Raw genomic sequence first — 112550 nt, forward strand, 5'->3', positions numbered from 1 at the left:
GCCTTGAGCGGTATCGGCGCCATTGCCAAGGAAGCGTTCGGTGAAGACGGCTCTTCCAAGCGGTCGTCCGCGCGCATTCCCAATACAAGCAGTGATCAGGGAGATCAGAACCGGTGAGCCTGATTGAAAGCACGATCGCGGCCCTCGGGCCCTGGAGCTGGTTCGTTCTGGGGCTTCTGCTGCTGGGACTCGAGATCCTGGCGCCTGGCACGATTTTTCTCTGGTTTGGCCTGTCGGCGCTTGTCGTCGGTGTCGTGGCTCTGTTGTTCGATTTCGCCTGGCAGGTGGATGTTGGGCTGTTCCTCGTGCTGTCACTCGTCAGCCTGCTGATCGGACGCCGGCTGATGCAGAAGCTTGCGTCGGAAAAGGGCGATCCGGGCTTAAACCAGCGCGGCAGCCGTTATGTCGGCCGGGAATTCACCCTTGCTGCGCCCTTGAACGAGGGTGCCGGAAACCTGTCCATCGATGACACGATCTGGCGCATTACCGGACCGGACATGCCGGCTGGCACGAAAGTTCGTGTCGAGGCAATTGACGGGGCGCGGCTGGTGGTCTCGCGGGTCAGCTAGATCTCACCGGCATCGTACGCGTTTCCTTTGCAGGGAGCTGTTACCGCACGGGAACTAAAGTTTGTGGCCGGCCGGCAGCGGCGGTTCTTCAGCCTTGAGCAGAATGCCGATCCTGCGGTTTGCCGCCAGGTAGGGGTCGTTGGGGAACAATGGTTCGGTGTCGGCCTTGCCGACCACTGAGTAGAACTGATTGTCCGGCACGCCGTATTCGGACAGGATCTGCCGGGCAACATTGGCGCGTTCGCTGGACAGCTCCCAGCCGGTATAGCTTGGATCGATGGACTGACGGCCGGCAGTCGTGTGGCCTGTAATCTCGATGCGATTTGGCATCTGCGACAGCACCGGTGCCATCTTGGCGATCAGGCGGCGGGTGGTCTCGTAAGGATACTTCGAGCCTTCCCGGAACATTGAGCGCCCGTCCTGATCGACGAGCATGATGTTCAGTCCGTCCTCGGATTCTTCCAGAATGATGTTGCTGGAAATCTCGGTGATTTCCGGCATCTCCTGCCAGGCCTGGCGCAGCGAGGCGGCAGCCGTCGCGAATTGCCGCGGTTTTTCGATATCGGCTTCCAGCGTGTCGTGCGTGTTGGCTTCCGGGCCCTGTTTGCGCCGCTGTTCATGGCGCACCTGGGAGAAGTCGGAATCCATCTCCTGTTCGACCTGGCTGATATCCTTCATGTAGTCGCGGATCGGAATGCCCTCGACCTCGATGATACCGGTCTTGCGGGACGTGTCTTTCACACCGAAGGCTTCGCGCATGGACCCGGCGACCACCTGAAGCTTTTCCTTGTCCTGAATGGAAAAGGAAATGATCAGAACGAAGAAGCAGACGAGCAGGGACATCAGATCGGCAAAGGTCACCAGCCAGTCCGGTGCGCCGCCGCCGCCTTGAGGTTTCTGTTTCTTTGCCATCGCGCTGTGGTCGCTCTTTTGTCAGTTCCGGATCAGACTTGGTACGATCGAATGCGATTGAGCCCTTACCAATCGCTTCCAGGGTTGGCGAACAATCTGCCCGGGTTCATCTGAACGCTTCCTGCTCTAGGCCGCGTCCGCCAGTTCGGCGCGCAATTTGTCCGGCAGGTATGCAATCAGCATTTCCTTGATCAAGGCCGGGCTCTTGGATTCGCGGATCTGGCAAACACCGTCGATGATCAGCGTCTGGTTGAGATCGTCGACGTCGAATTTCGCATCCAGCTTGTCCACCAGAGGCAGACAAAGGATGTTGGAGATCAACGCGCCGTACAGGGTCGTCAGAAGGGCGACGGCCATGGAAGGCCCGATTGCCGCAGGGTCGTCCATGTTGGCAAGCATCTGCACCAGGCCGACCAGCGTCCCGATCATGCCGAAGGCGGGAGCGGAATCGCCAAGTGCCTTGAAAACGCGCTTGCCTTCCGCGAGCCGGGAAAGCTGCAGGTCGCGCTCGCGTTCCATCGATTCCTTGATGAATTCCAGCTCATAGCCGTCCGCAATATATTGCACACCCTTGGCAAGGACCGGATCGGAGACGTCCACGTTCTCCAGGCCAAGCGGGCCGGACTTGCGGACGATTTCACCCAGGTTGCTGATTTCGGTAATCAGGTCGCGAGGGCTTGCGTTCTTGCCCGCAAGGGCAACCTTGAAGCCCGTAACGAAAGCAGTGGCGATGTCGGAGAGCTGGAAACGGATAAGGGTCGCAGCCAGACCGCCGCCGATCACGATCAGCATCGACGGCACATCGATGAACTGGCCGAAACTGCCGCCAAGGAAAATAGCGGTCGTCACGATGCCGAAAGCACCCACAATGCCGATTAATGTCGCCAGATCCATTCTGTACACACACCAAGGTCTGCGGCGTCAAGCCGATGAAACTTTGGGGCAGTGTAAGAGGCTTATGGCTAATCAAATCCTAATGACGCGCCACTTGCGGGCCGGAAAAGAAACTTTTTCGACCCCGTGAGGCAATATTGCCTGCTTCGGTGAAAGATCAGGCTGCGCCGATGCGAAGAAGATCGTGCAGATGGACAATACCGACGGGGCGACCGTCCTCGATCACGAACACGGAGGTGATCGACAGGCTGTTGGCCAATTCAAGAATTGAAGCCGACAATGTGTCCGGAGAAACGGTCTTTGGAGCACGCGTCATGATTTCACCGGCGGATTTTGCCAGGAGATTTGACGAAACATGGCGGCGCAAGTCACCGTCGGTGATGATGCCGATCAACTGTTTCAGTTCGTCGACGACACCCAGCACACCGAAGCCGCGCTGGGTCATCAGGACGATGCCTTCGCTCATCGAGGTGTTTGCGGACACCAGCGGCATGCGTTCGCCGGTGTGCATGATGTCCTTGGCCGTTTTCAGGCTGGCGCCCAGGCGGCCGCCCGGGTGGAACACACGGAAGTCCTGCGCGGTAAACCCACGTCCTTCCAGAAGAGCCACAGCGAGTGCATCACCGACGGCCAGCTGAATGAGGGCGGAGGTTGTCGGGGCGAGGCCATGCGGGCAGGCCTCGGTGACAGCAGGCAGGTTCATGACGATATCAGCTGCACGGCCGAGGGTGCTGTCCTTGCGCGAGGTGATCGCGATCAAGGGCACCTTGAAGCGACGGGTGTAGCTGACGATGCCTGCCAGTTCCTGAGTTTCACCCGACCAGGACAGGGCGATCACGACGTCGTCTTCGGTGATCATGCCCAGGTCGCCGTGACTGGCTTCACTGGCATGAACGAAGAAAGACGGCGTTCCCGTTGACGCAAGGCTTGCTGCGATCTTGGTGCCGATATGACCACTCTTGCCGATGCCGGTGATGACAACGCGTCCCTTGCTCTTTTGAATGAGATCGAAGGTCTTCTGGAACGGGATGGCAAGTCCGTTCTTCAGCGCTGCGCGAACGGCACTCAGGCCGGCAATTTCGGTTTCCAGGGTCCGCTCTGCGGAGACGAGGCACAGGGACGTCATGTCTGTATTTTCTTCGGAAACCGGGTCGCGCAGAACGGTGGTCATGAACATAATTCTTTTTTTATTTAGGATCGCCTAGCTCTATGCCAGTCGCCGACGGGGATCAAGAACCCGTGATCTATTAAATGCATTAGATCAGGTGACTTTATGTAACTTTGTGTAACCTTCCAAATTGCGAAAAAGAAACGAAGGATTAACCATCATTCGTCAGGTTGGACCGGACATTCCACGTCGACTGGTCCCGGAATTCATGCGCAGCTTTCTGCCTCTGATCACTTTTCTTGCCGTTTTGCAGGCCGTTTCCGCGGCTGCACAAACGACGCTTGACGATTTGCGTGGATCGGACGACCCAGGTGGTGCGCAAGAATCAGCAGACCCTTCCGATCAGGCAGCCCAGGCGGCAGACCGCAGTCCTACGCAGGCAAATGTCTTTTCCCTTCGTTCGACACTGAATTCGGCAACGGCGGAAACCGGATCGAGCGGCCTTGGAACCAATGGCAGAGCCACTCCTGTCAGGCCATTTGCCGACAGGATTGCAGCTGTCGACAGGGCGGTTCCTCTATCGGACAGCGGTATCGACGACAGCGTTTTTGGCGGAGATACGACCTTCGATGCGGCACAGGGGATCCGGCTCGGGTCCTTCACGCTGACGCCCCAACTGACCGTCTCGACAGGTTGGACCGATAACCGGTCACAGGCGGCAGACGGAACCTCTGGCAAGTTCTACCGGATTTCTCCCGATGTTTCGCTGACCTCGAACTGGTCACGCCATCAGCTGGACACGTCGCTGCGAGGTTCCTTCACCGGATATCCCGGTGATACCGACGACAACGAGGCGAATGTCTTTGCGGCGGCAAACCTGCGGCTCGACATCAGCGAAGCGACACAGGTCACGACCAGTATATCCTACACGCTCAGCCAGGAGGACGACGGCAGCGCAGAATCGGCTTCCGGGACCGACTACGATCACGAACTTTCGGGAAGCCTAAGTGGTACGCGCGCAGTCGGCATCGTTGCCGCAACAGCTTCGCTCGGCGTCGACCGGAATTTCTATACGTCGGAAAGCGGCTCGGAATCCGGACGCAACAACACGCTCTACTCCGCCAGTCTGCGGCTGGACGGCAATACCGGCAGCGTGTTTTCCCCGTTCGTCGAGGGGGCGCTGCTTCTGCGGCGCTATGACGATACCTGTAGCGACGCCTTGTGCGAAAAACGAAATGCCAATGGCTATCAGGTCATGGGTGGTGTCACCATCGCATCCGGCCCCAAACTGACCGGGGAACTCGGTGCGGGGTGGCGGATCGAGGATATTGAGGATGAGAGGCTTGAAAACCTGTCAGGCCTGATTGCCGACGCCTCCCTGGTCTGGTCACCAAGCCGCCTGACGACGGTTACCGCTGGTCTTGGCACCTCCTTCGAGGCGACCGATATCGACGGTGCCAGCGGTTCGATCATCTACTCCGGCGACCTGCGCCTCGCTCATGCCTTCAGTGATCGTCTGGTGGGCGAGACCGGTGTCGGTTACAGTTACCGGACCTATGAAGGTGTTTCGATCGAAGAGCGTACCCTGACAGGGTTTGGTGGTCTGACCTTCGCTGTGACGAAGAACATTGCGGTAACGGCGGATTATACCCATCGTCGTTTCGACAGTTCCCAGCAGGGGAACGACTATTCCGAAAACGCTGTTGAAGCCGGGTTTAGATTGCGGCATTAACGTCACGGTAACCAAATCAACATCATTCATGGGGCGGGGGCAGAAACTTACGGACCTGGGCATCGAGGAGGCCCTGATGCGGAACCTTGCGCAGCTGACTGCGAACGTGAAAACCATATTGCCCTTTTCAGGAAGACTGAGAACCCTCGGGCGCCGGCTGCTTTTGACTGCCGCGGCGACGGGCACTTTGCTGGCCGTTTCGGTGCCGGCACAGGCCGATCAGGGGTTCAGCCAGTTCGTTTCCGGCTTCTGGCCGACGGCCAGGGCAGCCGGCATTTCTTCCCAGACCTACAACGCGGTCTTCACCGGCATGCAGCCGGACGATGACACCTTGCGCCTGATGAGCAAGCAATCCGAGTTCGTGAAACCGATCTGGGATTATCTCGATAGTGCCGTTTCAGACACGCGGGTCGAAAAAGGCCGCGAGATGCTGAAGGAGTACAGCCAGGTTCTTGCGGTCATCGAAAACCGCTACGGCGTCGATCGGGAAGCTGTCCTGGCGATCTGGGGCATGGAAACCAACTATGGCGGCTTCATGGGGCGTCATAACGTAATCCAGGCACTGGCGACGCTGGCCTATGCGGCGCCGCGCCGGAAGAGCTTCTGGGAAAAGGAACTTGTTACCGCGCTGGCGATCGTCCAGGCAGGTCATGTGCGTTTCCAGGACATGGAAGGTTCCTGGGCCGGCGCCATGGGGCACACCCAGTTCATGCCCTCCAGCTGGAAGGCCTATGCCGCCGACTATGACGGTGACGGCCGCCGGGATATCTGGACGTCCATACCCGATGCACTCGCCTCAACCGCTGCCTATCTGCAAAAGCACGGCTGGCAGACAGGCAAGACCTGGGGATACGAGGTAGCCTTGCCAAGCGGGTTCGACTATCACATGGCCGACGGCGAAAAGACGCTGACGCTAGGCGAATGGGGGCGATACGGAATTCGCCGGTCAAACGGCAAGGATTTTCCGCGGCCGTCCGACAACGCCATCCTGGTTCTGCCTGCCGGAGCAAGCGGACCGGCGTTCCTGATGCTGAAGAACTTCTACGTGATCAAGCGTTACAACAACGCGACTGCCTATGCGCTTGCCGTCGGCCATCTTGCCGACCGGATCATTGGCGGCGGACCGATCGAGGGCGACTGGTCGCGCGAGCACCTTCCGCTCAATCGCTCTGAAACCGCGGAATTGCAGGCGCTTTTGAACCAGCGTGGATTTTCTGTCGGTACGGCGGACGGCAGGATCGGACCTGCTACCCGAAAGGGTATCCGAGCCTACCAGCGCTCACGTGGCATGGTTCCCGACGGTTATGCATCCATTGTTTTGCTGGCACGCCTGAAGCTGGACGGCTAAACTGGGCGCAGTGCAGCTGCAGCAGGAGCACAGCGTGAGAGTTCAGACACGGCAACGGGAAGGGAAGGGGACACGCGCCGCCTCGCTTCGGGTTGTCGTATGCCTTGGCCTTGCGCTTGTTGCCTGCTCTGCCGGACTCTCTGCCGCACAGGACGCGCAGCGCGGTGAAATCGTGGTTGCGCAGAACGGGCCCTTCCGGGGGTTCAACCCGTTTGCTCCTTTGCAGCGGCTATTTGGCGGTGGGGGTGAAAAGCGCAGAAAGCAGCCGCAAAAGACACAGCAGAAGCCGCGGGTTTCCCGGCCCGCGGGTGCACCGCCCAAATTCGACGTTCTCGAAAAGGACCCCAATGCCGGCCTGATCCTGGTCGTTGGGGACCGCATGGCACGCGGTGTCGCCGACGGGTTGAAATACACACTCGCGCAAAAACCACAGATCCGTGTCGAAGCCATTACCGAGGACAAGGAAGGCTTTGTCGGGGAAGGTTCGCCGGACTGGGCGACGCAGGTGGTTTCCAGGATCCGGGGGGCGGACGTTCAGGCCGTTGTGGTGATGATCGGCCGGCAGGACCTGGGTAAATCCTTTTTCGGTGAACCGCCCGTTGAATTCATGACTGCAGAGTGGCTGGAGAGCTACCGCAGGAAGGTCGACGGGCTTGTGCGTGTGGTGCGACAGGAAAAGAAACCGCTTGTGTGGGCCGGCCTGCCGCCCACGGGCGACGAACTGGTGAACGCGGATTTCACGCAGCTCAATTCGATCTTCCAGGGCGCGTCGGAGGACAGGCGGGTCCGCTATGTCGACATATGGGATATTTTCCTGGCTGAAGATGGCAGCTTTTCCTCTTACGGACCCGATGTCGACGGCAAGAACACGCGTCTGCGGACGAACGACAAGATCGATTTCACATGGGCAGGCTATCGGAAAGTTGCGTTCTTCGTGGAACGCGAACTGTCCCGCCTGCTCGGAGGCTATGGCGGGCTAGCTTTCGAAGGCGTGGAGGATGATCCGAACTTCATCGTCCTGACCGGACGTACGACGTCGCCCGAAGCACTGCTTCTGGGTGGTGAGGATGAAGAAGAGATCAATTCGGCCAGCAGGACCTATCGTTTCTTTGTGAAGGGCGAGCCCTTGCCACCCATGCAGGGACGTGTGGACGATCCACGGATGCCTGCCGTTGCAGTGTCTGCGCCAGCTGCCGCTGTTGAGGAAGTGTTTGCCCCTACAAGTGCCGATTTGCGTGAGAGCTTGAGCTCAGCAGCCAGCCAGGATGCGCAAGGCCGCGTCTCTGTGACTGTGCGCCCGGGATCGGAATGACCCTTTGAAATAGGTCCGAAAAACACAAAACCCCGCAGGCGTTTGCCGGCGGGGTTTTTTCATTTCCGGATGTAGAGTTCAGCGCGGCAGGTCGGTCGAGCCGGTGAGGAACTCGTCAACAGCGCGCGCAGCCTGACGGCCTTCGCGGATCGCCCAGACAACCAGGGACTGACCCTTGCGAACGTCGCCGGCAGCATAGACCTTGTCCAGGCTGGTCTTGTAATCGTCGGTGTTGGCCTTGACGTTGGTGCGGCCATCCAGCTCCAGCTTGTCGCCGGCTTCGGCGATGTAGGTTTCCAGCAGCGGGCCGGAGAAGCCGATAGCCGCCAGAACGAGGTCGGCGCGCAGGATGAATTCGGTGCCTTCGATCGGACGGCGCTTTTCATCCACGCGGGCGCATTTGACACCAGTAACCTTGCCGTCTTCGCCGACAAGGGCAAGCGTTGCGGCGGAGAACTCACGCTCAGCGCCTTCAGCCTGCGACGATGAGGTGCGGAACTTGGTCGGCCAGTACGGCCAGATCGCCAGCTTGTCTTCCTTCAGCGGCGGGATCGGGCGAATGTCGAGCTGCGTCACCGACAGGGCTCCCTGACGGAATGCGGTGCCGACGCAGTCGGACGCGGTGTCGCCGCCGCCGATGACGACGACATGCTTGCCACCGGCCCAGATCGGGGCCTCGTCGCCTTCCGGCTCACCGCCGACCCGGCGGTTCTGCTGGACCAGGTACGGCATCGCCCAATGGCAGCCTTCCAGTTCCATGCCGGAGACACCCGGATCACGCGGACGTTCGGCACCTGCGCACAGGATAACCGCGTCATGACGCTCGGCCAGTTCTTCGAGGGCAACGGTTACGCCGACATTGACGCCGTAATGGAACGTCACGCCTTCAGCTTCCATCTGCTTCACGCGGCGGTCGATGTAGTGCTTTTCCATCTTGAAGTCGGGAATGCCGTAGCGCAGCAGGCCACCGGCCTTCGGCTCACGTTCATAGACATGCACGGTGTGACCAGCGCGGGCGAGCTGCTGGGCGGCTGCCATGCCTGCGGGGCCGGAGCCGATGATCGCCACTGCCTTGCCGGTCTTGGTTGCCGACAGCTCCGGTACGATCCAGCCTTCTTCCCAACCCTTGTCGGCAATCGCCTGTTCCACGCTCTTGATGTTGACCGGAATGTCTTCCAGGTTCAGCGTGCAGGCTTCCTCGCAAGGAGCCGGGCAGATGCGCCCGGTGAACTCGGGGAAATTGTTGGTGGAATGCAGGTTCTTGAGCGCGTAGTCCCAGTCGCCCTGGTAGACCAGATCGTTCCAGTCCGGGATCTGGTTGTTGACCGGACAGCCGGTCGGGCCATGGCAGAACGGAATGCCGCAATCCATGCAGCGGGCCGCCTGATTGGTGACGTCCTGGTCGTTCAGCGGAATGGTGAACTCGCGGAAATGGCGAATACGGTCAGAGGCAGGCTGATACTTCTGTTCCTGCCGATCGATTTCCATAAAACCGGTTACCTTGCCCAAGGCGACCTCCTCAAAATTTCATGCGTCTGTCCAGGGTGGCTGCAATCGGCCGCGTCATGCGGCCGAGAGCCAGTTCGTGCGTTTGGTCGGATTATTCGGCGGCGACCATGCCGAGGCGCTGCTCTTCCATTTCGCGCAGGGCCCGGCGGTATTCGACCGGCATCACCTTGACGAACTTGGGCCGGTACTGGGTCCAGTTGTCGAGGATTGCCTCGGCCTTTGTCGAGCCGGTCAGTTCCAGATGTTTCGTCAGCATCTGGCGCAGGCGCTCATCGTCATGGCGGGTCATGTCGCAGGAAAGGTCCACGCGGCCCTTGTGCTCGATATCGCCACCATGGTGGTGCAGCTTCTCCAGAAGATCGTCTTCTTCGGTCACCGGTTCCAGTTCGACCATGGCCAGGTTGCAGCGGGAGCCGAATGTGCCGTCTTCATCGAGCACATAGGCAATGCCGCCGGACATGCCGGCCGCGAAGTTGCGTCCGGTCTGGCCGATGACGACGACGACGCCGCCGGTCATGTATTCGCAGCCGTGGTCACCCACGCCTTCGACAACGGCAACAGCGCCGGAGTTGCGAACTGCAAAGCGTTCCCCTGCAACACCGCGGAAGTAGCATTCACCTTCGGTTGCGCCGTAGAGCACCGTGTTGCCGACAATGATCGAGTTTTCCGGCACGATCCGGGTGTTCTCCGGCGGGCGGACGATCAGCTTGCCACCGGCAAGACCCTTGCCGACATAGTCGTTGGCATCGCCGACAAGATCAATGGTGACGCCGCGGGCGACGAAGGCGCCGAAGGCCTGGCCTGCCGTGCCCTTCAGATTGATCTTCAGGGTGTCGGGGTGTTTCAGGCCCTTGTTGCCGTACCGCTTGGCGATTTCACCGGAGAGCATGGCACCAACCGACCGGTCGACGGAACAGATCGTCTCGTCGACAATTGTCGGTTCCTTGCTGTCTAGGGCCGGCTTGGAAGCGGCAATCAGGCGACGGTCCAGGATGTCGTGGATCGGGTGATCCTGACGCGTCGTCCAGCGGGTCTCTTCCGGTTTTGCTTCCGGCTGGAAGAAAATACGGGAGAAATCGAGTCCCTTGGCCTTCCAGTGATCGATCGCGGCTTCCTTGTCAAGGAAGTCAGACCGGCCGATCATGTCTTCCATCGTATTGAAGCCGAGGTTGGCCATCAGCTCACGAACTTCTTCAGCGACGAAGAAGAAGTAGTTGATGACGTGTTCCGGAGTGCCCTTGAAGCGCTTGCGCAGGACCGGGTCCTGGGTGGCGATTCCGACCGGGCAGGTGTTGAGATGGCACTTGCGCATCATCAGGCAGCCTGCAGCAATCAGCGGAGCGGTCGAGAAGCCGAATTCGTCGGCACCAAGAAGCGCACCGATGATGACGTCCCGGCCTGTGCGGATGCCGCCGTCGACCTGAAGGGCGATGCGCGAGCGCAGTCCGTTCAGCACCAGGGTCTGCTGTGTTTCGGCAAGGCCGATTTCCCACGGAGAGCCGGCGTGTTTGATCGAGGTCAACGGTGATGCACCGGTGCCCCCGTCGTAACCGGAAATCGTGATGTGGTCGGCGCGTGCCTTGGCAACGCCGGCAGCAACCGTTCCGACACCCACTTCCGACACCAGCTTGACCGAGATATCGGCTTCCGGATTGACGTTTTTCAGGTCGTAGATCAGCTGCGCCAGATCTTCGATGGAGTAGATGTCATGGTGTGGCGGAGGCGAAATCAGGCCGACGCCCGGGGTCGAGTGACGCACCTTGGCGATCACCGCATCCACCTTGTGACCCGGCAACTGGCCGCCTTCGCCGGGCTTTGCACCCTGGGCGACCTTAATCTGGATCATGTCGGAGTTGACCAGATATTCCGTGGTCACGCCGAAGCGGCCGGAAGCAACCTGCTTGATGGCAGAGCGCTGCGGGTTGGACGAGCCGTCCGGCAGCGGATTGAAGCGCTCCGGCTCCTCGCCGCCTTCACCGGTGTTCGACTTGCCGCCGATCTGGTTCATGGCGATTGCCAGGGTCGTGTGAGCTTCACGCGAAATCGAGCCGAAGGACATGGCGCCGGTGACGAAGCGCTTGACGATGGCTTCTGCGGGTTCCACCTGGTCGAGCGCGATCGGCGAGCGGCCGATTTCGTCCGCGGACTTGATCCGGAACAGGCCGCGGATCGCGTAGCGTCCGCTCTTTTCGTTCACTTCCTTGGCGAAGGCGCGATAGGTGTCCGGGAGCTTCGCGCGCACTGCATGCTGCAGCAGCGCGACGGAGTCCGGGGTCCACATGTGGCTTTCACCGCGGGTCCGGTAAGCGTATTCACCGCCAACTTCCAGCGAGCGGCGCAGGATGGCGACGTCGCCGAAGGCCTGCTCGTGGCGCAGTACGGTTTCATCGGCGACTTCGGCAAGGCCGATGCCTTCGATCATGGTTGCCGTGCCGAAGAAGTACTTCTTCACGAAGGACGAGCCGAGGCCGACGGCGTCGAAGATCTGCGCGCCGCAATAGGACTGGTAGGTCGAAATGCCCATCTTGGACATGACCTTGAGGATGCCCTTGTCGATGGACTTGATGTAGCGGTAGACGACTTCGTCCTGATCGACTTCCTCCGGGAAGTCCATTTCCATGTGCATGGAAAGCAGCGTTTCAAACGCGAGATAAGGGTTGATCGCTTCCGCGCCATAGCCGGCCAGAACACAGAAATGGTGGACTTCGCGCGCTTCACCCGTTTCCACCACCAGGCCAACAGAGGTTCTCAGACCCTTGCGGATGAGGTGATGGTGCACGGCAGCGGTTGCCAGCAGTGCCGGGATCGCGATGCGTGAGCGGCTGATCAGGCGATCGGACAGGATGATGATGTTGTATCCGTCCAGAACCGCTTTTTCGGCGCGCTCGCACAATTCGTCGAGAGCGCCTTCCATACCGACAGCGCCTTTTTCGGAATTGTAGGTGATGTCCAGCGTCTTGGCGGAGAACTGGTTGTCGGCGATGTCGCCGATGGCGCGGATCTTCTCCAGGTCCTCGTTGGTGAGGATCGGCTGGCGCACTTCCAGGCGCTTGGAAGTCGACAGGCCTTCAAGGTCGAAGATGTTCGGGCGCGGGCCGATGAAGGAGACAAGGCTCATCACCAGCTCCTCGCGGATCGGATCGATCGGCGGGTTGGTGACCTGAGCGAAGTTCTGCTTGAAGTAGGTGTAAAGCAGCTTGGACTTGTCGGAGAGCGCTGAAATCGGCGTGTCCGTGCCCATGGAGCCGATGGCTTCCTGGCCGACGGTTGCCATCGGCGTCATCAGAAGCTTGATGTCTTCTTCCGTGTAGCCGAAGGCCTGCTGGCGGTCGAGAAGGCTTTCACCGGCTACCGGCGCGCGCTGGCGCACGCCCGGAAGGTCTTCCAGTACGATCTGGGACCGGTGCAGCCAGTCCTTGTACGGGTTGGCCGTGGAAAGCTGCCGCTTGATTTCGTCGTCGGAAACGATCCGGCCTTCGTCCATGTCGATCAGCAGCATCTTGCCCGGCTGCAGGCGCCATTTCTGGACAATGCGCTCTTCTTCGACCGGCAGGACGCCAACCTCGGAAGACATGATGACGAAGTCGTCGTCAGTAACGATGTAGCGGGCAGGACGCAGGCCGTTCCGGTCCAGCGTTGCGCCGATCTGGCGACCATCGGTGAAGGCAACGGCTGCAGGGCCGTCCCACGGCTCCATCAGGGCAGCGTGGTATTCGTAGAAGGCACGACGGTTGTCGTCCATCAGCGGGTTGCCGGCCCAGGCTTCCGGGATCAGCATCATGGCTGCATGGGCGAGCGAATAGCCACCCATGACCAGGAACTCGAGGGCGTTGTCGAAGCAGGCGGTGTCCGACTGGCCTTCATAGGAAATCGGCCAGAGCTTGGAGATATCGTCGCCGAGCAGCGCCGACGATACGGACGCCTGACGCGCCGCCATCCAGTTGACGTTGCCGCGCAGCGTGTTGATCTCACCGTTGTGCGCAACCATCCGGTAAGGGTGCGACAGATCCCAGGACGGGAACGTGTTGGTGGAAAAACGCTGGTGGACAAGGGCCAGGGCCGACGAAAAGCGCTCGTCCTTCAGGTCGGCGTAATAGGCGCCAAGCTGATAGGCGAGGAACATGCCTTTGTAGACGATGGTCCGGCTGGACATTGAAACGATATAAAAGCCTTTCGAAACCGCATCGGTTTCGGCACGCACACGGTTCGAGATGACCTTGCGCAGTACATACAGGCGGCGTTCGAAGGCATCTGCCTCACCGCCGGTCTTGCGGATGAAGACCTGACGGGAAACCGGTTCGGTGGCAGCAATGTCCGGCGCCTTGGAAAGCGATGAATTGTCGACGGGCACGTCACGCCAGCCGATCAGTTCCTTGCCTTCGTCTTCAATGACACGCTCGACGATGGCTTCGCACTTGGCGCGCAGCTCATCGTCCTGCGGCATGAAGATGAAACCGACACCATATTCACCGGCATCGGGAAGCGGTGTGCCGGCGTTCGCCAGTTCTTCTGCAAAAAACGCGTGCGGGATCTGCACCAGCATGCCTGCGCCATCGCCCATCAACGGGTCGGCACCAACCGCGCCGCGGTGCGTGAGGTTTTCAAGAATCTGCAGACCGTCGGCAATAATCTTGTGGGACTTCTCGCCTTTCATGTGGGCGACAAAGCCGACACCGCAGGCGTCGTGTTCGCGCGACGGATTATAGAGCCCTTTGTCGGCGGCCGTGCTCAGTCGTTCCGCAAGTGTAGTGGTTGCGGTGGTCTTCATGTCCACGCTCCCAGCTTGCATGGCTGTGCTCGTCGTCAGCTCTATCTTCGTCATGTGCGCCCTCACTGTTGACCCCAGTGCCGCCGTGGCTGGGAGCGTCCGGTTCCGTTCGGGTCGCATTCCATCAAGAATGCGGTCCGGCGAACCCTGGCTTTCCTGCCCCGGCTCTGTTGTTGTATTAACCACGGCCGTTTATCAAAGCAAACCGCCGCATTGACGCAGCGGTCCTCCGCTGCCGAAACGTTCCGTCTCGCTTCCTTGCGGATCCTCCCCGGATCCGCCCAGTGGTCAGCCTGGCTATCACCGATGCCTTTTTGTCCTGCGCCCTGTCCGGGCCGTTTTGGGCATGGCGATAATTGGGACAGCATACCTGTCCTATTCCAAGCGGCGCGAACATGACAGATTTCGCCGTCGTGAGCAAGAGTGTTTCTGCGTCGCCGCATTATAATTGTTTCGCGCGAAAAGTGCCAATCGTCCGGAAAGGTCAAAACCGACGATAAATATGTAAGAATCTTGCGTTTGTTAAACTTTGTGCAGTTATGCTCGCAAAACAGTCACATGCGTTTGATTTCCTATTTATCTTCAATAGGGTCATCTACGGTGGGTGACTGGCGGCCCAGCAAAAACGCCGGTACGCAGTGATTTTTCAACGACGAGAGGAGATCGAGATGAAGCATAAGGCCATGTCTGCAGCAATTGTTGCCGGTGCGGTGGCAACCGCGGTTGCGGGTCTGTCGTCAACCGTTCCGGCCCACGCCCAGGCCAAGGAAAAATGCTATGGTGTGTCCTTGAAAGGTCAGAACGACTGCAAGGCGGGTGCAGGTACGACTTGCGCCGGTACGTCGACCGTCGACTATCAGGGCAACGCCTGGACCCTCGTCCCGAAGGGCACCTGCGTGACGATGGATGTTCCTGGTGGCCGTCACGGCTCTTTGACCGAACTTACGCGCGACCTGCCGGAAGCCTGATAGGCTTCAGACGGCCGCAACTGCGGCAATCTGGTCAGGCAGGCACCTGCTTATCCCGCACTTGGTGCCGAGGCGGGCAGGGCGCCAGCCCTTTCAAAGTCATGAGCCATGGTGCTTCAGTCAGCCCAGTCTGAAGATGTCCTCAGCCAGTGTGCCTGCCTGACAAAACTTATTCCACCCGGAGGGCTCCATGGTTTCCGATACCCGATCAAACCCGGTTCAGCGCTGCGAGGCGGCTGTTCCCGCGCGCGCCGGAGCCGGTCTGAAGCCGGAGCATGTCGCGGCTATTCTGGAAACATCCGCGGATATCGGTTTTTTTGAAGTTCATGCCGAAAACTACATGGGGGGCGGCGGTCCGCCGCACCGGCAACTGGAGGCAATCCGCGAGCGGTATCCCCTGTCTCTTCATGGTGTCGGTCTTTCGATCGGCGGTGAACAGCCACTGGACAAGGATCACCTGCGGCGCTTGTCAGACCTGAACAAGCGATATGAGCCGGGACTGTTTTCCGAGCATCTGGCATGGTCGACGCACGACACGACTTATTTCAACGACCTGTTGCCGGTGCCCTATGACGAAGCCACGCTGAACCGTGTGTGCGATCACATAGATGAAGTGCAGGAGACCGTCGGACGGCAGATGCTTCTGGAAAATCCTTCGACTTACGTCGCCTTTGCACAGAGCACGATGAGCGAACTGGATTTTCTGAGCGAGATCGCGCGCCGGACCGGCTGTGGCCTGTTGCTCGACATCAACAACGTGCATGTGTCCTGCACGAACCACGAGAGATCTGCCACAGACTATCTTGCCGCCTTCCCGATGGCTGCCGTCGGTGAAATACATCTGGGCGGTCATGCCCCTGACCGGGATGACGCCGGCCGGCCACTGCTGATCGACGCGCACGACCGGGAGGTGGATCTTGCGGTCTGGCAGCTTTATGAAGATGTCATTCGTTTACAGGGGCCGCTGCCGACCCTGATCGAGTGGGACAACAACGTTCCTGCCTGGCCGGTTCTGCTTGCCGAGGCACAAGCCGCGGACCGCATTCTGGCGCAGCCTGCAGAGGCTGGCAGAAAGCAAGCGGTCTGACATGCGTGGTCCGCTCGCCCTGCCGAAGGTCAATGCCGCCTCGTTTGGGCGTGCGCTGCTCGACCCGCAAATGGCAACGCCCGATGGACTGACCGGTCCGGATGGAGAAACAGCGCCGAAGCGATTCAATGTCTACCGCAACAACGTCATCGTCAGCCTGTGCGAAGCGCTCGGTGAAAGCTTTCCTGCAGTGAAGGCGCTGTTGGGGGAAGAGTATTTCAGGGCGCTTGCCCAGGCCTTCGTGACAGCTCATCCGCCGGTGTCGCCCGTGTTGATCTGGTACGGCGCCGGTTTCGCCGATTTCCTGGACGCGTTTCCGCCGCTCAAGGCGTATCCTTACCTCGGCGATGTTGCCCGGCTGGAATGGTCTTGGCTCCAGGCCTATCATGCTGCGGATGCCGCGCCTCTCGATCCGGCAATCCTGGGCAGCATCGATCCGCAAAGACTCGGGGGCGTTCGCTTCGTACCGCATCCGGCGGCGCACGTCGTGACATCTGCCTGGCCGATCTGGGCGATTGCGCGAGCCAACAGGTTTGAACCCGATGAGGCTGAAGCTGTCGATCTTGACGAGCCCCAATCGGTAATGATTACCCGTCCGGACATGGAGGTGGATGTCTATCTGCTGCGTCCGGGCGGGGCTGTTTTCACGATGGATCTCCTGCAAGGGCAGACGCTTGCAGCGGCGGCAAGCCGGGCTCAGGAGGACAACGACGGTTTTTCCTTGTCCGATTGCCTTTCGGACTGTCTTGCAGCTGGTGCATTTTCCGCCCTGCAACTGGATGACTAACACGCATGCGGCAAATGGATGCCGCTTGATCATGGGGGATTAGATGGGTGTGCTGATTGGGTTTTTTGTCAGGCTCTACACGATGGTGTTCGGAGCTCTGGAACGGCTGACAAATGGCTGGTTCATCGGGCTTGCTGCCCGGTTCATTTTTGCCGCGATCCTGCTGCAGTTCTTCCTGAACTCGGCGATGACGAAAATCGGCGGCAACATCATGAACATCTTCACGCCAACCGCAGGTGCCTATGCGCAGATGCTGCCCAAGATGATGGAGCAGGTCAGCTACGACACCAGTCAGATTGCGTTCTTCCCGTATGGTCTCATGGTGCTTCTGGGCACCTGGGGTGAATTTGTCCTGCCGGTGATGGTGGTTGTCGGTCTATTCACCCGCTTCGCAAGCCTCGGCATGATCGTCTTCATCTGCGTCATGACCTATGTCGACATCTATGGCCATGGGGCTGACGCAAAGACGATCGGGGCGCTGTTCGACGGTGAACCCTATGCGATCATCGCCGATGACCGGTTGCTCTGGATCTTCCTGTTGCTGGTGCCGGTGCTCAAGGGGCCGGGTGTCGTCTCGCTGGACTGGCTGCTCGGCCGGTCCTATCGCAAGCGCGAGATGTACTACTGAAAAATCGGTTGCCGGTTGTGATGCCAAGTGATTAAACCGGCACATGAATTTTGCCAGTGACAATTGGGCGGGTGCGGCTCCGGCGGTGATGTCGGCGCTGGCCCGCCATAATGACGGGTTCTCGCCGGCCTACGGCACCGACCCGTTGACCGATTCCGTCTCCGCCACGTTCAACGAGATCTTCGAACGCGAGGTTGCCGTCTTCTTCGTGGCGACCGGTTCAGCGGCGAATTCCTTGGCGCTGGCTTCCTGTGCCAAGCCGGGCGGGGCGATCTTCTGCCATTCCGGTGCGCATATTCAGGTTGATGAATGCAATTGCCCCGAGTTCATGACCGGCGGCAACAAGCTGTTGAGCGTGAAGGGACCAAACGGCCGGTTCTCCGCCGATGCCCTTCGCGAAAAGATGGCACAGGTTCCTGACGGTGTTGTCCACCATGGTCAGGTCGCGTCCGTTTCCATCAGCCAGGCAACCGAATGCGGCACCGTCTACACGCTGGATGAAATAGGCGCGATCAAGGATGTCTGCCGGTCCCGTTCGGTGCCGCTTCACATGGACGGCGCACGATTTGCCAATGCGCTTGTGACGCTCGGCTGTTCGGCGGCCGACATGACATGGAAAGCGGGTGTGGACCTGCTTTCCTTCGGAGCCACCAAAAACGGCTGCTGGTGCGCGGAGGCCGTGGTTTTCTTTGATTTGGACGCCGCAAAATCCTTTGAGTATTTCCGCAAGCGCGGCGGTCATCTTTTTTCCAAGAGCCGCTTTGTGGCGGCCCAGTTCGAAGGCTATTTCCAGGATGACACCTGGCTGACGACCGCAAGCCATGCCAACGGCATGGCGACCCGTCTTGCTGAAGGCGTTAGGCAGGCCGGAGGGCGTACTGCCTGGGCGGTGGAAGCCAACGAGCTGTTCCCGATCCTGAAACGCAACCAGATGGAAGCGCTTCAGGCGGCCGGTGCCAAGCTCTATGAATGGCCGGCAGAGGGCCTCGCCGAAGGTCACGCCCCGGCATCGGACGAAGTCTGTGTACGTCTCGTCACCAGTTTCGCAACGACGGATGAAGACGTCGATGCGTTTCTGAAAGTGCTGTCCGGGACGGCCTGAGGGCCGCCTCTCGCGTGTAGAGATGTCTCGTGACGCGCAGGAACATCAAAAAAGGCGCCTGGTTTCCCAGGCGCCCCGATGATGCGATTGCCGCAGTTGAACCAGGCGGTTAGTGAGCCGTGGTTTCGATCTGCTTGGTTTCACCACTGGTGATTTCGATCTTGCGCGGCTTCATGGCTTCCGGGATTTCCCGAACAAGATCAACGTGCAGCAAGCCGTTTTCGAGGCTTGCCCCTTCCACGCGAACATGTTCGGCAATCTGGAAGCGGCGTTCAAAGGTGCGCGAGGCAATGCCGCGGTAGAGAATTTCCCGGCTGGCATCTTCTTCAGCTTTTTCACCCTTGATGGTGAGTGTGTGCTCCTTGGCTTCGACGCTCAGTTCGTCGTCGGAGAAGCCTGCCACGGCCATCGTGATGCGGTAGGCGTTTTCGCCCGTGCGCTCGATGTTATAGGGCGGATAGCTCGGCGCTTCGTTGCCGGCGGCATCGAGCATCGAGAAAAGCCGGTCGAAACCGACGGTGGAGCGGTAAAGCGGAGAAAAGTCCAAGTGACGCATGTGTCTGTCCTCTCTTGAGCAACTGATACTTCACTGATGTTGAGCAGTCCTTCGTCCCCCGGATTGGCGGGACAGGCTGCGGTGCAAACCCGGTCTGGCGCTTGCATGAAGAGATTTGGTTATTCGGATTTTCATTTCAAGAGGCAGGAAATGTGGGGCGTCGTGGAAACATGAACGCCACATGAACAGTGCCTTCCGGTTGCGTTCAAGTGGCCCGGTGCATCTTCAATCCAACGTCAGCACGGCGCTGGCGGAACAAACTGGAGATTTGAAGATGTTTGCCAATGTTTCGAAATTGTCCGCCCCGATCGCCGGTGCCATTCTGCTGGTGTCCGCAGGTTTCATCACCACTGCATCCGCTGCCCCGCTGGTCGGAAAAACCCAGATCGAACCGGCGAAAGCCGAGCTGGTGGTCAAGGTCGATCATCGCCGTGGTAACGGGCGTGGCGGCAACTGGAACGGCCGTCACGGTGGCCGCCATTTCGAAATGGGTCCGCGCCAGATCCGCCGCAGCCTGCGTCACCGCGGTTTCGACCATATCAAGATCCTCGACCGCCGTGGCCCGATGTACATCGTCCGGGCAAAAGGCTGGCGCGGCATGCCGGTTCGGCTGGTGGTCGATTCCCGCAATGCCAACATTGTCCGCAGCCATCCGATCGGTAACCGTGGTCACTGGCAGCGCCGCTGGTACTAAGCAGCAGCTACAAGCTGTCTGACACTTTCAGGGCCGGCTTCCCAGGGAGCCGGCCTGAAGCTTGTTGTGAGGGGCGCCTGGCACGAGTATCACTTGACGATGCAAGACAAAGCCGGACGGTGCCGGCAGGATCTGCAGGCGTGACGAGTTGTTGACGAAAAACCATTATCTGTTTGAAAAACAAACTCTCAACGAACCCGAGTGATTCGCAGCGCATGACCTTGATCGACCATCCCGACAATCCGGTGCCTGAAGGGGCGCGATCCGGGTTCGTCACGACGCCGGACGACAAGAAGATCCGGTATGCGCATTGGCCCGCCGCCGGTGCCCGGCGCAAGGGTACCGTGACGCTGCTTCAGGGGCGGGCGGAGTTCATCGAGAAATACTTCGAAGTGATCGAGGATCTGCGTCAGCGGGGCTTTGCCGTCATCGCCTTCGACTGGCGCGGGCAGGGCGGGTCGCAACGCCTGACCCGCAACCCCAGACGCGGGCACGTTTCAAACTTCAACAAGTACAAGCTGGATTTGCGCACCGTCCTGAAGGAAGTCTCACTGGCGACCTACCCCGGGCCTCACTTTGCGCTTGCCCACTCTACCGGAGCGCTCGTTGTCCTGTCCGATACGGACCGTCTGCGGACGATGCTGGACCGCGCAGTGCTGACAGCGCCGCTGCTGGGCCTGCCGTCGGGAACATGGTTTCCCGGTCTGGTGTCCGGGTTCCGGTCGATCCTGCGCAAGCTCACTCTGGGGCTGTTTGGCCGCCCGGGCCTGAAGGCAACCTCTCCAAAGACGTCCTGGCTGATCGAAAAGGTTGCCATTCCGGTTGCCCGCCTGTTGTCGATGTTCGGACTTGGCAGGTTGTTTGTGCCCGGGGGCAACGCTGAAATTTCCGTCGCCTACGAAAACAACCGGCAAACGACGGACAAGGCGCGGTTCGAGCGGTTCAACAAGGTGCTGGAACAGGCTCCGGAGCTGGGTGTCGGGTCTCCCACTCTCGGTTGGCTGGGGGCGACCGGTCGCGCCATGCTGGCGCTGCGCCGGCGGGAGGCCGGGCCGAATATCAAATTACCCTGTCTGGTGCTGGCTGCGGGCAACGACCGGATCGTCTCCACACCCATGATCGAGGACTTCGTGGCGCGGGCGAAGGCGGCAGCCTATGTGGAAATCGCGGGCGCCGAACATGAGCTGATGATGGAGCGCGATGCCTTCCGCGACCAGTTCTGGGCGGCGTTCGATGCCTTTGTGCCCGGTCTTGAAGCCGAACAGGCGCTGGAACGGGCTGGAAGCTGATCCCGCGCCCTGATATGGCCGTGTGGCCGGTCAGGCTGCCTTTGCGAGGTCCCGCAGGAGGATTTCATGCAGACGCGGGTCGCCTGACGCAACGATCTGGCCGCCGTCGGCCGGAGAGCCGCCGGTCCACGTCGTGACAACACCACCTGCTCCTTCAATAATCGGCACAAGTGCAACGATATCATAGGCTTGCAGACCGGATTCGATTACCGCGTCGCCGTGGCCGGCTGCGACCATGCAGTAGGCATAGCAGTCTGTGCCATAGCGGGATAACTGAACGGCCGCTTCGATCTGGTCGAACGCCTGGCGTTCGCCATTCTTGAAAAGTGCCGGTGTGGTGGTGAAAATAGTGGCATCTTCCAGCTTCTCACAGGGCCGGGTCTTGAGCTGCCTGGCACCCAAAGGTCCATCGTACCAGGCCGTCTTGCCGTCGCCACCGAACCGTTCGCCGATATAGGGCTGAACCATCATGCCGAGGCTCGGGACGCCATTGGTCCGCAGGCCGATCAGCGTCCCCCAGGTGGGCAGGCCGGTGATGAAGGCACGAGTACCGTCAATCGGGTCCAGCACCCACACATGTTCAGCGTCGAGATTTTCCGGGCCGTGTTCTTCGCCAAGGATTCCGTGGTCCGGATAGGTCTCGTTGATCAGGGCGCGCATTGCCGTTTCACCGTTCTTGTCGGCGATGGTGACCGGGTCGAAGCCGGCTTTCCACTTGTTGTCGATTGCAAAGCCCTGGCGGAAATGCGGCATGATCGCACCGCTGGCTGCTTCCGCCAGCCTGTCCAGAAACGGGGCAAACAAATTGGAACTGGAAACAGGCCCTGCCGACATCATTACCTCCTGGCTGCGGAAACCGCTCAAAACCCAAATCAACGTGAATTGCCGCTTGTATAACCGGTTCTGCAAAAAAATGAATCTGCAAAACCTGAATGACTGCTCATACTTTGATCAGTTTGAAAGGGCTGTCGGGCTTGACCTTTGTGCGGTGCAATGCGATTTTATTGCGGTGCGATACGTTGTGTCGTACCGCCCTCCTTGGGCGTTTCCTCCCTAGACTCGGGCCGCCTCTTTTGAGAGCGGCCTTTTTTTTGGGTCCGGGGTTTTATTCCGCTGCGATGGAGTCCGCCGGCAAGGCTGCATCCGGCATGGAGGTCAGTTCGCGGGCAAACTGGCAAAGGTTGTGGAAGAGATCGCCGAAGCCGGGGGTCGGCTGGTGGGTTGCCTCGTCCATATAGAGCCCGCGATTGATTTCGATCTGCAGGGCATGCAGACCGCTTGTGGGGCGGCCGTAGTGTTCGGTGATGAAACCGCCCGCATACGGTTTGTTGCGCGAGACGGTGTAGCCCATCTCCTTCAGCACCGAGCAGGCGAACTCCGTCAGGTCGCTGCTGCAGCTGGTGCCATAGCGGTCACCCAGGATGAAATCCGGCCGCGTGTCGGTGGTCTGGCATTTCACGCTTGAAGGCATGGAATGACAATCGATCAGCACGGCGTAGCCGAAGGTGACATGGGTCTGGGCCAGAAGCCGGCGCAACGTGGTGTGGTAAGGCTTGTAGATCTCCTCTACCCGGCTGAGGGCTTCGGATACCGGCAGCTTGTGCCTGTAGATCTCGTGGTTCTCGCTGACGATGCGCGCCACGGTGCCAAGCCCGCCGGCCACGCGGATCGAACGGCTGTTGGCATAGGTCGGCAGACGCCCGTCGAACATCTTCGGGTCGAGCTCATAGGGCTCGCGGTTCACATCAAGGTAGGCCCTGGGGAAATGCGCACGCAGGAGCGGCGCGCCGAGCGGCACGACATGGGCAAACAGATCGTCGACATAAGCATCCTCCGACCGCCGGATGGCTGTTTCGTCCAGGCGGGAAGACGCTAGAAAGCTTTTGGAATATTGCCTGCCGGAATGGGGCGAATTGAAAACGAACGGAACCCTTTGGTCCGCAGGACACAAAACTTCAAACGCTGGGAAGCCGTTAAAGTCCGCCTCGAAAGAGGCTTGTGAAGAAGGCTGCTTGTCGTCCGTCAATGGTGTGTCCTGGTTGCCGCCCGGTGCAGGCCATGGCCCATGGTGCCAAGGAATCGCGGCGCAGTCCACCTTGGTGGGATCAAAAGCCCCGCGGCTGTGGGGAAACATCTGGTGATCGAGGGCAGGAATGGCCAGATGCCACGAATGCCGCAGCCGTGCCAATGGCCCGGGAATGCATACGCCACGACGATTTTCCCCAACGTGAGAAGCCGACAGGTTCTCATGAGGCAAGTGATGGTTCGTTCTCAACAAGAGCCTATCCACACCGTGGGGTCGTGATCCAATTCACCCTATCATTCTGTGGAATTCGAGCTATAACCGGCAGAAAGGGAACCGAACCCACACGAACAAAGGACCTGGTCAATTACGATGCCGCGTATCCTGCTTGCCGAAGATGATAATGACATGCGCCGCTTTCTGGCGAAGGCGCTGGAAAATGCCGGTCATGACGTCGTTTCGTTCGATAACGGCAGAAGCGCCTACGAGCGCCTGCGCGAGGAACCGTTTTCTCTGCTTCTGACGGATATCGTGATGCCGGAGATGGACGGGATCGAGCTGGCGCGCCGGGCTACGGAACTCGATCCGGACCTGAAGGTGATGTTCATTACCGGTTTTGCCGCCGTTGCCCTCAATCCGGAATCGGATGCTCCCAAGGACGCCAAGGTCCTTTCCAAGCCATTCCATCTTAAAGATCTTGTCCAGGAAGTGGAGCGCATGCTGGCCGCCTGACAAGGTGTTGACGCGGCGGAAAACAGGGGTTGCGAACCGGGCTGGGGAAATTTTGACAGTTCGGTGAAAAAGGGGGGTTGCACAGTTTGCGGATCCCCGTTATATCGCACTCCACCACGGCGCTGGGGCGTCGGACTACCGAGAAATTCGGGCGTGTAGCTCAGCGGGAGAGCACTTCGTTGACATCGAAGGGGTCACAGGTTCAATCCCTGTCACGCCCACCATTATTGCGCTGATTGAAGTTTCAAGAGGCGCGGATTGATCAGAAGACAGGCGCAGGACCTGCCGCAGCTTCTAGACCAATCCAGTCAAACGTGAGCGCCTTTGGCGCTCATTTGGTTTAAAGAAGCAGGGCCCTTGTGGGGACAGTGACATGAAGATCAAAAACTCGCTCAAAGCGCTCATGACCCGCCACCGCGACAACCGCATGGTTCGCCGTAAAGGCCGCGTCTACATCATCAACAAGAAAAACCCGCGTTTCAAAGCACGCCAGGGCTAATCTTGTTGCCGCGCATCGCGTGGCGGAAGAACTGAAAATCTCTTCCTGAACAAGGCTTTATCTTGTTGCTGGGAGAGGCGGCCAGGTCCCTGCCACCGTAGCGCACGAAGATGTGTCAAATTCCCGGATTGACCGCCGCATCCAACGATCCATAATCGTCGGATGCGGATTTTTGTGTTTGCCCTCCTGTTTCTCGCCGGCACCAGTCTAGCCAGCGCCCAGCCTGTTCCAGATCTCGGTCCGGAAGCAGAGCCACCTTCTGCCGAAGACTTCAATGCTCTTCCCGACGATCTTCCGGAAGACGGTGGGCAGGTGGTCGTCGATGAGAGTGATCCCGAAGACGAGAAGTCGCGTCTGGACGAACTCTTTGCCAATCTCGCCAAATCGGACAATCCGAAGGAAGCTGAGCGTATCGGCCGGGAAATCCAGATGCTCTGGATGGATTCGGGCAGTGATACGGTGGATGTGCTGATGTCGCGGGCCGGCAAGGCAATCCAGGCTGACGATCATGCGTTGGCGCTGGACCTCCTGGACACAGTGGTCATCCTGAAGCCGACTTATGCGGAAGGCTGGAACCGGCGTGCGACAGTCCACTACATGACGGAAGATTTCGGCAAGTCCCTGGTCGATATCGAGCGCACACTGGCGTTGGAGCCCCGTCATTGGGGGGCCTTGTCGGGGCTCGCCATCATCCAGCGGCGTCTGGGGTTCGAAAGCGAAGCGCTGGCGACGTTCCGGCGGGCTCTTGAAGTCAACCCGAGCCTGGAAAATGCCACCAAGGCCGTGAACGATCTGGAAAAGGAAGCCGAGGGCGAACCCGCTTGAGGCAAGCCCGCCTGAGGTAAGCCCACTCGAGTAAGCTTGTTCGGTCTGTCTTTATGCCGCCAGGCTTGATTGCTGCGAGAGCGGTGCTATGTCCGGGCTATGATCCCGTTCCTGATTGCTCTTCTTGTCGCCGCCTGTCTGTTTGTCGCCTACTCGCTTTTCAGGGCAAGGCAGATTTCGCGCACCTACACACCTGACGGCAGTCTTGCCGAGGTGAACGGTGCGCAGATGCACTATCACTTCATTCCTGCGTCACAGGCGGCCAGCGAGCGGCCTGTGCTGGTGTTCCTGCATGGGGCCAGTGGCAACGCCTACGACATGAAGTTGGCTTTTGAAGGCGCATTCAAGGGGCGCTATTCGCTTCTTTTCATCGATCGTCCGGGGCTTGGGTTCTCGCAGCGCTCCAGAACGGGCCGGAACACGCCTGAAAGCCAGGCGGAACTGATTACCGGATTGCTCGCGAAACTCGGCATTGGGACATCAGTGGTGGTGGGGCATTCGCTCGGCGGAGCCGTGACGGCAGCTGTGGGCCTTGCTGCTCAGGAGCGGGTGAAGGGGCTGGTCTTCCTGGCTCCTGTCAGCCATGTGTGGCCGGGCGGCGTCAACTGGTACTACAAGGTTGCCGCGATGCCTGTCATCGGTTGGCTGTTTGCCTGGACGCTGACGATCCCTGTCGGCGAGCGGCTGGTGCCACAAATGCTGAAGCATGTTTTCCATCCGGATCCGCCACTTGCCGGCTATGCTGCGTCTGTCCGTCTGCCGCTGCTTTTCCGTCCCGAAAGCTTCCGCTCGAACGCGGCGGACATCTGCAGCCTGAAGGAAGCTGTCCGGCAACAGTCCCGGCAGTATGGAAAGCTGGGGCAGCCGTCGCTGATCATCACGGGTACGAAAGATACGGTGGTCTGGCCATCGATCCATTGTGAAGGCCTTTTGCAGGATCTGCCGGATGTGGAGCTGCTTATGCTGGGCGCGGCCGGTCATATGCCCCAGCATACGCATGCGGATGAAATCGTGTCCGGTATCGACAGACTGGTGGCGCGGATAGAGGCGTCAGAGGACAAGGCGGGAGTGGCTGAAGCCAGGGCCGGGACATTGCGCACGGCATGAAAAAGGCGGCCTTGAAGCCGCCTTTCGTCTTCCGGTTTGTTTTAACCGATTAGATCGTCAAATGCCGCCCTGGCCGTCGTTGCCGACGAAGGCAATCCGCAGCATGTTCGTGGAGCCCGGAGTGCCGAACGGCACACCTGCGGTCACGATAATGCGCTGACCCGGTTTCGCAAACCCTTCGGAGAAGGAGATGCGGCAGGCGCGGTCGATCATGTCTTCCTCGTTGGCGGCGTCTTCACTGACCACACAGTGCAAACCCCAGCCGAGCGACAGGCGACGTGCAGTTGCAAGCACCGGCGACAGAACGATCACCGGGCTGGCCGGACGTTCACGAGAGGCGCGCAGACCCGTTGCGCCAGACGTCGTGTAGCAGACGACAGCAGCAAGGTTCAGCGTTTCGGCAATCTGCCGGGCCGCTGCCGAAATCGCGTCGGCGCCGGTGGCTTCCGGCTCGGTCCGCTGTGCGTAGATGATCGTGCGGTAGTTGGGATCCTGTTCCACCTGCTGGGCGATCTTGTCCATGGTGGACACTGCCTCGATCGGGAATTCGCCTGCAGCGGATTCGGCCGACAGCATGACGGCGTCTGCGCCTTCGAACACGGCGGTGGCAACGTCGGACACCTCGGCGCGGGTCGGCACCGGTGCGTTGATCATGGATTCCAGCATCTGCGTGGCGATCACGACCGGCTTGCCGGCACGGCGGCAGGCGCGGGTGATGCGCTTCTGAAGGCCGGGAACCTGTTCCAGAGGCAGTTCCACGCCCAGGTCGCCACGGGCAACCATGATGGCGTCGGACAGTTCGATGATCTCGTCCAGCCGGCCGATGGCCTGCGGCTTTTCGATCTTGGCCAGGACGCCGGCGCGGCCACGGGTGATCTTGCGCACTTCGGCAATGTCGTCCGGGCGCTGCACGAAGGACAGGGCCACCCAGTCGACGTTCTGGTCGAGGGCGGCGATCAGGTCCTTGTGGTCCTTCTCGGTCATGGCGCTGGTTGCGATTTCCGAATCGGGAACGCTGACGCCCTTGCGGTCTGACAGCTTGCCGCCGACGACGACTTCCGTCACGGCCCTGGTGCGGTCGGCTTCCAGAACCTTGAGCTGGATCTTGCCGTCATCGAGCAGCAGGCGGTGGTCCGGCTCGAGAGCCTGAAGAATTTCGGGATGCGGCAGGTGTACCCTGTCGACACTGCCGCCGGACTTGTCGGCGTCCAGCGTGAACGTTGCGCCGTTTTCCAGCATGACCGGACCGTCGGCAAACGTTCCCACACGCAGCTTGGGTCCCTGCAGATCGGCCAGAATGCCGATTGGTCGTCCAACCTTCTCCTCAACAGAACGGATGCGTTCAACGAGCATCTTCAGACGATCATGATCGGTATGGCTCATGTTGATGCGGAACACGTCCGCACCGGAGCGATACAATTTTTCGATGATGTCTTGTTCTGAGGAGGAGGGTCCGAGAGTTGCAAGAATTTTGACTCGCCGGTTACGCCTCATCGCCCACCTGTCCCCTGTTGCACGGGTTCGGTCAGCTGGACCGTCCAGCTGCTCTGTTCGCCCGTGTCGATTTCAAAAAAGCCTGTCCGCTCGAATCCGCGAGCCACACAGTCCTCAATTCCGCGAATGGTGAATTCCTTTTCCCGGGTGCACATGAACGCCCGGCCACCCCATTCGCCGAATTGGTCATAATCAACTGCGTAGATGTAATAGTATCGTGACACCAGCGCCCCGGGTACCAGGGTCTCGCAGGAATTGGAAGCAAGGTTCCACCAGCCTTCGGTGACCCAGTCGGTCTTGTCCTTGTAGCCGATGGCTACACCAACCTGACTGTCGGTCTTGTTGCAAAGGCGCAGATCAGCTCTGGCTTCGTCACTGGATGCGGAGAAAAACAGCACGGTGAGGAATGCAGCAAAGGCAAATTTCACAGGCACGCTGATACATGCCCGAGACTCGCCCTGGTTCCGTTCCCCAACCTTAAACATATGCAGTCGTTCGCTTTGCTGCTTTACAGACATTCGCTTTTTGCGTCGACAAGGGGGCCTTGTCAACGTCGTTAACGGGATACGGAGCCTTTCGCCCAGACTTGTTTCCCGAACCGTCCGGATTTTTTGTCCAAATGAACAGTCCCACCCCCTATGCCGTCAGAAATGGGGCGGGAACATGGCCGCTCCGCCTCAGATCGGTGTTAGCTGTCAATAAAGCGTATACCGCGTTGTACACACCTTGGCAAAAACACAGGTGCCTTGATTGCAAGGAAGGGTGTGGAAGGTGTGGATGGCCTGCGGTGTTGCCGCCGGAAAGCGGTGTTTTCGGGCTTGGTTCCTTCGCCGGTTTGCCGTAAACCTGACCGCCTGCGCGATAGCGAGCCATAAAAGTTTCCACGAAGCGAGACATGATAGAACCAGCAGCCGAAACCGGCCGGGCCTTTCAGCCGACCGAATACGTAAAGGGCGATTTTACTTCCGGATTGCTGCTCTTGTGCGATCACGCCCGCAACACGGTCCCTGAGCCTTATGGCGATCTCGGCGTTCCGGCCGAACAGTTCGAACGCCATATCGGTTATGACATCGGTGCGCGCGCGGTCACGCTCGAACTGGCGAAGCGACTCAATGCACCAGCTTGCCTGACCACCTATTCTCGGCTGCTGATCGATCCGAACCGGGGCGATGACGATCCTACACTGATCATGCGCCTGTCGGACGGTGCCGTCGTGCCGGGCAATGCTAAGGTCGACACGAAGGAGCGGGCGATCCGCATCGACCGGTTCCACAAGCCCTATCACGACCTCATCGACCAGACGCTGGATGCCATGATGGAAGTGAGCGAGCCGCCGGTGATTGTCTCCATTCACAGTTTCACGCCGGTCTGGCGCGGCGTGCCGCGGCCCTGGCATGTCACCGTTCTGTGGGACAGCGACCCACGAGCCGTTCAGCCCATGCTTGAAGGCTTGAGAGCGCAGGAAGACATCGTCGTCGGTGACAATGAACCCTACGACGGAGCTCTCAAAAACGACACAATGTACCGGCACGCAACCCGCCGGGGAGTGGCACATGCGCTTCTGGAACTGCGGCAGGATCTGATTGCCGACGCGGCTGGAGCGGTTGAATGGGCGGACCGACTCGAGCCGGTTCTGAGAAAAATTGCCGGCATGTCCGACTGCCGGCGGATCCAGCATTTCAAGTCGCGTAGCGACGCTGCTTAAGGCCGGGCCACCGGTCCGGGACAGGGAGACCTTCGGGATGGACGATCAGACGAAACTCGAACTGGAAGCTGCGGTTTTCAGACGCCTTGTGGAACATCTGCGTGGACGGACGGACGTTCAGAACATCGACATGATGAATCTGGCCGGTTTCTGCCGTAACTGCCTGTCCAACTGGTATCAGGACGCGGCGCAGGACAAGGGCGTTTCCCTGGAAAAATCCGAGGCTCGCGAAATCGTCTACGGCATGCCTTACGACGATTGGAAGGCCAAATACCAGACCGAGGCGACTGCGGATCAGCAGGCCGCCTTTGAAAAGAACAAACCCCAACACTGAGCCGGGGGTGCTTCGGCTTGCTTGGCTGCTTGACGGCCAATGCGGAGTCTGGCAACGCACGGCCAGGTTATTGACGGCGGCTCATATCAGCCGCGGCCATTGAGACCGCGCACTGCGCGACAAGGAAGTACGAGAAGGAGAAACAGAAAACATGTCCGATCCCGGTGGAGTGGCAGGCGACCAGCTGCGCGCGTTTGTAGAGCGTATCGAGCGTCTTGAAGAAGAAAAGAAAGTCATCTCCGATGACATCAAGGACGTCTATGCCGAAGCCAAGGGCAACGGCTTTGACGTCAAGATCCTGCGGAAGGTCGTTTCCCTGCGCAAGAAGCAGCCGCATGAGCGTGAAGAGGAAGAGGCGGTTCTCGACCTCTACCTGCATGCACTTGGCATGGCTGGTGGTGTTGGCGGCGGCGAAGGATGACAAGCTGCGGTAACCGCGGTTCACGACAAGAAAAAAGAGCGGCTGAAAAGCCGCTCTTTTTTTATGCTCAATCTTTCACTGGTCGATGCTTCAGCGCGCGAAGCGTACCGGAAGGATGACCACTGCCGGACCGTCGAACCGGTCTGTGCGCAGGTCGCCGTATGGATTGTTTTCAAAGCTGGCGGAGACAAAGCGGTTGCCCGGCATCATCACATTCTTCAGCTGGCGCTGGTTGGGGTGGCTGAGCCACGCGAAGGTCTGATGACGCGTGGTGCCTGCGCCGGACAGAAGCGTCGGAGCGGATTTGTCCGGCAGGCTTGCAAAACCGGCAAGCGGATCGACAATCTGATCACGCGGGATCCGGCCTGAAACGGACTGCTGGCGTGCAGGGGCTGTCTTGGCGGTGGCACCGGCTGCCGGCCGATTGGCCTGTGCCCGTGCCGGTTCGCTTACCGACGGACGCAGCGAGCGGCTCAGGCTCGTCGGTGCTGCAGAGGCCGAGGCATAGGCAAGCGTCGTTTCCGAACGCGGTGCAGGCACCGGAGAAGGTACGGAGGTACCCGTTGCCGCGGCAATTGCTGCGACCGGATCATCGGTCGGAGCGGAGCCCGGAACGGGGACATCGCCGGTCAGGCCGAGATTAGCCGCTGCAACCTTGGCAGCATCGCTAAGACCCTTGCTGGGTTTCTGCTGCGGCGTGCGCGAAGCTACCTGGAACCGCGAGTCGATTGCTTTCTCGGGAACCGGGTTTGCACCTTGTGTCGGCGCGCTCGGTTGCCCGGTCTCGATTGCAAACCGCTGTGCATCAAGCGTGTTCGGTGCAGGCGGAGGCGTCTTGCTTGCCGCCACGGCGGGAATATCCGCAGGCGGTTTCACGATCGGCGCGTTGCTGGCCACGACAATCGGTGCTGCTGCCGGTGCTTCCGGTTCGCTTTCCAGGACCTTCCGGCTGGGAACAGGCGGATTTTCGATCACCACAGCCGGGGCTTCGGCAACCGGTGCCGGCGGTGTGTTGCCGACGGCACCCGGACGCTTGGATGTGTTGTCACGGTTGTTGCCGCCGCCAAAGAGGCTGGCAAACAGGTTGCCGCCACCGGAGGACGCATTGTCATCCTGCGCGGTTACCGGAATCGGTTTGCCCGGGCGGGTCAGATTCTGGTCGCGCGTGCTCAGGCCATTGGAAGAGCTTGAGCGCGTGTTGGACGCCACGATCGTCGGTTTTGAACTTCTCGACCGGCCGGACTTGCTTTCGGCGAGCGCAACCTTGTAGCCGCTCATAGGTTTGCCGTCAGACGGAAAGTGAAGTGTCTTGCCGTCCGGGAACACGCGAGCCAGTTCGGAACGGCTCATGCGCGGCCAGTGACGGACACTGCCGGTGTCCATGTGCACGAAGGGGGACCCGGATCTCGGATAATAGCCGACGCCGCCCACTTCCTTGCGCAGGCCGGTGGCACGCAGGGTGGCAAGTTTCACGCCGGGAATGAAAAAGTCCATCGCCTTGCCGAGCGTGTGCTGGCTGTTCTTGGCAACGCCAGAGGACCGCTTGCGCAGCATGTTGTTGGTTGCGGGAGACCGGTAGCTGGAGACGACGTGGATCGGCTGGCTTGCGCCCACCTTCTGGTATACTTCCCAGACCAGATCCAGCAGTTCCGGATCGATCTTGGTCATTTCGTTACGGCGCCAGTCGCGCAGGAAGCGGTTGGCTTCGCGCAGACCATCGGGCAGATAGCGGCCGTTTTTCTTGAAAGTAATCGACACACGCTCTTTGGTATGCGTGTTGTACAGCTTCAGGGTACGCGTCTCGGCCTGGGCAAAGATGACCAGGCACGCAGACACGACAGCAAACGCGCCGGCCGCTTTCGCGGCACGCTTCAGCCAACCGACGGCGTCGAAATCAACTAACCGTGTACGCAATCTCTATCTCGCCGTTTTCAGAGGGCTTTCACCCATCCCGTGCTCCCCAGCAGGATGCATAGCCTAGCTGCCGCAGGTTAAGAAGTTTTTACCCTATTTTCGCTTCGCTGATAATCGTTGCAGAACTGCAACGGCGCAAGCGCGTAGTGCAAAAACGCTCCGGTAGCGGTGGTTACCCGGAGAATGCGTCAAAATATCGTCGAAATCGACAGTTTGCGCTATGATTTGCCTCAATTCAGGCTGCCGCGTCCTTGCCGCTCTCGTCCAATCCGTATTCCTTGAGCTTGCGATAGAGCGTGGATCGGCCGATTCCCAACCGTTTGGCAACTTCTGTCATGCGTCCGGAATAATGATTGATCGCTGCGCGAATCAGTTCCTCCTCGATATCGGTCAACTTGCGGACATGACCGTCCTGATCGAGGTTGCGCATGAAACCGAAGGGCGCCGCTTGTTCAAAACCTGCCTGAGGGGCGGGAGCTGACGGGGTGTGGTGCGGTGGAACCGAGGGTTCGCTCGGGCGGACCGGCGCTGCGGCAAGATCGCCTCCGGACAATCGATCCGGGTAGGCCATCTGTGCCTGCGGCTGGAGCGTTGCGCCCGGGGTGGCGGTCTGTTCCGTTGCCGCGGCAACCTGCGGGAAATCGTTGATCGTCAGTTGCGGGCCGTCGCACAAGACGACAGCGCGGAATACCGCGTTCTCCAGCTGCCTGATATTGCCCGGCCAGTGATACTCCTGGAGCATCGCGAGCGTGTCCGCGGTGACGCCGGCCACCTGAGGCTTGCCTTCCTCTGCCGCGAAACGGGCCAGGAAATGGCGGGTGAGCGCGGGAATGTCCTCTCGCCGGTCGCGCAACGGCGGGATCCAGATCGGGAAAACGTTGAGCCGGTAATAAAGGTCTTCCCGGAAGACACCTTCCTTCACCTGGTCGATCAGGCGGCGGTTGGTTGCCGAGATCAGACGGAAATCCACTTTCACCGGGCGGCGAGCGCCGATCGGGTCGATCTCGCTTTCCTGCAGGGCGCGCAGCAGCTTGACCTGAACTTCCTGAGGCAGCTCGCCAACCTCGTCCAGGAACAGCGTTCCGCCATGAGCTTCCTGAAACTTGCCGACATGCTTGTCGACCGCGCCGGTGAACGCGCCTTTTTCGTGGCCGAAGAGAATCGATTCGACCAGATTGTCGGGGATCGCACCGCAGTTGACCGTGACCAGAGGTTTGGACTTGCGGTCGCTGGATCCCTGAATGGCGCTGGCGATCATTTCCTTGCCGACGCCGCTTTCCCCTTCGATCAGGATCGGAATGTTCGACGCGGCGGCCCTCTTGCCCAGATTGATCACCCGTTCCATGGCCGGCGAGTGGGTGATGATGTCGGCGAAGGTCAGTGTCCCCGAAGCCTGTTTGCGGATCCGGGTGATTTCGCCTTCCAGAGCGGATGTCTTCAAAAGATTGCGGATCGAGACATTGAGCCGTTCCGGCGCCACCGGTTTGACCACGAAATCCTGAGCGCCCGCATTCATGACGTTGACCACGGTATCGATGCCGCCGTGGGCGGTCTGAACGATGACCGGCGTTGCGTTCTTGTCGGAGCGCAAACGTTCCAGAACGCCCAGGCCGTCAAGCTCGGGCATCACCATGTCGAGAATGATCAGGTCGATCTCGCTGGCTTCCGCGCTGGACATGATGCGCACCGCTTCGGCACCATTCTCGGCCGTTTTCGACCGGTAGCCGAATTTTTTCACGGCTTCCTGAAGCAACCTGCGCTGGATGGGATCGTCGTCAACAATGAGAATTTTGCCGCTGAGTGCTTGCATTGGCGGTTTCGCTCGTCCCGAATTGTCTCGTTTCGAACCATTCTGGTCGCAATTGGGTAAACAAATCGTCCAAGTGCAGGCAAAAAAGTTTTCACAGTCAGATTGCAGGCGGGCCTTTTCCCGGCCTACTAATTCTAACAACAGAAGATTGCCGGACCCGTTCGTCCGCAGACGCACCGGAGAAAAAAACTTGCCCATCCCACATCCCGTCCATGCCCCCCAGGCCGCCGCTTCAGGAGATCTCGGAGCGCTTCCCGAATGGGACCTCACGGATCTCTATCCCGCGGTCGACGCGCCGGAGGTTGCTGCCGACCTGAAGGAGATCCTGGAGCGGTCGAAAACCTTCGAGACGTCCTACAAGGGCAGGCTGGCCGACCTGGCCCAGAGCAATGTTCCCGCGCTGGTCACGGCAATTCGCGCCTATGAGGAACTGGAAGACCTGATGGGCAGGCTGATTTCCTTCGCCGGCCTGGTCTATTCGGAAAACACGATCAAACCCGCGTCGCAGAAATTCTACGGCGATGTGCAGGAGCAGATCACGACGGCAAGTTCGCATCTTCTGTTCTTCACGCTGGAGATGAACAAGATCGATGACGGCGTGATGGAAACTGCGCTTCAGGACAGCCAGTTTGCACATTACCTGCCTTGGATCGAGGATCTGCGCAAAGGCAAGCCCTATCAGCTGGAAGACCGGGTGGAGCAACTGTTCCACGAAAAGTCCGTCACCGGCGCGGGTGCCTGGAACAGGCTCTTCGACGAGACTATGGCCTCGCTGACCTTCGATGTCGACGGTCAGGAACTGTCGATTGAACCGACGCTCAACATGCTGGTGGATCCTTCGCCCGATACCCGCCGCAAGGCGTCGGAAGCTCTGACGCAGACCTTCAAGGAAAACCTGCGCACCTTCACGCTGATCACCAACACGCTGGCCAAGGACAAGGAAATTTCCGACCGCTGGCGGAATTTCACGGACATTGCCGACAGCCGCCATCTTTCCAACCGGGTCGAGCGGGAAGTTGTCGATGCGTTGGTGGCAGCCGTGCGCGACGCCTATCCGCGCCTGTCGCATCGCTACTACAAGCTGAAGGCAAAGTGGCTGGGCATGGACCAGCTCAACACCTGGGACCGCAATGCACCTCTGCCGAATGCCGACACGCGAGTGATCCCCTGGGATGAAGCGAAGGACACGGTGCTGTCCGCCTACAGCGCCTTTTCACCCGACATGGCGGAAATCGCAGGCCGGTTCTTCGACCGGCGCTGGATCGATGCGCCGGCCCGCTCCGGCAAGGCGCCCGGTGCGTTTGCGCATCCGACAGTGCCAAGCGCGCACCCCTATGTGCTGGTCAACTACCAGGGCAAGATCCGCGACGTGATGACCCTTGCCCATGAACTGGGCCACGGCGTTCACCAGGTGCTGGCGGCACCCAACGGACCGCTGATGGCGCCGACACCGCTGACCCTGGCGGAAACGGCCAGTGTCTTCGGCGAGATGTTGACGTTCAAATCCCTGCTTGCCAAGGCGGATAACCCGCAGACCCGCAAGGTGATGCTGGCCTCCAAGGCGGAGGACATGATCAACACCGTGGTGCGCCAGATCGCCTTCTACACCTTTGAGCGCAAGGTTCACACGGAACGGCGCAATGGCGAGCTGACGTCGGACAAGATCGGTGAATTGTGGCTGTCCGTGCAGGGCGAAAGCCTCGGTCCGGCGATCAAGTTGAGCGAAGGCTATGAAACCTTCTGGACCTATATTCCGCACTTCATCCATTCGCCGTTCTATGTCTATGCGTATGCCTTTGGCGATTGCCTGGTGAACTCGCTTTATGCGGTTTACGAGGAAGCGGAGACCGGATTCCAGGAGAAGTATTTCGATCTTCTGAAGGCTGGTGGTACCAAACACCATTCCGAACTTCTGGCTCCGTTCGGACTAAGCGCGGTCGATCCGGATTTCTGGAAAAAGGGCCTGTCGGTGATCGAGCGGATCATCGACGAACTCGAAGCTCTGGAAGAGGCTTGACGCGGTTTCCGATGACACGGCCAGCGTTGCCACCCTTCCACCACACGCCCTATGACGGCACCAGCCAGCCTTTCACCGTCGGTCTGAAGCCGATCGGTGAAGAGGCCTGGCTGGAACCCGATCCCTTTCTGGCGAAACATCTGGGTGAGAAGAAACGGCTGTTTTCCGATCATCTGGAAACGGTTTTCCGTGCAGAGCCGGACACAGATGCCGCGCAGCAGGAGGTCCTGGACCTCCTCACGGAGAACCTCTCGCGGTTTCATGCAGATACCCACCGGGTCGGGGACGCCGAAGTCGAGATCGTCGCCAACGGCGAGCGTATCCCGCTTGCCGGGGCTCCCGCACTCGTAACGGCTGCAAGTCTTGTGCAGGAAGATCTTGTCTTGATGCGGCCCGGGCAGGACGGCTACAGGCTCGCGGCCGCCGCGCTCTGTTTTCCCTCGTCCTGGTCTCTGGCGGAGAAGTTCGGCCAGTCCATGACGGGCATTCATGACAATGTTCCCGGCTTCAACGGAAGCCGCATGGGAATGATGGTGGCCCGGATATTCGACAATCTGAAAGCCGGACAGTTTCTGGAGCGCTTCAACTGGTCGATCTATCCCGACGGTGACCTTCACCATCCCTTGCCGAAACAGATCCGCGTCAAGATTGACGACGGTGCACTGGCCCAGCTTTTCCTCCGGGTCGAGCGGCAAACCTTGCGGCGTCTGCCCGGGTCCGGCGATATTCTGTTCACCATCAAGATCCATCACGATCCGTTGGCGGCACTGGAAGCGCAGGAAGGGCGTGCAGGGCTGGCGGAAGGGCTCCGCAAGCAGCTTCTTGCGCTTGATCCGGATCAGCTGGCCTACAAGGGCCTTGTGGCAACACGGGACGATCTGGCCCGGGCGCTGGAAAAAATCAGTCTCGGCTAGCGGAAGATCGTGCTGTGTGCTGAGCGTCAATCAGTGCCCTGACCTTTTCCCGATCTTCAGCGCTCGCCGGGTGGTAGACCATCATCGCAAGGTCCGCACGGCCGTCGACGGCAAAGGTCGAACATTCAAGGCTCATCCAGCCGGCCACAGGGTGTTTCAACCGCTTGGTAAGGTCGTCTGAGGCGAGGACGTCATGGTCCTTCCACAGGCGTTCGAAATCCGGGCTCAGCTGGCACAATTCCTCTACCAGGGATGTGGTTTCATATGCGGCACCGGCGCGTACCACATCGGCCCGAAAAGCACCGACGACGAAACGGGCGACGCTTTCCCAATCCGCCTGGATATTGCGGACCCTCGGATCGCTGAAGATCAGCCGCAAAATGTTGCGTTCGCCGGGGGGCAAGCTGGCGTAGTCGGTCAGGACGGCCGAAGAAGCGCGGTTCCAGGCAACGACATCCCAGGTGTGGGTCCTGATCATGGCAGGGGTCTGTTCCAGGGCATCCAGAACGTTCTGAAGCCGGGGCGACACGCCTTGCTGCGGTTGGTAGCGAACGTCAGGGGCACGGCCGAGCCCGATAAGATAAAGATGCTCGCGTTCGACATCCGTCAGCATCAGGGCCTTTGAAACCCGGTCAAGGACGTCGGCCGAAGGCGCACCGCCACGTCCCTGTTCAAGCCATGTGTACCAGGTGACGCTTACATTCGCGCGTTGTGCGACTTCTTCGCGCCTCAGGCCCGGCGTTCGCCGGCGGGTGAGGGGAATGCCGAATGCGGCGGGATCCAGTTTTGCCCTGCGATCCTTCAGAAACCGGCCCAGTCTATTGTCTTCCTGGATATCCGCCATCTTATCCTGTCAGTCATTATACCTGTATAAAGTCACTACTTTAACTGGATAAATATTGCCGCAAGACTGCTCGCCGTTCAACCAACGGAGTGTTTTCATGCGAGTATTCGTTACCGGCGCAACAGGGTTTGTTGGCTCCGCCGTCGTTTCGGAGTTGTTGCAGGCAGGCCATCAGGTGCTTGGCCTCAGCCGATCGGAAAGAGGGACTGCGCTCCTCCGGTCTCAAGGAGCACAAGTGCAGATCGGGTCACTGGAGGACCTCGACAGCCTTCGTGATGGAGCAAGGGCAAGTGACGCTGTCGTGCACACGGCGTTCAATCATGATTTTTCGCGCTTTGCCGCAAGCTGCGAGGAAGACCGTGCCGCCATTCTGGCCCTCGGCGAGGGGCTATCCGGAACAGATCGGCCGCTGCTGGTTACCTCCGGTGTTGCCGTTGTCCGGTCCGGACCGGTGGCAACAGAAGCCGATCCGGCGGTTCCAACCTCACAGGCCTATCCGAGAGCTACCGAGGCCGCCACGGCCGAATTGGTGCAGGCCGGGATCAACGCCAGGGTGGTCCGTCTGCCTTTCTCGGTTCATGGGCCGGGTGATCATGGTTTTGTCCCGATGCTGATCGGCATCGCCCGGGAAAAGGGGTTTGCCGCTTATGTTGGCGATGGTGAAAACCGCTGGCCGGCAGTGCACCGTCTGGATGCGGCAAGGGCTTATCGTCTGGCACTTGAAACACCGGAGACAGATGGTCCTTTTCACGCAATCGGTGAAGAAGGCATTCCTTTTCGCGCAATCGCCGAGGCAATCGGCCAGGGACTGGATCTTCCCGTGCGCTCGCTCACCCCGGACGACGCTGGATCCTATTTCGGCTTCCTGGGTATCTTTGCCGGAATGGATGGTCCTGCGTCCTGCGACAGGACCCGGGCTGCGCTCGGCTGGCAGCCGGCAGAATGCGGTGTGCTGGTGGACATCGGCAGGAGCGGCTATTTCTGAAAATAGCCGGGCGATGCCGGGCTGTTGGACGCCTGCGTCGGAATAGCGGCTGGTGGAGCTGGATATTGTTGCGGTAGTTCATATGTAGTGCCAGGAGACCGTATCCAACGGTTTGATGCATCGGGCGTTCCAGGAGCGCCAGTTGTTACAAGGGAGCCCGCCACCGCATGGCCGACAGCAAAGACCGTGAAAGCAACCGCCTCAGCGCCCGCATGGGGCGCTACGCCAAAGTCGGCACCAACATGGGTGGCATTGCCGCAAAGGTGGCCGGGGCACGGTTGTTCGGCATGGAACTCGACAATGCCAAGAACGCGGCCGAACTGGCCGCGGCCCTTGGCGGGCTGAAAGGCCCCTTGATGAAGGTGGCGCAGCTCTTGTCGACGATCCCGGATGCATTGCCGCCGGAATATACGACCGAACTTGCCAAGCTGCAGGCCAGTGCACCGCCCATGGGCTGGGCCTTCGTCAAACGCCGGATGCGGGCTGAGCTCGGTGCGGACTGGCAAGGCCGGTTTGCCGAATTCGGCAAGGAGCCGGCTGCAGCAGCTTCCCTTGGACAGGTGCACCGGGCCACCGGCCATGATGGGCGCGTTCTGGCCTGCAAGCTGCAATATCCGGACATGGCTTCTGCAGTCGAGGCGGATCTCAAGCAACTGCAGATGCTGTTTTCATTGCATCGGCGCATGAGCCCGGCCATCGATACGCGCGAGATCGCCAAGGAAATCAGCGCCCGGGTCCGCGAGGAGCTGGACTATGCCAGGGAAGCGGCACATATCGCCGTCTATCAGGGCATCCTGGGAGATTTCGACCGTATCCGCGTACCCGAAGTGATCCCGGAGCTTTCGACCAAACGCCTGCTCACAATGGGGTGGCTCACCGGAAAACCTCTGCTCGACTACAAGGAACACAGCCAGGACGAGCGCAATCTGCTCGCCAGAACCATGTTCCATGCCTGGTGGCATCCGTTCAGTCATTTCGGCGTCATTCACGGTGACCCACATCTGGGCAACTATACCGTGTTCGAGCAGGAAGGCGCTCCGGCGGGCATCAATCTGCTGGACTACGGCTGCATCCGCATCTTCCCCGAGGCGTTTGTCGAGGGTGTTGTCGAACTCTATCGTGGCCTTCTGGAAGAAAATGACGATCGGGTGGTCGCGGCCTATGAGCGCTGGGGCTTCAAGGACCTGAAGAAGGAAGTCATCGAGGTTCTGAACATCTGGGCAAGGTTCATCTACGGTCCTCTGCTTAGTGACCGCGTCCGATCGATCGCGGACGGCGTGTCGGCTGCCGAATACGGACGCAAGGAAGCCTTCCGCGTTCATTCCGCCCTGAAGCAACTGGGGCCGCTGACGGTGCCGCAGGAGTTCGTCTTCATGGACCGGGCGGCAATCGGGTTGGGCGGAGTGTTCCTGCACCTGCGGGCGGAACTCAATTTCTTTGAGCTGTTCAACGAGCAGATCGACGGTTTTGAAGCGGCAACCGTACGCAAGCGCCAGAACGATGTACTGACTTCAGCCGGGCTTGCCGGAGCCTCACATGCTGCCTGATTGTGCGAAGGATTTCAGTGCGGAAAGGGATGCCAAAGCCAAAGCTGTCAAAAAGTCGCGACCTGTGTGACGAATTGTGCACTTCCCGTCATTGCCGAACCGGCAGGCTTTATTGTATGTAGGCTGCCGACTATCGAATTTTCCTGGGGGACTTCATGTCTGACGAAACTGCGCCCGCAATGGACTATGACGCTCACGAGCAGACTTACGAGGGGTTCATCAACTTCTCCAAGATCGGCACGATCGCAGTCCTGACCATTGTCGTCTGCCTGATCATGTTCGCCTTTGGCGGCACCGCTGCTACCGTTTTTGGCTGGCTGCTGCTGATCGCAACCCTCATTGCCACCGCTGTCGGCATGGCTCTGGGTGCATCCGGCTGGATCCCGCCTGCAGCTGTCTTCGTTCTGAGCGGCATCCTGGCGATCCTGACCGTCTGAGCTAAGCCTCCGGCCTTCATGGTCCGGCCAGCACAGACGAACACATCTGTTTTTGGAAAGGCGCGGACAGATCCGCGCCTTTTCCTTTTGTTCCCGGACCCCGAGTGCGATGAGCCAAGCCGCGCCAGCATCCTTTGTCTACGACCCACCGCTGGAGCCGTTTCTGACGGTGCTGCACGCAGATGACGATCTTCTGGTGATCGACAAGCCGAGCGGGCTCTTGAGCGTCCCAGGCAAGGCTGCCGAACATGGCGACTGCGTCGAAAGCCGCGCGCAGAAGCGCTTCCCAGACGCGCGGATCGTTCACCGGCTCGACATGGATACGTCCGGTGTCATGGTTCTGGCAAGGAACCCCGCAGCACATCGGCATCTGGGGCTTCAGTTCGAACGGCGCAAGACGCTCAAGACCTACATTGCCGATATCTGGGGGAGCCCGTCAGAAGACGAGGGAGAAATTGATCTGCCGCTCGTCTGCGACTGGCCGAACAGGCCCAAGCAGATGGTCAGCTTCGAGTTTGGCAAACCTGCGCAAACCAGGTGGAAGGTACTTGAGCGGAAAGAACTGACGACGCGGGTCCGGCTGTTTCCCCATACGGGACGGTCGCATCAACTGCGTGTCCACATGCTTTCGCTCGGGCATCCAATCATAGGCGACAGGTTCTATTCGGAAGGTGAGGCGCTGACAGCCTCCAGCAGGCTTGCGCTTCACGCCGAAACGCTTGAACTGCACCATCCGGCGCATGGGGAGCGGATCTGTTTCCGGTCTGAAGTACCGTTCTAGATAGCCATTCGGCCTGAGTGGTGCCTCGGCCAACTTCAGCCGTTACCGGGGGAGACACCGCAAACAGGTCTGGGTAGTCACCGCACATGATGACTTCAGGTCTTTTGGAAAGCTTACGTTTGGGCCGGATCAGCCGTTGCCGACGCGGCCAAGACCTTCGCGGGCGATCTTGTTGGAGTTGTCCAGCGTGATCGCGCGGGTGTAGCTCCGGCGTGCATCCTTCGGATTGTTGAGCATTTCCTGGGCGAGGCCCCGGTTCGCCCAGGCAATAGCGGAATCCCGGTCGAGATTGACGGCCATCGACAGGTCCGAGAAGGCGGCGTTCGGGTCGTTTACAGCGATGTAGGAGATGCCGCGAGCGATATAGGGAGCGCTTGCCTTCGGGTTGAGGCCGATGGCAGTCGCGAAGTCCTCGATCGCGCGCTGATGCTGGTTCTGCGCCTGGTAGATCAGGCCGCGATTGTAGAACGCACGGGCATCGCTGCTGTCACGGGTGATGACGGAATTGAAGTCGGCAAGGGCAGCGTTGTAGTTGCCCTGCTGGCGATAGATGTTGCCGCGCCCGACATAGGCCACGTCATAGTCCGGCTTGATGTTGATCGCGCGGGTGTAGTCGGAGACCGCCTGATCGTTCTGGCCCATGCGGCGATAGACAAGACCGCGGTTGGCATAGGTCTGGTAGGACTGCGGGTTGAGCTGCAGAGCTCGATTGAAGTCCTCGACCGCCTTGTCCAGCTTGCCGGCCTGGCCGTAGGCAATGCCTCGGGTGCTGTAGGCGCTTGCATCGTTCGGATTGGCATCGATCACCGCCGTCAGAGAGGCGATGTTGGTCGAAGATCCGGCCGAAGCATTGGTCGGCACATCGTCGTAGACGCCCGTGGTGCAGGCCGACAGTACGGCAGCAAGGCCAAGCAACGTTGCATGGGGCAGAAACTTGCGCATGCGGCACATACGATCTCTAAGGGTCAAGCGATTAGACATGCCGTTCATCTGCCTCCAATAGGGCGGGAGTATGGCTGCTTCACGCTCTTTGAACCGAGCCGGAAGCATTCCCCGCAAAACGCCAAAAGCCGACCGGAACTTCGGTCGGCCTTAGGGCAGTTTTGAGAAGATTGGCGGCCAAATCCGCCAGAAACGCTCAAGCCGAACTTAGCGGCGAGCGGACTTGCCCGGGAGCAGGCCTTCACGCTGTGCCCGCTTGCGAGCCAGCTTGCGTGCACGGCGAATTGCTTCAGCCTTTTCACGCGCCTTCTTTTCAGACGGTTTTTCAAAGTGACCGCGAAGTTTCATTTCACGGAAGATGCCTTCGCGCTGCATCTTTTTCTTGAGCGCCTTCAGCGCTTGATCGACATTGTTGTCGCGAACCAGAACCTGCACGCGTTTTTTCCCGTTTTCGATGCGCTGCAGAGGATCCGCAGCAAGAATAACCATGATGGAAGCGAGGCTTCGCCAACGAACCTTACGGTGGTTTCAAAAACACATGCGTGTGCCCATCGGCGTACCGATCAATCAAGCATCCACATGTGTACAGAGACCTTATCGCCGCTGACGCGTCGCTCACTTTGGCGCGCTTAATACCAGAGCAAACCCTATGTGTCCACAGGCATTCGCAAAGAAACCCGCCAAAATCGGATTCCGGCACCTGCGCCGGAGCGTGTCCCCAACCCGTAGAACAAGTGTGGACACCGGACAGTATCACGACTAGAGGTGGATGTCTCACCCCGGTCAGAAGAGCCTCGTGCAAGAAGGCATGACCTTGCCCACATTGTTGGAGGAAACAATGGCGCAGAACGCGTCAAGGGCTCCCGATTCGGACAAGAGCCAGTCCCTTTGGCGGAGCGACATACGGCCTACCCTTTCTCTGGGGTTGCCGCTTGCCGGGGCCCAGTTGGCCCAGATGGCCATCAATACCACGGACGTTCTGATGATCGGACGTCTCGGCGCGCAGGAGCTTGCTGCCTCCGTGCTGGCCTTCAATTTCTACATGCTGGTCTGGTTTTTCGGCATGGGTGTGCTGCAGGCGGTGATTCCGCTTGCCGCCCGTGCCCGCGGCCAGAAAAAGCTGCGCGACCTGCGCCGGGCCGTGCGCATGGGCTTCTGGATTTCCGTCCTGTTCTGCATTCCTGTCTGGGGCATCCTGATCTTCATCGAGCCTATCCTGCTGATGCTGGGGCAGGAGCCGGAACTGGCCAGGCTCGCGGGGGTCTACATGGTCTATCTGCAATGGACCATGTTGCCGGCTCTGTTGATCATGGCCGTGCGCGGCTTCCTGACCGTAATGGAGCGGACGCAGGTGGTGCTCTGGGCGACGATTGCCGGTGCCATCGCGAATGCGTTCCTGGATTATGTGCTGATTTTCGGCGAACTCGGTTTCCCGCGCCTGGAACTGGTTGGGGCGGGGATTGCCTCGGTCATCAGTGCGACAACGACATTCCTGTTCCTGCTGGCATATGCCGTGCTGCACCCCAGGCTGCGGCGCTACAACATTCTTGGCCGTATCTGGCGGTCGGACTGGCCTGTCTTCTTCCAGATCGTCCGGCTGGGAACGCCGATTGCACTGACCATCATTGCAGAGGGCTCCCTGTTCACGGCCTCGTCGGTGATGATCGGCTGGCTGGGCACGCTGCCGCTCGCCGGTCACGGCATCGCCCTGCAGATCGCATCCATCACCTTCATGGTGCCTGTCGGTCTGTCCGTGGCCGCCATGACCCGCGTCAGCCTTGCTTCCGGGCGGGACGACTACAAGGGGGTCGGCCGCGCCGGCTGGACCGCGTTGGTCGTGACCATGCTGTTCATGGGCCTATTTGCCATTCTGTTCTGGACGATCCCGGAGCAACTGGTGGGTGCATATCTCGACCTCAGCGACCCTGAAGCCAGGGAAGTGATGGCCTATGGCGTCTCGTTCCTGACGGTCGCGGCACTGTTCCAGCTTGCCGATGGCGGCCAGATTATCGGTGTCAATAACCTGCGCGGCCTGGGCGACACGACGATACCGCTTTTCTATGCCCTGTTTGGCTATTGGGTCGTCGGCATCAGCCTGTCGCTTGGACTGGGTTTCGTGGCCGAATGGGGCGGGGTCGGTGTCTGGTGCGGCCTGGCGGGTGGCCTTGCCTCCGTCGCGGTGCTGGCGAACCTGCGCTTTGCCCGGCGGGAGAAACTGGGTCTCGTGCCCGGCTGAGCCAGCCCCGTTTTGGCAACGTATCAGCGTCAAAACCAGAAAGCCCCGGCTCGTGTCCGGGGCTTTTTCAATCCTTTTCAGATGGTCCTGTTCAGGACTTTAACGAGATCCGGTTGACGTGGCCCATCTTGCGGCCTTCGCGGGTTTCGGCCTTGCCGTAAAGATGCAGACGGGCAGCGGGTTCCTTGAGAACCTCGTGCCAGCTGTCGGCGTCGAAGCCGATGAGATTTTCCATGACGGCATCCGAATGCCGCTCGGCAGAGCCAAGAGGCCAGCCGGCGACAGCACGAATGTGCTGGTCGAACTGGGACGTCAGGCAGGCGTCCTGCGTCCAGTGGCCGGAATTGTGAACGCGCGGTGCAATCTCGTTGACCAGCAGTCTTTCGCCTGCTGCCTCGCGTACCAGGAACATTTCAACGCCCATGACACCGACATAATCCAGACCGGCAACAATCTTCCCGGCCATTGCACGGGCTGCGTCCAGCGTTGCTTGCGAGACGCCGGCAGGAACAGTCGAGGTCTTCAGGATGTGGTTTTCGTGGTGGTTCCGGGCAATGTCGTAGCAGGCAATGCCGCCGTCCAGGTCTCGTGCGACAATCACGGAGACTTCACACTCGAAGGGGATAAGCGCTTCGAGCACCATCGGCACCGCGCCGAGCTTTTCAAAGGCGCCGTCGGCATCCTCGGGCTTGCGGATCATCTGCTGCCCTTTGCCGTCATAGCCGAAGCGGCGGGTCTTCAGAACGCCCTGTCCGCCAAAACGCGCGACGGCTTCTTCGAGATCCTGCTGCGAGGCAATGTCGGCGAAGTCGGCAATGGCAACACCGGCACCGGAGAGGAACTGCTTTTCGAACAGACGATCCTGCGAAACCTCAAGCGCACGCACACCGGGGCGCACCGGAACCTTGGCGTCGAGATGGGCAGCGGTCGGGCCCGGCACGTTTTCGAATTCATAGGTAACGGCGTCGACGGAGGAGGCGAAGCGGTCGAGCGCGTCGATGTCCTCGTAGGGCGCAACCGTGAAGGTGGCGCTGACGTCAAAAGCGGGACTGTTCGGATCCGGGCAGAAGATATGTGTCTTCAGACCAAGACTGGCGGCCGACTGCGCCAGCATCCGGCCGAGCTGGCCTCCACCAAGGATGCCGATGGTGTCGCCTGGGCTCAAACGGGTTTTGGCGTTCATGGTATGGATCCTGCCCGCGTCGGGCTATTTCAGTCGTTGGATGGCGTTTCGGCGACGGCGGCAGTGCGCTCGGCGCGGAAGGCGGTGAGGGCGGCGTCGATCGCCGGATCATGCAGGGCCAGGACAGCAGCTGCCAGCAGGGCGGCGTTGGTGGCACCCGCCTTGCCGATGGCAAGCGTGCCGACCGGAATGCCGGCGGGCATCTGCACGATGGACAGGAGACTGTCCTCGCCGGAAAGCGCCTTGCTTTCGACCGGAACACCGAAGACGGGCAGCGGCGTCAGGGCCGCAGTCATGCCTGGAAGATGGGCTGCACCGCCTGCGCCTGCGATGATGATCTTGAAGCCTTCGGCCTTTGCGCTCTTGGCGAAGTCGTACATCCGGTCCGGCGTGCGGTGGGCGGAGACGATGCGTGCCTCGTAGCTGACACCGAGCTGGTCCAGCGTGTCGGCGGCGTGTTTCATTGTCGGCCAGTCCGACTGACTTCCCATGATGATGGCGACATCCGCTTTGGCCATAAAATGCTCCAGTTTCCGGCGGGCTCAGAAGAGCCGCGGAGTATAGGCAGCGCGCCGCGCATCGCAAGCGCGAATCGGCAGATTTCGTGTCGGAAATTCACATTCGGGGTGCATGGTGCCGATGCGGGAAACCCGGTGGCAGGCAAGCTCAGGCGATGATGTCCGGGAACAGCTGATCCTCAAGTGCCGTGATCCGGTCCTTGATCATCAGTTTCTTCTTCTTCAGCCGCTGCAGCTGCAAGGCATCTTGGTTCGAAGTTGAGGCGAGTGCCTCGACGGCCGCATCAAGATCTCTGTGTTCCTGGCGAAGCTGCGCCAGTTGCAAACGCAACGCATCACTATCCATCTGCGCCATCTATGTCCCCCAAACAGGAGATAAGTCCTAATCCATTTTGCCGATGACGGGCAAGATATCATCTTAGGCCAGCCGGTGGCCGGTTTTCAAAAGTCCCTTGCTTTCGTCACGCGAACCGGGGTGCAGGTCACGATTTCGTATGTTGAAAACTTGTGAACTGGCAAATCTTTCAAGGGTAATTTTCGTGAGTTTTAAGTGTCTTAATTGGGGTCGCTTCTTCAGGGTTTCCTAAGGATAGCAGCGAGAATGCATAATTTGACGGCGAAACGCTCAAGCTATGCGCAAAGAACAATCGACAACGTCGGAATTCCTGTGGCACGATGAAAATGTTGAGCCAACAGACAGGAGGTTATCCATGTCAATGCAGTCGCATCTCGCAGAACTTGAGCGCCGTCACGCGGAAATGGAACGCAAGATTGAAGACGCTCAGTTACATCCGAGTACAGACTCCCTGCAATTGGCTGACATGAAGCGTCAAAAGCTCAAGATCAAGGATGAGATTACGCGAATACGGGAAAAGGAAACGCTCCATTAGAGGGCAGTTCCTCTGAGATTGAACGCCGCGCATTGCGCGGCGTTTTTGTTTTCAGCCCCTAGAGCGCCTTTGCCTGCTCACGCAGGGCGAATTTCTGGATTTTGCCTGTCGAGGTCTTGGGCAATTCGCAGAAGACAACAGTCTTCGGAGCCTTGAAGCTGGCAAGGTGCTGCCTGCAGAAGGCAATCAGGTCGGCCTCGCTAACCGTTGAACCGTCCTTCAGCTCGACAAAGGCACAAGGGGTTTCGCCCCATTTCTCGTCCGGTTTCGCCACCACAGCCGCGGCCTGCACGTCGGTGTGCTTGTAGAGCACTTCTTCCACTTCGATGGAAGAGATGTTCTCACCGCCGGAGATGATGATGTCCTTGGACCGGTCCTTCAGCTGGACATAGCCGTCGGGGTGCAGGACGCCGAGGTCTCCGGAATGGAACCAGCCGCCCTTGAAGGCCTTCTCGGTCGCTTCCGGGTTTTTCAGGTAGCCCTTCATCACGACATTGCCGCGGAACATGACCTCGCCAAGGGTCTCGCCATCGGCGGGCACCGGCTCCAGCGTTTCCGGGTCGAGCACCGTCAGACCTTCCAGCGCGACATAGCGTACGCCCTGGCGTGCCTTTTTCTGTGCCTGTTCGGCAAGCGGCAGGTCGTTCCATTCGACCTTCCAGTCGTTGACGACCGCCGGGCCGTAGACTTCCGTAAGGCCATAGAGATGGGTGACGTTAAAACCGGCGGTCTTCATGGCTGCGAGCACGCTTTCCGGCGGCGGGGCGGCGGCTGTGAAGAATTCCACTTCGCGGTCAAGATCGCGCTTGTGCTCGGGCGCTGCGTTGAGGAGCGTCGACATGATGATTGGCGCGCCGCACAGGTGGGTGACGCCTTCATCGGCAATCAGGTCCCACATGGTTTGCGGGCGGACCCAGCGCAGACAGACATGGGTTCCGGCGACAAGCGACAGGGACCAGGGAAAGCACCAGCCGTTGCAATGGAACATCGGCAGGGTCCAGAGGTAGACCGGGTGCTTGGCCATGGAGGCGGTAATCACATTCGCCTGGGCCAGCAGATAGGCGCCGCGGTGGTGGTAGACCACGCCCTTCGGATTGCCCGTGGTGCCGGAGGTGTAGTTGAGCGCGATCGCATCCCATTCGTCATCCGGAAGCGACCAGACAAAGTCCGGGTCGCCCGATTGCACGAATTCCTCATAGTCGAGGCTGCCGAGACGTTCGCCTTCCTGCGGAAATTCGGTGTCGGAAAAGTCGATCACGGTAGGTGTCACCGTCGCAATCGACAGGGCTTCCTTGACGACCGGCGCATATTCTCGATCGGTGATCAGCACCTTGCAATCGGCATGGTCGAGCTGGAAGGCAATGATAGCAGCATCGAGGCGTGTGTTCATGGAATGCAGAACCGCACCGGCCATGGGCACCCCGTAGTGGGCTTCCAGCATCGGCGGCACGTTGGACAGCATGACGCTGATCGTATCGTTCTTGCCGATTCCGAGCCGCGTCAATGCGGATCCAAGCTGGCGCGCCCGCCGGTGAAAGGTCCGGTAGTCGGTCCGCTGACGGCCATGGACGATCGCAACCGTGTCCGGAAACACATCCGCCGCCCTCGCCAGGAAGCTCAGCGGACTGAGCGGTGCATAATTGGCGGTGTTCTTGTCGAGACCCCGGGCGAAGGGGTTGACGCTGGCATCCATGACCATCCTCCCTGAAGCATCCCGCCAGCAGATGGGAACGGGATGCCAAAAACGTCTTGAGACCAATCTGGTCCCCTCCGCCAAATGGGGGGAAGGCACGGTGACCGGTTGATTTTGGCCGTATCAAAACCGGAAACGGTTTGCCGTGCAATTGGTCATTGGCGGGGGTATCCCCTTAGACGATCCACCCTGCACGCCTTGTCAGGCAAGAAGGCCGACAATTCCATCATAAGTCAGCTTGGCGCCGATCACGCCCATGAAGATATAGATGATGGCGTAGAACATTTCCGCCTTGACGATGCGCACCAGCCAGACGCCGACAAGAGTTGCCACCAGCGCAACTGGAAACAGCGTGACGGAAGTCGACAGGTTGGTGGCGTCGAATTGTCCCAGCAGGAAATAAGGCACCAGCTTGATCGCATTCACGGTGGCGAAAAAGATGACCGCCGTTCCGGCAAACAGCATGGGCGCCATGCGCAGCGGCAGCATGTACATCTGAAAGGGTGGACCGCCGGTGTGGCTGATGAAGCTGGTGAAGCCTGCCATCATGCCCCAGAACGTGCCTTTCGGCAGATTGTGGCCGCTCGCGGTGGTGATCTTGCGCTGCTTGAAGAGATAATCGGCGACGAACGCCAGGGACATTATGCCGATCAGGAAGATGACGAAGGAGTCGTTGACATAGGCGGCCGTGGCCCAGCCGATGCCAATGCCCATCACGGCCGCAGGCAGCAGAATGCTGAGGGTTTTCCAGTCAGCACGGCCGCGATAGGCAATCAGCGCGACAATGTCCATCACGATCAGGATCGGCAACATGATGCCGGCGGCCTGCAGCGGTGAAATGACGAGCGCCATGATCGGCACTCCAAGCATGGCGAAGGTGCCGCCGAACCCGCCCTTGGACAGGCCGACCAGAAAGACCGACGGAATGGCGGCTGCATAGAACCAGGGATCAGTAATTGGGATCATGTGCTGAGAAACGCGAGGAGTAGAACGGACAGGCCCGGCAGACAATCATGCCAGAGTGCTTACGTAAAGTCCCGAAGGCCGAATTGCCTATAAGCGGAGGCTTGCAATTTCGGGTGCCCTTACAGCACTCTAGGCCTCAAAAGCCGGAGCTGTGTCTCCGGGCTTGTGTTTGGGAGGACATTGTCATGGCAAGCCGGTATCACGAGATCTACCAGGGCTGGAAACAGGATCCGCTCGGGTTCTGGAAAGAGGCCGCTGAGGAAATCGACTGGGTCTCGACGGGCGACAAGGTGTTCGATCCCGATCAGGGGCAATATGGCCGCTGGTATCCGGATTGGGAGTGCAACACCTGCTACAATTGCCTGGACCGGCACGTGGAGCGCGGTCGTCCCGGCCAGCCGGCACTTATCTACGACAGCCCGATTACCGGACGGACGGCAAGCTACACCTATGCGGAGCTTCTGGAAGAAGTGGAGGCCATGGCCTGCGTTCTGGCCGACCAGGGCCTCGTCAAGGGCGACCGGGCCATCATCTACATGCCGATGATCCCCCAGGCCGTGATGGCGATGCTGGCTTGCGCGCGTCTTGGTGTCATTCATTCCGTCGTCTTCGGCGGGTTCGCCGCAAACGAGCTGGCAACGCGAATCGATGATGCAACCCCGAAGGCAATCATCGCAGCGTCCTGCGGCATCGAGCCGGGCCGCGTCATTGCCTACAAGCCCCTGATCGATCAGGCCATCGACATTGCCAGGCACAAGCCGGACAGCTGCCTCGTCTTCCAGCGCGAGGAACTGACGGCGGACCTGAAAGCGGGCAGGGACCACGATCTCGGAACTCTTCAGGCAGATGCTGTCGCGGCCGGGCGCAGGATCGCACCGGTTCCGGTGAAGGCAACCGACCCGCTCTATATTCTCTACACTTCCGGCACGACCGGTCAGCCCAAGGGTGTCGTTCGCGATAACGGCGGCCACATGGTGGCGCTGAAATGGTCGATGCAGAACCTTTACGACATTCAGCCGGGGGAAGTTTTCTGGGCGGCATCAGACGTCGGCTGGGTGGTTGGCCATTCCTACATCTGCTACGCGCCGCTATTGCACGGCTGCACCACGATCGTGTTCGAGGGCAAGCCTGTGGGGACGCCGGATGCGGGAACGTTCTGGCGGGTTATTTCCGACCATAACATCGTATCGCTGTTCACGGCGCCGACTGCCTTCAGGGCGATTCGTAAGGAAGACCCGAAAGGCGAGCTGATCCAGAAATATGATCTGTCCCAGTTCCGGTCCCTGTTTCTGGCGGGAGAGCGTGCGGACCCTGAAACGGTCAACTGGGCCATCGACCAATTGCAGGTGCCGGTGATCGACCACTGGTGGCAGACGGAAACCGGCTGGTGCATCGTCGGCAATCCGGTTGGTCTCGGCCAGTTGCCGGTCAAGCCGGGGTCTCCCACCGTGCCGATGCCCGGCTACGACGTCCAGGTGCTGGACGATGCCGGCCATCCGCTGGGCGCCAATACACTTGGCAACATCGTGGTGCAACTGCCGTTGCCGCCGGGTTCATTGCCGACTTTGTGGAATGCGGACAAGCGATTCTTCGATGCCTATCTCGCCGAGTTCCCCGGGTACTACAAGACGGCGGATGCCGGGATCATTGATGATGACGGGTATCTGTCGATCATGGCGCGGACCGACGACATCATCAACGTTGCCGGCCACCGACTGTCGACCGGCGGCATGGAAGAGGTGCTGGCCACGCATCCCGATGTTGCCGAATGTGCCGTCATCGGCATTGCAGACAAACTGAAAGGCCAGCTGCCTTGCGGGTTCGTTGTTCTGAAAGCCGGTGTCGACCGGACCCACGACGAGATCGAGAAGGAGCTTATCAAGCTGGTGCGCGACAAGATCGGCCCGGTGGCGGCGTTCAAGATCGCGATCACCGTCGACCGGTTGCCGAAAACGCGTTCCGGGAAGATCCTTCGAGGCACCATGCGCCAGATCGCCGACGGAGAAAGCTGGAAAATGCCGGCCACGATCGATGATCCGGCAATCCTGGACGAGATTACCGAAGCGCTCAAAACACACGGAATTTCCGTCTGAATTGACCAGGTGACGTTGCTGGAGGGCGATAACAGCCATCGACACAGCCGTTTTTGACACTTAATGTCGGGCCGCCGCGAAGCGGCCCGCGCTATTTGCGCATCAGAATTAAACTCAAGCAGCCGTGAGGTTTCCGTGTCTTTGGAGAATAAGGTCGCCATCATTACCGGGGCAGCCCGTGGGATCGGATTTGCAGTCGCCAAGCGCTTTGTCGCCGATGGCGCGAAGGTCGTGATTGCCGATGTGGATGACGAAGCCGGTGAAGCCGCGGCTGAAGATCTGAAATCGCAGGGCGAGGCAATGTACATCCATTGCAACGTCGCTGAACGTCTGGACGTTCGCAATCTGGTTGCCGAAACGCTGAACGCCTATGGCGATATCGATGTACTGGTCAACAACGCCGGCATCGTGGTCGGCGCGGATTTCCTCGACCTGGAAGAAGAGGATTTCGAGCGCGTCCTGTCGATCAACCTGAAGGGTGCATTCCTGTGCTCGCAGGCCGTTGCCCGCCATATGGTGGAAAAGGTTCAGAACGGTGGCGAGCCGGGCTGCATCGTCAACATGTCGTCGGTCAACTCGGTGCTCGCGATCCCGAATCAGATCCCCTACTGCGTTTCCAAGGGTGGCATGTCGCAGCTTACCAAGACGACCGCCCTGTCGCTTGCCCAGTACGGTATCCGCGTCAACGCCATCGGGCCGGGCTCGATCATGACCGAGATGCTGGCGTCGGTGAACAGCGATCCGGCGGCGAAGAACCGCATCCTGTCGCGGACGCCGATGCTGCGCGTTGGCGAACCGTCCGAAATCGCCAGCGTCGCCGCGTTCCTGGCGTCCAGCGATGCCAGCTACGTCACCGGTCAGACGATCTTCGCCGACGGTGGCCGCATGCCGCTCAACTACACGGTCGCGGTTCCCGACGACGCGTGATTTGACATCGGCATTCATCAGCCAAGAAGGGCGGCAATCGTGCCGCCCTTTTCACATTTGACGGGCTATGCGGTTTCCGCGTCCAGCTCGGCACCAAACTGGAGCCTCGCCAGTTTGGCATAAAGGCCACCGGCAGCGGTCAGTTCGCCGTGTGTTCCGGTTTCGACAATCCGTCCGTTTTCCATCACCACGATCCTGTCTGCCTTGAGAACCGTCGCCAGCCGGTGCGCGATCACCAGCGTGGTCCTGTTCTCCATCAGCCGGTCGAGGGCTTGCTGGACCAGATTTTCGCTTTCCGCATCGAGCGCGCTCGTGGCTTCGTCCAGCAGCAGCACGGGTGCGTGTTTCAGGACGGCACGGGCAATGGCAATGCGCTGGCGCTGGCCGCCGGACAGGGTAATGCCGCGTTCGCCGACGATGGTGTCGTAGCCGTCCGACATCTTCTCGATGAAGGGGGCTGCAAGCGCTGCTTCAGCGGCGGCGATGACTTCCTCCTGGCTGGCGTCCGGCCGTCCGTAGGCGATATTCTCCGCAATGCTGGCGCCAAAGATAGCCGTGTCCTGCGGCACCAGTGCGATATGGCGGCGCAGGTCTTCCGGGTCGAGATCCGGCAGGGCAACGCCATTGAGGCGGATGTCACCCGAGACGGGATCGTAGAACCGCATCAGCAGGCTGAAGAGGGTCGATTTGCCCGCGCCGGAGGGCCCGACCACGGCAACGGTCTCGCCCGGCGATATGGTGAGGCTGAGGTCGCGGACGACAGGCATTTTCTCCGCGTTGCGATAGGCGAAAGACACATCCTGGAAGACGATCTCGCCGCGTGGCGTCTCGGGCAGGCTGACCGGGTTTTCAGGTGCGGCGATTTCCGGCTGGATTTCCAGAAGTTCCGACAGGCGCTCTGCCGCGCCGGCTGCCTGTGAGAGTTCGCCCCAGACTTCGGAGAGCGCAGCCAGGGATCCAGCCGCCAGAATGGAATAGAGCAGGAACTGGCTGAGTTCACCGCCGGTTATCCTGCCGGAGAAGACGTCGCTCGCACCGATCCAGAGGACGGCGACGATGCTGGCCCCGATCACCATGATGGCAAAACCGGTCAGCGCAGCGCGGGCGACGATTGCCTGGCGGGCAGCCTGGAAGGCGGCATTGACGGCATCTGCGTAGCGGCCTGCGCTGCGGCTTTCATGGGTAAAGGCCTGAAGCGTGCGGACCGAGCCCAACATCTCGCTTGCATAGGCAGACGCTTCAGCAAGGGTATCCTGGGCAAAGCGGGACCTTCTGCGCACCTGGCGCCCGAAGCCGAGGATGGGAATGAGAATGACCGGGATAGCTGCCAGGACGATGACGGAAAGCCGTGGACTGGTGACGACCATCATCACGGCAGCGCCCAGGAACATGATCAGGTTGCGCATGGCAAGTGACGCGCTGGAGCCGAAGGCAGCCTTGATCTGGGTGGTGTCGGCCGTCAAACGGGAGAGGATTTCCCCGGATTTGGCGCTGTCGTAAAAGACCGGGCTGAGCCTGGTCATATGAGCAAAGACATCGGAGCGCACATCGGCGACGACCCGTTCGCCAATCCACATGACCAGGAAATAGCGAACGGAACTGGCAGTTGCCAGGGCACACACCACGCCGATCAGCACGGCGAAATAGGAATTGACCAGCGCGGGGTCATCGGCGCCGAAGCCGAAGTCGATCATCCGGCGGACCGCCGCAGGAAGGACAAGCGTTATGACGGCGGCCGAGAACAGGGCTGCGACTGCCGCTGCAACCATGGTCTTGTGCCGGAAGAGATACGGCAGCAGCCGGGTAAGCGGGCGAAGCGATCTGCGGGACTTTCCGGATGGGGATTGGGTTTCGTTGGCAGGGGCGTCGGCCACTGGGGTCTCCTTGTTGTTCCTTCCCGTCTTAGCATGTTCCGCAGTGCGGACAATGACTTTGGACAAAGCCGCCAAGAGCTTTAAAAGGGCTTTGCCGGAGGAAAGCGGGCCGTGTCGGCGAGGGGTTGAAATCCTTTGCCGGAGATAGCTGGAAATTGCCGGAATTTGCCCCTTGTCTTGGCTCCTTCCATGGGGTATATCCCCGCCTCATGTTTCTGAGGGCGGCGTCCGCAACCGGATCGGCGGCCCCTCATTTCGTTTTGCGTTTGCTTGGCGGCTTTCCCGGAAGGTTGTCACAGGGCGCTTGAAAGGACCGGCCATGAAAGCGGATATTCATCCCGACTACCACACCATCAAGGTCGTCATGACCGATGGCACCGAATACACCACCCGCTCCACTTATGGTGCGGAAGGCGACACCCTGACGCTCGACATCGACCCGACGTCCCACCCGGCATGGACCGGTGGTGACCGTCAGCTGATGGACCGCGGCGGCCGCGTGTCCCGCTTCAAGAACAAGTTCGCTGGCTTCCTGGGCTCCTAAGCTTCAGCCACGACAGTTTCAAACGAAAAACCCGGCCTCTGGCCGGGTTTTTTGTGTTTTGAGGTCTGCAGGAAGCACAGCAGGTACAGTGTCACCCCGGGCGAACACCGCGAGATCCTGGGTCTACCCGTTTCCTGAGGGTTGGCCAGAGAGCTGACCAGAGACCTGACAAGTGACTTTGCCAGAAAACTGGAGCGTGTTGACCTTCATCAGCAAACCCTGGCGCTTCGGCATTCGGTGTTGAGTATAGGCTTCGGATCTACGCTTCGCTACTCGGGAGGCTCCCCGGGGTTTTACTGGGATCCGGCGCAGGCTCACCCAAAACAAAAAGCCGCCTTGCGGCGGCTTTTCGAATTCGAAAGAGGTTGATCGGACTTAGCCGAACTTGCCGAATGCGGCGTGCAGCTTGTTGATCTGGGAAGCGACCGGATTGTCGTTCGTGGCTTCCTCGACCTGCTCTGCGTCCTTGCGGTAGAGCATCTTGTCGAGGTGGACGACGCGTTCCTGCAGCCGGGAAGAGCGGTCAACCAGCTCGCGCAACGTTTCCGGCAGATCAGTCCAGGTTGGGCCGCCCGCAGCTGTGGACAGCTTGTCGAGGCGAACCTTGTTCTTCTCGCTGCCGGCCTGCTCACGGGACATCTCGCCCTCGTTTACCGCACGCTGCAGCAGCAGCCAGGAGGCCAGCTGCATGAGCCGGGTGGTCAGACGCATGGACTCCGTCGCGTAGGCGAGGGAGGCAGGACGCGGAAGCTGCTTGGCTTCTTCGCGGCCGTTGCCGTCCAGGTACATTGCGGTTTCCTCGACCAGCGACATGCCTTCCTGAAACAGGCTCTGGAAGCTGTCGGAGCTGGCAAGGTGATGCGCGATATGAACTGCGCTTCCTGTGTCACCGGCTTTTTTGATGTCGTCCGTCATAGGATTGCTAAGCCTCAATTACTCTTCCGGTTATCCTGCCATCTCTTCTTGGTCTGTCCCGGAATATGACATCCCGTTTCAGGTGTTCCTTTTTGGAACGATGCAGGTCTTCATGGCCTGTATCCAGCAAAGCGCGTGCCAAACGGACAAGTAAACGGCCATTAACCAGAACATTGACAAGATACTATGAGGCGTTGGCAAAAAAAAGAGCCGCTTGGTTGCGGCTCTGAGTCTTTAACAGGGAGGCGTCAAACAGAGTGGACAGGAGCCACTCACATCCAGATGACTGGATAGCTATGTTTATATTTTAGAAAGATTAATAAGAGGTAAACGAGTAAATTTTTACCTATCAGCTTTACTGTAAGTGCGTGTCAAAAAAGGACATAAACTCAAGTTCTGTAATAATTTACAGGGTCACTTCTGGAAAATTGAGTTGGCTGCATCGCGAATAGTGCCGCGTTGCTCAAGCTCCTTCTGGGTACGGTTAATTTCACCCTTCAGAGCTTCGATCCGTTCCTGCAGCTCCGCCTCGGAAAGACGAGACAGTTCTTCCCCTACGGTAACTGTGCCAAGTGGTGATTTTTTGGGGACATCTTCATCAAACAGGTTCATCGGTTTCCTCCTCTGCGGTCCCAGATCGGGGTCCGGCCGCGTTTTCGACCGTTATTCAACCCGAGCCCGGGCGGGTTGCCTCGCCGGGCTGTTTTCCTGCAAATAGACAGACGCTCGATTTACCATATGCCAGGCACAGTTGGCCTAGCCAGTCCCAAAATGAACCAAAAAGGAAACGCCTCTATGCAGAATCTGCCGGATCGCATGACCGCCGTTGCCATTTCAGAGCCCGGAGGACCGGAGGTTCTGCGCGTTGAAGAGCGGTCCATTCCCGAATTGGGACAAGGTGAGATCCTGATCAAGGTGGCGGCTGCTGGTGTCAACCGGCCGGATGTCCTGCAGCGCAAGGGGGCCTATCCGCCGCCGAAGGGCGCGTCCGATCTGCCGGGGCTAGAAGTCTCTGGCGAAGTGGTGGCTCTGGGCGAGGGAGCAGGTCGGCACAAGATCGGTGACAAGGTAACGGCGCTCGCCCCTGGCGGCGGCTATGCGACCTACTGCAAGGTGCCGGAAGGACATGCCCTGCCGGTTCCCAAGGGGCTTTCCATGGTGGAGGCCGCAGCCGTTCCGGAAACTTTCTTCACTGTCTGGACCAATGTGTTCGATCGCTGCGGCCTGAAAAGCGGAGAGCGCTTCCTGGTGCATGGCGGCACTTCGGGCATCGGCACGACGGCAATCCAGCTCGCGAAGGCTTTCGGCGCCGAAGTCTTCACCACTGTCGGGTCGGCGGAAAAGGCCGAGGCGGTGAAAAAGCTCGGCGCGGACCACGCCATCAACTACCGTGAAGCGGAGTTCGAAAAGGTGATCCTGGAGATCACGGGCGGCGAAGGGGTGGACGTGATCCTGGACATGGTCGGTGGTGACTATCTTGAACGGAACTGGAAAGCGGCGGCGGTCGAAGGACGTATTTGCCAGATCGCGACGCTGAACGGCATTGCGGAGAACGTCAATTTCTCTCGCCTGATGGTCAAGCGCCTGACCCATACGGGGTCGACGCTGCGTCCACGCAGCGATGCGTTCAAGACGGCAATTGCCGAAAGCCTGAAAGAGAAGGTCTGGCCGCTGCTCGAATCGGGCAAAGTCGCGCCCGTGATGGATTCCACCTACCCCTTGGCCGAGGCCGCGGAAGCCCATCGGCGCATGGAAGGCTCTGGCCATATTGGAAAAATCGTCCTGACGGTGGATGTCTGATGCCGGATGGAAACCTGCAACTGCGCGATTGTTACGCGAGTATTTGCGTTTCCGTGTTTTTCGACATATATTCCGGCCACTTTCCAGGAAACTGATCAAGGAACACCGCTTTTTCGCCCTGCCGGGCGAGGGAGCAGACGAGAGGAATTTATCTGATGGCGAACACGCCGCTTATGCCGAAGGCAACCGCCGTCTGGCTCGTGGACAATACCGCGCTGAGTTTCACTCAGATCGCCTCCTTCTGCAAACTGCACCCGCTTGAAGTGAAGGCAATTGCCGATGGCGAAGCCGCACAGGGGATCAAGGGCCTTGATCCGATCCTGACCGGCCAGCTCTCCCGTGAAGAAGTCGAAAAGGCTCAGAGAGATCCGAACTATCAGCTGAAGCTTCAGGGTTCGAAGGTGGTCGTGCCTGAATCCAAGCGCAAGGGACCGCGTTACACGCCGGTGTCCCGTCGTCAGGACCGTCCGAATGCGATCCTGTGGCTGGTGCGCAACCATCCGGAACTGAAGGATGCGCAGATCATGCGCCTTGTCGGCACCACCAAGCCGACCATTGCCGCAATCCGCGACCGGACCCACTGGAACTCTGCCAACCTGACGCCGTCCGACCCGGTTACCCTGGGCTTGTGCAGCCAGCTTGAGCTGGACATGGAAGTCGAAAAGGCGGCGAAGAATGCTCCGCTGCCGATGGCAGGCGAAGTGAACGAGACCCTGATGTCCGTCGAAGACAGCACCAGCGAAGACGCTATCGCAGCTGCTTTCTCGCTCGATCCGTCCAAGCCGATCCAGCGCGAGGAAGAAGAGGAAATCGACGCCGATGCCGTGTTCGCCAAACTGAACTCGCTGAAGAGCGAAACTCAGGACGAAGACGAAGAAGACGACGAAAACCGCTGATCGCTTCCCGCTTTCTGCAAATCCTGGAACCGCCGGCTGAGTTCAGCCGGCGGTTTTTGTTTGACCTTCCAGACGCATGTTTCCGGCTTGCCCGCCCAGGGTGTGGAATGGCTGAATTTTCGACATGAGCCGTACCCAGATCATATGAAAACGCGTTGCCACGTTGAGGATCACACAATAATCTCCCTGAAAAATTCGGGAGACGCTCATGACCTACAGACTTTTGAAACTTGCCTTTGGCCTGACCCTCGCCCTTGGCTCGTTCCAGGCCCACGCGGAAACGCGGATCACCTATAAATCCGCCAAGACCGGTTCCTCCTATTACCAGATGGGTGTCCAGATCGCGGAAGCCATCAAGGCCGGCAGCAATGGCGACATGATTGTCACCGTGGAAGAAAGCCAGGGCTCCGTTCAGAACGTGATGGAAGCCAAAGCGCGCGGTGGTGACTATGTGTTCACGACGCCGCCAGCGCTCGTTTCCCTTGCCCAGGGCGGCAAGGCCATGTTCGAAGGCAAGGGCGATCCGAAGTTCGATGAAATCCGTGCCCTGTTCCCGATCCCGTCGTTGACCATGCATTTCGTCATGTCGGCCGATAGCGGTGTTTCCGACTTTGCCGGGATGGAAGGCAAGACGATCCTTCTCGGCAAGGGCTCCTTCGGTGCGACGGAAGGCGAAAAATATCTCAAGATGTTCGGTCTCGAAGGCAAGGTGAACATCGCTGACGCGGAACTTTCCAATGCGGTTGCCGCGCTCAAGAACGGCCAGATCGATGGTTTCGTGACCGCCGGTTCCTGGCCCGCGCCGAATGTTATCGAGGCGGCTGCCTCCGCGGACGTGACGGTGCTTTCGCTCAGCGACGACCAGATTGCCGAAACCAAGCGTTCGAAACTGGTCATTCCGGCCGGGACCTATGCCGGTCAGTCCGAGGACATCGTCACCACCTCGCTGCCGGTCGTTGCCTATACGACCAGCGCCATGGATGACGACACAGCCTATGCCCTGACCAAGACCTTCTGGGATGAAAAAGCCAAGATGGGCGAAGAAGCCCCGTGGTGGAACGGTGTTGACCAGGCACTGATGGCCAATATCACCGGCAAGATCCACCCGGGCGCCGCACGCTACTATCAGGAAGCCGGCATCGAATTGACCGACGCTCAGAAATAAATCACAAGACCGAACGCGGGGTGCCATGGCAGGATCTGCCGGAAAATGGCGCCCCGTATCGTTCGAGCAGACATAGTGGTCCGGCGGAAATCGTCCAACTGGCCCTTCCAGAACTGTCCAAAAGCATCAGTTCCCTGCCTTGCGCAGGAGAGCGCTCTGACAGAATGAAACCGTGCAGCGGCATGTCGCCCCTTCGGCCGATAAGCTGCGCAACCAGATAGAAATACCAGTCCATGATCAGTGGTGACACCGCGACATCGCCCTTCCAGCGAATGGCCATGCTTCTTCTCGCAACGGCGCTTGTCGTATTTCATCTCGGGCTGATCTTCTCCGGTCTGGTGCCGAACCTCGTCAGCCGGCCGCTTCATCTTGCACTTGCCCTGCCATGGATCTTCATCTTTGCCAAAGGCGGTTTTTTCACGCGCGTGAGCGGTGCGGTCCTGTGTGCTGCAGGTGTGGCCGTCTGTCTGTGGATCGTGGCCAACCAGTCCGCGCTTTCGGACCAATACGGCTTTCTGGAAGGTGACTTCCAGTTCTGGATGGCCGGCACCCTGTTGCTGGTTGTGCTTGAGGGCGCGCGTCGCGCAATCGGCTGGCCGTTGCCGGTGGTGGCGGCGCTGGCACTGGCCTATGGCATGTTCGGTCAGCATATTCCGAGTGAATTCGGTCACTCCGGCACGCCGCTTGCGAGTTTTCTCGGCACGCTGACAATTGCTGAAGGTGGGGTCTGGGGAAGCCTGACCGGTGTCTCGGTGGGCGTGGTCGCCATTTTCGTGATTTTCGGCGCTGTTCTGAATGCCGGGGAAGCCGGACAAGGGTTCATGAACGTCGCTGCTGCCGCGGCAGGCCGGCTCAAGGGCGGTGCGGCCAAGGTGTCCGTGTTGTCCTCGGCGCTGTTCGGCTCCATTTCAGGCTCCGCGTCCGCCAATGTGGCTTCCACCGGTGCAATCACTCTTCCGGCCATGACGCGGCTCGGCTACCCGAAAAAACTGGCGGCAGCCGTCGAGGCAGTTGCATCTTCCGGCGGCCAGATCATGCCGCCTTTGATGGGGGCAGGGGCCTTCGTCATGGTGGAGCTGACACGGGTGCCCTATACCCAGATCATGGCAGCGGCCTTGCTGCCGGCAGTTCTTTATTTCTTCGCGGTCTGGGTGGGCATCAATGCCTATGCCAAGCGGTATGACCTTGCTGCCATCGATCAGGGCGATCAGCCGCAAATGCGTCAGGTGGCCATAACCTCAGCCTTCTTCCTGGTGCCGTTCTCCGTGTTGTTGTGGGGCATGTTCGTCGCGCGCTATACACCGCAATACGCTGCCTGCATTGCTATTTTGGCCGGGTTCGCGCTGCTTTTCTTCAACGCCCAAGGCACCTTTGTACTCAAGGACATCCTGCTGCGGCTGGAAAGCGCGGCTTTGAACTCGGCTCGTCAGGTATCGGTCATCGCGGCGATTATCGTCTGTGCATCGATCATCATCGGCGTGCTGGCGATCACCGGGCTCGGCGTCAAGATCACCTCGCTCATTCTGTCCGGGTCGGGTGGATACCTGTGGCCGTCCTTGTTCCTGACCGCGCTTGCCTGTCTGATCCTCGGCATGGAAGTGCCGACGACCGCGGCCTATGTCATCTGTGTTTCCGTTGCCGGACCGGCCTTGATGCAGCAGGGGTTGGAACCCTTGCAGGCACATCTTTTTGTCTTCTGGTTCGCGCTGCTGTCGACCATCACGCCGCCTGTCTGCGGAGCCGTCTTCATCGCTGCCGGGATGATTGGCGAAAACTGGCTGAAGGTAGCTCTTTCCGCCATGGCGCTCGGCATTGGCCTCTACATCATTCCTCTGGCCATGGTCGCCAATCCGGCGGTGCTGGAGCTTGCGGCCCGCCCGCTGCCGGCGCTGCTTGCCGCGGCCAAGATCGGCCTCGGGCTGGGCCTTGTTTCCTACGGGGTCATTGGCTTCAGGAAGCCCCTGCAGAGGCTGGCTGCAAGCGGCGCAGGCCTTCTGGTGATCTTTGTCGGGGGCAATCTGCTCTAGGCAGTCGCCCTAGGTGCCTTGGCCACAGCCTTCCAGCTTGAAAATCCGTTGTGTCGAAGCCGGGTGGCGAAGCAGGGCTGCTGCTGGCCGAATTGGGCGTTGTTGAAAATTGCCGCCGCAGTTGGGGCACGCGCCATGCAGGACGTTTCGGGCGCAGTCCTCACAGAACGTACATTCGAAAGTACAGATAAAGGCCTCTTCCGATTCCGGTGGAAGGTCCTTGTTGCAGCATTCACAATTGGGGCGCAGATCCAGCATGGCGGTCTCCGGTAAGAAATTGTCCGCCAAGGGTCATCCGTTGCGGTCGGTCAGGTCAAGCGGCAATCGCTAGCCTTTTTGAACGCGCTTTCCGAAATCGACGTTGCTGCTCTTCCCAAGGCCGTGTCTGAGGCACAGGTAGATGATGGCGAGGCTTGCTAGCAGCCAGAGAGCTCCCCAGAAAATCGTGGGGCCGCCAAACTCTTCCGCCAGCATGTAGGCATCGGAACGGGCACCTGAGCGACGGATGGTGTCGTCGAAAATGTCGAAAGGTACGTAGAGGATGCTGGTCAGGCCGATGACGCGCAGGATCAGGTCGTTGACCGTGACACTGAGGAACCGGGCAGCCGCCAGCATGGCCACGCCGGTGCCGATGCAGAAGGCGAGGGCAAAGAGATCGCGGATATAGAGCAGCGCGACCAGCAAGGTGAAGGCACCGAGCAGGCCCAGCACGATGCGGTCTGCATTTGTTTTCAGGGCAATCATCAAGAGTGCCATGCCGATGGCAAGCGAGCCGAGATACCCGGCCGTCAGCGTCAGGAACCGGCTGCCACCGCGTGTGATCGCATGGCCACCCTGCCAGGGCGAGAGAGAGATTTCCTCCACGGAACCACCGGTCAGGATGGCCGCCAGCGCGTGGGACAATTCATGCAGATAGACGATCAGGATCTTCAAGGGCACGACCAGGATGGTGTTCCAGAAGAGGAACATCACCGCGGTAATGAGGATGAGCTGCCAATGGCCTTTGAGGATCTGCATGAAGTTGAAAAGTCCGTCTGAGGGCGGAAAAGTCAAGCCGGCATGCCCGGTTCGCCCGACGTCACGCGTGCATTCCTTGGGATCCGTTGAGCTGACGTGAGTCTCAGCGTTCCGTCAGTTTCAGTTCGATCCGGCGGTTCTTTGCCAGGGCGTCCGGTGTTTCCCCTTCTTCCAGCGGCTGGAATTCGCCGAAACCGGCTGCGACAAGCCGCTTGGGGTCGACGCCGCGTTCGATCAGGTAGCGGACCACGGAAATGGCGCGGGCGGCGGAGAGTTCCCAGTTGTTGCGAAGGCGCCCCGTGCCCGACAGGGGGCGGGCGTCGGTGTGGCCATCGACACGCAGCACCCAGTTGATCTCGTCCGGGATCTGACCGCTGAGTTCCTGGATGGCGTCTGCGAGCTTGTCGAGCTCCTGCCGGCCTTCCGGATTGATGTCTTCCTGACCGCTGTCGAAAAGCACTTCGGACTGGAACACGAACCGGTCGCCAACGACGGAGATGTCGGAACGCTGGGACAGGATTTCGCGCAGGCGGCCGAAGAAGTCCGAGCGGTATCGCGACAGTTCCTGCACGCGCTGAACCAGTGCGGCGTTCAGCCTCTTGCCGAGGCTGGCGATCTTGGCCTGGCTGTCGGCTTCCTTTGCCTCGGAAGCTTCAAGAGCAGCGTTAGCGGCAGCTATCTGGCGGCGTAGTGCCGCGATCTGCTGATTGAGCAGCTCCACCTGCGCAAGGGCGTCCTGGCTGATCTGACGTTCGTCATCGAGCAGGTTTTCCAGCTGGGTGGCGCGTCCGCCGGCCGCATCGGCTGCACCGGAACTGTTTTCCAGAAGGCCAAGCAGCCGGGTCTGTTCGCTCTGTGCATCGGAAAGGCTGGCCTGCAGGCCGAGGATCGTGTCTTCCAGCTCCCCGGAATTGGCGCGCTCCAGGGCGAGAAGCTCCGTCAGCTCGCTGATCTGGGCATTTAGCCGGTTCAGCACCGTGTCGCGGCCCGAAAGCTGCTGCGACAGGAAGAACTGGGCGATCATGAAGATGGACAGCAGGAAGATGATGACGAGCAGCAGTGTCGCCATGGCATCAACGAAGCCGGGCCAGTAATCGGTCGACTGGGCCCTTCGGCGAGCGCGCAATCCTGCCAGTCCGGCCATCGTCTACTCCTTCGCGCGGTCGAAAGCGGCGGCGATCGAGGACAGGAGCCCTTCGATGCGCTTTTGCTGTTCGCCCTGGGCCTCGGCCCAGTCGCGCATCATCTGCTGTTCGGAGCGAACGTGTTTCACCAGGCCCTGAATGCCTTCGGCCAGATTGGCCATGGCCTGGTTGGCATTCTTGCTGCCGCCTTCCTCAACGCTTTTCTGCAGGGCGGAGATCGAGGCCTGTATCTGTTCGACGCCGGGTGAATCCGGGGCATTGAACAGGCTTTCTTCCGGATCGATGTCAGTAACCGTGGACAGCCAGTCTTCAAGCTCGTTGTAGAACCGGTTCTGGGCCTGTCCCGCCTGCAGATCCAGGAAGCCGAGCACAAGCGAGCCGGTCAGACCGAAGAGCGAGGACGAGAAGGCCGTGCCCATGCCGGACAGCGGCGCTTCCAGACCTGCTTTCAGGTCCTCGAAGATGACATTGGCATCACCCGAACCGACGTCGAGCGACTGGATGGTCGCGCCGACCGAGCTGACGGTCTGCAGCAGGCCCCAGAACGTGCCGAGCAGGCCGAGGAACACCAGGAGGCCTGTGAGGTAGCGCGACATCTCGCGGCTTTCCTCAAGACGCATTCCGATGGAATCGAGGATCGAGCGGGCGGTGGTTGGCGTCAGGGCCATGTCGCCGGACTTGTTGCCGAGCAAGGCAGCCATCGGCGCCAGCAGCACCGGCGAACGCGTGTCGAGGCCCGGGTCGCCGATCCGGAAACTGTTGACCCAGGAGATTTCCGGGAACAGGCGGATCACGCGGCCGAAGAGCAGCAGCACACCGAACACGCCGACAAGCACGATCAGGCCATTCAGACCCGGGTTGCTCATAAAGGCCGTCGAAATCTGCGGGAACAGGATGAAGGCGATGAAGGCAACGATCACCAGAAAGATGATCATGAAGGTCAGATAGGCCCGCGGACTGGACAGGCTATAAGGGTCAAATTCACGGGCCATATTGCGTTATCAATCACCTGAATTGGACGTAACTGATTGATAGCGTGATTTTTAACGGCTTGGAAACCTCGAATTGCCGAAGAGACCCGAATAAAGTCTGGAAAGCCCGAAAACCGCCGGGTTTATCCAAAGGCCTTCTCATGAAGAGACGGGTCGTGGGTCCCGTCTCCCGGGGTGGGCGGTTTGCGCCGCACCCATTTCAAGTCAGCGTCATGCGCTTTTCGAAGATGAGGGTGTTCGCGTCGCGGTGCTGCCGGGAAGTGCTGGAGGCAATCAGCCCTGAGCCGGGGTTGCCGCCTTTTTCAGGAGCTGCAGCAGGTATTTGTGGGCGTCTTCGTTGCCGACAACCACATCGCCGCTTTCCAGCATCTTGTTCTTGCCCTGAAGATCGGTGACGAAACCACCGGCTTCGCGCACCATCAGGAGGCCGGCCGCAATGTCCCAGCTGTTCAGGTTGCGCTCCCAGAAGCCGTCGAGACGGCCGGACGCGGTCCAGGCAAGATCGAGGGCAGCTGCGCCGCAGCGGCGGATGCCAGCGACTTCCGGCATGATGTAGCGCAGCTCGCGCAGTGTCCGGCCATGATCGCCCGACCCGATGAAGGGCAGGCCGGTGCCGAACACCATCTCATGCAATTCGGTGCGGCCGGCAACCCGCAGGCGACGGTCGTTCAGGAAGGCGCCGCGACCGCGTTCAGCGGTGTAGAGCTCATCCATCACCGGATTGTAGATGACCCCGGCCACGATCTCGCCAGCCCGTTCCAGTGCGATGGAGGTGGCGAAGATCGGAATGCCGTGCAGGAAGTTTGTGGTGCCGTCGAGCGGGTCGACATGCCAGCGATGCTGGCCGTCGGTTCCCTCGACTTCACCGCTTTCTTCCATGACCAGCCCGAAGGTCGGGCGGGCCTTGGTCAGTTCGGCGCGCACAATGTCCTCGGCGCGGCGGTCTGCAGCCGAGACGAAATCGCCGGGTCCCTTGCGGGACACCTGAAGGTTTTCAACTTCACCGAAATCGCGAACCAGAGAGCGTCCGGCTTTCGTTGCGGCTTGAACCATCACGTTGAGGAGAGCTGTGCGGGCCATTGTTTGTCACTTGTTGTTGGGCGCCGCCCGGCAAAATCCGGGCGCGCCAATTTGAAGTCTTGCCGGGAGGAGATCAGTCCGCGCGGCGGACGTATTCCAGTGAACCGGTGTCGACGATGATCTTTTCGCCGGCGGTGATGAACGGAGGTACCATCACGCGGACGCCGTTTTCCATGAGCGCGGGCTTGTAGGACGAAGACTGGGTCTGGCCCTTCACCACCGCGTCGGCTTCCCGGATTTCCAGGGTCACGAACTGCGGCAGGGTGATGCCGATCGGGCGCTCTTCATGCAGTTCGACGGTCACCATCATGCCGTCCTGCAGGAAAGCGGCGCGGTCGCCAACGAAATCAGCCTGAAGTTCCAGCTGCTCGTAGGTTTCGGTGTCCATGAAAATCAGCATGTCTTCCTGGGTGAAGAGATACTGGAAGTCTTTCTGCTCCAGACGGACGCGCTCGACCTTGTCTTCGGAGCGGAAACGCTCGTTGAGCTTGCGGCCATCGAGCAGGTTTTTCATTTCAACCTGTGCGAAGGCACCGCCTTTGCCTGGCTTGACGTGTTGGACTTTGACAACCGCCCAAAGCGTGTCCTGGTGCTGAAGCACGTTACCGGGCTTTATTTCGTTTCCGTTGATTTTCATGGAACGACCGACTGTTTGATTTGTTTGGATCTTAGGGGCTGTTGACCATTAGAAATCCGCCGCGTCCGGTGGAAACTCCACCCAAACCACGACAAAACTCCAAAACTCAACAGAACCTGTAGCAGGGCGAGACCGGCGGGCCGCCGATGCGCCTGAAATTTGCTCGCGCCTGTCCACCACAAAAGCCGGTGGAGTTCAAGGAAAAAAGGCAAACATCCTTACGATTCCGCGCTTCCTCGCAAGGTTTACGGAGATTCCTTGCCGGGCTCCTCCGACGGGGCCATCAATGTGGCCGAATATTGTTCGGCCAGCTTGCGCGCTTCATCCATTGTGGTTTCGTCCAGACTTTCGATAATCCGGTCGAGCGAGAAATCGGAAACACCCAAGGTGCGGGCAATCAGGTGCCAGCCCGCCGCGGCGGCAAAATCCTGTTCCCGACCACGGCCGTAGGCATAGGTTCGCGCCAGCCGGTTCATCGCGACCGGGTTGCCGGACGTGGCGGCCCGTTCGAACCAGTCGGCGGCTTCCGTCTCGTTCGGATCGACGCCCTTACCCTGGAACCGCAGAATGCCGTAGTAAACCTGCGCGGAGGTGTGTCCGCGGCGGGCTGCACGGCCAAGCCAGAACGCACCCAGGCCGGGGTCGTTGAGCCCGGTCTGGGCTTCCAGATAGGATAGGCCAAGCGCGTATTGCGCTTCCGGATCGTTTAGCTGGGCGGCTTCTTCCAGCAGTTCTCGCGATTTCTTCTCGTCGAAGGGGCGACCTTCGCCTTCCTCGTAGAGCAGGGCGAGATTGTAGAGCGCAGACGCATTGCCCGCGTTGGCAGCCTCTTCGAACAGGTCCGCTGCCTTCTTCTTGTCGACCTCGACACCGGTGCCGAGCAGATAGAGCTGGGCCAGCTGCATGGCAGAGCCGGTATCACCCTTGGCGGCGGCCAGGCTGTACCAGTCGGCAGCCTTGGCCTTGTCCTGATGAATGCCGAGCCCGGCTTCGTGCAGCACGCCTAGCAGGGCCTGGGCGGCCTTGTCGCCCTGTTCCGCCAACGGGGTCGCAAGACCGAGCGCGGTCAGGAACCAGCCGCGTTGAAAAGCGGTGTACGCGGTATCAGCGTTGGCGACTTCGCCTTCTTCCAGTTTCGGCGGACCCGCGTCAACAATGCTTAGCAGTGTCTTGTCCTTGGTCGTGACGTCGATCAGCACCGGTAACGGTTTGCCATCCGGGCCTACTGGTACGTCCGGCTCTGGCGCCGCGTCACCGGCCTCTGTTGTTTCGCTGGTGCCGGTGTTGTCCTGGGCAATGGCCGGAGAAAACGACACGGAGGACAGCATTCCAGCTGCCAGCAACCCTGCCGCAAGCAGAAAGGGGGCGTGAAGTTTCCGGCGTAGGCTCGTTTCAGGTGTCGGCATGCATCCAGCTCTCGCTATTCGACTTCAGGAAAGGGATGGGCGTCCAGAATACGATTGGCTTCGGCAATCACGGATGAAATATCCGTATCCGGTTGCCAGGCAGCATCCTTGAGGGCAACAAAATCTGCTCCGGTCGCGGCAACGTCTCCCAGAGTTTCTAGCGTGTTGCCGGCAAGTGCGACGCAGGGTGTTTCGAACAGTTCTGCCCACCAGGAGGCGCTGGACAGGGTCCTGTCATGGGCCTCGGCCTTTTCAGGCAGGTCCAGCTTGCCGAAGAAGATGTAGTCGACCCCTGTTTCGGCCCATTCCATGGAATCATGTTTCAGCTTGGTGCCGCCTGTGCCGACGATACGATCGGGTTTGAAACTTTCCACGGCCAGCTTCAGGTCTTCCAGAGAGGTGTCGACGTGGACGCCGTCGGCGCCGCTGCGGCCGGCTGCCTGGGTATCGCGATAGACGATGGCCGCCGCACCACCTTCCTGGATGATCGGAACAAGTTCGCTGGCAGCGGCTTGCAGATCCTTGGTGCTGGCGCCAGGGCGGTAGATCATCACGCAAGCGATGTCACCACCGGTGAAGGCCTGTTTGAGCTTTGCCGCCATGTCGGCGGTGTCAAATTCCGGCGGCGTCACGAGAAAGAGGCGGGGACGGTTCACTTGTGCGGTCCTGATTGATGTCTGATCGGGATTTTGTCCCTAAAGACGGCGAAAGAGGGACGCAAGGCCCCTCTTTCAATAAAGTGAAAGAATTTCTCTGCCGGTCCGGCCGAAAATCAGGCGATCTTCGGATCCAGTTCGCCAGACTGATAGCGTTTCGCCATGTCGGCAAGCGTAACGATCTTCTTGATCTTGGACGCCTGGCCGGCCGTGTTGAAGGCTTCCAGACGCTCGATGCACAGCTTCTGCATGGCATCGCGGGCAGGCTTCAGATATTTGCGCGGATCGAACTCGCCCGGGTTCTCGCTCAGGATCTTGCGGATCTGACCGGTCATCGCCATGCGGTTGTCGGTGTCGATGTTGACCTTGCGCACACCGTTCTTGATGCCGCGCTGGATTTCTTCCACCGGCACACCCCAGGTCTGCGGCATCTGGCCACCATACTGGTTGATGATGTCCTGCAGGTCCTGCGGCACGGATGACGATCCATGCATGACAAGGTGGGTCTCCGGCAGGCGGCGGTGAATTTCCTCGATCACATGCATGGCAAGGATTTCGCCGTCCGGCTTGCGGGTGAACTTGTAGGCGCCGTGGCTGGTGCCCATGGCGATGGCAAGAGCGTCGACCTTGGTTTCCTGCACGAACTTGACGGCTTCTTCCGGGTCGGTCAGCAGCTGGTCATGGCTGAGCTTGCCTTCCGCGCCGTGGCCGTCTTCCTTGTCGCCCATGCCGGTTTCAAGAGACCCCAGAACACCGAGTTCGCCCTCAACGGAGATGCCGCCGAGATGGGACATGTCGGTCACGGTCTTGGTGACGCCGACGTTGTAGTCCCAGTTTGCCGGGGTCTTGCCGTCGGCTTCAAGGGAACCGTCCATCATCACAGAGGTGAAGCCAGCCTGGATGGCCGTCATGCAGGTTTGCGGAGCATTGCCGTGGTCCAGATGCACGCAGACCGGAATATGCGGATAGATTTCCACGACTGCGTCCATCATGTGCTTCAGCATCACGTCGTGGGCATAGGACCTGGCACCGCGGGAGGCCTGGATGATAACCGGGGCGTCGGTCTGGTCCGCCGCAGCCATGATCGCCAGTGCCTGCTCCATGTTGTTGATATTGAACGCCGGAACGCCGTAGTCGTGTTCAGCAGCATGATCAAGAAGCTGGCGGAGGGTGATACGTGCCATCAAAAATCTCCAGAGGGTCCGGTTCCAATGAGCCGACAAGGTTCGCGAAAAATCACGACACCTATTTTGCGGTGCGTCAAGTCCCGCTGGTTCTAACAAGATTTGTGGCCATTTAAAGAGGGCCGGCTTCGCTTAAATCAATTAAAATACAAGGGTCTGCCGGAAATCGTGTTGGCAGATTTAATTTGCGGATCGAATTAAATTGAGGCGGTCAGCGCCACCGCCCGGCGAGTTTTAAACCGGCGAACTGATATCGACAAATGTTCCGGCCGGATCTCTGACAATCATCCTCATCTGGCCATAGGGCATTTCGCGAGGTGCCTCGACCACGTTCACACCGAGTGTCAGGGCACGCTCGTATACCGTTGAACAGTCGTCGACGACAAAGGTCAGGATCACACCTGCGGTGGCACGCTGGGCACGTGCCGGGACAATCTCGCTGGTCTGTTTCAGGATGCCCAGCTCGAGGGCCGGGTTATCGGCATCGGCAAGGTTTACAAACCAGTCGGACACGAATTGCGGCTGCAGGCCCAGGAGGTCCTGATAGAAGGCCGCCGTTGCGGCGACCTCCTCGGTCAGGATGTTGGTGAAACAGCGTTGCATGACAGATTTCACCCCACTTCGATGTCAGGCTTCGAGTGCCTTTACCCCCGGCAGTTCCTTGCCTTCCAGCCATTCCAGGAAGGCGCCGCCGGCTGTGGAGACATAGGAGAAATCGTCAGCCGCTCCCGCGTGGTTGAGCGCTGCGACGGTATCGCCGCCACCGGCCACGGAATTCAGCTTGCCCGCCTTGGTGTTGGCAGCGGCATGCTTGGCAGCAGCAACGGTTGCGGTGTCGAACGGGGCGATCTCGAACGCGCCCAGGGGGCCATTCCAGACCAGGGTCTTGGCGGCGTCGATCCTGGTTTTCACCGTTTCGATGGATGCCGCACCGACATCGAGGATCATGCCGTCCGCCGGGATGGCGTCGAGCGAAACAGTTTCGTTGTCCGCGCCGGCCTTGAATTCCCTGGCAACAACGGCATCGGCAGGCAAGACGATCTCACAACCGGCCTTATCGGCTGCGGTCATGATGCGTTTTGCGGTTTCAGCCAGATCATGCTCGCACAGCGACTTGCCGACGTCCGTGCCTTGTGCGGCCAGGAAGGTGTTGGCCATGCCGCCGCCGATAACAAGCATGTCGACCTTGGCAACGAGGTTTTCCAGCAGATCGATCTTGGAAGAAACCTTCGCACCGCCGACAACGGCGAGAACCGGACGAACAGGATTGCCGAGCGCGGAGCCCAGGGCTTCCAGTTCCGCCTGCATGGTGCGGCCGGCATAGGCTGGCAGAAGCCGGGCAATGCCCTCTGTGGAGCCGTGGGCCCGGTGTGCCGCCGAAAAGGCGTCGTTGACATAGATGTCGCCGTTGGCGGCCAGAGCCTTGGCGAAGTCCGGGTCGTTCTTTTCTTCACCGGCATGGAAGCGGGTGTTTTCCAGCAGCAGGACATCGCCATCGACCATCACGTCGACAGCATCCTTTGCCGCCTGGCCGATGCAGTCGTCTGCAAAGACCACGGGTCTGCCAAGCAGGCCGGCAACCGCCAGGGCAACCGGGCCGAGCGACATGTCGGCAACGCGCGCGCCCTTCGGGCGGCCGAAATGGGCGAGCAGGATAACCTTTGCCTTCTTGTCGGACAGTTCGCGGATGGTCGGCAGGACCCGCTCGATGCGGGTGGTATCGGAAACCTTGCCGCCATCCATCGGTACGTTGAGGTCGACGCGGACCAGAACGCGTTTGCCGGCAATGTCAGTCAGATCATCGAGAGTTTTGAAAGCCATTGATTTACCTGTTGGAAATCGCCCGTCTTCAAGGACGGCTGGAGTTGGTGGAAACGGCGATGCCGATGCCGAACAAGGTCAGGAGAATGCCGAAGGACCGTTCCATCCAGAGCTTGGCACGCATGAACTTGAGGCGTACGGCGGGAAGCGTGAAGAAGACGGTCACCAGAACAAACCAAAGGAACACGCCGCCCGCCATGATCACGCCGTAACCGATCTGGGTCCAGAGCGGCGTTTCGGGGGACGTCACCTGCAGAAACACCGAAAGGGCGAACATGGTGGCTTTCGGATTGGTCACGTTGGTGAAGAAGCCCCAGCGAAGCGCGCGGAAGGGCGACATGCCGGACAGGGCACCGTCGGCCGGCATCTCCTTAGATGCCGTGCGGTACATGGTGACGCCCAGGAAAACGAGATAGGCAGCGCCGATCAGTTTCAGCGCGTTGAAGAGCAGGATCGACTGGGAAACGATCAGGCCGATACCCGCCAGTGCGTAAGTGACGTGTACGCCGAGGGCCAGCGCGATGCCGAGCGCAGTCATGATGCCGGCGAGCCGTCCGCCGATGAGGGCATTGCGCAGGACAACGGCAAAGTCGGGCCCGGGAACGATTGCGACCACGACGGTCAGCGAAATGACGGTGAGCAGTTCGAGCAAGCAGGGAACTCCGGGAAGGATAAGGATCGAACAGGGAGAGTTATCGATCTGGCGGTGATTGAAGGTTGGCCATCGTTTCGGACTTTTGTCCGTCAACATCCGGTTGCCAGGACCGTTTGGTGTTTCTTGCGGAGCGTTCCTTCGACCGTTCCACGAAATAGAAGCCGACGCCGACCAGGACAACAAATACGATCAGAAAAGTCAGCGTGGTCATGGTCAGGATCCTTCAATTGGACTCAGGAATTTCCAGCCGGGGAATCCGGCTTTCGCAAGACATCGGTATTGAGGCTGCCCATGTCAGGCTCATCGTCCTGATCTGAAGGGAACCGTTCGTTGTCCCTCTTCATATCGAGCCAGTAGAACCCGAAACCCACAAGGCAACCAACCGCGAACAACGACCCAAGAATGACCAGTAGAGCGGTCATGACGGCGTCTCCAGGATTGAACTGCAAGTCTGCAGCTCCAGTCTACATGACCTTTGCCCCGGGGCTATGCCTGAATCGAGAAAGTTTTTTGCGGCTTTGCCGGAAAGACATCCATACCGACAAAAAAGACGCCGGATGAACCGGCGTCTTTCGAAGGCAGGGATCAGATGAGCTTTGCCATCGCCACGGCCGTGTCGGCCATGCGGTTGGAGAAGCCCCATTCGTTGTCGTACCAGGACAGGATGCGCACGAAAGTGCCGTCCATGACCTTGGTCTGGTCGCAATGGAAGACCGAGGAATGGCTGTCATGGTTGAAGTCCATCGAAACCAGCTTGTCTTCGGTGTAGCCGAGCACGCCCTTCAGCTTGCCGTTTGCGGCTGCCTTGATGGCTTCGTTGATTTCCTCAACGGTGGTGTCGCGTTTGGCGATGAAGTTCAGGTCGACCACGGAAACGTTCGGGGTCGGGACACGAATGGCCACACCGTCCATCTTGCCGGCCAGGTCCGGCAGCACCAGGCCGACGGCCTTTGCAGCGCCGGTGGAGGTCGGGATCATGGACATGGCCGCAGCACGGGCGCGGTAGAGATCCTTGTGCATGGTGTCCAGCGTCGGCTGGTCACCGGTGTACGAGTGGATCGTGGTCATGAAACCTTTTTCAATGCCGATGGTTTCGTTCAGCACATAGGCGACCGGGGACAGGCAGTTGGTGGTGCAGGACGCGTTGGATACGACCAGGTCGTTCGCGGTCAGCGCATCGTGGTTGACACCGTAGACGATGGTCTTGTCGGCGCCGTCGGCCGGGGCGGAGACCAGAACGCGCTTGGCGCCGGCTTCCAGATGCATGGAGGCCTTTTCCTTGGCGGTGAAGATGCCGGTGCATTCCATGGCGACTTCAACGCCAAGCTCGCCCCAGGGCAGTTCCTTCGGGTCGCGGATCGCGGTCACCTTGATCGGCTTGCCACCACCGACGGAAATGGTGTCGCCATCGACCTTGACCTCTGCCGGGAAACGGCCGTGCACGCTGTCGTAACGCAGCAGATGCGCGTTGGTCTCGACCGGGCCGAGATCGTTGATCGCAACGACTTCAATGTCGGTGCGGCCGGATTCGACGATCGCACGCAGCACATTGCGGCCGATGCGTCCAAATCCATTGATTGCTACCTTGGTTACCATAATCCACTCCCGCAATCTTCGGTGTGCCTCAGAAGGGGCTAAACCGATTTAAAAACCACATAGTGTGGTCACTTGAAAAGCACTTGATGTGCCCGTAGGCCCGGCACCATAGGAGGAAGTCTTGGTGCCGGGAATTGATTTCGGTTAAACGCTGAGCTTTGCCTTGGCGGCTGCAACCACGGCGTCCGCCGTGATGCCGAAATGCTCATAAAGTTCCTTGTAAGGCGCGCTCGCGCCAAAGCCGGTCATGCCCACAAAGATACCGTCCGCACCAATAAAGCGGTCCCAGCCCATGCGGATGCCGGCTTCAACGGCGATCTTGACCGGGCTGTTGCCGATGACGGCGGCCTTGTAGTCGTCTGACTGTGCTTCGAAAAGCTCGTACGACGGAACGGAGACCACGCGCACGGCAATGCCGGCCGTGCTCAGGTCCTTTTGCGCGTTGACGGCGATTTCGACTTCCGAACCGGTCGCGAAGATGGTCACGGCCGCGTCTTCGTCGCTGTCGATCAGCACATAGGCACCCTTGGCGCAGAGGTTGTTTTCCTCATAGGTCTTGCGCAGCGACGGCAGGTTCTGACGGGTCAGTGCCAGGACCGACGGTCCGTCGCGGTTCTCCAGCGACAGCTGCCAGCACTCGAGTGTCTCGGTGATGTCGGCCGGACGGAAGAAGGTCAGGTTCGGGATCGCGCGCAGGGCGGCGAAATGTTCCACCGGCTGGTGGGTCGGTCCGTCTTCGCCAAGACCGATGGAATCATGGGTCATGACGTGAATGACCCGCTGGCCCATGAGGGCTGCGAGACGGATCGACGGACGGCAGTAATCGGAGAAGATCAGGAAGCCGCCGGAATAGGGGATCAGGCCGCCGTGCAGAGCCATGCCGTTCATGGCTGCCGCCATGCCGTGTTCACGGATGCCGTAGTGGATGTAACGGCCGGAGAAATCGTCCGGGGTGACTGGCGCGGTCTGAGGCGTCTTGGTGTTGTTGGAACCGGTCAGGTCGGCGGAGCCGCCAATGGTTTCCGGAACAACTTCGTTGATAACGCCCAGAACAGCTTCGGAAGCCTTGCGGGTCGCCATGGTCGGCTGTTCGTCGGCGAGCTTCTTCTTGTAGTCCTGAACGGCCTGGGTGAAGCCGGCCGGCAGGTCGCCACGATTGCGGCGCTCGAATTCGGCGCGGGTCTCGGCGTCAGCTTCGGCAAAGCGCTTCTGCCAGTCCTTGTGAGCCTGGGCGGAGCGAAGGCCGGCAATGCGCCAGGCGTCCAGAATGTCGCTCGGAACTTCAAACGGCGCGTGCGGCCAGTTGAGCGCGGCACGGGTGCCGGAAATTTCGTCTGCACCAAGCGGCGAGCCGTGAACCTTCGCGGTGCCGGCCTTGGTCGGTGCACCGAAGCCGATGGTGGTCTTGGCGGCGATCAGGGTCGGGCGGTCGCTGGCCTGTGCCTGGCGGATCGCTGCGGAAATGGCGACCGGATCGTGACCGTCGACGCTGAGCGTGTTCCAGCCGGAGGCGGCAAAACGGGCCTGCTGGTCGGTTGAATCGGTGATTTCGACCTTGCCGTCGATGGAGATGCCGTTGTCGTCCCAGATGACGATCAGCTTGTTGAGCTTCAGGTGACCTGCCAGCGACAGGGCTTCCTGGCTGATGCCTTCCATGAGACAGCCGTCACCGGCCAGCACATAGGTGTAGTGATCGACAAGATCCTCGCCGAAGCGGGTGGACTGCAGGCGCTCGGCGATGGCCATGCCAACCGCGTTGCCGAGACCCTGGCCGAGCGGGCCGGTGGTGGTCTCGATGCCAGCGCCGTGGCCGTATTCCGGGTGCCCGGCAGTGCGTGCGCCTAGCTGACGGAAATTCTTGATCTCGTCGAGGGAGAAGTCTTCATAGCCCAGCAGATACAGCAGGCTGTAAAGCAGCATCGAGCCGTGACCGGCGGACAGAACGAAGCGGTCGCGGTCGGCCCAGTTCGGGGATGTCGGATCGAATTTCAGGAATTCGGTAAAAAGAACTGTCGCGATATCCGCAGCGCCCATGGGCAGGCCGGGGTGACCGGAATTAGCCTTTTCCACGGCATCGATGGCAAGAAAGCGGATCGCATTTGCCATGCGCTGGTGTTTATCAAGATCGGTCATCGTGGTCCCGTTGCTTGCTTTGGAGCCCCCCTTGGCCGAAGCAGAGAGCCCGGCAAGGTTGTTTTGAGGTGCGTTGCTCAAGAATTAACACTCGTCAATCTCGAACAGGCGCCAGACAAATATCAGGAACGGCACCCGAGTCAATAAAGCTGGTTTGGGTCTTTTGAGGGCATTGCCGGGGAAGAATTTTTTCTTCCACGCGTTATAGAGTTGAGGATTCTGCCAATGGTGGCATTGACTGAGAGAAGTTGCGGTGCCTAAGCTCGACGCTCTAACAAAGATTTGCTTTTTCGCCGTGAAACGTGCTTTGCCGCGCATTCTCTGAAATGCCCGTAATTTGAGCAGCAACTCCAGGGTCGAAAGCGCCAAATCTCCAGTCTGACCTAGGAAGGAATGGGCGGACCGCCGCAGAAGAACGATTGGGACGACGTAATTAATGGCGGATGTCGACTGCATGGAAAAGACCAGCCTGGCCGATGCGGTAAAGCGGCTGGACAAAGCCGTCGGCAATCTCGAAGCGGCTGTCCAGCGCCGTCTTGATGCAGACAGGTCGCTCAATGCCCTGCAGGATGACCTGCAGCGGCTCGGCGAAGACCGTTCCCAACTGGCAGCCTCACTCGATGAAAGCGAAGCACGGGCTTCCCGGCTGGAAGAGGCCAACCGGGATGTCTCCCGGCGGCTTGTCTCGGCAATGGAAACCATCCGCAGCGTGCTCGACGCGCACGGAGGCTAGGCGCATATGGCTCAGATCACGGTTACCATCAACGGCAAGTCCTTCCGCATGGCCTGCGATGACGGCGAGGAAGAGCGCCTGATGGGCCTTGCTGCCCGTTTCGATGGCTGGATCAACGACTTGCGAGGCGCCTTCGGCGAAATCGGCGACCAGCGCCTGACGGTAATGGCCGGCATCATGGCGGCCGACCAGCTTTCGGAACTGGAGCGCAAGGTCGCCCGGCTTGAAGAACAGCTGGCCGATGCCAAGAAACAGCAGGTGGCCGCGCTCGACAACATGAGCCAGAACGAAGAAGAGCTGTCGCGTGCCGTCAATACTGCCGCCGCTCGGATCGAAAGCCTTGCGGACGGTCTTTCCAAGAGCTTGCGAGCCCAGGACAACGCCTGAGGCGACTGCCGATCCGGCCAGACGGCAACGGAGAGTGCCCGCAACTTCGTTTGTGATGAAATCCATGCCGCACTGGTAATTGCCGCCGCACCGGATTATATGCGGTAATTGCGGCTGCCCGATACGTCAGGAACATTATCCCCGGGGCCTTACGCATTCCCTTGGGAGCTGTCCCTGCGCTGGGCCGTGGTCCGTTGCATACGGCGCCCACCTACATTGTAGGTTTCCCGGGATTGCAAATCCAACGGTCGGGCGGCTGCGCGTTTCCTTTTCAGGACGCGGGTCGATCCATTCTATTCGAGGCCCCATGACCGACCTTTCCTCCATTGCTGCCGAAAAAGACAGTCTTCGCAAGCAGGTGCTTGCCCGCCGCAAGGCAATGCCGGAGGTGGAGCGGATCGAACACAGCCTGATGCTCAGCGATCACGCCGAAGATCTGCCACTGCCGGCAGGAGCAGTTGTTGCTGGGTTCTGGCCGATCCGGGACGAAATTGACCCGCGCCCGCTGATGGACCGCCTGCGCCAGCTTGGGCACCCCCTGTGCCTGCCCGTGATGACCGGCCCGAGCCTCATCTTCCGCCGCCTGGAGCGGGATACGGAACTGGTTTCCGCCGGTTTCGGCACCTCCGAACCCGGCCCCTCTGCCGAGGAAGTGCGCCCGGATGTTCTTCTGATGCCGCTTGCCGGCTTTGACGGCAAAGGCACGCGCATCGGTTACGGCAAGGCTTTTTACGACATTACAATTGCGCAGCTGCAACACTCCGGGCCCCTTTTGTGCATCGGGCTTGCCTTTTCCGTGCAGGAGGTTGACCGCGTCCCCGCGGAAGCGCATGACAAGCCGTTGAATGGGATTCTGACCGAGCAGGGGTACCGGGCGTTCGGCTGACGGCGAAAGTGATCGCCGAAGCAGGCCGCCCAGTGAGGATATATGCGTATTCTGTTTCTGGGCGATCTTGTCGGCCGCGTGGGCCGTACCGCCGTCATTGAGCAATTGCCGGAGCTGGTGGAAAGCAACCAGCTCGATTTCGTGATCGTCAACGGTGAGAACGCTGCGTCCGGGTTCGGCATTACCGAGACGATCCTGCAGGACGTTCTGGATGCGGGCGCCGACGTCGTGACCACCGGCAACCACGTTTGGGACCAGCGTGACACCCTGGTCTATATCGAGCGACAGGACAGGCTGCTTCGACCGGTCAATTACCCCTCCGGGACACCGGGGCGCGGCGCGCACCTCTTCACGGCCAGAAACGGCGCAAGGGTGATGGTGGCCAATGTGATGGGCCGCGTTTACATGGATGCGCTCGACGATCCCTTTGCCGCCATCGACAACGTCATCAACGGATGTCCGCTTGGCGATGTAGCCGATGCCATCATCGTCGACATGCATGCCGAAGCCACCAGCGAGAAACAGGCCATGGGCCACTTCCTGGATGGCCGGGTCAGTCTCGTTGTCGGAACGCACACCCATGTGCCGACAGCCGATCACCAGATCCTGGAAAACGGCACGGCCTACATGTCCGACGCGGGCATGTGCGGTGCTTATGACAGCGTTTTGGGCATGGACAAGGAAGAGCCGGTCAACCGGTTCCAGCGCAAGATACCGAGCTCCCGGTTCACACCGGCAACAGGCGATCCGACCATCTGCGGTGTCGCCATCGAGACGGACGATCGGACCGGGCTTGCCGAGCGGGTTGCGCCGCTTCGCATAGGCGGCCGGCTGGAGCCTGTGATCCCGTCCTTCTGGCCGAACGGGGCCTGACCACGGCCGAGAATTTCTCTGCGCTGGATTTTCCGGGTCAACTTGCCTATAAGCGGCGCAGTTTTCACTGACATCACCTGTAAAGAACCGAGAAGAGCCATGGCAGGCCATTCAAAATTCAAGAACATCATGCACCGCAAGGGACGCCAGGACGCGGCCCGCTCCAAGATGTTCTCCAAGCTGTCCAAGGAAATTACCGTCGCCGCGAAGATGGGTGACCCGGATCCGGACGCGAACCCGCGCCTGCGCCTTGCCGTCCAGAACGCCAAGGCCCAGTCCATGCCGAAGGAAAACATCCAGCGGGCGATCAACAAGTCCCAGTCCGGCGACGACGACAACTACGAGGAAGTCCGTTACGAAGGCTACGGCCCGGCAGGTGTTGCCGTGGTCGTCGAAGCCCTGACCGACAACCGCAACCGGTCCGCCTCCAACATCCGGTCCTATTTCACCAAATGCGGTGGGTCGCTGGGGGAAACGGGCTCGGTCTCCTTCATGTTCGACCGTGTTGGCGAAATTATCTACAAGCCGGAAGCCGGTGAAGCCGATGCGGTTCTGGAAGCTGCGATCGAAGCCGGCGCGGAAGACGTTCAGTCCGACGAGAGCGGTCACACGATCTACACCGCCTTTGAAGATCTGAACGATGTTTCCGCTGCTCTGGAACAGGCACTGGGCGAAGCGGATTCGACCAAGATCATCTGGAAGCCGCAGAACCTGACGCCGGTCAATGCGGACAAGGCCCAGACCATGATGAAACTCATCGACATGCTTGAAGACGACGACGACGTCCAGAACGTCTACTCCAACTTCGATGTCGACGAAGAAACCATGGCCTCTCTAGCTTCCTGAGTAACACAGGATATGGATCTGAAAACCCCGGCCCTGCCGGGGTTTTTGTTTTGGCGTTCCTGAGGCTCGCGCCTTCCTTGAACCAAGGAGACCGATCGCATGTTCAATATCTTCGACCTGACGCAGAAAGACCCGAAGACCTTGCAGGAGCGTGCGCTGAAGCTGGCGGAGGAAGCCGGAGAGCTGGCGCAGGCCGTTCTTTCGGCAACGAAGGCGCCCGGCAGCGAATACAAGAACCAGACGCTGGCAGATGTCCGTGAAGAAGCCGCCGATGCTGCGATCGTGGCGATGAGCGTTCTGGCGCAGGCTTCTTCAAGCAGAGAAGAGTTCGAGGCAGAACTCACGCGGCTGATGGCGGAAAAATGTGCCAAATGGCAGGAAAAGCTGCAGGAAAAGCCTTTGGCCGAATAGGGTTTGCGCCGCGTTTTTGGGGCGAGTTTTGCAATATCTGAAGCCAGATAAATATGGCTTTCTTCTTTTCACCCTCATCTTGAGGAGCCGCGTTAGCGGCGTCTCGAAAGATGGGCCACTTGTACCTGAGTGCGCAGCCCATCCTTCGAGACAGCGCTTCGCACTTCCTCAGGATGAGGAGGTGGGTGGAGCCGACGCAAGATTCCGGATTGGAACCGCCTACCGGAAAAGCGGATCCAGCAGGGGCATGCTGGAGAGGGCGGCGAGGGCGATCAGGCCGTAGGCGAGCTTGCGATAGAGTTTCGGGTCGGCGTGCTTGAAGCCGTTGGAGCCGAGATAGATCGCAAGGGCATAGACGGGGATCGCCATGATCAGGAGGTGGAACACTTCCAGCGTGAAGAAGCCGTTGAAGATATAGGCAACGAAGGTTCCGATACTCGCGAGCGCGAAGAACACGATCAGGTTGGCGCGGACGATTGCCGGTTCCTTGGCGCTGGAGAGCCAGAAGGCAACCACTGGCGGGCCGGAGACCTGCGAGATGCCGCCGAGGATGCCCGCAACTGCGCCAACCCCAAGCGATACCGGCCTGGAGGGTTTGCGTTCATAGCGCCAGCCGGACACCAGCAGCAGTAGCAGTCCGGTCACGATTGCAAAGATCGTCCAGCGTAGAACCAGCACGTCCGCGTTGGCCAGAAGCCAGGCGCCGACGTGAACAAAGACCACAGCACCAACGACCGCGGGAAGCACTGTCGACCAGTTGCACAGCCTGAGCGCCCTGACCACCAAAGGCAGTGCGACAATGCCGTCGATGAACAGAAAGGTGGCGGCCGCGGTTGACGGCAGCATGACGCTGGCGGCCACCGGCATGAAGATCATTCCCGCGCCGAACCCAGCAAACCCGCGCACGCAACCGGCCACAAACAGGACCACGGCGAGAAACACCAGAAGGCCGGGCGGAAAGGAGCTGAAGATGTCGGCCATGGGAACTCGCGGAACGGACGGGACAAAAAAGAGATTGGCCCGGCAGAACGCGGGCCTTGGCGGGGGAGGTGGCCTGCCGGTAGGGGCAAGGCCGGATTAAACACGTTGTGAGGTGTTTTTGACAGGCTTTCCGGTGGTAAGCCGCGCTTTGGCTGGCGTCAACGGGGAAGTTTTGTTACCGATTTGTTCCATGATACACGCGATTCGTTTGCTGGGCATCGACCCGGGGCTGCGGCGTACCGGCTGGGGCATGATCGAGGCGACGGGAAATCGCCTGTCCTTCATTGCTTCCGGAACGGTAACCTCCGACAACAAGAAGAGCCTGGCCGAGCGCCTGGTGCAGCTGCATGACGGCCTCAGCGAAGTCGTGCGCCAGCACGAACCATCCGAAGCCGCGGTAGAACATACGTTCGTCAACAAGGATGCGGGCGCAACTCTGAAGCTCGGGCAGGCACGCGGGATCGCTCTGCTGGTGCCATCGCTCGCCGGACTTCCGGTTGCCGAATATGCGCCGAACCTCGTCAAGAAGACGGTGGTCGGGACCGGTCATGCGGAAAAGGAACAGATCCGGGCCATGGTCAAGGTTCTGATGCCGCGGGCCACTTTCAATTCGGACGATGCCGCCGATGCACTGGCAATTGCCATTTGCCATGCGCAGCACCGGTCCAACAGTACAGCGCGGCTTGCCGCCATGGGGGCAATATGATCGGCAAGCTGAAAGGCACCATCGACAGCTATGGCGAGGATCACGTGATCCTGGATGTGCACGGTGTGGGCTATCAGGTCCATTGTCCCTCGCGCATTCTGCAGGGTCTGCCGCGCGCAGGTGAAGCGGCTGTCCTTTTCATCGAGACAATCGTTCGTGAGGACATGATCCGGCTCTATGGCTTCGGGGTAGAGGCGGAGCGCGAATGGTTCCGTATCCTGATGACCGTTCAGGGTGTCGGCGCCAAGGTTGCGCTGGGCATTCTGGGGATCTTGAAGGCAAGCGAAGTCGCCAACGCGATTGCGCTTGGCGACAAGGCAACGATTTCGCGGGCACCTGGCGTCGGCAAGCGCGTTGCTGAACGCATCATTGCCGAACTCAAGGACAAGGCACCGGGACTTGCCACAGTGGACCAGGGCACGATTGCGGTTTCCCAGAACGTTGCCGACAACGTGGCTGCCCGGCCGGTGGCCGAGGCGGTTTCGGCGCTCACCAATCTGGGGTATGCACAGGCGCAGGCGAGTGGCGCCGTCGCAAAGGCCTTGCAGTCAGTCGGTGAGGACGCGACCACGGAAACGCTGATCCGCCTTGGCTTGAAGGAATTGGCCGGATGATCGCCGTTACCTATGGCATCATTGCCGTCGTGTTCGTGGTTCTGGGCATCGGCGGTATCATGTACCTCGATCACCGCTTCAGTGCCTCGGTGGGGGATCGTCCGTTTACTGTCAACGGACGCCGTGTGGAGTCGGACGACCCGTTTGTCCTGCGCCAGTTCAAAAAATTCTATGCACTCCGGGTGGCCTATTCCCTGGCTCTTCTGGTGTTGCTGTTTGTGGTCGTAAGCCATGTCGGATGACACTCGCATCGTGACGCCGGAAATCCGGGGGGACGAGATCGATTCAACCATGCGCCCCCAGGTGCTGGATGATTTTGTCGGTCAGGCCCAGGCGCGCGCCAATCTGAAGGTCTTTATCGGTGCGGCGAAGGCGCGGGGGGAGGCGCTGGACCATGTGTTGTTCGTCGGGCCTCCCGGTCTCGGCAAGACGACGCTGGCGCAGATCATGGCACGCGAACTGGGGGTCAATTTCCGGGCGACCTCCGGTCCTGTCATTGCCAAGGCCGGAGACCTGGCCGCACTTCTGACCAACCTGGAAGAGCGCGACGTCCTCTTCATCGACGAGATCCATCGGCTCAATCCGGCAGTCGAGGAAGTGCTTTATCCGGCGATGGAAGATTTCCAGCTCGACCTGATCATCGGTGAAGGACCGGCTGCGCGATCAGTCAAGATCGACCTGGCGAAGTTCACGCTCGTTGCCGCGACGACGCGGCTGGGCCTCTTGACCACTCCGCTGCGCGATCGCTTCGGCATTCCTGTCAGGCTGCAGTTCTATACGGTTCCGGAGCTGGAGCACATCGTCAAGCGTGGCGCCGCCATTCTCGGCATCGGCATGGTTGAAGACGGTGCCCGCGAGATTGCCAAACGCTCCCGCGGGACACCGCGTATCGCCGGGCGACTGCTGCGGCGGGTAAGGGATTTTGCCATTGTCGCCGGCGTCGAGCGGGTCGACAGGGAACTCGCCGACAGGGCGCTTCTGCAGCTGGAAGTCGATGGTGCCGGGCTCGACAGTCTCGACCGTCGCTACCTGAGCCAGATCGCGGTGAATTTCGGTGGTGGGCCGGTCGGGATCGAAACCATTGCGGCAGCACTTTCCGAGCCTCGTGATGCCATCGAGGAGATCGTCGAACCCTACCTGATCCAGAACGGGTTTCTGCAGCGGACGCCAAGGGGACGTATCCTGACGCCGATGGCGTTCGAACACCTGGGTCTTGCGGCCCCATCCAGACCGGATGCTCCGCAAATGGGACTGTTCACCGATCCCGAATAGTTTAAGTAGTATTTATAAGGCAAGGTCTCGTCAGTTACATCTAGCTCTGCGTAGCGATTAAGCATTTATTCGCGAATCCTGCCGTATCGTCGCGTTAACTATGCGGGGGAAACCATGCGGAAGCGCCTTTCATCTAAACTGGCTCTAATGTTTTTAGCCGGCGCACTCACTATGTGCGTGGCAATTGTCACGGTCACGTCGACCATTTCGCGGGATGTTGCAAACGGTCAGGCTGATGCCGGCCTGCAAAGTGCTACCAAGGCGAAACAGAAGGTTATTGAACTCTCCCTTGGGCAGGTGAAGGACAGCGCTGCGTTCTTCTCCACGCTGGAAGGCGCCAAGGACAGTCTGATGAAGACCATGGTCGGGTGGAAGAACCTGAAAGAAGGGCAGAACGAACTGCTCCGGAAGATCTTCGTGACCGACAATCCGCATCCCGAAGATGAGCGTCACCTTCTGGTGGAGCCGGAAGAGTCCAACTACTACGTGAACAACCACAAGGTCGTTCATCCGATCTACCAGGAACTGGTCGATCAGGGCCTGTTTTCCGATGCGGCGCTGGCCAATCCGGACGGGTTCATCACCTATACTTTCCGCAAGGGTCCGGAATTCGCCTTCCACGTGGAAGACGCGCAGATCCAGGGCCATCCGGTGCAGATCGCCATGGGCAAGCTGTTCGAGGCCTCGAAAAACGAGACGCTGGCGGCCGGGCAGATCTATTCCTCAGGCTTTGTGACCACCGAAGACGGCACCGTCTCGGAAGTTCTTGCGGTGCCTGTGTTCTATCTGGACCGGTTCTTCGGCGCGATTGCGTTCACGACCAACATGGAGCATCTGGCCGGATTGCTGAACGAGAAGACCGGCCTCGGCGACAGCGAGCGCATCTTCCTTGCCGATTCCGATGGCAAGCTGGTTCAGCTCGACGATATGGGCCGCGCGAGCGCCGTCCACATGATCTCCGATATCAAGGTCAATGACCGGCTGATCCGCCTGGAAGACGGTGACTACCGCTTCGCGGAAGCAAGCAACACGTTTGTCGGTTCGCCTTTCGGTGTGGTCGATGCCGTCAAGCAGACGGAACTGTCGGCCGCCGCGGATCGCATCACCTATGGCGCGATCATTTCCGGTTTCCTCTGTCTGGTTCCGATCGTCGGCCTGATCTGGTGGGTAACCCGGCGCATGTTCGCTCCCATGGAACGCCTTGCCGTCGCGGCTCGCAAGATCGCCGACGGCGAGCTGGAAGTGGGTGTCGAAGCGACCGAACGCCAGGACGAGATCGGCCGCATGGCGCGCTGTATCGAAGTGTTCAAGGACAGTTCCATCGAACGCGAGCGTCTGGCATCCGAGCGCAAGGTTGGCCACATTGCCCGCGAACAGCGTGAAAAGACCATCGATGCGCTGATTGCTGCATTCCGCGCTGAGTCGCAGGCGGTTCTCGAGCTGGTGGAAACCAATATTGCCCGTGTGGAAGAAGTCTCTTCCGCTCTCAGTCACCGGTCCACTGCGGCGTCAGACCAGGGGCAGACCGCGGTGTCGACTTCGGAAAACGCTTCCTCCAACGTTCAGGCGGTTGCCTCCGCCACCGAGGAACTCAACGCGTCGATTTCGGAGATCTCCCGTCAGGTCGAAACCACGGCAAGCATCGTGGCCCAGACCACGACCGCCGCGCAGAGTTCCAATTCCAAGATCTCCGGCCTTGCGGAAGCGGCCAACAAGATCGGCGATGTCGTGTCGCTGATTTCAGAGATCGCCGAACAGACCAACCTGCTGGCGCTGAACGCGACGATCGAAGCTGCGCGTGCGGGCGATGCCGGCAAGGGCTTTGCGGTCGTTGCCTCCGAGGTCAAGTCGCTCGCCGGCCAGACCGCCAAGGCAACGGAAGAAATCTCCGCGCAGATCGCGGCTATCCAGGCCTCTACCACCGAAGCGGTGGAAGAGATTGCCCGGGTGTCGGAATCGGTCGAGGAGGTCAACTCCTACACCACCACGATTTCGGACGCCGTGCAGCAGCAGGGCGCTGCCACCGGTGAGATTTCCAGAAACGTTGCAGAAGCCGCGGAAGGTACCCGCAGCGTTGCGGAGACTGTGGCGTCGCTGAACGAAGGCGTTGCCGAAAACTCGGAAGCGGTTGGCGACATGCTGAACGCGACGATCGAGATGAAACAGCAGGCGGAACAGCTTCGTGCGTCCGTCGAGAAATTCCTCTCCGAGGTTGCCGCTGCATAAGATACGGCCTACGTAAGGGCCAGGTACGAGCCTCCCGGTCGGTCGACCGGGAGGCTTTTTCATGCAGCTTTCGAGGGACAAAGCGTGTCGGACTGGCCGGATCTCGCCGGCCGCCTGGAAGATGGCGGTCATGTGCTTCCTGTTCGCGTCTACTACGAGGACACGGATTTCACGGGCATCGTCTATCACGGTGCCTATGTGCGCTTCTTCGAGCGCGCCAGGTCGGATTTCCTCCGTCTCATCGGCATTCACCATCGTGAGATGGCCGAAGGGACCCACGGTGCTTCGCTGGCCTTCGCAGTCAAGACAATGACGCTGGACTTCCAGAAACCGGCCAGGATTGACGATGTGCTGGAAGTTCATACCAGCCTTGCGGAGTACAAAGGCGCCCGAATCCGGCTCGATCAGCTGATTTACCGCGGCGAAGAGCTGCTGATTTCGGCTGCGGTCACCGTTGCGATCATCACCTCGCAGGGACGTCCGACCCGACTGCCGCAGGTCCTTTCGGAAAAACTCGTGCAGCATGCACCTGGAGAAAACACCGACGGTTGAAGGGCTTGGCTCTGAAAGAGCAGGCAAGCTGCTTGGCGGCGGTAAAATACTTTCAAAACCCATTACTGCGTTAATCTTGCAGTAACCTTAATTGATTCCTTTAGAGAGGGACTTTCTTTGATTGGAAAAGTCCCAGTTTTGACAAAATCAAACGTCAGAGAGGCGGCAGGTTACAAGAGCCGGCCGGCTGATTCCGGTTCCTCGCTGTCGTTTTCGAAACCTTGAATGCAAAACAGCGTCAGACGGCCAAGGGGTCATTGAATTTATGGAAACACTTGTCCAATCGACATTGGCGCCAGAGAGCGGCATTTCGTTTTTTGCGCTGTTCTGGCAGGCGCATATCGTCGTCAAGGTCGTAATGCTCGGCCTTTTGGGCGCTTCGGTGTGGTGTTGGGCGATCATCGTCGACAAGATCATGCTGGTCGGCCGGACACGGCGCCAGATGAGCCGGTTCGAAACGGTGTTCTGGTCCGGTCAGTCTCTCGAAGAACTCTATAATACGCTTCACAATCGTGTGAACCATTCCATGGCGGCACTGTTCGTCGCAGCCATGCGTGAATGGAAGCGCAGCCACGAGGGCGCGCGGCCTGCCATCGGCAGCCTGCAGCAGCGTATCGACAGGGTGATGGATGTCACCATCCAGCGCGAAGCCGAGCGGCTTGAAAGCCGGTTGCTGATCCTGGCAACCGTTGGCTCCGCGGCACCGTTCATCGGTCTGTTCGGAACGGTCTGGGGCATCATGACGGCGTTCCAGGCGATCGCGGCATCGGAAAGCACCAACCTTGCCGTCGTGGCGCCCGGTATTGCCGAAGCGCTGTTTGCGACCGCGCTTGGTCTACTGGCCGCGATTCCGGCTGTTATCGCCTACAACAAGTTTTCGGCCGACGTCGGCAAGGCGGTTTCGCGCATGGAAGGCTTTGCGGACGAGTTCTCCGCCATCCTGTCCCGTCAGATCGACGAGAGGGGCTGATCCATGGCCATGCAGGTCGGTTCAGGTCAGGCAGGAAGCGGACGGCGCGGGCGGCGCAGGCGTCGCCACGCACCCATGAGCGAAATCAACGTCACGCCGATGGTCGACGTGATGCTGGTGCTCCTGATCATCTTCATGGTGGCTGCTCCGCTCTTGACGGTCGGTGTGCCGATCGATCTGCCGGAGACCAGCGCCAAGGCCCTGGAAGGCGATACCGAGCCGATAACCATCTCGGTGAACGCGGCTGGTGAAATCTTCATCCAGGATACCCCGATCACGATTGAGGAGATCGTGCCAAAGCTCGAAGCCATTGCCGCCAATGGTTACGAGGAACGTATCTACGTGCGCGGCGATCAGGATGCCGACTACGGCACCATGATGAAGCTGATGGGCCGCATCAGCGCGGCCGGGTTTAAACGCCTCGGTCTTGTCACTCTGGAAGAACGGGACTCGTAACGCGTCATGCGCGCAGGTCTCATCGCGTCTCTGGCCGGTCACTCGGCTTTCCTGCTCTGGGGCTTGATCGCCTTTCCGGACGCTGAGAGCTTTGCGGTTCCGCAGGTGGATTCTCTGCCTGTCGAACTGGTGCCCATCGAGGAAATCACCAGGCTTCGGGTCGGCGAAAAGACCGCCGAAGTTCGGGATGTCGCGGCGGTAAACCCAAGCGAAACCCCGGCCGAGGAACCTCCGAAGCCGGCCGACAAGCCGGGCGAGAGCAAGGTTGAGCAGCCGACGCAGCCGACACCTTCGCCGTCTCCGACGCCTCCTCCGGCACCGGAACCAACGCCCGTTGCGGATCCAGAGCCTGCTCCGGCGCCTGCGCCCGAACCAGCGCCGGTGGCCGAACCTGCGCCTGCACCGGACCCTGCCCCGGCACCGGAGCCTGTGCCGCAGCAGGAGGCCGCGCCTGCGCCCCAGCCGATCGTGACCAAGGTTTCGCCGCGCTCCAAGCCGACGCCGCCGAGGAATGCGCCCGAGCCGCCGAAGGATAATTTCGACAGCACCGATATCGCTGCGCTTCTGAACAAGGTCGAGCCGGCCAAACAGACCGGCGAAACCAGCCAGAACCCGGCCTCTCTCGGTTCCCGGCGCGGGGAGCAGAACGTGCGTATGAGCCAGTCCGAGCTGGATGCGCTGCGCGGAATGGTGGCGCAATGCTGGAACCCGCCGGTGGGTGCCGTCGGTGCGGAAGACCTGAAGGTTCGTGTCCGTTTCAACCTGTCCCAGGACGGTCAGGTTTCTGGCCAGCCGGAAGTCATGAATTCCAGCGGCAATCCGGCGTTCGGAGCAGCCTCAAGCAGTGCCGTGCGCGCGATCATGCGCTGCCAGCCATACAATCTGCCAATTTCCAAGTATGAAGCTTGGCAGGAAGTCATCATCAATTTCGACCCCAGAGAGATGCTCGGGGGATAGACTGGCCCGGCCAGTTCAAACGTCCATAAGGGAGCTGTTGTGCTCATGCGCGGAATACTGAAAAAACTTTCTGTTTTCACAAGCCGGAAAGCCAGAGGGCTCGCATTTGTTCTCGCTTCTTTTGTGGTGATTGCTCCGCTGCCGGCGGCAGCGCTTGTCGAAATCGATATTACCCAGGGCAACATCGAGCCCTTGCCGATCGCACTGCCGTCGTTTTCCGCCGAAGGCGGAGACGGCAAGCTGGCCGCGGACATGACCAACGTCATTGCCGCCGACCTGAAACGCTCCGGCCTGTTCCGGCCACTTGACCCGGCCAGCTTCATTCAGAAGAACATGAGCGTGAATTCCACGCCGCGTTTCGGCGACTGGCGTCAGATCAGTGCCCAGGCGCTTGTCACCGGTACGGTGATCAAGCAGCCGGACGGGCGTCTGCGGGCGGAGTTTCGTCTGTGGGACGTTTTCGCGTCAGAGCAGATGCTGGGCCAGCAGTTCTACACGACACCCGAAAACTGGCGGCGTCTGGCGCATATCATCGCTGACGCGATCTATGAGCGGCTGACCGGTGAAAAGGGCTACTTCGACACCCGCATCGTCTATGTCGACGAAACCGGCCCGAAGGACAAGCGCGTCAAGCGCCTGGCGATCATGGATCAGGACGGCGCAAACGTGCGTTACCTGACGCGCGGCGACGATCTGGTGCTGACACCGCGGTTCTCGCCGACGAGCCAGGAAGTGACCTACATGTCCTACGGCGGTGCCGATCCGAGTGTCTATCTGCTGAATATTGAAACGGGTCAGCGCGAAATCGTCGGCAACTTCCCGGGCATGACTTTTGCCCCGCGGTTCTCGCCCGATGGCCAGAGCGTGGTGATGAGCCTGCAGCAGGGTGGCAATGCCAACATCTTCAAGATGGACCTGCGCTCTCGCCAGACGACGCGTCTGACGAACGACGCGGCCATCGACACGAGCCCGTCGTTCTCACCGGACGGACGCCAGATCGTGTTCGAATCCGACCGCGGCGGCACACAACAACTTTATGTGATGAGCGCAGGCGGCGGCGGTGCGCAGCGTATTTCCTTCGGGCCTGGCCGGTATTCCACGCCGGTATGGTCGCCGCGTGGAGACCTGATCGCCTTTACCAAGCAGCACCAGGGCCGCTTCATGATCGGCGTCATGCGGCCGGACGGAAAGGGCGAGCGTATCCTGACCGAGGGCTATCACAACGAAGGTCCTGCCTGGTCGCCGAACGGCCGTGTGCTGGTGTTTTTCCGGGATACGCCGGGTGCCAATGGCGGGCCGCAGGTCTGGACCGTGGACCTGACAGGATACAACGAACAGCGGGTGGAGACCCCGGCCTTCGCGTCGGATCCCTCCTGGTCGCCGCTGATCGACTGATGGAGACATGCGGCCTGTGAAGGCAGGCCGTGTTAAGCTTTCGCTAACCATGTTTGAAAAGGCGTTTTTTACCGGTTTTGGCTAGAAAGCGTTTACCAAGAACCGGACGGATGAAATGTCAGGTTGGCGGGCTGGGGTGTAGGAGACAGGAATGTTCAAGAGTTTAAACGCCGGACGGGGCGCGCGCTGGATTGCAGTCTGCTTCGTGGTTCTGTTCGCAGCAGCATGTGCCCAGAACAAACCGGACGGGCTGTCGAGCAATGTGAAGCCCGGCACGGGCCAGGACTTCGTCGTGAACGTGGGTGACCGCGTGTTCTTCGAAGAAGACCAGTCGGTGGTGACATCGCAGGGTCAGGCAACCCTTGCCAATCAGGCCAAGTGGCTGAACCGCTATCCCCAGTACACGATCACGATCGAGGGGCATGCGGATGAACGCGGCACGCGTCAGTACAACATCGCGCTGGGAGCACGCCGTGCCCAGTCCGCACGTGACTATCTGGTGGCACAGGGCGTGAACGCCTCGCGAGTCCGGACGATTTCCTACGGCAAGGAACGGCCTGTTGCTGTCTGTAACGACAACAGCTGCTGGTCGCAGAACCGCCGTGCGGTGACTGTCCTGAACAACGCGACCAACTGATCCGGCAAATGCCGAACAAAAAGGCCGGGCAGCTTGCCCGGCCTTTTTTGTTGGGCCGGCCGGAAATGACGAAATCACTTCAATGTCAGCCGGTAACGTCAAAATTTGGCCGAAGTCGAAGCGCTCTGTGCACTTGAGTAAGAAGCCGGGCATGGTAAGACATCATGCGCGTGGATCTGCTTGAGTATTGGCGTTTGTCGGACCACGGCCAGACACTGGTACAGCAAATCCAACCGGAGGAGCGAATGCTGAAACTAAAGGGACTGGCAGGTCTCATCATGGCGTTGGTCATCACCTTCGCCACTGCCACACCGTCGCAAGCCCAGCTGTTCGGACGCAAGAATGACGATTCCAGCGTAAGGATCGGTCAGCTTGAGGAACGGATCCGGGTTTTGACCGGTCAGATCGAACAGTTGTCCTATCAGATGCGGGAATTGCAGGATCAGATGCGCCGCATGCAGGAAGACAATGAATACCGCTTCCAGCAGCTGGAAGGCGGCACCCCGGGCAAGCGCTCGGATGTCGCTCCAGGATCGACCGCTCCGGGCCTAGGCCCGGACGGTACTCCGCAGTCGGGCAACCTTATCGCGCCGGGTGGAGGTTTTGCGACACTCCCTACGGACGGATCTGGAGACGGCAACTGGGATCAGTCCGGCGGCTATGAAAGCGGTTTGCCGAGCGACGGTCCGATCGACCTTTCGCGGCTGGCCAACGGGCTTGAAAACCTGCCTGGCACCGGTCAGGAAATCGCGCCCGATCCTGGTCTTGCCACCGACGATGACCAGATTGCCAGCGTCATCGGCAGCGGCGACCCGAGCTCTGACTACAATCAGGCCTATTCCCTGGCGGTCAATGGCGATTACGCGGGTGCCGAGCGCGGATTCCGGAATTTTCTGGAAACCTATCCCGACGATGCACAGGCGGCGAACGCTCAATACTGGCTGGGCGAAAGCCTGCTGGCGCAGCAGAACTACCGCGAGGCAGCCGATGCCTTCCTGAAGACCTACACGGACCATCCCGGCAACGCCAAGAGCCCCGACAGCCTGCTCAAGCTGGGTGTCTCGCTGCGTGGTCTCGGCGAAGCGGATGCGGCCTGCGCAACGTTTTCCGAACTGCTGAACAAATATCCGAATGCCGCTCCAGCCGTTTTGTCCCAGGCGCGGGATGAACGCCGTCGTGCCCAGTGCTCCTGACGGGCCGGTTGAGCCCCTGAGGCTCCCGGCCGATCGCGTCGATGCTCTTTTTTCAAAGCTAAGCTCTTTTTCCAATCTGGCGCTGGCAGTGTCCGGCGGCTCGGATTCCCTTTGTCTTCTTGTTCTTTTCGATGAATGGCGCAAACGCACCGGCTGGCAGGGTGCCGTCGAAGTGCTGTGTGTCGATCATCAACTCCGGCCTGAAAGCGGTCAGGAGGCGGAATTCGTTGCAACGAATGCGCGTGCGCGCGGCCTTGCCTGCACGGTGTTGTGCTGGACCGACACCAAACCGGCTGCAAACCTCCAGGAAGCGGCACGCGTTGCCCGTTACCGGTTGATGGCTGCGCGTATGCGGGACATCGGCGCGGAGGCGCTTGTTCTTGGTCATCACCTTGACGATCAGGCGGAAACATTTCTGGACCGTCTGACCCGGGGGAGCGGCGTTACCGGCCTCAGCGGGATGGCGGCCGACGAAGGCAGCGGTCCGGAAGGTCTGCGCCTGCTGCGCCCGCTCCTGAGTGTTTCGAAATCCGACCTCGAGGTGACGCTTGAAGAGCGCGGCCATTCCTGGTGCACGGATCCATCCAACCGGAACCCGAAATACAAGCGCAGCCGGCTCCGCGCCATCTTGTCGCTGTTGGCCGAGGAGGGATTGAGCGCAGAGCGTCTTGCACAGACCGCTGCCAATATCCGCCGGGCGCGGGAAGCCCTGGAGCGGACCGCCGATGACCTGGTCGCTCGGCTGATCACCGAACACCCGGCAGGACCGGCGCGCCTGGAGCGTGAAGCCTACCGCGAGCAACCGGAAGAACTCCGTCTCCGGCTGCTCGTCTATCTGATGGCGCGTGTCTCGGGCAAGAATTCCCGACCAAGACTTGCCAGGCTTCAGGCTCTGGACGGGGTGCTGATGTCCGGTGAGACGAACCGTCAAACCTTTCAAGGATCGGTTTTCGACGCAGACGCAAGCGTCATCAGAGTGTGGAAAGAACCGGGGCGCGAGCCGCCGGGCATTCTCACGGGTCTTGCTGGATCCGGCTCATGGGATGGCCGCTACCTTTACCGGGTCTCCACTTGTCCTGTTGGCGAAAGTGATGCCCCCTTGTGCCTGGGGCCGCTGATGAACGCGCCTGTAGCGTCCCGGGAAATCGACTGGCCGGCGGGCTGGCCCAAGGCCGCCTTCGACTGCGCGCCGGTCCTGTGGCGGGCAGGGGAGATCCTGACCCCGGCTTCCGCGACGGCTGTTTTGACCATTGGCAATTCCTGCAGCAGCGCAGATTTGAATTTGGAGCGAATGCCGATCCAAGGTAAATTGCCGGATAACTTTATGGACAATGAGGACGCAGACGAGGAAATCTGAGGTTTTCCCCATCTGGAACATCTGTTAGAGGTCCGTGCTTAAGAAAATAGTCAGCGCATCTGCGCAACTATGGCGCACCGCCTTGGCAGCGGGCTTTGGGCGACCTATCTTCGCTCTAAAGAAACGTAACCGCGTGCAGTTAGTCGCGTTGGGCGGTTAAGGAAACGAAATGAACGCACATTTTCGCAACTTCGCTCTCTGGGTGATCATCGCCCTGCTATTGATCGCATTGTTCCAGCTTTTTCAAAGTCCCGCGCAGCATGGCGCAACGAATGACATTGCTTATTCGGACTTCATGAAGCAGGTCGACAACGGCGAGATCCGATCGGTCATCATTCAGGAACAGAAGATCACCGGTACCTACAGCAGTGGCAGTGCCTTCCAGACCTACGCTCCTGACGGCGCGCAATATGTCGATGAGCTGCGCAGCAAGGGCGTATTGATCAACGCCCGCCCGCCGGCGGAAAGCTCTCCGTTGCTTGGTGCGCTGTTCTCCTGGCTGCCGATGCTGATCATCCTGGGTATCTGGATTTTCGTCATGCGCCAGATGCAGGGTTCCGGCGGCAAGGCCATGGGCTTCGGCAAGTCCAAGGCGAAGCTGCTGACCGAGGCACACGGCCGGGTAACCTTCGAGGACGTGGCCGGTATCGACGAAGCCAAGGAAGACCTTCAGGAAATCGTCGAGTTTCTGCGCGACCCGCAGAAGTTCCAGCGTCTTGGTGGCCGGATCCCGCGCGGTGTTCTGCTGGTTGGCCCTCCGGGTACCGGTAAGACGCTGACCGCGCGTGCGGTTGCCGGCGAAGCCAACGTCCCGTTCTTCACCATTTCCGGTTCCGACTTCGTGGAAATGTTCGTAGGTGTGGGTGCGTCCCGCGTCCGCGACATGTTCGAACAGGCCAAGAAGAATGCTCCGTGCATCATCTTCATCGACGAAATCGACGCGGTCGGCCGTCATCGTGGCGCCGGTCTCGGCGGCGGTAACGACGAGCGCGAACAGACGCTCAACCAGCTGCTGGTCGAGATGGACGGTTTCGAGCCGAACGAAGGCATCATCATCATCGCCGCGACCAACCGGCCGGACGTTCTGGACCCGGCGCTGCTGCGCCCGGGCCGTTTCGACCGCCAGATCGTGGTGCCGAACCCGGATATCACCGGCCGTGAGAAGATCCTGAAAGTGCACATGCGGAAAGTTCCGCTGGCACCGGATGTCGACGTCAAGACGCTGGCACGCGGTACGCCGGGCTTCTCCGGTGCGGACCTGATGAACCTCGTCAACGAAGCCGCGCTTCTGGCTGCCCGCCGCTCCAAGCGACTGGTGACCATGGCAGAATTCGAAGACGCCAAGGACAAGGTCATGATGGGTGCGGAACGCCGTACGCTGGTGATGACCGAGGAAGAAAAGAAGCTGACCGCCTATCACGAAGCCGGTCACGCGCTGGTGGCTCTGCACCAGGAAGCTTCCGATCCGATCCACAAGGCGACCATCATTCCGCGCGGACGTGCGCTTGGCATGGTCATGCGCCTGCCGGAGAAGGACCAGGTGTCGCTTACCCGCGCCAAGTGCAAGGCCGACCTTGCTGTTGCCATGGGTGGCCGCGTCGCCGAAGAAATGATCTTCGGCTACGAGAAAGTGACTTCGGGCGCGTCCGGCGACATCCAGATGGCCACCAAGCTGGCCCGCGCGATGGCGACCCAGTTCGGCATGTCCGACAAGCTCGGTCCGCTGCTTTACGGTGAAAACCAGGAAGAAGTGTTCCTGGGACACTCCGTGGCAAAGAACCAGCACGTTTCCGACGAAACCCAGAAGATCGTCGATGCGGAAATCAAGTCCTTCGTCAATCAGGGCTATGAAACCGCCAAGAAGATCCTGGGCGATCACGAAGACCAGTTGCACACGATCGCCAAGGGTCTCCTGGAATACGAAACCCTGTCGGGCGACGAGATCAAGGGTCTGCTCGATGGCAAGCCGCCGGTGCGCGACACGGACGACGACCAGCCGGTCGGCCGGTCGTCCGCGGTACCGACCGCCGGTGCCAAGCGTGGCGGCGACGAGGCCAGCGGTGGCATGGAGCCGCAGCCGCAATCCTGATCGGTTCCGATATTCTGAACAACCCAGATGCCCGGCCTGCGCCGGGCATCTTCGTTTGCGGTGAAAGAACAGGGTTGCCAGCCATCAGGGAATGGTAACAATTGCTCACATATTTTGAATCGTGACTTCGGCTGATTGCGTTACAAAGAGCGCAACCAAGACAGATAGATCAGCAAGGCATATTTGATGCGCAAGTTTTTCGGCACCGACGGCATCCGCGGTCAGGCGAACAGCTATCCCATGACCGCCGAGATGGCGCTGAAGGTTGGCATGGCCGCCGGGTTGGCTTTCAAGAACGGCGGGCACCGCCACCGGGTGGTTATCGGCAAGGACACCCGCCTTTCCGGCTACATGCTGGAAAACGCCCTCGTGGCAGGCTTCACTTCGGTCGGCATGGATGTGTTCCTGCTGGGCCCGCTGCCGACGCCCGCGGTTGCGATGCTGACACGCTCGCTCAGAACCGATCTCGGTGTGATGATCTCTGCCTCGCACAATCCGTTCCAGGACAACGGCATCAAGTTCTTCGGCCCGGATGGCTTCAAGCTCAGCGACCAGATCGAAAAGACGATCGAAGAGCTGATGGAAAGCGACCTGACATCCCGACTGCCGAGCGCCAGCGAGCTTGGCCGCGCAAAGCGGATCGACGGTGCGCAGCAGCGCTACATTGAATTTGCCAAGCGGACGCTGCCAAGGGAAATGAGCCTGGAAGGTCTGCGTGTTGTGATCGATTGCGCCAACGGGGCTGCCTACAAGGTCGCGCCCGAGGCGTTGTGGGAGCTGGGTGCGGATGTGATCACCATGGGTGTCACGCCGGATGGCTTCAACATCAACAAGGAATGCGGCTCGACGTCGACCGATGCCTTGTCCCGCAAGGTGCATGAAGTACGCGCCGACATCGGCATTGCGCTCGATGGGGATGCGGACCGGGTCATCATCGTCGATGAAAACGGCTCAGTGGTGGATGGCGACCAGCTGATGGCCGTGGTGGCGCAGTCCTGGCAGCAAAGCAACCGCCTGTCCGCGCCCGGGATCGTGGCGACGGTCATGTCCAATCTCGGACTGGAGCGATACCTTCAGAGCCTCGGGCTGGGCCTTGCCCGGACCAAGGTCGGCGACCGCTATGTGGTCGAGCATATGCGTGCCAACGGCTACAATGTCGGCGGTGAGCAGTCCGGCCACATCGTCCTGTCCGACTTTGCCACGACCGGCGACGGCCTGATCGCGGGCCTGCAGGTTCTTGCGTGCGTCAAGGATCAGGACAAGCCCGTGTCGGAAGTCTGCCGCCGGTTCGAGCCCGTACCGCAGATCCTCAAGAATGTGCGCTACAAGGGCGGCAAGCCGCTTGAGCAGGATCTGGTCAAATCCGCGATCGAGGATGGCGAAGCCCGCCTCGGCAATTCAGGCCGCCTCGTGATTCGAGCTTCCGGCACCGAACCGTTGATCCGCGTGATGGCGGAAGGCGACGATGCGGAGCTGGTCAAGCAGGTGGTCAATGATATCGCCGGCGTGGTGGCAACAACCGCTGCCTGATCGGCGAGACAGCAAGTGACGAGAAAAGCCGCCCATGTGAGGCGGCTTTTTTGTTGCGCCTTATCCGCGGAGAACCCCGGATGACACCTGGAATACAGCCTCTGGACAGGGCGGCTGGATGCCACTTTCTCGGGAAGTCCTAACAAGTTCATGAAAACGTGGCGACAGGTGGCCTCCCGGATCCGCATCGTGTTTCATTTGACCTGGATGACAACAAGCGGCTCTGGCAGCTATGTCCCCGGCCTGCCTGATAATTTTGCAGGCCTGTTTCTGATCTTTCGACGTTTCTTCGGCTGTTAAGGTTTCCTTAAGGTAAAAAAACGCGGTTAAAGAACAGAGTTAAGTCACAATTAATGAATTCCCGTCAGTATGCTTTCAAGTTTGATGTGTCCGGCATTGGTTAACGCGGACGCTCACTGGAAAAGGACGAGGACATGGACAATTTCTTTAAGCGTTTGTCTTTGACCGGCTTTGCTGTTGCGCTTTCCACTGCTGCATATGCCGCGGATTTGCCAACCCCGGTCATCGAGCACATCCCGGAAGTCCCGGCTGCTGGCGGTTGGTATCTGCGTGGCGATATTGGCTACAAGATCTATCAGGCACCGGATATCAAATACGGCACCTTGGACTTTTACGACGAAGATATGGAAGGCACCTTCATGATGGGTGCTGGTGTTGGCTACAAGTTCAACAACCACTTCCGTACCGACTTCACGATTGACTATGAATTCCCGGCAGAGGCGAAATCAAAGGGTCCCTGTAACCTTTGTGGTTCGCCTGGATATTCCGTCGAGAAGGCAGATATCGATGTCTGGACGTTCATGCTGAACGGCTATGTTGACATTGGTACCTGGAACCGGATCACGCCTTATGTTGGTGCAGGTGTTGGTGCGTCTTACGTAACCACCAGCAACATCAACTTTGTAAATCCGAACGGTGTAGCTGGAACCTACGAAGGGGACAGCAAGTGGAACTTCGCGTGGGCCCTGATGGCTGGTGCTGCCTATGACATCACGCCAAATCTGGCTCTGGATGCAGGTTATCGCTATCTGAATATTGGGGATGCACATTCCGCCAAGTTCTCGACAGCCGGCCAGAACACACGGATCGAATACAAAGATCTGCAAGCTCACGAGTTCCGCCTTGGTGCGCGCTACACCTTCAACACGTTCTCAGCCCCAGCCGGCCCGGTCTACTACGAGCCGCAGGGTCCGATCACCAGCAACTTCTGATCTTCCGATCAGCGAATTTGAAAGGCCGGTCAATCGACCGGCCTTTTCCTGTTTGCGCTCACACTTTCCCTTGCGTTCTCTTGAGCCAAGCGACCCCAATCCTGATTTCAGGTGCGGGTGGTTTGTCTGAGAGAACGCCTCCGGAAGGCGATGGGCGTGACCGAATTTATCTGTTCACCCGTGATTTGAATTGACCAAAGGTCAGGAAGGTCCTATCCCCATAGGTGGGCCACCTCTCCCCAACGAGAGGCAACTATCTGCGAGGGTAGACGGATATGACAGACCTCACCGCCAAGCCGGACGTGCGTCCGGCCAATCCCAATTTTTCTTCTGGTCCCTGTGCCAAGCGTCCCGGCTGGTCGCTTGAGGCTTTGGGCGATGCGCCGCTTGGGCGGTCTCACCGGGCCAAGCCCGGCAAGGCCAAACTTGCCGAAGCCATCGAGTTGACCCGCAAGGTGCTGAACGTGCCGGACGGATATCGGATCGGTATCGTCCCGGCGTCCGACACCGGCGCTGTCGAGATGGCGCTCTGGTCGCTGCTCGGTGCACGTGGCGTCGAAATGCTCGCCTGGGAAAGCTTCGGCTCCGGCTGGGTTACCGACGTCATCAAACAGCTCAAGCTCGATGATGCCCGGGTCCTGGAAGCGCCTTACGGCGAACTGCCGGATCTTGCCTCGGTCGATTTCTCCAAGGACGTTGTTTTCACCTGGAACGGCACCACTTCCGGCGTCCGTGTTCCCAACGGCGACTGGATCCCGGCCGATCGCGAAGGCCTGACCATCTGCGATGCGACCTCCGCCGCATTTGCGCAGGATCTTGCGTTCGACAAGCTCGACGTCGTGACATTCTCCTGGCAGAAAGTGCTGGGCGGGGAAGCTGCACATGGCATGCTTATCCTCAGCCCGCGCGCGGTCGAGCGTCTCGAAAGCTATACGCCGGCCTGGCCGATGCCGAAGATCTTCCGCATGACCAAGGGCGGCAAGCTGATCGAGGGCATCTTCAAGGGCGAGACCATCAACACGCCGTCCATGCTCTGTGTCGAGGACTATATCGACGCCCTCAAGTGGGCCGACGGCCTGGGTGGGCTGTCTGGCCTGCGTGCCCGCGCTGATGCCAACCTCAAGGTGCTTGCCGACTGGGCCGAAAAGACCTCCTGGGTCGATTTCCTTGCCGTTGAACCGGCAACGCGGTCGAACACGTCCGTCTGCCTCAAGGTCACGGATCCGGGCATTCTTTCGCTCACTGCAGACCAGCAGGCCGCCTTTGCCAAGGCTCTTGCCGGTACGCTCGACGCTGAAGGCATCGCCTATGACATCGGCGCTTACCGCGATGCACCGTCCGGTCTTCGGATCTGGGCCGGCGCGACCGTCGAGACGAGCGATCTTCAGGCCTTGACCCATTGGCTTGACTGGGCATTCCAGTCGGAAAAAGCGAAGCTGCCCCAGGCCGCCTGAGCCTGTTCATCCTTCAACGACAACAGTCCCGGGCGGTGCGCTGCCCGGATCGTTTCTCGTATTCAAGGAGAGGCTCCAATGGCTCCCAAGGTACTGATTTCCGACAAGCTGTCGGACGCTGCCGTGCAGATCTTCAAGGATCGCGGCATCGACGTGGACTTCCTGCCGGACGTCGGCAAGGACAAGGAAAAACTGCTGGAGATCATCGGCAAATACGATGGTCTGGCAATCCGTTCGGCCACCAAGGTTACGGAAAAAATCATTGCAGCGGCTGAAAATCTGAAGGTGATCGGCCGTGCCGGGATCGGCGTCGACAATGTCGACATTCCCAAGGCGACCGCGCGCGGTATCATCGTGATGAACACGCCCTTCGGCAACGCGATCACCACTGCCGAACATGCCATCTCGATGATGATGGCGGTTGCGCGCCAGATCCCGGCGGCGGATGCCTCGACCCAGGCAGGCAAGTGGGAGAAATCCCGTTTCATGGGCCGTGAACTTACCGGCAAGACGCTCGGGTTGATCGGTTGCGGCAATATCGGCTCTATCGTGGCGGACCGGGCCATCGGCCTGAAGATGAAAGTGATCGCCTTCGATCCCTTCCTGACGCCGGAAAGGGCCGTTGCGCTAGGTGTGGAGAAAGTCGAGCTTGACGGCCTCTTGTGCCGGTCCGACTTCATCACACTGCACACACCGCTCACCGACAAGACGCGCAACATCATCGATGCCAAGGCCATCGAGAAGATGCGCAAGGGCGCGTATCTGATCAACTGTGCCCGAGGCGGGCTTGCGGATGAGGCGGCAGTGCGGGCGGCCCTGGACGCGGGCAAACTCGGCGGGGCGGCGTTCGACGTGTTTGTCGAGGAACCTGCCAAGGAAAACCTGCTGTTCGGCGCGCCGAACTTCGTCTCGACGCCGCATCTGGGTGCTTCCACCACGGAAGCCCAGGAAAACGTTGCACTGCAGGTGGCAGAGCAGATGTGCGACTACCTGCTACAGGGAGCAGTCCGCAACGCGCTCAATATGCCGTCCATTACTGCCGAGGAAGCGCCCAAGCTTGTGCCGTTCGTGCGGTTGGCCGAACAGTTGGGCTCTTTCGCGGGGCAGCTGACGGAGACCGGCATCGAAGGGGTTCGCCTGGAATATGCCGGTGCCGTTGCCGAGATGAACGTACAGGCGCTGACTGCAGCTGCCTTGACGGGGCTGCTGACGCCGCTCCTGCAGACGGTCAACATGGTTTCCGCGCCCATCCTTGCCAAGGAACGGGGCATGAAGATCGAGGAAATCCGCCGCGAGAAGGACGGCGCCTACGAGACCTACATGCGCCTTACGGTGATCACCCAGCGTCAGGAACGTTCGGTTGCAGGCACGGTCTTTGCCGACGGAAAACCGCGGATCATCCAGGTGAAGGGCATCAACATGGAGGCCGAGCTCGGCCCGCAGATGCTTTACATCACCAACGAGGACAAGCCGGGCTTCATCGGACACCTCGGGATGGAACTCGGCAACAGCGGCGTCAACATCGCGACCTTCCATCTCGGCCGTCTGGCCCCTGGGGACGATGCGATCTGCCTTGTAGAGGTGGATGGCGACGTGTCTGCGGAGGTTCTGGCGCGGCTGGAAGCCGTTTCCCACGTCAAGCAGGTCAAGGCCCTGCATTTCTAGAATGGCTGGCGTTCGACGGAACGCCCGCTGATCCGCTATCCGGTCAAAAAGGGTGCGTGCCCCTAATCGCGCCTTCCGGATGTACGTCAGGTGCAGCCCAAGTTCCTGGCGCTTGAGCCTTCTGCCTTTTGCAGAAGGCTCCTTTTTTCCCGAACCGATCAGACCGCCGGCGCGCGGCGCTTTTTGAGGATGCGTCCGTCAAGAACGACGAGGCCTGCCAGCAGCACGGCAAATCCGCCAAGCTGAAGCACACCCAGATTTTCTCCCAGGATCAGCCAGCCGAAGAAGAGAGCGCTTGCAGGGACAAGGAGCGTGACCAGCGAAGCGTTGGTCGCGCCGGCTTCGGCCAGAATCTGGAAATAGATCAGGTAGGCAAGGGCGGTTGCCAATACGCCGAGCGCGAGCACATTGAGCCAGGCCGTCAGGCTGGGATCGGCCATGGTCCAGTTACCGGCAGTCAGAAGAGCGACCGGCAGCATGAGGGTGGTCGAGCCGAGCAACTGACCCGTTGCCGTCACTTGCGGCGGCAGCGTCTTGAAGCGGCGGGCGAAGGTCGCCGCGCAGGCATAGGAGATCGCGGCACCCAGGCAGCAAAGCTGTGCCCACAACGGGTCGCTCGCAAGGCCCGACAGGCTGCTCCACAACATGATGGCGACACCTGCAACACCCAGCACCACACCGGCAATCCTGTTGCCCTGAAGCGTTTCCTGTTTCGTCAGCAGACCAGCTACGATCACCGTGAAGACAGGCGTCGTTGCATTCAGGATGGATGCGAGGCCCGCACCGATTTCTGTCTGTCCGAGAAACAGGAGAGAGAAGGGAATGGCGTTGTTCAGCAGTCCCATGACCAGAAACGGCACGGCATATTTTTTCTCCAGCCGGTTCAACATGCCACGATGCCAAAGGATCATCAGCAGGACCGTGCAGGCAATGGAAACACGCAGGAATACGAGAACAAACGGCGGGATTTCGGCAACGGCCACCTTTGCGAACAAAAAGGAACCGCCCCAGATGGCGCCAAGGACGGTCAGCATGATCCAGTTACGAAGTGGCATTGCACGATCTCAGATTGAGTGATGTCTCTCAGGTATCACCTCACCGGAATGAAGAACACCCGAAACGCGAGTAGAGGACTGGTCGCTTGTGAGGATGGGGCGTGATGCTTTGGGGCGCCCCTTGTTCGTTGGGCCGCCAAGACCGGTGAGGTGAAGGTGGGCGTTGTCCGGGCTGCCTTCATGCTTTCGACAACGAATTGCGGCCGCCTGTCCGTTTTGTCTGTGCAAGCGTCGGTCCTGGGCTTGCGCAGTCGGTTCACTCCGGCAACAGTATCGAGGCCGCGTTTTCTTCGGCTGCTCGGAAGAGTTCTTCATTCATGACCCAGGTTGCCCCCGCAGCGGATTCCAGATCGCTTGCCGGACGTTTGACACCGTTGCTGGTTGCTGCCGCTTGCCTCCTGGGTGCGAACGGACTTTCCGTGACAATGATTTCGGTGCGTGCCAAATCGGAAGGCATGTCCGATGCGCTCATCGGGTTGCTGGGGTCGTGCTATTTCGGCGGCATGATCGTCGGTGTGCTGCTGACACCGTTTCTGATCGCGCGGGCAGGGCACATTCGCGTCTTTTCCACGCTGGCTGCAATCAGCGCCATCGCCATTCTGGCGATTGCCTTCACACCTGCCGGCTGGCTCTGGATGGTCGTGCGTCTGGTGAGCGGGGCGGCTTTTTGCGGCACGACGATGGTTCTGGAGAGCTGGCTCAATTCCATCGCCACCAATTCGTCCCGCGGGCGGATCCTTTCCGTCTACCGGATAGTCGACATGATCGCCGTCATGGGCAGTCAGTTCATGCTGCCCGCGTTCGGTCCGCTTGGTCCGGATATTCTGATCGTTCTGGCCATCCTGTTCTGTTTCGCGCTGGTGCCGATCTCCCTGACAAGTGAGCGCAATCCCGCAGCGCCGCCCGCGCGGTTCTTCGATCCGCTCATGTTGTGGCGCGTGTCTCCGGTCGCCCTTGTCGCCGTCTTCACCATTGGCCTCACCAACGGTGCATTCCGCATGGTTGGTCCGGTTTATGCGGAAGGAATTGGACTGGGGCTTGAAACGGTTGCCGCGTTCATCGCGATCTGGGTCTTTGCCGGGGCGATCTTCCAGTATCCCGCAGGCTGGCTGTCCGACCGGCTCGACCGGCGTGTCGTGCTCGGTGTCTTTACCGTCGGTGCCGGGCTTGCCTGTCTCTTCATATCGGGGTCTTCGACACGGCTGGAGCTTTTTGCAGGCGTCTTCCTGTTTGGCGGATTTGCCCTGCCGCTCTATTCGCTTTGTGCGGCCCATGCCAACGACAACGCCGAGCCGGGGCAATTCATCGATGTGGTGGCAGGGCTCACGCTTGCCTATGGCGTGGGCGCCATGGCGGGGCCGTTCATTGCCTCACTGGTGATGGAGCAATTCGGCCCCTCGGCCTTCTTCCTCTATACCGCCACACTGCACCTGTCGCTCGTGGTGTTCATCTTCGCGCGGATCGTCAGCCGGGACGCTGTTCCCGCAAGCAAGCGGCATCGCTTTGTCTGGCTGCTGCGCACGTCGCCGATGATTTTCAGGCTTGCGCGCAACGACAAGCCGGATGCAGGTGAGCCGCCGGCTAAATAATCTGCCGTCGCGACATTGCCGCAAATGCAGTCTAATCCGGTAAAAGTCCGTTCAGGTGCACGTCGTGACTGGTCAATTGTCACAGGGGTGACCGGGCCGATCAGGAGAGCTGGCAAAAAAACCTGCTTTTGGCTCTCAATCTCCCTGCGGAGACTCGCATGAGCAGGGAAACCTGTCTATAGTCCGCGCCGTTTGCCCCGGTCCGGTTGCCGGGGCTTGTCGTGTTGGCACCCCGGACAAGTTTCGGATGGTGCGGAAGCTGCTTCAGGAGAGCAAAGTCTAGATGGCGAATGTGGTTGTTGTCGGTTCGCAATGGGGTGACGAAGGCAAAGGCAAGATTGTCGACTGGTTGTCGGAACAAGCCGATGTCATCGTAAGGTTCCAGGGCGGGCACAATGCCGGTCATACCCTTGTCATCGACGGTGTCAGCTACAAGCTGTCTCTCCTGCCGTCCGGGGTTGCACGCGAAGGCAAGCTGTCCGTCATCGGCAACGGCGTCGTGCTGGATCCGCATGCGCTGGCAGAGGAAGTCGAACGCCTCAGCAAGCAGGGTGTCGTGGTGACGCCGGAAAGCCTGCGTGTTGCCGAGAACGCAACGCTGATCCTGTCGCTGCACCGCGAGCTTGATGCGTTGCGCGAGAATTCCAACACCGGAACGCGCATCGGCACCACCAAGCGCGGTATTGGACCGGCGTATGAAGACAAGGTTGGCCGCCGCGCTATCCGTTTGATGGACCTGAAGAACCTTGCCACTCTGCCCGCCAAGATCGACCGCTTGCTGACGCACCACAATGCGCTGCGCCGGGGTCTTGGCCAGGATGAGGTTTCCGCCCAGGCGATCTACGACGAACTTGCCAGCGTTGCGGACAAGGTCCTGCCCTACATGGACAAGGTCTGGTACCTGCTGGACGATCTGCGCCGTCAGGGCAAGCGTATCCTTTTCGAAGGTGCACAGGGCGCATTGCTCGACATCGACCACGGCACCTATCCCTTCGTGACGTCGTCCAACACGGTCGCCGGCCAGGCTGCGGCAGGCAGTGGCCTTGGCCCGAATTCGATCAACTATGTGCTCGGTATTACCAAGGCCTATACGACACGCGTCGGTGAGGGCCCGTTCCCGACCGAACTGAAGGACGAGATCGGCGAGTTCCTCGGTACGCGCGGTCACGAGTTCGGTACGGTTACCGGCCGCCGCCGCCGCTGCGGCTGGTTCGACGCTGTGCTGGTGCGCCAGACCGTCTGCACCTCGGGCATCACCGGCATCGCGCTGACCAAGCTGGATGTTCTGGACGGTCTTGATGAAATCAAGATCTGCATCGGCTACGAACTGGACGGCGAGCGCATCGATTATCTGCCGGCTTCGCAGGGTGCCCAGGAGCGCGTGAAGCCGATTTACGAAAGCCTGCCGGGCTGGAAGGAATCGACCGAAGGTGCTCGCACCTGGGCCGATCTGCCGGCGCAGGCGATCAAATATGTGCGTCACGTCGAAGAACTGATCGGTGCTCCGGTCGCTCTTCTGTCGACAAGTCCGGAACGGGACGACACAATTCTTGTGCAGAATCCCTTCCAGGATTGAGATCTGTGACGTTAGAAGCACATTATTAAGGACTGCGGTTGCGTGCTGCGAATCACCGCACGCAACCACCTTTCGTTTTCGGCGTTCCATGTGTGTGCCGAACAAACAATCTGTGTTAGGAAAAGGGTACTGCGAGGTTCTCTGTCGCGGCGAAGTTGTTGAAGAAATAGCACCGGTTTTCGAAAAACTTGCTATAAGCCTGAGAATGAAACGAAATCTCGGGCCCGCAGAACAGATCCTTGCAGTCGGCCGGTAGGCAGGAAGATGGCTGATTACTATTCAATTCTGAAGAAAACGATCGCGTCTTTACCTGAAAACAATGGTGCTGCACGCAGAAGCGTTTACAGCCGTGCGCGCAATGCCATTGTCAATCAGCTGAAAGCCTATGAGCCGCCGCTGGCGCCGTCCGAGATCACGGCCGAGCAGTTGCGTCTGGAAGAAGCCATCCGCAAGGTGGAAGCCGAAGCCGCCCGCGAAAGCCTCGGTCTCAGCCCCACTGTTCCGAAGGTCGAAACGCCGGCCCCAGCGCCGCAGGTTTCCGCGCCGCCCGTGACGCCGCCTCCGGCCGAACCGGTGGCAGAGGCTGCGCCCGAAGCGCCTGCGCCTGCGCCGCAGGAACCTGAAACAACTGCAGCGCCGGTGTTGGATACCCCGGCTCCGTCGCCCTTGAAGGAAACCCTGACACAGGCCGAAGCGCTTGGGACGGCGGCCAGCCAGGCTGTTCACCACGCCAAGGAAGCCGCCGACCCGGGCGCTGCGCCTGTGCGCCAGGAGCCCTCTTTCGGCGGACCGGTGCAGCCGGAACAAGCAGATGATGGCCTGTTCGAGCCTGCAGATAACGCCGGTGCGGCCGACCCCGCCGACCAAGCTTATCCTGGCGACGAGACAGCCAAGCCGAAGGACAAGTCGACCTCCAAGAAAAGCCGCTCAAAGCGCGCCAAGCCGAGTGCTTCGGATGCGCTGCGTGGTGATTCATCCGGCAGCCGCACCGTTCCGATCGCGATTGCTGCAGGTGTCCTGCTGCTGGTGCTCCTGGGCGCCGGAGCCTATTTCCTGATGCCTGCGGGCGATGAGACAGCCGATAGCGGCAACGTGCCCGTCGCGTCTTCTTCGCAAACGCCTGTCGATACGCAGCCGGACACCACGCCGGAGCCTTCGACCGCTGCCCCTGCCGGAGAAGGTGAAGAGCCTTCGAAAAACACCGACCGCCTGTTGAACGAAGGTGAGACGGATGTGGTTGCCCCGGATGCACGTACGGTAACCACGACGACGATTACCGGACAGTCTGATTCGCCTGCGCAGGCCGATACACCGCAGGTCGATACACCAGCGTCCGCTGCGCCCGAACCTTCCCAGCCGTCCATCGTGACGAGCGGAGAAAACGATCAGTCTTCTGCAACCACCGAAAGCCCGATTGCGGTACCGGAAGACAATCTCTCGGCCATTTCGCCAGACGAAACTTCACCGGCTCCGTCCGCCACGGCTGCGGATTCCTCGGTGCAGCGCTCTATCCTTTACGAAGAAGGGGAAGAGTCCGGCGGTGCCGGAACGGCTGCGCAAGGCGCTGTCGTTTGGGGTGTCGATGAAGAAACGAATCTGGACGGCAAGGCTCTCGCGGTTCTGAGCGCCTCCATTGAAATCCCCGAGCGGGATGTGAAGGTCGACATTCGCATCAAGCCGAATGACGATACTTCCTTGCCCGCCAGCCATCTGGTCGAGATCAAGTACGAGTTCCCGGAAAACTTCGCTCCAGGTGACGTCGTCAACGTGCCAGGCCTGGTCATGAAGCCTACAGAAGAAGCTCGTGGCGATGCGCTGATCGGCGCTTCCGTGAAAGTGTCCCCGGGCTTTTTCTGGATTGCCCTTTCCAGCTTGCCGAACGAGCAGCAACGCAATCTCGCCCTACTGCGTGAACGCGGCTGGATTGACATTCCGATGCTTTACGAAAACGGCAAGCGCGGCATCCTGACCCTGGAAAAGGGAACCGCCGGTGCAGATGCCGTTGAAAAGGCGATCACGTCCTGGCAAGCCGGCTAAGCGCCAGCCTGCCTCCTTTCAAAATCTGAAGAAGCCGCCTCACGGCGGCTTGCCTTTTTCCGTCACACAAGGCATGGTCCGCCTTGGTCCGAGGGGTGTTCCGGTTACCGGAGCTGAGATGGCGTAATGCCGAACCCTTAGAACCTGATCCGGGTCATGCCGGCGAAGGGACGGAATCCTTAGCCTATTCCCGGATCTCCATTGTCATTTTCGGCTTGTCCGAAGACGGGAGATCCTATGCGTACTTGTCTGCGACCACTGCGGTCGCCGCACATCCGAATGCCGGTATCGGCTTTCATGCGTTCCTGTTGGCCAATGGCGGCGGGGGCTGCGGGATGATGGCGTTTGCGAAAGCTGTTGCCAGGACCATACTCGGCCTCCTGCTGACTGTCGCAATCTGGGCGGCAATCGTCCATGTGTTCGACACCCAGCATTATATCCTGCCGGGTCCGGACCGCGTCTTTACAGCCTTTGTCAAACACGCAGGCTTCCTTCTGCATCATGCCGGCATCACCGCCTATGAGACGGTGCTCGGGTTTGTGCTGGGGGCAGCCGCCGGGGCATTGCTTTCCGTTCTTTTGTGGCTGTTTCCGATTGCTGCAAGGTTCGCCATGCCGCCCATTCTGGTGACGCAGGCCCTGCCTGTTTTCGCAATCGCGCCGATCCTGGTGCTCTGGCTCGGTTTCGGGCTGGCCTCCAAGATCGTCGTCATCATCCTGGTCATCTTCTTCACGGTCACATCGACGTTTTTCGATGGCCTGCAGCGGCTTGACCCGGGTTTGTGCGATCTCGCCCGGCTTTATCGTCTGTCTCGCCTGAAGGAACTCTGGTTCTTTCGCCTGCCGTCAGGCTTGCCGGCGTTTGCCTCCGGCCTGCGGGTGGCCGCGGTGTTCGCTCCCATGGGGGCGATCATCGGCGAATGGGCCGGGGCAAAAGGAGGCCTTGCCTTCATCATGCTTCAAAGCAGCAACCGGATGCAGGCGGACATGATGTTCGCCGCCCTGATCCTGCTCGCGGCGATGGTGCTGATCATGCGCTTTGCCGTGAACCATCTCACCCGACTTCTTGTTCCCTGGCAGCCGCTCACCTAGCTGCCGCTCTACGGAGGACCTCATGAAAAAACAAATCCTGTCACTAGCATTGGCGGCCGGGCTGCTGGCATCGGGGCCGGTACAGGCCAGTGAGAAACTGACCTTGCTGCTCGACTGGTTCATCAATCCGGATCACGCGCCGCTGGTAACTGCGCAGACCAAGGGTTTCTTCGAGGCAGAAGGCCTCGAGGTTGAGATCATCGAACCGGCGGACCCGGCGATGCCGCCGAAACTGGTTGCTGCCGGGCAGGGCGATATCGCAGTGTCCTATCAGCCGACGCTTCATGCGCAAATCGAGGAAGAGCTGCCGCTGAAATGGATCGGTACGCTGGTGGAAACGCCCCTCAATTCGCTCATCGTGCTCAAGGACGGCCCGATACAGGAACTGAAGGATCTCAAGGGGAAGAGTGTCGGCTTTTCCGTGTCTGGCTTCGAGGACGCGATGTTGGGCCAGATGCTGCGTTCGGCCGGTTTGACCATGGATGATGTGGAGCTGGTGAACGTGAATTTCGCGTTGTCAGGCTCTCTTCTTGCCGGTCAGGTGGATGCGGTGATCGGCGCATATCGCAATTTCGAGCTCACCCAGCTCGAAATCGAAGGCAAACCCGGCAAGGCTTTCTTCCCCGAAGAAAACGGTGTGCCGATCTTTGATGAGCTGATTTATGTCGTCAACAAGGACAAGACGGACGATCCACGCTTCGCCAAGTTCCTGGCAGCCGTGGAAGCGGCCACGATCTATCTGAGCAATCACCCGGAAGAAGCCTGGAATGCCTTCATAGAAGCGTATCCGAACCTCAATGACGAGCTGAACAGGCGTGCATGGTTCGATACGTTGCCGCGGTTCGCCAAGCGTCCGGCTGCACTTGATGAAGGCCGCTACCAGCGCTTTGCGGAATTCATGGCCGAAGCCGGTCTGATCAGCAAGGTCGTGCCGGTGGAGAGCTACACAGCCGAAATCCGCTGAACATCAGCTTAGGCAAAAGAAAAGCGCCGGAGCATAGCTCCGGCGCTTTTTTGGTTCTCTTTGTCCGAGTGCCTCAGGCGGCGGGCTGGTCCATTGTGCGGGCGCTGTTGCGCACGGCTTTCTGAACCTTTTCGAAAGCGCGAACCTCGATCTGGCGGACGCGCTCGCGGCTGACGCCGAATTCGCCCGAAAGGTCTTCCAGCGTCATCGGGTCTTCGGCCAGGCGACGTGCTTCAAAGATGCGCCGTTCACGCTCGTTGAGCACGTCCATTGCGTCGTTCAGCATCTTGCGACGCATGTCCAGCTCTTCCTGATTGGCAAGCAGGGTTTCCTGACTGTCGCTTTCATCGACAAGCCAGTCCTGCCATTCACCGGCATCAGCTTCCGCGCGCACGGGCGCATTCAGGCTGGCATCGCCGCCCAGACGGCGGTTCATGGACACCACTTCCTCCTCGGACACCCCGAGTTTGGTGGCAATCTCAGAGACCTGATGCGGCTTCAGATCGCCTTCGTCCAACGCCTGGATCTTGCCCTTGAGGCGACGCAGGTTGAAGAACAGGCGTTTCTGGTTGGCCGTGGTCCCCATTTTCACGAGGGACCATGAGCGCAGGATGTATTCCTGGATAGCCGCCTTGATCCACCACATGGCATAGGTCGCGAGCCGGAATCCCTTGTCCGGTTCAAAGCGCTTGACCGCTTGCATCAGGCCGACGTTGCCTTCGGAAACGACTTCTCCGATCGGCAGGCCATACCCGCGGTAACCCATGGCAATCTTGGCGACGAGGCGTAGATGGGAATTGACTAGGCGTTCTGCAGCTTCAGGGTCTTCATGCTCTTTGTAGCGCTTGGCGAGCATGTACTCTTCCTGCGGCTGAAGCATCGGAAACTTGCGGATCTCGTCCAGATACCGGCTGAGACCGCCTTCCCCTGCTGTAAGCGTCGGAACGTTCTGGGCCATAACATGCACCCCCTTTCGTCAAGTTTGCGACCCCTTCCTCCCGCTGCCCCGCAGTGATACGCAAGCAAGCCATTTTTGAGGGAAGGCGGACGCACAATAGTGTCCGTACAGGCACACAGAAGGTTCTAATATAGGTCCAAATTGGTCGATTGCATGGTCAGAAAACGAAAACGCATCCTAAAATTTTTGTAATCCGGACAAAAGATTTGCGAAATCATCCGGGTAAGGGCTCTCAAAGCGCAAGGTTTTACCATTTGCCGGGTGTTCGAAAGCCAGCAGGCCGGCATGCAGGGCTTGCCTGTGAAAACCGTTTACGAGGCTTTTGAGCGGCTCATCGAGCCTGTTTGCCTTGGTCTTGAAACCCGACCCGTAATCATCGTCTCCGATCAGCGGATGGCCAATGTGGGCCATGTGAACGCGGATCTGGTGTGTGCGTCCGGTTTCAAGGCGGCATTCCAGCAGCGAGGCGAGCGCAGGCTGTTCGGCATTGCCGAAGCGCTCCTTCACCTGCCAGTGGGTGATGGCGTGGCGGCCGGAAGTCTTGACGACGGCAATCTTCTGACGGTTTGCCTGCGAGCGGGCCAGATTGGCGTTGATCGTGCCCTTCAGGCCGGAGGGTGCTCCCCAGACCAGAGCCGAATAGGCGCGTTCCAGCGGTCCGGTGCGGCCGTGGTCGGCAAACTGGGCTGCAAGGCCCTTGTGGGCCTGGTCTGTCTTGGCGACGACAAGCAGTCCGGAAGTGTCCTTGTCGATCCGGTGAACAATGCCGGGGCGCTTCACGCCGCCGATGCCGGAAAGGCTGTCACCGCAATGATGGATGAGTGCATTGACGAGGGTGCCGGTCCAGTTGCCGGCGCCAGGATGGACGACAAGCCCCGCCGGTTTGTCGACCACGATAAGGTGTTCGTCCTCAAAGACGACCGAGACGGGGATGTCCTCGCCCTTGGGCTCCGGGTCTTCCGCCTGCGGCAAAGTGAGGGTCAGGGCATCGCCTTCATTGACCCGGTATTTCGGCTCCACTATTTTCGCGCCGCCGACGGTGACGTCCCCGGACTTGATCAGGGACTGGATCCTGTTGCGGCTAAGGGCTTCCAGATGAGCCGCCAGCACCGCATCCAGCCGTTTCCCGGCATCGGCTGCATCAACTGTTAAACTGAAATCCTGGTCCATACCGGCCGGATACTCGAGGGAATTGTCTGTCATGTCACAACCTGA

The 112550-nt window shown here is 59.9% G+C and carries 109 protein-coding genes, 1 tRNA gene, 1 other RNA gene and 1 riboswitch (2 of these 112 cut by a window edge); of the genes, 66 read left to right on the forward strand and 45 right to left on the reverse strand.

Translation table 11 applies throughout. The features are described 5' to 3' along the window. Together HEP89_RS11685 and HEP89_RS11690 are read left to right on the forward strand one after the other, a co-directional pair. Positions 1–117: the end of an SPFH domain-containing protein gene (locus tag HEP89_RS11685; protein WP_168692099.1), read on the forward strand. 873 nt of this gene lie to the left of the window's left edge; the window shows 117 of its 990 coding nt (coding positions 874–990); its start codon lies off the left edge, out of view; it ends in the stop codon at positions 115–117. Beyond that, entirely contained in the window at positions 114–569 is a 456-nt protein-coding gene (locus tag HEP89_RS11690; protein ID WP_077291733.1) for an NfeD family protein, read from the forward strand. Before HEP89_RS11685 ends, HEP89_RS11690 begins: the two co-directional genes overlap by 4 nt. A gap of 54 nt (positions 570–623) precedes the next feature. Here the strand turns inward: HEP89_RS11690 and HEP89_RS11695 are convergent, their stop codons facing one another. The 3 genes from HEP89_RS11695 to HEP89_RS11705 form a co-directional block, all read right to left on the reverse strand. Beyond that, complete coding sequence (locus HEP89_RS11695; protein ID WP_023003573.1) at positions 624–1481, reverse strand: flagellar motor protein MotB; 858 nt, start codon at positions 1479–1481, stop codon at positions 624–626. A 126-nt stretch (positions 1482–1607) separates the two neighbouring features. Further along, complete coding sequence (locus HEP89_RS11700) at positions 1608–2375, reverse strand: MotA/TolQ/ExbB proton channel family protein (RefSeq protein ID WP_168692100.1); 768 nt, start codon at positions 2373–2375, stop codon at positions 1608–1610. 157 nt (positions 2376–2532) lie between these two features. Beyond that, positions 2533–3546: a KpsF/GutQ family sugar-phosphate isomerase gene (locus tag HEP89_RS11705; protein WP_023003569.1), complete on the reverse strand. Its 1014-nt coding sequence runs from the start codon at positions 3544–3546 to the stop codon at positions 2533–2535. Between the two features lie 205 nt (positions 3547–3751). On the opposite strand from HEP89_RS11705, the gene HEP89_RS11710 reads away from it, so the two are divergent. From HEP89_RS11710 to HEP89_RS11720, 3 genes are all read left to right on the forward strand, one after another. Beyond that, positions 3752–5215: an outer membrane beta-barrel protein gene (locus HEP89_RS11710; RefSeq protein WP_168692101.1), complete on the forward strand. Its 1464-nt coding sequence runs from the start codon at positions 3752–3754 to the stop codon at positions 5213–5215. A 76-nt stretch (positions 5216–5291) separates the two neighbouring features. Beyond that, on the forward strand, positions 5292–6563 hold the full coding sequence (locus HEP89_RS11715) for a lytic murein transglycosylase (RefSeq protein WP_209009929.1): 1272 nt from the start codon (positions 5292–5294) through the stop codon (positions 6561–6563). Positions 6564–6597: 34 nt separating this feature from the next. After that, complete coding sequence (locus HEP89_RS11720; RefSeq protein WP_168692102.1) at positions 6598–7875, forward strand: GDSL-type esterase/lipase family protein; 1278 nt, start codon at positions 6598–6600, stop codon at positions 7873–7875. Positions 7876–7953: 78 nt separating this feature from the next. On the opposite strand, the gene HEP89_RS11725 is transcribed toward HEP89_RS11720, so the two are convergent. Both HEP89_RS11725 and gltB read right to left on the reverse strand, forming a co-directional pair. Beyond that, positions 7954–9384: a glutamate synthase subunit beta gene (locus HEP89_RS11725; RefSeq protein WP_031270545.1), complete on the reverse strand. Its 1431-nt coding sequence runs from the start codon at positions 9382–9384 to the stop codon at positions 7954–7956. A gap of 91 nt (positions 9385–9475) precedes the next feature. Then, positions 9476–14152, reverse strand: a complete 4677-nt coding sequence (gltB, locus tag HEP89_RS11730) for a glutamate synthase large subunit (protein ID WP_286201048.1) — start codon at positions 14150–14152, stop codon at positions 9476–9478. 668 nt (positions 14153–14820) lie between these two features. Here gltB and HEP89_RS11735 point away from each other — a divergent pair. From HEP89_RS11735 to HEP89_RS11755, 5 genes are all read left to right on the forward strand, one after another. Further along, positions 14821–15120 carry a DUF2282 domain-containing protein gene (locus HEP89_RS11735; protein ID WP_023003557.1) on the forward strand — a complete coding sequence of 100 codons (300 nt, stop codon included), beginning with the start codon at positions 14821–14823 and terminating at the stop codon, positions 15118–15120. A gap of 190 nt (positions 15121–15310) precedes the next feature. Continuing rightward, complete coding sequence (locus HEP89_RS11740; RefSeq protein WP_077291736.1) at positions 15311–16207, forward strand: DUF692 domain-containing protein; 897 nt, start codon at positions 15311–15313, stop codon at positions 16205–16207. 1 nt (position 16208) lies between these two features. Continuing rightward, positions 16209–16994 (forward strand): DNA-binding domain-containing protein, encoded by a 786-nt coding sequence (locus HEP89_RS11745; protein WP_168692104.1) that lies wholly within the window; start codon positions 16209–16211, stop codon positions 16992–16994. Positions 16995–17037: 43 nt separating this feature from the next. After that, positions 17038–17622: a DoxX family protein gene (locus HEP89_RS11750; RefSeq protein ID WP_023003550.1), complete on the forward strand. Its 585-nt coding sequence runs from the start codon at positions 17038–17040 to the stop codon at positions 17620–17622. A gap of 43 nt (positions 17623–17665) precedes the next feature. Beyond that, complete coding sequence (locus HEP89_RS11755; protein WP_168692105.1) at positions 17666–18724, forward strand: low specificity L-threonine aldolase; 1059 nt, start codon at positions 17666–17668, stop codon at positions 18722–18724. A gap of 109 nt (positions 18725–18833) precedes the next feature. Here the strand turns inward: HEP89_RS11755 and HEP89_RS11760 are convergent, their stop codons facing one another. Then, positions 18834–19280: an Hsp20 family protein gene (locus HEP89_RS11760; protein WP_023003544.1), complete on the reverse strand. Its 447-nt coding sequence runs from the start codon at positions 19278–19280 to the stop codon at positions 18834–18836. 274 nt (positions 19281–19554) lie between these two features. Between HEP89_RS11760 and HEP89_RS11765 the strand changes: the two genes are divergently transcribed. Then, positions 19555–19974 carry a hypothetical protein gene (locus HEP89_RS11765; protein ID WP_145915714.1) on the forward strand — a complete coding sequence of 140 codons (420 nt, stop codon included), beginning with the start codon at positions 19555–19557 and terminating at the stop codon, positions 19972–19974. Between the two features lie 215 nt (positions 19975–20189). Next, complete coding sequence (locus HEP89_RS11770) at positions 20190–21263, forward strand: alpha/beta hydrolase (RefSeq protein ID WP_062487003.1); 1074 nt, start codon at positions 20190–20192, stop codon at positions 21261–21263. A 30-nt stretch (positions 21264–21293) separates the two neighbouring features. Here HEP89_RS11770 and hisN read toward each other — a convergent pair whose 3' ends face one another. Beyond that, positions 21294–22100 (reverse strand): histidinol-phosphatase, encoded by an 807-nt coding sequence (gene hisN, locus HEP89_RS11775; protein ID WP_077291741.1) that lies wholly within the window; start codon positions 22098–22100, stop codon positions 21294–21296. Between the two features lie 268 nt (positions 22101–22368). Continuing rightward, complete coding sequence (locus HEP89_RS11780; RefSeq protein ID WP_055661267.1) at positions 22369–23214, reverse strand: N-formylglutamate amidohydrolase; 846 nt, start codon at positions 23212–23214, stop codon at positions 22369–22371. 444 nt (positions 23215–23658) lie between these two features. Between HEP89_RS11780 and cpdR the strand changes: the two genes are divergently transcribed. The 5 genes from cpdR (at position 23659) to HEP89_RS11805 (ending at position 26449) form a co-directional block, all read left to right on the forward strand. Then, positions 23659–24018 carry a cell cycle two-component system response regulator CpdR gene (cpdR, locus tag HEP89_RS11785; protein ID WP_006932209.1) on the forward strand — a complete coding sequence of 120 codons (360 nt, stop codon included), beginning with the start codon at positions 23659–23661 and terminating at the stop codon, positions 24016–24018. Positions 24019–24167: 149 nt separating this feature from the next. Beyond that, positions 24168–24242: transfer RNA gene (locus tag HEP89_RS11790), tRNA-Val, on the forward strand. A 149-nt stretch (positions 24243–24391) separates the two neighbouring features. Then, positions 24392–24517, forward strand: a complete 126-nt coding sequence (gene ykgO, locus HEP89_RS11795; protein ID WP_006932207.1) for a type B 50S ribosomal protein L36 — start codon at positions 24392–24394, stop codon at positions 24515–24517. A 162-nt stretch (positions 24518–24679) separates the two neighbouring features. Further along, positions 24680–25342, forward strand: coding sequence for a tetratricopeptide repeat protein (locus HEP89_RS11800; RefSeq protein ID WP_062487005.1), 663 nt, complete (start codon positions 24680–24682; stop codon positions 25340–25342). Positions 25343–25441: 99 nt separating this feature from the next. Beyond that, positions 25442–26449: an alpha/beta hydrolase gene (locus tag HEP89_RS11805; protein ID WP_209014616.1), complete on the forward strand. Its 1008-nt coding sequence runs from the start codon at positions 25442–25444 to the stop codon at positions 26447–26449. Between the two features lie 57 nt (positions 26450–26506). On the opposite strand, the gene pyk is transcribed toward HEP89_RS11805, so the two are convergent. Both pyk and HEP89_RS11815 read right to left on the reverse strand, forming a co-directional pair. Beyond that, positions 26507–27943 (reverse strand): pyruvate kinase, encoded by a 1437-nt coding sequence (gene pyk, locus HEP89_RS11810; RefSeq protein ID WP_168692107.1) that lies wholly within the window; start codon positions 27941–27943, stop codon positions 26507–26509. Beyond that, positions 27940–28371: a DUF1036 domain-containing protein gene (locus tag HEP89_RS11815; protein WP_228148130.1), complete on the reverse strand. Its 432-nt coding sequence runs from the start codon at positions 28369–28371 to the stop codon at positions 27940–27942. Before HEP89_RS11815 ends, pyk begins: the two co-directional genes overlap by 4 nt. Positions 28372–28838: 467 nt before the next feature. Between HEP89_RS11815 and HEP89_RS11820 the strand changes: the two genes are divergently transcribed. The 3 genes from HEP89_RS11820 to HEP89_RS11830 all read left to right on the forward strand — a co-directional run bounded on the left by HEP89_RS11820 (position 28839) and on the right by HEP89_RS11830 (position 30403). Next, entirely contained in the window at positions 28839–29648 is an 810-nt protein-coding gene (locus HEP89_RS11820) for an N-formylglutamate amidohydrolase (RefSeq protein WP_062487009.1), read from the forward strand. Positions 29649–29685: 37 nt separating this feature from the next. Then, the gene (locus tag HEP89_RS11825; RefSeq protein ID WP_023003523.1) at positions 29686–29982 is read left to right on the forward strand and encodes a DUF1244 domain-containing protein; all 297 of its coding nucleotides are present in this window, start codon (positions 29686–29688) and stop codon (positions 29980–29982) included. A gap of 151 nt (positions 29983–30133) precedes the next feature. After that, the gene (locus tag HEP89_RS11830) at positions 30134–30403 is read left to right on the forward strand and encodes a DUF2312 domain-containing protein (RefSeq protein ID WP_168692108.1); all 270 of its coding nucleotides are present in this window, start codon (positions 30134–30136) and stop codon (positions 30401–30403) included. 90 nt (positions 30404–30493) lie between these two features. Here the strand turns inward: HEP89_RS11830 and HEP89_RS11835 are convergent, their stop codons facing one another. Both HEP89_RS11835 and HEP89_RS11840 read right to left on the reverse strand, forming a co-directional pair. Then, positions 30494–32317, reverse strand: a complete 1824-nt coding sequence (locus HEP89_RS11835) for a DUF882 domain-containing protein (protein ID WP_168692109.1) — start codon at positions 32315–32317, stop codon at positions 30494–30496. Between the two features lie 235 nt (positions 32318–32552). Further along, positions 32553–34127, reverse strand: a complete 1575-nt coding sequence (locus HEP89_RS11840) for a sigma-54 dependent transcriptional regulator (RefSeq protein ID WP_168692110.1) — start codon at positions 34125–34127, stop codon at positions 32553–32555. 190 nt (positions 34128–34317) lie between these two features. Here HEP89_RS11840 and HEP89_RS11845 point away from each other — a divergent pair, with 190 nt between their 5' ends. Together HEP89_RS11845 and HEP89_RS11850 are read left to right on the forward strand one after the other, a co-directional pair. Next, complete coding sequence (locus HEP89_RS11845) at positions 34318–36144, forward strand: M3 family oligoendopeptidase (protein ID WP_197923205.1); 1827 nt, start codon at positions 34318–34320, stop codon at positions 36142–36144. Positions 36145–36155: 11 nt separating this feature from the next. Then, entirely contained in the window at positions 36156–37058 is a 903-nt protein-coding gene (locus tag HEP89_RS11850) for a DUF3445 domain-containing protein (RefSeq protein ID WP_197923207.1), read from the forward strand. On the opposite strand, the gene HEP89_RS11855 is transcribed toward HEP89_RS11850, so the two are convergent. Beyond that, positions 37045–37902 (reverse strand): helix-turn-helix transcriptional regulator, encoded by an 858-nt coding sequence (locus tag HEP89_RS11855; protein WP_168692112.1) that lies wholly within the window; start codon positions 37900–37902, stop codon positions 37045–37047. The two genes, HEP89_RS11850 and HEP89_RS11855, sit on opposite strands and share 14 nt — an antisense overlap. A gap of 97 nt (positions 37903–37999) precedes the next feature. Between HEP89_RS11855 and HEP89_RS11860 the strand changes: the two genes are divergently transcribed. The 4 genes from HEP89_RS11860 to HEP89_RS11875 all read left to right on the forward strand — a co-directional run bounded on the left by HEP89_RS11860 (position 38000) and on the right by HEP89_RS11875 (position 41652). Then, positions 38000–38887, forward strand: a complete 888-nt coding sequence (locus HEP89_RS11860; protein WP_168692113.1) for an SDR family oxidoreductase — start codon at positions 38000–38002, stop codon at positions 38885–38887. A 167-nt stretch (positions 38888–39054) separates the two neighbouring features. Next, a complete protein-coding gene (locus HEP89_RS11865) occupies positions 39055–40434 on the forward strand; it encodes an AarF/ABC1/UbiB kinase family protein (protein ID WP_168692114.1) in 1380 nt (459 codons plus the stop codon). 155 nt (positions 40435–40589) lie between these two features. Then, entirely contained in the window at positions 40590–40871 is a 282-nt protein-coding gene (locus HEP89_RS11870) for an aa3-type cytochrome c oxidase subunit IV (RefSeq protein WP_023003505.1), read from the forward strand. A gap of 109 nt (positions 40872–40980) precedes the next feature. Next, on the forward strand, positions 40981–41652 hold the full coding sequence (locus HEP89_RS11875; protein ID WP_168692115.1) for an RluA family pseudouridine synthase: 672 nt from the start codon (positions 40981–40983) through the stop codon (positions 41650–41652). Between the two features lie 129 nt (positions 41653–41781). On the opposite strand, the gene HEP89_RS11880 is transcribed toward HEP89_RS11875, so the two are convergent. Both HEP89_RS11880 and rpsU read right to left on the reverse strand, forming a co-directional pair. Next, positions 41782–42633 (reverse strand): tetratricopeptide repeat protein, encoded by an 852-nt coding sequence (locus HEP89_RS11880; protein ID WP_208984760.1) that lies wholly within the window; start codon positions 42631–42633, stop codon positions 41782–41784. 168 nt (positions 42634–42801) lie between these two features. After that, entirely contained in the window at positions 42802–43029 is a 228-nt protein-coding gene (rpsU, locus tag HEP89_RS11885; protein ID WP_008188883.1) for a 30S ribosomal protein S21, read from the reverse strand. A 403-nt stretch (positions 43030–43432) separates the two neighbouring features. On the opposite strand from rpsU, the gene HEP89_RS11890 reads away from it, so the two are divergent. After that, positions 43433–44830 (forward strand): MATE family efflux transporter, encoded by a 1398-nt coding sequence (locus HEP89_RS11890; protein ID WP_168692116.1) that lies wholly within the window; start codon positions 43433–43435, stop codon positions 44828–44830. Between the two features lie 91 nt (positions 44831–44921). Here the strand turns inward: HEP89_RS11890 and HEP89_RS11895 are convergent, their stop codons facing one another. From HEP89_RS11895 to HEP89_RS11905, 3 genes are all read right to left on the reverse strand, one after another. After that, on the reverse strand, positions 44922–46013 hold the full coding sequence (locus HEP89_RS11895; protein WP_168692117.1) for a 5-(carboxyamino)imidazole ribonucleotide synthase: 1092 nt from the start codon (positions 46011–46013) through the stop codon (positions 44922–44924). Positions 46014–46042: 29 nt separating this feature from the next. Beyond that, positions 46043–46531, reverse strand: coding sequence for a 5-(carboxyamino)imidazole ribonucleotide mutase (purE, locus tag HEP89_RS11900; RefSeq protein WP_055661187.1), 489 nt, complete (start codon positions 46529–46531; stop codon positions 46043–46045). 148 nt (positions 46532–46679) lie between these two features. Continuing rightward, a complete protein-coding gene (locus HEP89_RS11905; RefSeq protein ID WP_023003497.1) occupies positions 46680–46886 on the reverse strand; it encodes a DUF465 domain-containing protein in 207 nt (68 codons plus the stop codon). A gap of 355 nt (positions 46887–47241) precedes the next feature. On the opposite strand from HEP89_RS11905, the gene HEP89_RS11910 reads away from it, so the two are divergent. Beyond that, complete coding sequence (locus HEP89_RS11910) at positions 47242–47421, forward strand: DUF465 domain-containing protein (protein ID WP_031270536.1); 180 nt, start codon at positions 47242–47244, stop codon at positions 47419–47421. A 58-nt stretch (positions 47422–47479) separates the two neighbouring features. Here the strand turns inward: HEP89_RS11910 and HEP89_RS11915 are convergent, their stop codons facing one another. Together HEP89_RS11915 and HEP89_RS11920 are read right to left on the reverse strand one after the other, a co-directional pair. Then, complete coding sequence (locus tag HEP89_RS11915; protein WP_168692118.1) at positions 47480–49114, reverse strand: acyl-CoA synthetase; 1635 nt, start codon at positions 49112–49114, stop codon at positions 47480–47482. 201 nt (positions 49115–49315) lie between these two features. Next, positions 49316–50080 carry a sulfite exporter TauE/SafE family protein gene (locus HEP89_RS11920; protein ID WP_023003494.1) on the reverse strand — a complete coding sequence of 255 codons (765 nt, stop codon included), beginning with the start codon at positions 50078–50080 and terminating at the stop codon, positions 49316–49318. Positions 50081–50265: 185 nt separating this feature from the next. Here HEP89_RS11920 and HEP89_RS11925 point away from each other — a divergent pair, with 185 nt between their 5' ends. Continuing rightward, positions 50266–52173: a propionyl-CoA synthetase gene (locus HEP89_RS11925; protein WP_077291754.1), complete on the forward strand. Its 1908-nt coding sequence runs from the start codon at positions 50266–50268 to the stop codon at positions 52171–52173. A 135-nt stretch (positions 52174–52308) separates the two neighbouring features. Continuing rightward, positions 52309–53100: a 3-oxoacyl-ACP reductase family protein gene (locus HEP89_RS11930; protein WP_055661189.1), complete on the forward strand. Its 792-nt coding sequence runs from the start codon at positions 52309–52311 to the stop codon at positions 53098–53100. A gap of 65 nt (positions 53101–53165) precedes the next feature. On the opposite strand, the gene HEP89_RS11935 is transcribed toward HEP89_RS11930, so the two are convergent. Further along, positions 53166–54974, reverse strand: coding sequence for an ABC transporter transmembrane domain-containing protein (locus HEP89_RS11935; protein ID WP_077291755.1), 1809 nt, complete (start codon positions 54972–54974; stop codon positions 53166–53168). Positions 54975–55293: 319 nt separating this feature from the next. Here HEP89_RS11935 and rpmE point away from each other — a divergent pair, with 319 nt between their 5' ends. Further along, a complete protein-coding gene (gene rpmE, locus HEP89_RS11940) occupies positions 55294–55518 on the forward strand; it encodes a 50S ribosomal protein L31 (RefSeq protein ID WP_006932159.1) in 225 nt (74 codons plus the stop codon). Between the two features lie 375 nt (positions 55519–55893). On the opposite strand, the gene HEP89_RS11945 is transcribed toward rpmE, so the two are convergent. Both HEP89_RS11945 and HEP89_RS11950 read right to left on the reverse strand, forming a co-directional pair. Then, the gene (locus HEP89_RS11945) at positions 55894–56433 is read right to left on the reverse strand and encodes a DUF1465 family protein (RefSeq protein WP_023003489.1); all 540 of its coding nucleotides are present in this window, start codon (positions 56431–56433) and stop codon (positions 55894–55896) included. 414 nt (positions 56434–56847) lie between these two features. Then, positions 56848–57045 carry a DUF1192 family protein gene (locus tag HEP89_RS11950; RefSeq protein ID WP_168685370.1) on the reverse strand — a complete coding sequence of 66 codons (198 nt, stop codon included), beginning with the start codon at positions 57043–57045 and terminating at the stop codon, positions 56848–56850. Positions 57046–57228: 183 nt separating this feature from the next. Between HEP89_RS11950 and HEP89_RS11955 the strand changes: the two genes are divergently transcribed. From HEP89_RS11955 to HEP89_RS11965, 3 genes are all read left to right on the forward strand, one after another. Further along, positions 57229–58233, forward strand: coding sequence for an NAD(P)H-quinone oxidoreductase (locus HEP89_RS11955; protein ID WP_168692119.1), 1005 nt, complete (start codon positions 57229–57231; stop codon positions 58231–58233). A 155-nt stretch (positions 58234–58388) separates the two neighbouring features. Then, positions 58389–59129: a cell cycle transcriptional regulator TrcR gene (locus HEP89_RS11960; RefSeq protein ID WP_055661191.1), complete on the forward strand. Its 741-nt coding sequence runs from the start codon at positions 58389–58391 to the stop codon at positions 59127–59129. Positions 59130–59337: 208 nt separating this feature from the next. Beyond that, the gene (locus HEP89_RS11965) at positions 59338–60294 is read left to right on the forward strand and encodes a TAXI family TRAP transporter solute-binding subunit (RefSeq protein WP_168692120.1); all 957 of its coding nucleotides are present in this window, start codon (positions 59338–59340) and stop codon (positions 60292–60294) included. Between the two features lies 1 nt (position 60295). Here HEP89_RS11965 and HEP89_RS11970 read toward each other — a convergent pair whose 3' ends face one another. Next, complete coding sequence (locus HEP89_RS11970; RefSeq protein ID WP_168692121.1) at positions 60296–60574, reverse strand: hypothetical protein; 279 nt, start codon at positions 60572–60574, stop codon at positions 60296–60298. Between HEP89_RS11970 and HEP89_RS11975 the strand changes: the two genes are divergently transcribed. Beyond that, positions 60573–62321, forward strand: a complete 1749-nt coding sequence (locus tag HEP89_RS11975; protein WP_168692122.1) for a TRAP transporter fused permease subunit — start codon at positions 60573–60575, stop codon at positions 62319–62321. The two genes, HEP89_RS11970 and HEP89_RS11975, sit on opposite strands and share 2 nt — an antisense overlap. 9 nt (positions 62322–62330) lie before the next feature. Here HEP89_RS11975 and HEP89_RS11980 read toward each other — a convergent pair whose 3' ends face one another. The 17 genes from HEP89_RS11980 to HEP89_RS12060 all read right to left on the reverse strand — a co-directional run bounded on the left by HEP89_RS11980 (position 62331) and on the right by HEP89_RS12060 (position 77012). Beyond that, a complete protein-coding gene (locus tag HEP89_RS11980; protein WP_168692123.1) occupies positions 62331–62579 on the reverse strand; it encodes a DUF1272 domain-containing protein in 249 nt (82 codons plus the stop codon). A 69-nt stretch (positions 62580–62648) separates the two neighbouring features. Continuing rightward, on the reverse strand, positions 62649–63338 hold the full coding sequence (locus HEP89_RS11985; protein WP_152505518.1) for a M50 family metallopeptidase: 690 nt from the start codon (positions 63336–63338) through the stop codon (positions 62649–62651). A 103-nt stretch (positions 63339–63441) separates the two neighbouring features. Further along, positions 63442–64482 (reverse strand): peptidoglycan -binding protein, encoded by a 1041-nt coding sequence (locus tag HEP89_RS11990; protein WP_023003479.1) that lies wholly within the window; start codon positions 64480–64482, stop codon positions 63442–63444. A gap of 3 nt (positions 64483–64485) precedes the next feature. Next, entirely contained in the window at positions 64486–65475 is a 990-nt protein-coding gene (locus tag HEP89_RS11995; protein ID WP_023003478.1) for a flagellar motor protein MotA, read from the reverse strand. Positions 65476–65748: 273 nt separating this feature from the next. Further along, positions 65749–66555, reverse strand: a complete 807-nt coding sequence (locus HEP89_RS12000; protein ID WP_077291762.1) for an inositol monophosphatase family protein — start codon at positions 66553–66555, stop codon at positions 65749–65751. 73 nt (positions 66556–66628) lie between these two features. After that, entirely contained in the window at positions 66629–67192 is a 564-nt protein-coding gene (gene efp, locus HEP89_RS12005) for an elongation factor P (protein ID WP_006932138.1), read from the reverse strand. 245 nt (positions 67193–67437) lie between these two features. Next, positions 67438–68598: a tetratricopeptide repeat protein gene (locus HEP89_RS12010; protein WP_031270527.1), complete on the reverse strand. Its 1161-nt coding sequence runs from the start codon at positions 68596–68598 to the stop codon at positions 67438–67440. A 14-nt stretch (positions 68599–68612) separates the two neighbouring features. After that, positions 68613–69254, reverse strand: a complete 642-nt coding sequence (locus tag HEP89_RS12015) for a thiamine phosphate synthase (protein WP_062487041.1) — start codon at positions 69252–69254, stop codon at positions 68613–68615. Between the two features lie 116 nt (positions 69255–69370). Further along, positions 69371–70438, reverse strand: coding sequence for a class II fructose-bisphosphate aldolase (fba, locus tag HEP89_RS12020; protein ID WP_023003474.1), 1068 nt, complete (start codon positions 70436–70438; stop codon positions 69371–69373). Positions 70439–70672: 234 nt separating this feature from the next. After that, on the reverse strand, positions 70673–71041 hold the full coding sequence (locus tag HEP89_RS12025) for a VOC family protein (RefSeq protein ID WP_077291765.1): 369 nt from the start codon (positions 71039–71041) through the stop codon (positions 70673–70675). A gap of 24 nt (positions 71042–71065) precedes the next feature. Then, complete coding sequence (locus HEP89_RS12030; protein WP_168692124.1) at positions 71066–72259, reverse strand: phosphoglycerate kinase; 1194 nt, start codon at positions 72257–72259, stop codon at positions 71066–71068. A 28-nt stretch (positions 72260–72287) separates the two neighbouring features. Further along, positions 72288–72911, reverse strand: coding sequence for a LysE family transporter (locus tag HEP89_RS12035; protein ID WP_023003471.1), 624 nt, complete (start codon positions 72909–72911; stop codon positions 72288–72290). A gap of 40 nt (positions 72912–72951) precedes the next feature. Then, entirely contained in the window at positions 72952–73125 is a 174-nt protein-coding gene (locus HEP89_RS12040; RefSeq protein ID WP_168692125.1) for a hypothetical protein, read from the reverse strand. A gap of 22 nt (positions 73126–73147) precedes the next feature. Beyond that, entirely contained in the window at positions 73148–73336 is a 189-nt protein-coding gene (locus HEP89_RS12045) for a hypothetical protein (protein WP_023003469.1), read from the reverse strand. A 163-nt stretch (positions 73337–73499) separates the two neighbouring features. Then, on the reverse strand, positions 73500–74510 hold the full coding sequence (gene gap, locus HEP89_RS12050) for a type I glyceraldehyde-3-phosphate dehydrogenase (RefSeq protein ID WP_023003466.1): 1011 nt from the start codon (positions 74508–74510) through the stop codon (positions 73500–73502). A 144-nt stretch (positions 74511–74654) separates the two neighbouring features. Continuing rightward, positions 74655–76643 carry a transketolase gene (gene tkt / locus HEP89_RS12055; RefSeq protein WP_168692126.1) on the reverse strand — a complete coding sequence of 663 codons (1989 nt, stop codon included), beginning with the start codon at positions 76641–76643 and terminating at the stop codon, positions 74655–74657. An 84-nt stretch (positions 76644–76727) separates the two neighbouring features. After that, on the reverse strand, positions 76728–77012 hold the full coding sequence (locus tag HEP89_RS12060; protein ID WP_077291768.1) for a hypothetical protein: 285 nt from the start codon (positions 77010–77012) through the stop codon (positions 76728–76730). Between the two features lie 85 nt (positions 77013–77097). Between HEP89_RS12060 and HEP89_RS12065 the strand changes: the two genes are divergently transcribed. The 7 genes from HEP89_RS12065 (at position 77098) to HEP89_RS12095 (ending at position 80779) form a co-directional block, all read left to right on the forward strand. Further along, positions 77098–77376, forward strand: coding sequence for a DUF4164 domain-containing protein (locus HEP89_RS12065; protein ID WP_023003460.1), 279 nt, complete (start codon positions 77098–77100; stop codon positions 77374–77376). Positions 77377–77382: 6 nt separating this feature from the next. Further along, complete coding sequence (locus HEP89_RS12070; protein ID WP_023003457.1) at positions 77383–77763, forward strand: cell division protein ZapA; 381 nt, start codon at positions 77383–77385, stop codon at positions 77761–77763. 108 nt (positions 77764–77871) lie between these two features. Then, positions 77872–78026, forward strand: a non-coding RNA gene (gene ssrS, locus HEP89_RS12075) — 6S RNA. Between the two features lie 44 nt (positions 78027–78070). Then, positions 78071–78649, forward strand: a complete 579-nt coding sequence (locus tag HEP89_RS12080) for a 5-formyltetrahydrofolate cyclo-ligase (protein ID WP_062487054.1) — start codon at positions 78071–78073, stop codon at positions 78647–78649. A 42-nt stretch (positions 78650–78691) separates the two neighbouring features. Beyond that, positions 78692–79522 carry a TIGR00282 family metallophosphoesterase gene (locus HEP89_RS12085; protein ID WP_055661200.1) on the forward strand — a complete coding sequence of 277 codons (831 nt, stop codon included), beginning with the start codon at positions 78692–78694 and terminating at the stop codon, positions 79520–79522. 99 nt (positions 79523–79621) lie between these two features. Beyond that, positions 79622–80368 (forward strand): YebC/PmpR family DNA-binding transcriptional regulator, encoded by a 747-nt coding sequence (locus tag HEP89_RS12090; protein WP_023003451.1) that lies wholly within the window; start codon positions 79622–79624, stop codon positions 80366–80368. A 99-nt stretch (positions 80369–80467) separates the two neighbouring features. Next, on the forward strand, positions 80468–80779 hold the full coding sequence (locus HEP89_RS12095; protein WP_023003450.1) for a MazG-like family protein: 312 nt from the start codon (positions 80468–80470) through the stop codon (positions 80777–80779). A gap of 219 nt (positions 80780–80998) precedes the next feature. On the opposite strand, the gene HEP89_RS12100 is transcribed toward HEP89_RS12095, so the two are convergent. Next, the gene (locus HEP89_RS12100) at positions 80999–81760 is read right to left on the reverse strand and encodes a sulfite exporter TauE/SafE family protein (RefSeq protein WP_077291772.1); all 762 of its coding nucleotides are present in this window, start codon (positions 81758–81760) and stop codon (positions 80999–81001) included. 190 nt (positions 81761–81950) lie between these two features. On the opposite strand from HEP89_RS12100, the gene ruvC reads away from it, so the two are divergent. From ruvC to serA, 18 genes are all read left to right on the forward strand, one after another. Then, positions 81951–82466 carry a crossover junction endodeoxyribonuclease RuvC gene (gene ruvC, locus HEP89_RS12105; protein WP_062487062.1) on the forward strand — a complete coding sequence of 172 codons (516 nt, stop codon included), beginning with the start codon at positions 81951–81953 and terminating at the stop codon, positions 82464–82466. Then, positions 82463–83080, forward strand: a complete 618-nt coding sequence (gene ruvA, locus HEP89_RS12110) for a Holliday junction branch migration protein RuvA (protein WP_062487064.1) — start codon at positions 82463–82465, stop codon at positions 83078–83080. The genes ruvC and ruvA overlap by 4 nt, the downstream gene beginning before the upstream one ends. Further along, on the forward strand, positions 83077–83322 hold the full coding sequence (locus tag HEP89_RS12115) for a hypothetical protein (protein WP_023003446.1): 246 nt from the start codon (positions 83077–83079) through the stop codon (positions 83320–83322). Before ruvA ends, HEP89_RS12115 begins: the two co-directional genes overlap by 4 nt. Continuing rightward, entirely contained in the window at positions 83312–84352 is a 1041-nt protein-coding gene (gene ruvB, locus HEP89_RS12120) for a Holliday junction branch migration DNA helicase RuvB (protein ID WP_023003445.1), read from the forward strand. The genes HEP89_RS12115 and ruvB overlap by 11 nt, the downstream gene beginning before the upstream one ends. Positions 84353–84523: 171 nt before the next feature. Further along, positions 84524–86578, forward strand: coding sequence for a methyl-accepting chemotaxis protein (locus HEP89_RS12125; RefSeq protein WP_209014620.1), 2055 nt, complete (start codon positions 84524–84526; stop codon positions 86576–86578). An 84-nt stretch (positions 86579–86662) separates the two neighbouring features. Continuing rightward, positions 86663–87130, forward strand: coding sequence for a tol-pal system-associated acyl-CoA thioesterase (ybgC, locus tag HEP89_RS12130; RefSeq protein WP_023003443.1), 468 nt, complete (start codon positions 86663–86665; stop codon positions 87128–87130). A gap of 265 nt (positions 87131–87395) precedes the next feature. Next, the gene (tolQ, locus tag HEP89_RS12135; RefSeq protein WP_023003442.1) at positions 87396–88100 is read left to right on the forward strand and encodes a protein TolQ; all 705 of its coding nucleotides are present in this window, start codon (positions 87396–87398) and stop codon (positions 88098–88100) included. Between the two features lie 3 nt (positions 88101–88103). Further along, positions 88104–88556, forward strand: a complete 453-nt coding sequence (gene tolR, locus HEP89_RS12140) for a protein TolR (RefSeq protein ID WP_023003441.1) — start codon at positions 88104–88106, stop codon at positions 88554–88556. A 6-nt stretch (positions 88557–88562) separates the two neighbouring features. After that, on the forward strand, positions 88563–89513 hold the full coding sequence (locus HEP89_RS12145) for a cell envelope integrity protein TolA (RefSeq protein ID WP_168692127.1): 951 nt from the start codon (positions 88563–88565) through the stop codon (positions 89511–89513). Positions 89514–89558: 45 nt separating this feature from the next. Beyond that, complete coding sequence (gene tolB / locus HEP89_RS12150; RefSeq protein WP_023003439.1) at positions 89559–90908, forward strand: Tol-Pal system beta propeller repeat protein TolB; 1350 nt, start codon at positions 89559–89561, stop codon at positions 90906–90908. 151 nt (positions 90909–91059) lie between these two features. Next, positions 91060–91545, forward strand: a complete 486-nt coding sequence (pal, locus tag HEP89_RS12155) for a peptidoglycan-associated lipoprotein Pal (protein WP_023003438.1) — start codon at positions 91060–91062, stop codon at positions 91543–91545. A 245-nt stretch (positions 91546–91790) separates the two neighbouring features. Beyond that, positions 91791–92738 (forward strand): tol-pal system protein YbgF, encoded by a 948-nt coding sequence (gene ybgF, locus HEP89_RS12160; protein ID WP_031270520.1) that lies wholly within the window; start codon positions 91791–91793, stop codon positions 92736–92738. An 88-nt stretch (positions 92739–92826) separates the two neighbouring features. After that, positions 92827–94095, forward strand: a complete 1269-nt coding sequence (gene tilS / locus HEP89_RS12165; protein WP_168692128.1) for a tRNA lysidine(34) synthetase TilS — start codon at positions 92827–92829, stop codon at positions 94093–94095. 169 nt (positions 94096–94264) lie between these two features. Further along, positions 94265–96184: an ATP-dependent zinc metalloprotease FtsH gene (gene ftsH / locus HEP89_RS12170; protein WP_023003435.1), complete on the forward strand. Its 1920-nt coding sequence runs from the start codon at positions 94265–94267 to the stop codon at positions 96182–96184. Positions 96185–96370: 186 nt separating this feature from the next. Beyond that, positions 96371–97714, forward strand: a complete 1344-nt coding sequence (gene glmM, locus HEP89_RS12175) for a phosphoglucosamine mutase (protein ID WP_023003434.1) — start codon at positions 96371–96373, stop codon at positions 97712–97714. Between the two features lie 434 nt (positions 97715–98148). Beyond that, a complete protein-coding gene (locus HEP89_RS12180; RefSeq protein WP_168692129.1) occupies positions 98149–98946 on the forward strand; it encodes an outer membrane protein in 798 nt (265 codons plus the stop codon). A 275-nt stretch (positions 98947–99221) separates the two neighbouring features. Continuing rightward, complete coding sequence (locus tag HEP89_RS12185; protein WP_168692130.1) at positions 99222–100400, forward strand: phosphoserine transaminase; 1179 nt, start codon at positions 99222–99224, stop codon at positions 100398–100400. Positions 100401–100478: 78 nt separating this feature from the next. Beyond that, a complete protein-coding gene (gene serA / locus HEP89_RS12190) occupies positions 100479–102065 on the forward strand; it encodes a phosphoglycerate dehydrogenase (protein WP_062487075.1) in 1587 nt (528 codons plus the stop codon). A gap of 158 nt (positions 102066–102223) precedes the next feature. Here the strand turns inward: serA and HEP89_RS12195 are convergent, their stop codons facing one another. Then, positions 102224–103120, reverse strand: a complete 897-nt coding sequence (locus HEP89_RS12195) for a DMT family transporter (RefSeq protein ID WP_031270514.1) — start codon at positions 103118–103120, stop codon at positions 102224–102226. A gap of 317 nt (positions 103121–103437) precedes the next feature. Here HEP89_RS12195 and HEP89_RS12200 point away from each other — a divergent pair, with 317 nt between their 5' ends. The 5 genes from HEP89_RS12200 to HEP89_RS12220 all read left to right on the forward strand — a co-directional run bounded on the left by HEP89_RS12200 (position 103438) and on the right by HEP89_RS12220 (position 110377). Continuing rightward, positions 103438–104709: an MFS transporter gene (locus HEP89_RS12200; protein ID WP_077291776.1), complete on the forward strand. Its 1272-nt coding sequence runs from the start codon at positions 103438–103440 to the stop codon at positions 104707–104709. Positions 104710–104992: 283 nt separating this feature from the next. Then, positions 104993–106285, forward strand: a complete 1293-nt coding sequence (locus tag HEP89_RS12205; protein ID WP_023003427.1) for an adenylosuccinate synthase — start codon at positions 104993–104995, stop codon at positions 106283–106285. 264 nt (positions 106286–106549) lie between these two features. Beyond that, positions 106550–108322: a hypothetical protein gene (locus tag HEP89_RS12210; RefSeq protein ID WP_168692131.1), complete on the forward strand. Its 1773-nt coding sequence runs from the start codon at positions 106550–106552 to the stop codon at positions 108320–108322. An 81-nt stretch (positions 108323–108403) separates the two neighbouring features. After that, positions 108404–108510, forward strand: a riboswitch (TPP riboswitch). A 57-nt stretch (positions 108511–108567) separates the two neighbouring features. Beyond that, complete coding sequence (locus HEP89_RS12215; protein ID WP_353622308.1) at positions 108568–109413, forward strand: ABC transporter permease; 846 nt, start codon at positions 108568–108570, stop codon at positions 109411–109413. A gap of 22 nt (positions 109414–109435) precedes the next feature. Next, positions 109436–110377 (forward strand): ABC transporter substrate-binding protein, encoded by a 942-nt coding sequence (locus HEP89_RS12220; RefSeq protein WP_023003424.1) that lies wholly within the window; start codon positions 109436–109438, stop codon positions 110375–110377. A gap of 73 nt (positions 110378–110450) precedes the next feature. Here HEP89_RS12220 and rpoH read toward each other — a convergent pair whose 3' ends face one another. Together rpoH and HEP89_RS12230 are read right to left on the reverse strand one after the other, a co-directional pair. Beyond that, entirely contained in the window at positions 110451–111335 is an 885-nt protein-coding gene (gene rpoH / locus HEP89_RS12225) for an RNA polymerase sigma factor RpoH (protein WP_023003423.1), read from the reverse strand. A gap of 177 nt (positions 111336–111512) precedes the next feature. Then, entirely contained in the window at positions 111513–112538 is a 1026-nt protein-coding gene (locus HEP89_RS12230) for an RluA family pseudouridine synthase (protein WP_168692132.1), read from the reverse strand. Between HEP89_RS12230 and HEP89_RS12235 the strand changes: the two genes are divergently transcribed. Continuing rightward, positions 112537–112550 carry the start of a hypothetical protein gene (locus tag HEP89_RS12235; RefSeq protein WP_023003421.1) on the forward strand. Its footprint extends 343 nt past the window's final position, so 14 of the gene's 357 nt are visible here — the first part of the coding sequence; it begins with the start codon at positions 112537–112539; its stop codon lies off the right edge, out of view. The genes HEP89_RS12230 and HEP89_RS12235 overlap by 2 nt on opposite strands.

This window comes from Labrenzia sp. 5N (assembly GCF_012395805.1).
Classification (GTDB): Bacteria; Pseudomonadota; Alphaproteobacteria; order Rhizobiales; family Stappiaceae; genus Roseibium; species Roseibium algicola.

What these genes read in the sequence shown, in the direction of transcription:
- HEP89_RS11695 (WP_023003573.1), bottom strand. Translation starts at nt 1,481, where the DNA reads ATGGCAAAGAAACAGAAACCTCAAGGCGGCGGCGGCGCACCGGACTGG.
- HEP89_RS11700 (WP_168692100.1), bottom strand. Translation starts at nt 2,375, where the DNA reads ATGGATCTGGCGACATTAATCGGCATTGTGGGTGCTTTCGGCATCGTG.
- HEP89_RS11705 (WP_023003569.1), bottom strand. Translation starts at nt 3,546, where the DNA reads ATGACCACCGTTCTGCGCGACCCGGTTTCCGAAGAAAATACAGACATG.
- HEP89_RS11710 (WP_168692101.1), top strand. Translation starts at nt 3,752, where the DNA reads ATGCGCAGCTTTCTGCCTCTGATCACTTTTCTTGCCGTTTTGCAGGCC.
- HEP89_RS11715 (WP_209009929.1), top strand. Translation starts at nt 5,292, where the DNA reads ATGCGGAACCTTGCGCAGCTGACTGCGAACGTGAAAACCATATTGCCC.
- gltB (WP_286201048.1), bottom strand. Translation starts at nt 14,152, where the DNA reads ATGAAGACCACCGCAACCACTACACTTGCGGAACGACTGAGCACGGCC.
- HEP89_RS11735 (WP_023003557.1), top strand. Translation starts at nt 14,821, where the DNA reads ATGAAGCATAAGGCCATGTCTGCAGCAATTGTTGCCGGTGCGGTGGCA.
- HEP89_RS11740 (WP_077291736.1), top strand. Translation starts at nt 15,311, where the DNA reads ATGGTTTCCGATACCCGATCAAACCCGGTTCAGCGCTGCGAGGCGGCT.
- HEP89_RS11745 (WP_168692104.1), top strand. Translation starts at nt 16,209, where the DNA reads ATGCGTGGTCCGCTCGCCCTGCCGAAGGTCAATGCCGCCTCGTTTGGG.
- HEP89_RS11750 (WP_023003550.1), top strand. Translation starts at nt 17,038, where the DNA reads ATGGGTGTGCTGATTGGGTTTTTTGTCAGGCTCTACACGATGGTGTTC.
- HEP89_RS11755 (WP_168692105.1), top strand. Translation starts at nt 17,666, where the DNA reads ATGAATTTTGCCAGTGACAATTGGGCGGGTGCGGCTCCGGCGGTGATG.
- HEP89_RS11760 (WP_023003544.1), bottom strand. Translation starts at nt 19,280, where the DNA reads ATGCGTCACTTGGACTTTTCTCCGCTTTACCGCTCCACCGTCGGTTTC.
- HEP89_RS11765 (WP_145915714.1), top strand. Translation starts at nt 19,555, where the DNA reads ATGTTTGCCAATGTTTCGAAATTGTCCGCCCCGATCGCCGGTGCCATT.
- HEP89_RS11770 (WP_062487003.1), top strand. Translation starts at nt 20,190, where the DNA reads ATGACCTTGATCGACCATCCCGACAATCCGGTGCCTGAAGGGGCGCGA.
- hisN (WP_077291741.1), bottom strand. Translation starts at nt 22,100, where the DNA reads ATGATGTCGGCAGGGCCTGTTTCCAGTTCCAATTTGTTTGCCCCGTTT.
- cpdR (WP_006932209.1), top strand. Translation starts at nt 23,659, where the DNA reads ATGCCGCGTATCCTGCTTGCCGAAGATGATAATGACATGCGCCGCTTT.
- ykgO (WP_006932207.1), top strand. Translation starts at nt 24,392, where the DNA reads ATGAAGATCAAAAACTCGCTCAAAGCGCTCATGACCCGCCACCGCGAC.
- HEP89_RS11800 (WP_062487005.1), top strand. Translation starts at nt 24,680, where the DNA reads ATGCGGATTTTTGTGTTTGCCCTCCTGTTTCTCGCCGGCACCAGTCTA.
- HEP89_RS11805 (WP_209014616.1), top strand. Translation starts at nt 25,442, where the DNA reads ATGATCCCGTTCCTGATTGCTCTTCTTGTCGCCGCCTGTCTGTTTGTC.
- pyk (WP_168692107.1), bottom strand. Translation starts at nt 27,943, where the DNA reads ATGAGGCGTAACCGGCGAGTCAAAATTCTTGCAACTCTCGGACCCTCC.
- HEP89_RS11820 (WP_062487009.1), top strand. Translation starts at nt 28,839, where the DNA reads ATGATAGAACCAGCAGCCGAAACCGGCCGGGCCTTTCAGCCGACCGAA.
- HEP89_RS11825 (WP_023003523.1), top strand. Translation starts at nt 29,686, where the DNA reads ATGGACGATCAGACGAAACTCGAACTGGAAGCTGCGGTTTTCAGACGC.
- HEP89_RS11830 (WP_168692108.1), top strand. Translation starts at nt 30,134, where the DNA reads ATGTCCGATCCCGGTGGAGTGGCAGGCGACCAGCTGCGCGCGTTTGTA.
- HEP89_RS11840 (WP_168692110.1), bottom strand. Translation starts at nt 34,127, where the DNA reads ATGCAAGCACTCAGCGGCAAAATTCTCATTGTTGACGACGATCCCATC.
- HEP89_RS11850 (WP_197923207.1), top strand. Translation starts at nt 36,156, where the DNA reads ATGACACGGCCAGCGTTGCCACCCTTCCACCACACGCCCTATGACGGC.
- HEP89_RS11855 (WP_168692112.1), bottom strand. Translation starts at nt 37,902, where the DNA reads ATGGCGGATATCCAGGAAGACAATAGACTGGGCCGGTTTCTGAAGGAT.
- HEP89_RS11860 (WP_168692113.1), top strand. Translation starts at nt 38,000, where the DNA reads ATGCGAGTATTCGTTACCGGCGCAACAGGGTTTGTTGGCTCCGCCGTC.
- HEP89_RS11865 (WP_168692114.1), top strand. Translation starts at nt 39,055, where the DNA reads ATGGCCGACAGCAAAGACCGTGAAAGCAACCGCCTCAGCGCCCGCATG.
- HEP89_RS11870 (WP_023003505.1), top strand. Translation starts at nt 40,590, where the DNA reads ATGTCTGACGAAACTGCGCCCGCAATGGACTATGACGCTCACGAGCAG.
- HEP89_RS11875 (WP_168692115.1), top strand. Translation starts at nt 40,981, where the DNA reads ATGAGCCAAGCCGCGCCAGCATCCTTTGTCTACGACCCACCGCTGGAG.
- HEP89_RS11880 (WP_208984760.1), bottom strand. Translation starts at nt 42,633, where the DNA reads ATGTCTAATCGCTTGACCCTTAGAGATCGTATGTGCCGCATGCGCAAG.
- HEP89_RS11890 (WP_168692116.1), top strand. Translation starts at nt 43,433, where the DNA reads ATGGCGCAGAACGCGTCAAGGGCTCCCGATTCGGACAAGAGCCAGTCC.
- HEP89_RS11895 (WP_168692117.1), bottom strand. Translation starts at nt 46,013, where the DNA reads ATGAACGCCAAAACCCGTTTGAGCCCAGGCGACACCATCGGCATCCTT.
- purE (WP_055661187.1), bottom strand. Translation starts at nt 46,531, where the DNA reads ATGGCCAAAGCGGATGTCGCCATCATCATGGGAAGTCAGTCGGACTGG.
- HEP89_RS11905 (WP_023003497.1), bottom strand. Translation starts at nt 46,886, where the DNA reads ATGGCGCAGATGGATAGTGATGCGTTGCGTTTGCAACTGGCGCAGCTT.
- HEP89_RS11910 (WP_031270536.1), top strand. Translation starts at nt 47,242, where the DNA reads ATGTCAATGCAGTCGCATCTCGCAGAACTTGAGCGCCGTCACGCGGAA.
- HEP89_RS11915 (WP_168692118.1), bottom strand. Translation starts at nt 49,114, where the DNA reads ATGGATGCCAGCGTCAACCCCTTCGCCCGGGGTCTCGACAAGAACACC.
- HEP89_RS11920 (WP_023003494.1), bottom strand. Translation starts at nt 50,080, where the DNA reads ATGATCCCAATTACTGATCCCTGGTTCTATGCAGCCGCCATTCCGTCG.
- HEP89_RS11925 (WP_077291754.1), top strand. Translation starts at nt 50,266, where the DNA reads ATGGCAAGCCGGTATCACGAGATCTACCAGGGCTGGAAACAGGATCCG.
- rpmE (WP_006932159.1), top strand. Translation starts at nt 55,294, where the DNA reads ATGAAAGCGGATATTCATCCCGACTACCACACCATCAAGGTCGTCATG.
- HEP89_RS11945 (WP_023003489.1), bottom strand. Translation starts at nt 56,433, where the DNA reads ATGACGGACGACATCAAAAAAGCCGGTGACACAGGAAGCGCAGTTCAT.
- HEP89_RS11950 (WP_168685370.1), bottom strand. Translation starts at nt 57,045, where the DNA reads ATGAACCTGTTTGATGAAGATGTCCCCAAAAAATCACCACTTGGCACA.
- HEP89_RS11955 (WP_168692119.1), top strand. Translation starts at nt 57,229, where the DNA reads ATGCAGAATCTGCCGGATCGCATGACCGCCGTTGCCATTTCAGAGCCC.
- HEP89_RS11960 (WP_055661191.1), top strand. Translation starts at nt 58,389, where the DNA reads ATGGCGAACACGCCGCTTATGCCGAAGGCAACCGCCGTCTGGCTCGTG.
- HEP89_RS11965 (WP_168692120.1), top strand. Translation starts at nt 59,338, where the DNA reads ATGACCTACAGACTTTTGAAACTTGCCTTTGGCCTGACCCTCGCCCTT.
- HEP89_RS11975 (WP_168692122.1), top strand. Translation starts at nt 60,573, where the DNA reads ATGCTTCTTCTCGCAACGGCGCTTGTCGTATTTCATCTCGGGCTGATC.
- HEP89_RS11970 (WP_168692121.1), bottom strand. Translation starts at nt 60,574, where the DNA reads ATGGCCATTCGCTGGAAGGGCGATGTCGCGGTGTCACCACTGATCATG.
- HEP89_RS11980 (WP_168692123.1), bottom strand. Translation starts at nt 62,579, where the DNA reads ATGCTGGATCTGCGCCCCAATTGTGAATGCTGCAACAAGGACCTTCCA.
- HEP89_RS11985 (WP_152505518.1), bottom strand. Translation starts at nt 63,338, where the DNA reads ATGCAGATCCTCAAAGGCCATTGGCAGCTCATCCTCATTACCGCGGTG.
- HEP89_RS11990 (WP_023003479.1), bottom strand. Translation starts at nt 64,482, where the DNA reads ATGGCCGGACTGGCAGGATTGCGCGCTCGCCGAAGGGCCCAGTCGACC.
- HEP89_RS11995 (WP_023003478.1), bottom strand. Translation starts at nt 65,475, where the DNA reads ATGGCCCGTGAATTTGACCCTTATAGCCTGTCCAGTCCGCGGGCCTAT.
- HEP89_RS12000 (WP_077291762.1), bottom strand. Translation starts at nt 66,555, where the DNA reads ATGGCCCGCACAGCTCTCCTCAACGTGATGGTTCAAGCCGCAACGAAA.
- efp (WP_006932138.1), bottom strand. Translation starts at nt 67,192, where the DNA reads ATGAAAATCAACGGAAACGAAATAAAGCCCGGTAACGTGCTTCAGCAC.
- HEP89_RS12010 (WP_031270527.1), bottom strand. Translation starts at nt 68,598, where the DNA reads ATGCCGACACCTGAAACGAGCCTACGCCGGAAACTTCACGCCCCCTTT.
- fba (WP_023003474.1), bottom strand. Translation starts at nt 70,438, where the DNA reads ATGGCACGTATCACCCTCCGCCAGCTTCTTGATCATGCTGCTGAACAC.
- HEP89_RS12025 (WP_077291765.1), bottom strand. Translation starts at nt 71,041, where the DNA reads ATGCAACGCTGTTTCACCAACATCCTGACCGAGGAGGTCGCCGCAACG.
- HEP89_RS12030 (WP_168692124.1), bottom strand. Translation starts at nt 72,259, where the DNA reads ATGGCTTTCAAAACTCTCGATGATCTGACTGACATTGCCGGCAAACGC.
- HEP89_RS12040 (WP_168692125.1), bottom strand. Translation starts at nt 73,125, where the DNA reads ATGACCACGCTGACTTTTCTGATCGTATTTGTTGTCCTGGTCGGCGTC.
- HEP89_RS12045 (WP_023003469.1), bottom strand. Translation starts at nt 73,336, where the DNA reads ATGACCGCTCTACTGGTCATTCTTGGGTCGTTGTTCGCGGTTGGTTGC.
- gap (WP_023003466.1), bottom strand. Translation starts at nt 74,510, where the DNA reads ATGGTAACCAAGGTAGCAATCAATGGATTTGGACGCATCGGCCGCAAT.
- tkt (WP_168692126.1), bottom strand. Translation starts at nt 76,643, where the DNA reads ATGACCGATCTTGATAAACACCAGCGCATGGCAAATGCGATCCGCTTT.
- HEP89_RS12065 (WP_023003460.1), top strand. Translation starts at nt 77,098, where the DNA reads ATGGAAAAGACCAGCCTGGCCGATGCGGTAAAGCGGCTGGACAAAGCC.
- HEP89_RS12070 (WP_023003457.1), top strand. Translation starts at nt 77,383, where the DNA reads ATGGCTCAGATCACGGTTACCATCAACGGCAAGTCCTTCCGCATGGCC.
- HEP89_RS12080 (WP_062487054.1), top strand. Translation starts at nt 78,071, where the DNA reads ATGACCGACCTTTCCTCCATTGCTGCCGAAAAAGACAGTCTTCGCAAG.
- HEP89_RS12085 (WP_055661200.1), top strand. Translation starts at nt 78,692, where the DNA reads ATGCGTATTCTGTTTCTGGGCGATCTTGTCGGCCGCGTGGGCCGTACC.
- HEP89_RS12090 (WP_023003451.1), top strand. Translation starts at nt 79,622, where the DNA reads ATGGCAGGCCATTCAAAATTCAAGAACATCATGCACCGCAAGGGACGC.
- HEP89_RS12095 (WP_023003450.1), top strand. Translation starts at nt 80,468, where the DNA reads ATGTTCAATATCTTCGACCTGACGCAGAAAGACCCGAAGACCTTGCAG.
- HEP89_RS12100 (WP_077291772.1), bottom strand. Translation starts at nt 81,760, where the DNA reads ATGGCCGACATCTTCAGCTCCTTTCCGCCCGGCCTTCTGGTGTTTCTC.
- ruvC (WP_062487062.1), top strand. Translation starts at nt 81,951, where the DNA reads ATGATACACGCGATTCGTTTGCTGGGCATCGACCCGGGGCTGCGGCGT.
- ruvA (WP_062487064.1), top strand. Translation starts at nt 82,463, where the DNA reads ATGATCGGCAAGCTGAAAGGCACCATCGACAGCTATGGCGAGGATCAC.
- HEP89_RS12115 (WP_023003446.1), top strand. Translation starts at nt 83,077, where the DNA reads ATGATCGCCGTTACCTATGGCATCATTGCCGTCGTGTTCGTGGTTCTG.
- ruvB (WP_023003445.1), top strand. Translation starts at nt 83,312, where the DNA reads ATGTCGGATGACACTCGCATCGTGACGCCGGAAATCCGGGGGGACGAG.
- HEP89_RS12125 (WP_209014620.1), top strand. Translation starts at nt 84,524, where the DNA reads ATGTGCGTGGCAATTGTCACGGTCACGTCGACCATTTCGCGGGATGTT.
- tolQ (WP_023003442.1), top strand. Translation starts at nt 87,396, where the DNA reads ATGGAAACACTTGTCCAATCGACATTGGCGCCAGAGAGCGGCATTTCG.
- tolR (WP_023003441.1), top strand. Translation starts at nt 88,104, where the DNA reads ATGGCCATGCAGGTCGGTTCAGGTCAGGCAGGAAGCGGACGGCGCGGG.
- HEP89_RS12145 (WP_168692127.1), top strand. Translation starts at nt 88,563, where the DNA reads ATGCGCGCAGGTCTCATCGCGTCTCTGGCCGGTCACTCGGCTTTCCTG.
- tolB (WP_023003439.1), top strand. Translation starts at nt 89,559, where the DNA reads ATGCGCGGAATACTGAAAAAACTTTCTGTTTTCACAAGCCGGAAAGCC.
- pal (WP_023003438.1), top strand. Translation starts at nt 91,060, where the DNA reads ATGTTCAAGAGTTTAAACGCCGGACGGGGCGCGCGCTGGATTGCAGTC.
- ybgF (WP_031270520.1), top strand. Translation starts at nt 91,791, where the DNA reads ATGCTGAAACTAAAGGGACTGGCAGGTCTCATCATGGCGTTGGTCATC.
- ftsH (WP_023003435.1), top strand. Translation starts at nt 94,265, where the DNA reads ATGAACGCACATTTTCGCAACTTCGCTCTCTGGGTGATCATCGCCCTG.
- glmM (WP_023003434.1), top strand. Translation starts at nt 96,371, where the DNA reads ATGCGCAAGTTTTTCGGCACCGACGGCATCCGCGGTCAGGCGAACAGC.
- HEP89_RS12180 (WP_168692129.1), top strand. Translation starts at nt 98,149, where the DNA reads ATGGACAATTTCTTTAAGCGTTTGTCTTTGACCGGCTTTGCTGTTGCG.
- HEP89_RS12185 (WP_168692130.1), top strand. Translation starts at nt 99,222, where the DNA reads ATGACAGACCTCACCGCCAAGCCGGACGTGCGTCCGGCCAATCCCAAT.
- serA (WP_062487075.1), top strand. Translation starts at nt 100,479, where the DNA reads ATGGCTCCCAAGGTACTGATTTCCGACAAGCTGTCGGACGCTGCCGTG.
- HEP89_RS12195 (WP_031270514.1), bottom strand. Translation starts at nt 103,120, where the DNA reads ATGCCACTTCGTAACTGGATCATGCTGACCGTCCTTGGCGCCATCTGG.
- HEP89_RS12200 (WP_077291776.1), top strand. Translation starts at nt 103,438, where the DNA reads ATGACCCAGGTTGCCCCCGCAGCGGATTCCAGATCGCTTGCCGGACGT.
- HEP89_RS12205 (WP_023003427.1), top strand. Translation starts at nt 104,993, where the DNA reads ATGGCGAATGTGGTTGTTGTCGGTTCGCAATGGGGTGACGAAGGCAAA.
- HEP89_RS12210 (WP_168692131.1), top strand. Translation starts at nt 106,550, where the DNA reads ATGGCTGATTACTATTCAATTCTGAAGAAAACGATCGCGTCTTTACCT.
- HEP89_RS12220 (WP_023003424.1), top strand. Translation starts at nt 109,436, where the DNA reads ATGAAAAAACAAATCCTGTCACTAGCATTGGCGGCCGGGCTGCTGGCA.
- rpoH (WP_023003423.1), bottom strand. Translation starts at nt 111,335, where the DNA reads ATGGCCCAGAACGTTCCGACGCTTACAGCAGGGGAAGGCGGTCTCAGC.
- HEP89_RS12230 (WP_168692132.1), bottom strand. Translation starts at nt 112,538, where the DNA reads ATGACAGACAATTCCCTCGAGTATCCGGCCGGTATGGACCAGGATTTC.